The sequence below is a fragment of the Marinitoga sp. 1137 genome, assembly GCF_001941525.1.
Classification (GTDB): domain Bacteria; phylum Thermotogota; class Thermotogae; order Petrotogales; family Petrotogaceae; genus Marinitoga; species Marinitoga piezophila.
In genome coordinates this window covers 173014-288356 of the sequence record NZ_CP009471.1, presented here as the reverse complement: position 1 = coordinate 288356, position 115343 = coordinate 173014, and the positions used below count along the sequence as shown (strand labels likewise).

Sequence of the window (115343 nt, the reverse complement as noted above, 5' to 3'; positions counted from 1 at the left end):
AGTACCGCAATTTATTGATAAACTTGCATTAAAACTCAACCTTTCCAGAAATAGAATTACTTTAAAGGATATAAAAAATATAGAATATGTTGAATTTTTAACTGATGAAACACTTGAAGGAAGCGAATTTATTACACCTGTTGGAATTGCATATGTTGCACATAAAAATGAAGGGAATGTTTTTGCAAGAATTATAGTAAATGATAAGCCAATAAATATGATGCTTGTTGGTGGAGAATTAAGTGTAATGCAGGTTTTATTACAGGCTGGATTTGGAATAAATGATATTGTTGGAAAACCGGCACCTGCGATATCGTATGAAATAAATGGTGAATTAAAATTCTTGCCGGGAGAAAAAGGTAAAGAAGCACCTATAAAAATAAATGGAAAAGAAGCAGATTTAAAAAGTCCTGTTAAACCTGGTGATGTATTGGAGGTTGGTAAACCTCAAGATGGAAAGATTCATTATCCAACTGTGAAAGAGATTATAAAACCTTATAAAATATTTATTGATGGCGAATTATATTCTATCTATCCCAGAGTATATAAAAACAATGAAGAAGTAAATTTAGAAGATATTGTTCATGATGGCGATAAATTTGAAATAAGGAATCCTCTTGTAAAAGAATTAAAAAGCAAATTAAAATCAAAAACAATAAAATTCTCTATCAATGACAAATTTTATGAAATACCTGTTGGTAAAGTATTAATGAGAAAAAATGAAATATTGAATGATTTTGATGAAATATATGATAACGATAAATTATATACGCAAATGGTAGAAGTACCATTAATAAAAGATTTTATAGATGTTAATCCCGAAAAAGTTATGAGTATAGTTTTAAACGGCTCACCAATAGAATTACCTTTAGAAGAAATAATAGTAAAGGACAGAGAAAAGAGAGTAAATATAAACAGTAAAGTATATGATGATATGCATTTGAAAGTAGAAAAAAGAGAAAAAGAAATACGTTTATTGGATTTATTTACTCATATAGATTTTGATGTATCAAATTTTACAAAATACAAAATATATATAAATAACAAAGAAATATTCAGTTTTAATGAAAAACTTAATCCTGGTGATGAAATAAGGATGGAATTTGAATGATCAAAGGAATAGGTGTTGATATCGTTGAAATTGATAGAATTTCTCAAGGCTTAGAGAAAAAAGTATTGCATGATAAAGAATTGGAAATCCTTGAAAAATTTAATGGAGAACGACGAAAAAAAGAATTTGTTGCCGGGAGATTCTCTTTAAAAGAATCTCTTATTAAAGCATTTGGAGAATATATTCCATTAAAAAAAATTGCTATTTTAAATAATGAAATTGGTAAGCCTTATATAATTGAAGAATCAAAAGAGTATCTATTCAAAAAATTTGGCAAAAAGAATATACATATATCTATTTCTCATGAAAAACATTACGTTGTAACTATGGTAGTTATAGAAGAGGTGGAATAAATGATTTTAACATATGATGTAATATTAAAAATATTCTTTGCAACAATTGCCGGAGCAGCAATTGGATATAATCGTGAAAAAATAAATAGACCAGCAGGAATTAGAACACATGCTTTATTATCTCTCGGATCATGTATTCTTACAATACTTTCAATCTATGTATTTTTTGATCCGGTAACAAAAATGGGAGATCCTGGAAGAATAGCAGCTCAAATCGTTTCGGGAATAGGTTTTTTGGGAGCAGGTACTATCTTAAAGAATGGAAATAAAGTAAAAGGTCTTACAACAGCTGCTACATTGTGGGTTGCAGCATCAATTGGAATGACATTTGGTGCAGGAGAATATTTTATAGGATTTTCGGCGTTAATAGCAACATTAATTATTCTATACGTTAATAAATTTTCAAAACACCTAACAGACGAAACAACTATTGAAATTACTGTAAAAGATAATAAAACTATAAAAAGAATACTTGATATATTAAACAATAATGAAGATCTAATTTTAAAGAATGTAGATTTTTCTCAAAAAAATGATGGTTTGTTGTATTTTATATTCAAAGGGATTGAACCAAAAGTATTATCCAAACTTCAGAAACAACTGGCATATTTAGAAGGAATAGAAAATATAAATATAATTGACGAACATTAATGAAGTATGGAGGAAAAAAGATGATACCAGAAGACATAAAAAAGGAATATGAAGAACTTAAAAAAGTTATAGAAAAACATAATTATCAATATTATGTGTTGAATAATCCTATTATAAGCGATACGGATTATGATAAATTATTTAAAAAATTACTTCAAATAGAAAAGAAATATCCTGAAATAATTACAGCTGATTCACCTTCTTTTAGGGTTGGCGGTAAAATTATCAGTGAATTTAAAACTGTTCAGCATTCTATTCCAATGCTCAGTCTTGACAACACATATAATGAAAATGAAATAATAGACTTTGATAATAGAGTCAAAAGATTATTAAACAAAGAAAATGTCGAATATTCCTGTGAATTAAAAATTGACGGTATATCAATAGCCTTAAAATATGAAAATGGATATTTAGTTCAGGCTATAACGAGGGGAAACGGAATTTCAGGCGACGATGTAACAGATAATGTAAAAACTATAAGAAGTATTCCTTTAAAACTTTCTGAAGATGTAACTATTGAAGTTAGAGGCGAGATATTTATGCCCAAAAAAGAATTCTTGAAAATAAATGAATATAGGGAAAGTGAAGGTCTTCAAGTATTTGCAAATCCGAGAAATGCAACTGCTGGAACAATTAAATTATTGGATACCTCGGAAGTTGCCAAAAGACATCTTGATTCATATATATATTATATAATTTCACCGGAAAATTACAATATAACAACTCAAATTGATGCTTTAAAATATTTAAAAAAATTAGGATTTAAAATAAATGAAAATACAAAACTTGCTAAAAATATAAATGAAGTTATCGAATACTGGAAATATTGGACAGAAAATAAAGCAAAGTTAAATTATGATGTAGATGGCGTTGTAATAAAAGTTAATAGTTTTGAAGAACAACAAATTCTTGGAAATACCGCTCGTTCTCCAAGGTGGGCTATAGCATTTAAATTTCCTGCAGAACAGGCTATAACTAAAGTAAAAGACATAAAATATCAGGTGGGTAGTACTGGAGTAATAACTCCCGTTGCCATATTTGAACCTGTTTTTTTAGAAGGCACTACTGTTCAAAGGGCAAGTTTGCATAATTTTGAATATATAAAAGAAAGAGATATAAGAATTGGGGATTATGTAAAAATAGAAAAAGCAGGAGGAATTATTCCTCAAGTTGTTACAGTGCTCGCAGAAAAAAGAACAGGTAATGAAATTCCAATAGAAGAACCAAAAGAATGTCCAGTATGTGGTGGAAAGGTTGGGAAATTAAATCCTGAGGAAGTAGCTATAAGATGTTTAAACCCTTTATGTAAAGCAAAATTAAAAAGAAATCTTGAAGTTTGGGTTTCAAGAGATGCAATGAATATACAGGGGCTTGGCCCAAAATTAATTGACAGAATGGTTGAAGCAAAATTAATTGAAAAAATACCCGATTTGTACAAATTGGACCATTTTAAACTTGCAACATTAGGTCATGGAATTGGGCCAAAGATGATAAGTAATATACTTCAACAAATTGAAAATTCAAAAAATAGTGGATTAGATAGAGTATTATATGCTATAGGAATTCCCAATGTTGGTAAAAAAATAGCAAAAGATCTTGCTAAAAAATTTAAAACAATAGATAATCTTATGAATGCAAATTATGATGAACTTCTTGCAATTGAAGGAATTGGAGAAGATATTGCACAACAGATTTATGATTTCTTTAAAGATCCACATGTAAAAGAAATTATAGAAGAATTAAAAGAAGCTGGAGTTTCTCTAACATATGAAACAGAAGAAAATACAAAAGGTGTCTTTTCTGGAATGACAATATGTGCAACAGGTGAATTGGAAAGAATGCCAAGAAGTAAATTGAAAGAGTTAATTGAAAAAAATGGAGGTATTTTTAAAGATACAGTAACTAAGAAGCTCAACCTTTTGGTAGTTGGGAAAAATGCAGGAAGCAAACTACAAAAAGCACAGAAATTTGGAATTCCAATAATGACAGAAGAAGAATTTTTTGAAAAATATAAAATATAATTATAAAAGGCGAATCCTAATATGGACTCGCCTTTTATATTAGCATTTTCCGATAAAATCTAAAACATCTTCGTCAAACTTCTTAATAGAAGTTGTTAAAATTCCAACTCTTTTAATAGTTTCTTCAACATCGTCTGCAGCTATTCCGTTACCACACGGAATATTTATATTATTTAATGCAAGTTGAGCACTTTGAAGTGCCGTAAAACTTCCAGTTCCTGCTTTTAGTGCACAGCCTTTTTTAGCTCCATCGCAGGTTAAACCAAATAATGTAGAGAGAACATTATTAATAGCGTTTTTTATCTGATCACGATTTCCTCCTTTTAGATAAACTATACCTGCAGCAGCACCAGCTGGCGCAATAGAACCTGCACCACAAATTGGAGTTAAAACTCCTGTATATGCTTTTATATAGATAGTCACTAACATGCTTAATAATATAGCTTTTAATACTTTTTCATTATCATATTTTTTTCCAATTTCAATTACAGGTAATGTACAGGATAATCCTTGATTGCCACTTCCTGCAACAGTCATTACAGGCATTAACTCACCACTCATTCTTGCATCAACAGCAGCCTGAACAATATTTACCGGTTCATAATCAAGTACATTTCCGAAATTTTGAGGATTTTTTAAACCTCTTTCTGCAATACCAGTATTCATTTCAATAGCTTTTTCAAGTAATTCTCTAATATCTTCATCAAAATCTTCAATAAAATCCAAAATTTCATCAATTGAATAATCCTTAATTTTATCAAGTAAAGTTCCACCAGGTTCAAAAGGTTTATCTAAAATAGGTGTCCCGTCTTTTTCTATGTGAACGATATTATCATGTTTTCCTTCAATAATTACCTGAACATTGCTTTTTCCTCTTAAAACACAATTAACCTTTAAACCATTAAAATCCTTATTCACCTTAATCTTTACTTTTCCAAGATATTTATGCGATTCATCTATGCATTTCTGATTAACATTCTTTAAAACTTCAAGGCCTAAACTTGCATCGCCACATGTGTAAGATAATGCAGCTGCAATTTCTAAGCCTATAAATGGAGTTCCAGGAATATTTACTTCAAGACCGTTTTTATATGTATTTTTATCAAGTTCTACTTCTATCCTTTCAACTTCGCCTTCAAAATGTTTTTTAGCAGCTGCAACGGCCAAAGCAACAGCAATAGGTTCTGTACAGCCGTATGCGGGTTTAACCTGATCGAAAAGTATTTCTTTTAACATATTCAACCTCCTATATCTATTTTAATTTAAAAATTGGATTCCTGTGATTCAATAGAGGTAATGTCTATAATTGGAGCAGAAGCAACCATTAAAAAGCCTAAAACTTTTAAAACATTAAATTGTTCTGATAAAAAAATTGCAGATAAAACCGAAGCAAAAATTAATTCTAAAGGCATTAATAAGGCTAAAGTGTGAGATTGTAATTTTTTAAGTGCGAAATAATTTAAAGTTAATGGTACAAATGTTGCAAAAACTGCCAATAAAAATCCTGATAATAAGAATTTGGAACTTAAAGTTTCAAAACCGTTGGTAATTGACATTAAAATAAAGTAATAAATAAATGTTCCTAAAAAAGTGTAAAAACTATTTTCCAGAGGATTTGGATATTTTGTTTTTATATTTTCACTTACAGTAACTACAAAAAGAGCGTTTACAAAAGCAGCAAATAAAACCATTATAGTTCCAAAAATCAGGCTTTCATTTTGCAAAAATGCTTTTTCACCCATATTGGCAATTAAAACTCCTGCAAAAGATAAGCCTACCGCAACTGCATTATAAAAGTTGAGCTTTCTATTAGTAGTTTTCGTTTGTAATAGAGAAACAAAAATAGGGTTGGTGAAATATACTACAGTTGCATAAGCTGGGCTTAGATATTGAAGTCCCAAAAAAAATGAATAGGCAGCTATTCCATAATTAACAATTCCTAAACTGCCAAAAATAAAAAATTTTTTAAATTTAAACTTATACCCAAACCCCATAAATAAAACAAGAGCAATTAAAAAAGAAAAAAAGAATCTTAAAAATAGGATTTGCGTAACAGTAGCACCTAAAGTATAGGAAAATTTACCTAATACAGACGTTATAGATGATGAAAATGCTGAGACTACAGCTAACCAATAATGCAACCTGATCACTCCAATTTTTTTATTTCATATTCATTATAACCTTTATTGAAAAAATTTTCAATATAAAAAATAAAGTGTATAATCAATTATACTAGATTATACACTTTATAAATACCTCTTATTGGATTTATTTGGATATTATTTCTATGAATATGTAAAATATTAAATAAAAAAATTCCCCTACTATATATAATATAGCAGGGGGAATTTATTATATATATAACTTAGTGACTACCAGAAACTGGTAATTCTAAAACTGGATAAGTTAAAGAATATCCTGCTAATTTTGCTATAATCTTAGGTATATCTGTATTATCATAAAATCCATTAAAGTTTTCTGCACCATTTCCAAATGCATATACCCCAACTGGAGCCCCTGTGTGATCAAAAGTAGTCCAGCCAAGATGTGCTTTTCTACTTACAACTCTACCAATTGCATTTGAAAATGCGTAATATGATCCAGCCTGTTCTTCAATTAATCTATCAAAGTATTCCATATCATCATCATTTAATGTAATCCCATAATATTTTTTTACAAGTTCTTTTACTTTTTCTTTACTTTTATTAGCTTCTTTTGATATGAAGTCTGTATTTTTAGTGAATTTTCTAAGCATTTCAACATCAAAATAATATCCTCCTGTTGAAAGACCTAAACCACCAGTTTCATGATCAGCAGTTACAATTACTAAAGTATCTGGATTATTTTTTACAAAATCCATAACAACATTAAATGCATTTTCAAATTCTAAAATTTCTTTCCAAACTCCGTAAGGATCATTGCCATGTGCTTCCCAATCTATTTGAGAACCCTCAACCATTAGGAAAAATGGCGAGTCGTCTTTTGATAAAATTTCAAGTGCTTTTTTAGTCATATCGGCTAACATTGGTTCAGAAACTCTGTCTGAAGCAGCAGGTAAATGGCTATAATTAAATAAACCTAATACTCTATTGCCATTATAATTTAATAATTCTTCTTTTGTGGTAATATAATCAAAACCATTTTCTTTAGCAATTTTTATTAAATCTTTACCGTCTTTTCTTTTTCCATTTGTAGGTATGAAATGTCTCCAACCGCCACCAAAGGCAACTGTCACATCACTATTTACTAATTGTTCTGCAAGAGTATTTTCATCTTTTCTTGAACTAACATGACCATATACAGCACCAGGTGTTGCATGTGTAATTCTAGATGTAGAAATAACTCCTACCTTAACCCCTTTTTTTGCTGCAAATTCTGCAATTGTAGGCACTACAGTACCATCAGGAAGCATGCCTATCATTCCGTTATTTGTTTTAAAGCCTGTAAGTAATGCTGTTCCAGCAGCTGCAGAATCAGTAACATTACTATTTGCAGAATAAGTTGTGGCAATACCAATATTTTGAGTTTTTAAGAAATTAATGAGTCGTCCTTCTAAATAACTAGCAAGCATAACATGGTTGATTCCCATACCATCGCCGATCATTAGTATAACGTTCTTCACTGGAAAAGCTAAAATAGTCAAAACCAAAAATAAAACTAAAAGAAACTTCTTCATAATCCCACTCCTCAATTAAAGAATGTGTTTTAATTATAACTTTTTTTGTAAGAAATAACAAATGTAGATATATAAAGGAAAAACAGCATTTGAATTTATAATTAATAATAAATCACGATATATGGAGTAAATATATCTTAATTTATATTTAAAAAAACGTCTTCCAAACGGAAGACGCTAGAATATTTTAATTATTTCTTTCCATGACCATTTCCATTTCCCATAGAATTAGAATCACTAAGGATTTTATTAAATTCATCTAAAGTAATAAATTTTGGAGTATAAGTTTCGTTGTATTTTTCTAATTGAGATACAAATGCTCTCATATGATTTTCAGAACCTTTTCTTAAATTTTCATAAACAAGAATAATATCTTCATTGTCTGTTTCTTTTAAAAGTTCATCAAGATCATATATGTCAAGATCTTCAATAAATCCACCAACTTTTAAAGCATCAACTTCTGAAGGCATTCCCATAGCTACTAAATCATAATATAATTTTTGAAGCTTCGTATTTGTAAAAACTCCAACTGTATTATCTTTTACAGGGTCCTCCAAATTGTATTTATCAAGAATAGCTTTTACGGCATCCATATGTGTTTGCTCAGATTTTGAAATGTTATAAAAAGTTTCAATATTCCATTTATAATATAAACTTAAATACACATCTCTTGCCAATTTTTCTTCTTCTCTCATTTGAAGTAATCCGCTAATTTCAGTTGCTGACAATGTTTGATAAGGTAAACTTTGAATACTTTCAGATGGATTATCAAAAAAACCCTCACCAAAGATAGTTAATGATAACAATATAATCACTAGATAAATAAACAATAGTTTTCTCATAAACTCACCCCCCTATAAATTTCTTTCATTAATATTCTACCATATAATTTATAAAATATAAAATATTAATAATAATATTAACATATTAATATTCTATTGACAAAAAAATAAAAATATGATATAATTAGTCTAACTAACAATTAGCATAGCTAACTATATGCGAGGAGGTATAAATTATGGAATACAGAAAATTAGGAAAAGCTGGAATAAAAGTAAGTGAATTATCATTTGGGTCATGGTTAACTTTCGGAAATCAATTGGATGCTGAAAATGTAAAATTATGTATGAGAGAAGCATTTAAACATGGAGTAAATTTTTTTGATAATGCAGAGGCTTATGCAAATGGTCTTTCCGAATCATTAATGGGAATGGTATTAAAAGAATTTAGAAGAACCGATTTAGTAATTTCAACAAAAATATTTTGGGGTGGAAATGGACCAAATGATAGGGGACTATCTCGAAAACATCTTTTAGAAGGAACTTGGAATTCATTAAAAAGATTACAATTGGATTATGTTGATTTAATTTTTTGTCACAGACCTGATCCTGATACTCCAATAGAAGAAACAGTATTAGCAATGGATTATATAGTAAGAAATGGTCTTGCGATGTATTGGGGAACCTCAGAATGGAGTGCAGAAGAAATTGAAGCGGCATTTAAAGCAGCGAAAGAATTAAACTGCATTCCACCAACAATGGAACAACCTCAATATAATATGCTTGTACGAGAAAAAGTAGAAAAAGAATTTAAGCCATTATATGAAAAATATGGATTAGGTTTAACTACATGGAGTCCTTTAGCAAGTGGAATTCTTACAGGAAAATATAATGATGGAATTCCTGAAGATAGTAGATTAGCAAAGTTTTCTAGATTAGTAAATACTTTAAAAGAGCGTGGAATGTTAACAGACGAAACTATTGAAAAAGTAAAAAAATTAACAGAAATTGCAAAAGATTTAGATGCAACAATGGCTCAATTGGCATTGGCCTGGTTATTGAAAAATAAAAATGTAAGTACTGTAATTACTGGAGCAAGTAAAGTAGAACAGGTAAGAGATAACATGAAAGCCGTTGAAGTAAAAGAAAAATTAACTGATGAAATTATGGAAGAAATTGAAAAGATTTTAAACAATAAACCCGAATAAATCGAGGTGCATTTTTAATGATATACAAAATTGATAAAGATATATTATTTATTAGATTAGATGATGGAGAAAAAATTTTTGAAAGTATATATGAAATCTTTGAAAAAGAAAATATAGTAAGTGGTATTGTTTTAAATGGAATAGGAATGCTTAAAGATTTTGAAATAGGCTGGTTTAATATTAGTACTAAAAAGTATGAAAAGGAATTTATATCTGTTCCACATGAATTAATAACAACAAATGGAAATATTTCTCTTAACAAAAATGCACCGTTTGCACATTTACATGTAGCTTTGGGCGGACCTTCTAGAAGTGTAATTGGTGGGCATTTGTTTAATGGAACAGTATGCAATACTATTGAAATGTTTGTCAAAATATTAAATATAAAATTGTATAGGGAAGAAGGAGAAACTTTTAAGCCTTTGAATTTTAAATAACAATATAAAGTGCCTTCAGATAAAAATTGAAAATTCTGAAGGCACTTTATTATTAATTAATATAAATCTTTTTAATATTATCAGCAGTCATTGAAAATAAAAGGCCAGCATAAGATAAATGAAAAATAATTTCATCACCTAAAAAATTTTTTCGATTTGATTTAGTAATATCTAAATATATATAATTATCATCAATATCAAGAACTGTTAAATCTTTATTTGAAGGTATCAAATCCACCTTGCTTAATTTAGGAACTTCTGAAATACATATTCCTATTTTTCGTTTTATTCCGTTAAAATGTTTTTCTTTTATTTCAACTAACGGAGAGATAAATTCACAGGTATCTTGATAAAGATAACCAAAAGGCATATCATCTAATCCTATTCCAAGGGCAATTGAAGCACCGCACCTTAATTGATTAACTTCATCAGGGATTTTTATTTTATCAAATAAGGATAAAGTTCCTGAGCTTCCACCTGAAAGAACATCTAATTGTATATTAAATTTTTTTTCTAAATATTTTTTAATATTAATAAGTGTTTTAAACTTTTCTTCAGATGGTCTTACTCCACCAAAACATGAAAAATTTACACCTAATCCTTTTAGTTTTATATTATTTAATTTAATAACCTTAGATACAAAATCTTCAATTTCTTCAATGTTTTCATAATATATTCCTTCTCTTAAATCACCCACATCAATCATTAATATTATTTCATAAACCTTGTTCTCCCAATTTGCATATCTATTAATATCTAATACAGTTTCAATTTCCGAAACAAGAGACATGTCAGTGTATTTTACTAATTCATTTAATTCACTTTGCATAGGTATTCTTATAAGCATTTTTGGAATTTCAAAATTCGCAAATTTTTTTAGGTTTAATAATTTTGAATCTGCAAGAATATTTACACCACTATTTATAATATTTTTTACCACTTTTATATCACCAGCAAAAACCTTAGTTACCGCAGCAACTTGTATATTTTTTTCTTTGCATTTTTGTATGATTTTTTTGGTATTTCTACGTATTTTTTTTAAATTTAATTTCAAAATAGGATAGGAACTCATAATATCAATCCTAAGATTTTAAATTTTGATTATACAAATTATATCATATTTTATTTTTAAAATTCAGTTCATTTTTCAATGAATTTACATTTTCTATTTTTTTTGATATAATGATATTATAATATTATTATACTTTATTATTATGAGGTGAATGATGGCTATAAGTGATTTTAGAAAGAATAGACTGCTTAGTTTAGCTTTGATTATTTCATTTATAATTATTACAACTATCAGCGTTATTTCTGCTGTATATTATTATAATACAAATTTAAATAAATCACAGGATTATATTAAAAGTGAAAATTCTGTAATCTCAACATTTATTGATGATTACTTTACTGAATTAATACATATCATTGAAACATTTGCCAATGATAAAGATTTTATTAATGGCGGTTTTTCTAAGGAAAGTGAGAAAAAAGTTTTGGAAACATTAAGAAATTATAGAAACGCAAATAAAAATATTGAGTTTATATATACTGGATACAAAAATAAAAAAATAATCATTGATAATTGGGAAGTTCCTGAAGACTATGATCCAACTATAAGGCCGTGGTATACAGAAGGTCTTAAAGATCCGAATTCGGTGTATATTGGAACACCATATAGAGAATATACAAGCAAACAATGGTTAATTTCAACAGGAAAGGCTCTGATAAAAGATGGAGAAGTTGTAGGTGTCCTTTCTGCCGATTGTTCAATAAAAGATTTTGTAAATCTTATTAACAGTGAATTAAGCTATAAAACAGGACAATCTTTTGTAATAAATAAAGATGGAATGGTTATCTTACATAAAGATCTTGAATATATAAATAAAAAATTATTTAATGATTTAAGTGAATTTAAAGGAAATAATGGAATTATTAAATCAACTTTTAATTCGAAAAAATATTATATTGCCTACACAAGATTGCCTTCAACAGGATGGTATGTTATTACAATGGTTGAAGCTTCGGAAATTACTTCGCCTGTTATAAAGGGTGTGAGTTTGTATTCAGTAGTTCTATTGACATTATTAATAGCATTCTTATATATTCAAAATATAGTATATTCTAATTTAAAATTAAAAAAGACTCTTGAAGAAAAGAATAAAGTTCTTGAAAAAACTAATAGAAAATTAACTGATAGTATAAATTATGCCAGGCATATTCAAAATTCAATTCTTCCATCTGAAAATAGTTTAAAAAATTATTTTGAAGATATTTTTGTTTTCTGGAATCCAGCAAATGGTGTTGGTGGCGATTTTTATTGGTTTAAACAAAATGATGACGGATCATATTATCTTGCAATAGTTGATTGTACTGGACATGGAGTTCCAGGTGCATTGATGACAATGACAGTAAATTCCATTTTAAATAGAATAACAGAAGATTTTAATCATTTATCCCTTTCAGAAATACTTAATAGATTAAATCTCATATTTAAAAAAACATTAAATTCAAATAAAAAGGATTTTAGAATGGACGATGGTTTAGAAATTGGTATCTGTCATATAATTCCTGATGAAAACAGATTATTATATGCCGGTGCCGGGATATCTTTATATTATACTAATAATGGAGAAGTAACAAGAATAAAAGGGAAAAATATTGGAATAGGATATAAAAGATCAAAAACACATTATGATTTTGAAGAGATATCGATAGATATAGAAAAAAATATGAATTTTTATCTAGCAACTGATGGATTTGAAGATCAAAATGATCCACAAAATAAGAGATTTGGAAGAAAGAAATTTATACAGTTGCTTCGTGAAATACAAATATATCCAATGGAAAAACAAAAGGAAATATTACAAAAAGCATTATATGAACATATGAATGGAGAAGAACAGCGAGATGATATAACCATTTTAGGGTTTAAATTGAGGTGATATTATTTTAGAAAAAAATTTTAAAATAGAAATGGAAATATTAAATCACGCTAAACAAATACTAAAAGATGAACAAATAACTTTTGAGAAATTAAAAGAGGAATATAAATATCTAATTGAAAAATATGAAAAATTACTAAAAGAGGTTGTAAAGATAACCAATATTTCTGATATTCAGGGAAACTATTTACACAAACTAAAAGATGAGCTATTAATTTCAAATAAAAAATTGAAAAATTTATCTGAAAGAGATAAATTGACAAATTTATATAATCGATTAAAATTTGATAAAGTAATCTCTCAGGAGATAGAATATGCTAAAAGGTATAATCGTATTTTTTCATTAGTTTTGTGTGATATTGATTATTTTAAAAATATTAATGATACCTATGGTCATAACTTTGGAGACGAAGTTTTAGTAGCGTTTTCAAAGCTTTTGATTCAAAATTTAAGAAAAATTGATTATGTTTTTAGATGGGGCGGAGATGAATTTATTATCCTTTTGCCGGAAACAAATAAATTTGAAGCACATAAAGTTGCTGAAAAACTAAAAAGAAAAATTTTGCAGGATAAATTTCTGAAAAAGATTAATTTAACAGCTAGCTTTGGAGTTGAAGAATATAAAAAGGGTTTGAGTATAGATGAGGTTATTGAATTGGCAGACAAAGCTTTATATAAATCTAAAGAAAATGGGAGAAATATGATTTCTTAATTATTTAGGGGGGAGAGAATTGAATCCAAAAAAGATTTTAGAATTGAAAAACAAAATTACAGAAAATAATGTAATAATTAGTTTTATAGGACCTTTTTCGCAGGGTATTATAGAAGAAATTGGAAGTGCGTTACGAGAACATTTAAAAAATGATCCTGATCTGAGTGTAGGATCAAATAATGTTTTCTCAGTATTTATTGAACAAAGCCAGAATATAAAAAACTATGAACGTATTCTTTCAAAAGAGGATATTAATAAAGTTCATCTTGATTCTATTTTATTAGTAGGTAAAGATGGTGAAAATTATTTTATTTGTTCAGGAAATGCAATAAGAGAAGAGCATATAAATGGAGTAAAAAAAAGATTGGATGAGATTAATTCTCTTGAAAAGTCTGAAATAAAAAAATTATATAAAAAGAAATTACGCGAGAGTATAAATAGTAATACTGGTGGGGCTGGATTGGGTTTTTTGGAAATGGCAAGACATTCAAAAGGAAAATTAGAGTATGAATTCATAAAACTTGAAAATAATTTTTATTATTTCATACTAATAGTAAAAATATAGGAGGGACAATAATGGAAAAATTATATATTAAACCAACAAAATCTACACCTGAAATAAATTTTGATCCAGAAAAAAGGAAATTATCTATACGTGGTGAATCTTATCCGGAAAATTCTTTTGAATTTTATAATCCAATATTTAAATGGTTAGAAGATTTTTTTAATGAAATTTCTGATGAAGAAGTAATTTTTGAATTTGAAATTAGTTATTTAAATACAAGCAGCACAAAATCTATAATGTTTATATTAGATATACTTGAAGAAGCTTATGAAGAAAATAAAAAAATAAAAATAAACTGGTATTATGATGAAGATAATGAATTTTCATATGAAATTGCAGAAAATTTTATGGAGGATTTAAATATTCCATTTGAAATGATAAAAAAGTAAAACTCTTGAGGTGACATTATGAAAAATATGTCTGAAAATATCTTTTTTAATGAAATTAATAACTTAAAAGAACATGAAGGATTTATCAAAAAAGATATTTCATATGAAGAATTAAAATCACATTATAATGATCTAATAAAGAGTTATAAACGCTTATTAAAACAAACACAAAAAATTTCAAAAATAAGCGATATTAATCATAGATTACTTAATGAAACCAAAACGCATCTGAAATTACTTCTGGATAATTCAGAAGAAGGATTTCTTGCATTTGGGAAGGATTTTTTAGTTTACAATGAATATAGTCACGAATGTTTGAATATTTTTAACATGGAAGATATTTCAAAAAAAAATATATTCGAGTTACTCTTTGAAAAGGATTATGACATAGAAAAAAGAATTTTTGAACATATTTTTGAAGATTCGGAAAAGGAAGATGTTTATTTAGAACTTTTACCGCAGGAAATAAAAAGAAAAGATAAAATTTTAAAGGTTAGATATAAGATTATATATATGAATTCTGAAAAAAGAATTATGTGTATAATAAAAGACATAACTGAAAAAAAACAGCTGGAAAAAAATCTCGAAATGGAAAAAAATAACAATAAAATGTTATTAAATGTGATAATATATAAAGATTTAGTAAAAAAATACATAGACGATTATCTTCAATATGTTACTTCTAAAATATATGAAGATATAGAATTATATACCATTGAAAAATTTATATCAGAATTTTATAGAAAAATTCATACATATAAAGGAATATTTTTACAATGGAATATGTTGAAATTTGGTAAAGAATTGGATAAACTTGAAAATGAGATAAATATATTAAAAGAATCAAACATCAAGAGTAAAGCTGAAATAATATCTTTTATTAAAAAGAAAAAAATGGATACATATTTAATGTATGAACTGGATCTAATAAAAAAAGTATTGGGTAAAGAATTTCTAAATAATGAGATGATCTGGGTTGATAAAAAGAAGATACTTTCCTTAGAAGAATATGTACAAAAGAGTATTCCAGAAGATCAGGCAGAATATATATTAAAAGAATTAAAAAGATTATATTATAAAGATTTCAACAATCTTTTTAATATGTATAAAAACTATACTATAGATCTTGCTGAAAAATTTGAAAAGAAAATAGATAATTTTATAGTTGAAGTTGATGATAATATACTTTTTGATCCAGAAATATTTTACAATTTCAATAAATCACTTATTCACATATTTAGAAATATAATAGTTCATGGGATTGAATATCCACAGGAACGTTCAATATTAGGAAAATCTTACGGTGGGAATATATATTGTAAAGTTTATACTGAAAATAATGAAATACATATAAAAATTTCCGATGATGGTAAAGGTATTGATAAGCAAAAATTAAAAGAGAAGGCTGAGAAAGAAAATATAAAAGAAAAAGATATACTAAATCTTATATTTAGAGATGGAATTACAACGAAAGAAAATCCTGATGAATATGGAGGTAAAGGTGTTGGTTTATCTGCAGTAAAAGAAGAAATTGAAAAACTTAATGGTAAAATACTGGTTTACTCAGAAGAAAATAAAGGGACTACATTTGAGTTTATACTTCCTGAAAATTTTTAATAGAGGTGATTGAATATATATGGCCAAAATATTAATTGTTGAAGATAATATAGTTGTAAGAAAAGACTTAAAGAAAATTATTGAAAGTCTTGGCCATACAGTAATTGGCGAATTAGAAGATAGTAATAATTTAGTTAATTTGTATCAAAAGTTACAACCGGATATAATAACCCTGGATCTGGTTTTGAAAAAGAGCAATGGATTAGATGCATTAAAAAAACTTAAAAAAAATTTCCCGGATTCAAAAGTAATAATTATTAGTGTTACAAATAATAAAAAAGAAATTTTTGATGCTTTAAATTTCGGTGCTGACTATTTTATCATAAAACCAATCACCGAAGAAAAATTAAGAAAAGCACTTAATAAAATCTTTATTTCACCAAATAAAGTTTCTAAAATAAGGAATTTGTACAAAAAACAGGATGAAGAAGATATAGTTGAAGTTTACAATATAGATGGAGTTTTAAAGATATATATAAAAAAACCAATAAGCGGGAGAGTTCTTGAAAAGATAAATAAGGTAGTTGATGGGCTTCTAATAATAAAACCTCTAAAGATTGTATTTACGTACTTTGATAATGAACATAACATATTTGCATTAAAAAAATCGTTAAATGATATAATGTTAAAAATAAAGCGACATGGTGGCGATGTCGATATTGAAATATAATGTATTGATAATTGAAAACTAATTTAATATATAAATCTGGGAGAAGATTAATATGCCTAAAATAGATAGTTTTAGAATAATTAATGTTGATTATGATAATAAAACAAAGAAAATAAATGATCTATATATTGAAATGTCTGGAAAAAATACCAATATTATAATAGCTAATGGTTCTGGTAAAACCTTTATTATTTCATTGTTATTCCAAACAATTATTCCTGGACAAATCTCTGCAGAGGGTAGAACCTTTGAGACAATGCTAAAGGATATTGAGGGAACAGCACATATAACATTATGTCATATACTCGATAACAATAAGAAACTAATTACAGGGTTTGTTGCTAAAAAGGCGGAAAGGATAAATTATTATAATTACACTATAGAAATTCCATATGATTATACATTAAAGGATATAGAATATGTAAAAGAAAATGGTGAAGTTGTAGAATATAATGAATTTCGTGAATACCTTGAAAGAAATAAGAAAGTATATAACATAAGAATATTCGGTGAAACCTTAAAAAGTGAATATAGAAAATATCTTGAAACATATAGAATATTTAAAAGTGAATGGGAAATGATGGCACGTACCAATCGTATCGAAGGTGGGGTATCGGAGTTTATATCCTCTGGAGCAAGGAAAAGTACAGAAAAACTACTTTCTCAATTTATTATACCGAATATTACGTATTCTTTGAAAAGAAAGAAATCAAATAATGAAATTGCTGAAGCTTTCAAAAAACAAATTGACAATATTAAAAATCTACCAATATGGGAAAAACAGATTGAAGATAGTAAAAGGGTAGAAAATCTATTTAAAGTGCAGGTAGAAAAACTGGAAAAATTATATCAAACGCAGATTGAAATTAATAAAAAGATATATACATTATTTGAAATAAATAGATTATTAAAAATTCAAAAAGAAGAATATAAAGAAGAGTATGTGAAAAATACGGCTATTTTTGAAAATCTTCAAAATGAAATAAATTTTATTTATCATAAAATTGAAAATATAAAAAACGGTTATTTATTATATCAATTAAAAAATAATGAGAAAAAACTTAAAAAAATTGAAGATTCAAAATACGAATATGAAAGGTTAATTGAAGAAGAGGAAGAAAAAATATCCTTAAAAAAAGCGTTGGATGAGTATCTCGAATATTGTGAATTAGAAAATGAGATAAATGTTATTGATGAAGAAATAAAAAATAAGAGTTCAAATAAAGATTTAAAAAGAGAAATAAAAAAGGTATCTTCAAAATTATATGATTATTATGATATGCAAATAAAAGAATTAAATAAAAAATTAAGGGATCTGGAATCAAATATATATAAACTTGAAGTTAGACGAGATAAAGTTATAAAAATCATATCTGAAAAAAATAATAGAATCAAAACACTTGTTAATGATATAAAATACCTTGAAAGAAAGCTATCCGAGATAAATAAAATAATTGAAATTAAAAAGATAAAAACACTTGATATTCAAATAGAAGAGATAAAGAATAAAGTAAATGTTATTCAGGAAAAGATTAGTGAAATAAACATCAATATAAAAACCATTGATAATGATTTAATAGGTAATACAAGTAAAAAAGAAAACTTAGTCGAAAAAATAAAAGAATTAAAAGATGAATATGAAAAGTTTAAGGAGTTATATAATGATATTGATGCTCTAAAAAAACTGTATGGAGTAAAAACTTTTAAAGTGTTATATATAGAGATTTTAGAAAATTCAAAAAAGTTGCTTATTGAAAAAGAATCAATTTCAAAAAAAATAACAGCTATAGATATTTTAATGGATAGAATTAAAAGAGATAATTATATTCCAATACCGGAATCTATAGAAAAACTTGATAATTATCTTCAGGAGAAAAATTTTTATGATTATACAACAGGATATAAATTATTAAGAGATGGAATAGAACACAAAAATCCAATATTGTTAAATTCTATTATAGTGGAAAAAAAGGATATAAAAAAATTATCTGAAAAACTTAGAAAATATAGATTTTCAAATGACATAATTTTTATACAAAATAGGGAAAATCTTGCAAATTATGAAATAAATGATAGTATTTATAATTCTGGAATTCAGATAATTATGAATGATTATCATAAATTTGTTTCTGGTGAAATTTCTATTGAAGAATTATATGAGAGATATAAAACAGATAAAGAAAAATTAGAAAAAGAGCTGGAAAGTATATCCGAAGAATACAATCGTATAAAAGAATATCAGGATATTGTAATTAAATTTGAAAATCTATATGGAAAAAATGATATTGAAAAAGATAATGAATTTCAAGAAAGAATAAAGGTTTTAGAAAAAGATAAAGATAATATCCTATTAAAGATTTCAAAATTAAATTCTGAAAAAGCAGAACTTATCAATGAAAAATCCAGATTAGAAACGGAAATAAAAGAGATATCAAATAAGTTAAATCAGTTACTGGAAAAACAGATGAAAATTAGAGATATTCGAAACACATTAAATGACCGATTTGGAATAGATATATTCCAGATAAATGAATTTAATAAAAAATTATATAGAGAAAAAGAATCTATAGATCTCAAATTATTGGAATTAAACAAAGAGCTGGAAAAACTTAAAGAAGAAAAGAGATACATCAGTGCAGAAAAAGATGAAACATTTTTAAAAAAGTCTGAATATAAATCATATTTAAATATATATGAAAAGGGAATATGGAAATATGAAAACGAAGATATTTATGAATTGTCTTCACGCTATGAATATCTTATACAGCAAATTGATACAAAAGAATTATATAAAAGGAAAGAAAAATTACAGAAAAAGCTCAATAATAAATTACAGAAAATAAAACGCTATAAATATGAATTGGAAACACTTGAAAATCTTAAAAATGCAGAATTAAAAGATGAAAGTTATTATCGAAGTAATATTAGGCGTTATAGAAATGAAATAGGTGAATTCAATAGAGAAATTGGAAAAATTGAAGCCGAAATAAAATTGTTGAAAAAGGATATAACCAATTTTGAAGTAGAAGAAATTCCTGAAGAAAAATATATTATTTTAAAAGAAAAATTTGAAAAAGAATTATCCGACAAAAAAGAAAATTTATCAGTAATTGAAAATCAAATAAACGCGCTTGAAAAAAATATAGAGCGTCTGGAAATGAATATAAATGATGAAGAAAAATTACTTCAACCATATGAATTCCCTGGAAAACAGATAATAACAAATTTATCAGTATTTCAAAAAGAACATTTGCATAATAATTTTATAGCAGTTTTTCAGGAATTAAAAGATCTGGAAAATACCGAAAAGAAGAAAAGGGAAGAGATATCAGATGGTTGGCAGAAAATGAAATTATTAATTTCAGAAGAAGGATTTGATTTAATAGTAAATATGGGATTTTTGTATGAAAGAAATGATTTTCAATTTAACTATGAAACCGCTAAAAATCTCTATATAACAGTAAAAGATTTAATAGAAAAGAAAATTAACACATTAAAAAGTTATAAAGAAAAAGCCATGCGATTTAAAAATGAGATGATAAAAAATATTCTGAGTGAAGTTTCAATATACATGTCAGCATTAAAAAAACTCTCAAAATATTCAGAAATATATGTTGAAGATAGAAAAATTGAAACAATAAAAATAATATTTAATAAATATAACGAAGAAGAAGCATATTCAAAAATTTCAGAGTATATAGATGAAATAATAAAGCATATCACAGATAAAAACAACGAAAAGTTTAAAAGCGAAGAGGAGATAACGAAGTATATAAATATTAGTTTTTCAATTTTTAATCTCTTAAAAGTGGTTAATAATGGACCGATAAAGATTAAAATATTAAAACCGGATAAAACATTTGAAAATCCACGATGGTATTTTCTTGAAAATGTATCAGCCTGGTCTGGTGGAGAAAAGTTCTTTGCATTTTTTTCAATATACATATCAATTGTAAAAGTATTAAAAAATAATATTGGCGGAAATATGGTTGTTATATCAGATAATCCATTTGGAAAGGCAAGTTCAGAACATATACTTTCACCATTAATGATACTCATGAAAAAGAATAATGCACAATTCATCACCTTTACGGCACATAATGACATGAATATATCCAGATATTTTAATTATAATTATAGCCTTGTCCTTGTAAAAAATAAGGTTGTTTCTAATAACATATTAAAAATAGCCAGAAAAGAACATAAAGAAACATTTGAAAAAGGGTATTATGTGGAATGGTGAAAATATGAATTTAAAAAAATATCTTGAATCATATAAAAAGAAATATATCACCTATGAAGAACTGGAAAAAATTTCAAATAATGAATATGAAGAAATATATAAAAAAATAACAAATTTAATGAATAAAGGAATTCTAATACCTGTAAAAAATAAAAAAGAAAATGGAAGATATCCCTCATTACCGGCCAAATATCGTATAAATATAAATAATAAAAAAGACGAACTCTTTTTATTACATCCTAAAATAAATATAGATTATTATTTAAACCATATAAATGAGTATCAAAAAGATAGAGAAATTATTTTGAAGATAGATAATTACTTGAAAAACGGTGATAAAAAGTATGTTGCTATGCGTGAAAGGGCCTATGAAATATTTGATAATGAAAAGGCATTTGAAAGGGATAGAGAAGTACTAAATGTATTAAGAAACATAAAAATAAACATAAAAGAAGATTTATATACCTTTGATTCAAGAGAACCATTTTATATATTTGCATTTAATAACAATATAAAAAAGGTTTTAATATCAGAAAATCAAACACCATTTTATAATTTTTATCTTTTACACCAAGAAGGAATAAATCCTTTTGATGCAGTTATATTTGGCGAAGGAAAAAAGATTTTACGCAGTTTTGAATTTATATATGAATATGTGCCTGTTAATACCATTTTTTATTATTGGGGAGATATAGATTATGATGGTATATTTATTCTAAACAAATTAATAGAAAGATATAATAAACATCATATTATCCCCTGGGAAAAGGGATATAAAGCTATGCTTAATCAAAAATCTAAAAAAAGCAAGGAAAGAAAGTTCAGTATAAAAAGTGAAAATAACCTTATAAAAGAGTTATTAAATATAATAAGAGAAGGGAAGAATATTCCTCAGGAAGCAATTAATTATCAGTTATTAAAAAAGCTGGTGAGTGAAAGTGTTTAAAACATTTCATGAAAGAGTTTTTACAATTGGAGAATTTGCAGCATTATATAGAAATCTCACATCCTTTAAAAAAATTTCTCCTTCACGTTCTTTCTCAATTGGAATACTCATGCTAATATATATATTTAATAAAACACTTGAAGGTGAAAAAGAGGTTGAAGTTAAATCTATAATAGAAAATATGAAAAATATAGATAATAAAATATCTGATGATCTATTAAAGGAAATATTTGAAAGACTAATCTTTGAAAATGGTTTTAAGGGTTTGTCTTTTCAATATTATGATTATGTAGAGGGAATAGAGAAAAAAATAAAATATAACTTTCTTGATATACTTCCCAAAAGGGATATTAGCGGAATAAAAACGGTGGTTTCTTTAACAAAGTCAGGCAAGGATTTTATGCTTAAAACACTGGAAGTTTATAAAGAGCTACAGATAACCATGGAATTATTATTTCTTCAAGAACAATTTAGAAAAGGAACATTTATAAATGCAAGAAACTCAGCTGAAAAATTGAAATTAGTGGTTTCATCAGAGCTGGAAAATATTGAAAAATTAATATATGAAATCCGCAGAGCTCCATGGAGAGTGGAATTTAAAAAAATAGAGGAAACGTATGATTTTACTCTAAATCAATTACAAAATGAAAAACAAATATTTGACAGGATATTCTTTTTAATTGATGAATACAATCTTGATACTTTATCAGAAGAAAAAGCAAAAAATCTGAATTATATAAAGAAAATATTATTAGAATCAAGGGAAATGCATTCCAGATTGCTTACAAAGTATCAACAGATAACAACGGAAATCATGAGAGCTGGTGAAAAGAACTTCTGGGAACATATAATAAATGAAATAAATATTGAAAAGAAATACCTTGATAAATTATTTTTATACAAAGAATTAAATCCTTTTTCAATATACATATTTTCATCATTAAAACCAAAAAAGAGCATAGCCTTTAATGTATTCTTTAATAATTCATATGAACATAATCAAAAGAGCAGTATAATTTTAGATGAAAATGAAGTAGAAAATATAGACGAACAAAAAATGATAGAAGAAATGCAAATTTCTTTTCTAAAAAAATTATTAAAAGCTTTAAAAGAGGTCGAAAATAAAATATATTTAAGTCAGATTATAGAAAAACCAAATAAAATTATCCTGGATACAGTCTTATATATGCACCAGCTAAAGACAATAAATATTACCAGAGAGCCGTTATTTAAAAAAGCTTTAAAAGATTTCAACGAAATATTTGAATTTAAAAAAATACATATTATACCCCTTGAAGAGGAAATAACAATTGAAGATTTTACATTTACAGAATACATATTTAAAAAATCAAGGTGAGAAAATGGAATCCATAGAGAATGCAATACAGATAATAACAAAATTAATAGAAAAAACAGAGATTTCAGAAGAGGAAAATAGAGAATTAATTCATATATATTTCAATGATGAAGAAGTAAAAAAAATTGTTGAAATATTTGCTGAAAAAGCCAACCTTTCATTATATGAATCTCCATCGGAAAATTATATATGTATTATTCCACGAAGTGTAAGAAGTATTTACGCCTACACTAAAGATGATATATATAAGCGATACGGATTAGAAAAAAATTCATATATGTTATTTATGTTCTATACATTTTGTATATTGCATATCTTTAATGACTTACAGGAAATTAGCGTGAAGGTTGATAAAGTATATGAAATAGCAGAAGAGTATATAAACAAAATAAAAACAGACCTTTCAAAAGAAAATATCAATCAAAAATACAATTGGAATTTTGAAGGGCTTATAAAAATATGGGATGAAATGAAAGAAATTTCGAGAAGTGATTTAACAAAAGAAAGAAGCAGTATTCATAATAAAATCGGTATGTTGAAAAAAACAATAAATATATTAAGTGAAGAAAAAATTATTGAATATATAGGCGAAAGCATAAATGCCATAAAAATGACTGAAAAAACGCATGCAATTATATTTGAACTTTCAAAAAACGATACATATCTTACATTAAAAAAATATTTTGAGGAAAGAGACTGATAAATTAAAACTCTTCTGGAAATTACAATCCAGAAGAGTTTGTTTTTTAAAAATCTTCAGGGGTAAGCAAAAATAAATTTTTATCTTTTAAACTAAGTAAATCTTCTGCAAATCCGCTTTTAGAAAAAATCACAAATTTCTTATTTTTATTTCCGTAATTTACAAATTCGCTCCTCAATTTTAATTTATCATAAATGGATAAATCAACTTTTTTGTTATTCCATTTACATTCGCCGAAAAGTATATTATTCTCATCATAAGCTACAATGTCAATATCATACGACTCATTTTTCTTATAAGGAACCCGTCCCCATACTTTTCCAATATTTTCAGGTATAAAGTCAAATAATTGAGGATTTTCCTGGATAAAAGTTTTACATATCTCTTCAAATTGAAAACCCATATATGTATTAAATTCATTATAAATCTTTTCAATTGCCTTTTCAGGAAAAAATTCAATTAAAGAGTAATTTCTATAAATATGATAAAAAAAGAAATTATAAAACTTATCCTTTATAGAATAACGAATATCTTTATTTTTCTTTGAAAACAACGATTTTTCTCTTGAAATGATTTCGTATATATCGCTCAATTCATTTAAATATTTTGGCAGACTTGTTTGTGGGATTTTAGAAATATCCTTTATTTCAGATGTTGTTTTCATTCCACCAGCAAGTGCTTCAAGAATTGAAAAATATGACTTATGTTCAGAACCGAATTCACTTATTAAAATATTCTTAGCTTCTTCTCGTAAAGGAGAAAAATCATCAATAAAAATATCATAAATTAAACTTTTTATATCTTTTTTTTCTTTAAAAAGCCATAAATATTTTGGAATTCCTCCTACCATCCCATAAATTTCCAGAGACTCAATAATATTATATCCAAAATCCTTGAGCATAATAAGAGAATCTTTTAATGAGAAATCTTTTATTTTCAAAAAATAATCACTTCGCCCAAATAATGGCATCTTTTCTTCCATAAATATTTTTTTAATCATTCCAACATATGAACCTAAAACAATTAATTTAATATTATTTTCAGTATCATCCCAGGCATGTTGAAAAGCATATAAAATTTCCGGATTGATTTTATAGAAATTTTGAAATTCATCAAAAATAACATAATCATATTTTTCAAACAGCTCTGTAAATAAATCATACCAACGCATATATATACTTTTTGAAAAAGCTAAACTTAACTCTTTTAACAGTGTTTCTTCCTTTTTTACTTCAACAAAATAATAGAATGAATTATATTCATTTTTAAAAGCTTTTTTAATTAATGTAGTCTTTCCAATTCTTCTTCTTCCATATAAAACAATAAATTTTTTATCTTTAGAATTCTTAATTTTTTCAAAAAAATCCAATTCCTTTTTTCTATTATAGAATTTCATATTCTCACCTCGGTATTATACTAATCAGTATTATACTAATCAGTATTATACTATATATAATTATACTATCCAGTATAATTATATACCGTTTAAATTTATTTGTCAATAGAAATATTACTTTAAAATGATAAAATAAAATTGGAATATAGTCAAAATTTTTTAATATTATTATTGACTTTATTCCAGAAAAATTATGATATTATATAAGAATATAGAATTTAATCTAAAAAGAAAGTGGTTAAATTGGAGTTTTTTAAAAACTTATCAAGAAGTTAAAAAAGAGAAGTGTTATGAAAAAAATTGAATTTTTTGGTGGTGATATAATGGGAAGAATTGAAAAAATCATTTCTGAAATATCTGAATTTAAAAATAGTGAAAGAGCCGAACATTCTCAAAAGTATTTTAAAGGTAATGATGGGTATGGAAAAGGAGATAAATTTTTGGGAATAAAAGTTCCTATTATAAGAAGATTTGCAAAAAAATACAAAGATTTAGATTTTTCAGAAATTGAGAAATTTTTAAATTCTGAATATCATGAATTTAGATTATTAGCTCTTTTTATATTGACACACAAATATAAAAAATATCCTGATAAAGTAGTAGAAGTATATCTAAAAAATATTGATAATGTAAACAATTGGGATCTTGTAGATAGTTCTGCACCACACATTTTAGGTGCATATTTATATGAAAAGGATAAAAGTCTTCTGTATGATTTTGCGAAGTCAAATAATTTATGGAAGCAAAGGATAGCCATCTTATCAACTTTTTATTTTATTAAAAGGAATGATTTTAGTGATGCACTTAGAATATCTGAAATTCTTATTAATCATGAACATCATCTAATTCATAAAGCAGTTGGATGGATGTTACGTGAAATAGGAAAAAGAAATAAAAAAGTTGAAGATGAATTTTTAAAGAAATATTATGAGAAAATGCCGAGAACAATGTTAAGATATGCAATTGAAAAGTATCCAGAAACTGAAAGAAAAAAATATTTGAAAGGTGAAGTTTAAAAATTTCTAAGAAATTATAGACTTGTCAGAATAAAAACAAGCTGAGATTTTTCAGCTTGTTTTTTTATTTAGATTTTTATGATATAATTATAAGTGTTATTATACTAATTTAAATTATACTAATCTAGTTTAGTATAATTAATTGTGAGGTGATATTATTTTTATAGACAGATTTGAAGAAAGAGAATTTTTTGAAAAGATATTAAATTCAAATAAAAAAGAGGTATTTGTATTATATGGTCGTCGAAGAATAGGAAAGAGTTTTTTATTAAAAGAAGTTACAAAAAATAAAAACACATTATATTATACAGCTAGAAAAATTTCTCCAAAAGAGCAATTAAAAACATTTTCCAATAAAGTTGGAGAATTTTTGAAATTTGGAAAAATATCTTTTGAAAATTGGGAAGATGCTTTTAGGGTTTTATTCGAATATTCAAATAGAGAAAGTATAATCATGGTTCTTGATGAATTTCAATATTTAGTTGAAAAAAATCAGGAAATACTTTCTATATTACAATTATTAATTGATGAGTTTGAATCATCAAAAATGAAATTAATCCTATGTGGTTCGAGCATAAGTTTTATGGAAGGTATTTTAAGTTATAATAATCCATTATATGGTAGAAAAACAGGAAATCTAAAATTAAATCCCATAGCCTTTAAAGATATTAATTTATTTATTCCAGATAATGATTATCATTCATTAATGACAATTTATTCCATTATTGGTGGAATTCCATATTATCTTCAATTGTGGAATAGTCAATTAGATATATTAAAAAACATAGAAAATTTATTTTTAACTCTTGGGGCACCCTTAAAAGAAGAGCCATATTTTATTTTAACACAGGAATTAAGAGAAACATCTATTTATCAATCAATTCTTGAAGCAGTCGCCAGTGGAAAAACAAGAATTAACGAAATAACCTCATTTATTGGTGAAACCGATTCAAGAAGGATACAGCCTTATTTAAAATCATTGCAGCTTTTAAAAATAGTAAAAAGGGAATATCCTGCTTTTACTAAAAATCCACATAGAATAAAGAACTTTATATATAAAATCGATGATCAATTATTTAATTTCTGGTATAGATACATTTTCCCACATAAAGATAGTGTTGATTTAAATGATTATTCCAATGTTATTGAAATTATAAAAAATGATTTGACGCAATATGTTTCTTTTGAGTTTGAAAAACAAAGCATAATATTTTTGAAAGAAAAATTTAATCTTGCTGAAGCAGGTAATTATTGGAATAAAAATATTGAAATAGATATGCTTGGAAAGGATTTTGAAAATAAAATATATGCTGCAGAAATAAAATGGAGAAATAGGAAGATGAATATAAAAGATTTTTATAACCTAAAATTCAAAACAGAAAAATCTAAAATAAGTGTGGATAATTTTATTTTGGTATCAAAAAGCGGATTTGAAGAAAATCTAATTTCATTGGCCAAAGAAGAAAAAATTACACTTATAGAATTTACAAAAGAAAAGGGATGGAAAATTGTAAATATCAAGTAACCTTGGAAAGAACCAATTTATTTTACCATATACAGAGGATTATATAATTGAGAAAATTTAATAGATATAATAAAATCCCTATTTATAGGGATTTTGTTATAAGAATTTATCAATAATCTCATCAATCAAAATTCTTTCGTCATCTTCAAAAGAGTAATAACCTAAAGCAATTCTTTTTTGACCAAGACCATATTTAATTGCAAAATCACGAATCTTGCTTTTTGGATAAGGAGTAATGGACCATTTAATATCGTATCGAACGCAATTTCTTAAAAACACATCAAAAACTTTCATTTCCTCATCACTGAGCTTAAAATAATTAAAAACAAACTCCTTAAAGTTCTTTGGTTTCTTAAAAAGCTCAGTGATGAGTTTTTTTCTTGCTAAATAGAATAAACAGCCTTCGGCAGTCTGAGGATTATTATTTTTATTCAGTAAATTATCTATGAGAATTTTCTCATGAAAATTCTCCATCATAACATTAAAAAAATACATCTTCTCATAATTAGCAGAGAAGAATTTAATAATCTTATTTTTATCATCTTTAAATATTAATTTCAATAGAGGTAATTTTGAATATTTGGGTTTATTTATATAGGATATATATGTAGCTAAAAATAATACAGAAAGATCAATTGTCTTTTTTAAAAATACTTCTTTATTTTTTTCAAATAAATTCTTTATTTGCCTTTTGAATATTTCATTATTTATTTCATACGGTTGGTTACTGGAAAAAATAAGATGATATTTTCTTATCAATTTATTTAAAGTAACACTTTGTATAGTCATATATTTTTTTATATCATTCAAATTCAAAACATTTTTCATATACTGAAATAATGAATTATCAATTTTATAATAAGTAACTGGGGAAAATAAAAATTTCATAAATTTTAAATCAATAGAAATTTCTGAATTATTATGATAAATCGCATTCATAACATCACAACATTCAAAAATTTTTATATCCTTGTTAATTCTTCTAACTTCAAAAATAGTATCAAACCAGTTATATATTTTAGATAAATCTTCAAAATAATAACCAATATAATACTCCAATAAATCAGCAGCAATTAAAGCCTTCTTTTCATCTTCATTTCTCATCCACCATGCAGCACCATTTAAGCCATTACACATCATTGTTGGATGTGGAAAGTCTTTTGCAAGAAAATAACCATCTATAAATAATTCATATGCTTTATTATATTCTTCATTCTTAATGTATTCTCTTGCCTGAGAATATTTTAAAATAGCCTTATCTACATTATTTTCTTCATAATTATCAGAATACACTTTAAAATCCTTATCGAGGATATTATATTTTGTATTCAATAATTTTAAACCAGGAATCATTAAATTCCTGGCATATTCAGAAATATTCTTAAAGTTATTTCTTAAACATTCACACTGTTTTTTAGCAGGTTCAAATTCTTTATTTTTCACATAAAGAGATATGAGTTCAAATCTTGCAAGTTCTCTTAATATTGTTGTTGTTGTTGTTGTTGCAATAACCTTATTTGCATAAAATATTGCAGATTTAAAATCTTTTTTCCATTTTGATTTTAATAATAGAATATAATATTTTAAATCGTCTTCTGTATTGTTTTTATAAATATAATTAATAATTGGTGTTGAATAGTATCCATATTTTATAATATCGATAAGTATTTTAAAGGATATATCTTTCATTGTCAAACAATCACCTCAATGATTTGAATTTTGTGAAAATAAACAGAAATAAAAATGATACAAAATTTTAAAAATAAAAAATAAAAAACTTTTTCACAAATATTTTTGCGGAATAAAATGATAAAATAAAAAAAATAAAAAGTTTAAAAGAGGCATAAAAAAAGAAAAATAGAAAAAATTACAATTAAGTAACCATTGATAATTTACAACTTTGTGAAAAATATAGAAGTTTCTAATATTGATAAATAACGGATTTTTATTTTTGAAAAAACACTTGAAAGTCATGTTAGAAATGGTAAAATCAAAACCAGGGGTGAAAAATATGAAAAAAATCACTATATTAATAATCATAGGAATAGTAATATTTTCAACAATAATATTTGCAGGAGATAATGATGATGAATATGCTACAGATTCAACTAATCCTCAAATCCAAATTGAATTTTCTGAGTAGTTAGATAGAATCTATTTTCTATTTTATATCTACGTAGATATTATATCAAAAATTTAAATCTTTTCAGCCGGCTGTTTTGTTCTGGCGCCAGAAAAATATAAAATAGAAGGAAATATAAGGAGGTTATAAAATGCTAAAAGGTTATTATTTTATTAACAATAAGATGGAACCTGTTGCTGAATGCTCTTTTTGTCAAGGAGCTATTGTTGTTTGTTGGGTAACGTGGTAAATCACCATGATTATATATAAATTTAAAGGAGAGTGGTTAAAATGTTAAAAGGTTATTATTTTATTAATAGTAAAATAGAACCTGTTGTTGAATGTTCTTTTTGTCAATCTGCTATAGTAGTATGCGGAGTTATATGGTAACTACATAATTATTAGTAAATATAGTTAAACGTTTCCCATCATAAAACAAGATGGGAAACGTATTTTAAAAATTATCAAGTAAGGAGGAACAAAATGAAAAATAAAATATTATTATTATCCCCAAAAGTAAATTTAATAAAAACTAATAAAGGCGCTATTTTAAAGCGTGTGGGTGGAAGTAATCTGATATTTTTAAGTCAAACAGAAGCTTTATTTTTATCGTTGTGTGACGGAACTAAAACTTTTGAAGATATTAGTGAAAAGATATCAAATTTATATGAAGTTTCGATTGATATAGTAAAAAATGATTTACATATTTTAATAGACAAATTTAATAAAATTAATATAATAAATTTTTTACCTCAAAAATTACATAAAAGATTGTCGAAATATACTGAGAATGAATATCTTTTTATTCCTGAAATTGATAGTCCTATTATTATTCCACATAAAATTAATAGTATAGGTTTTTCTTTAACGGATTATTGTCCTTTAAATTGTAATTATTGTTTTGGTAATTTCAATTCAAATAATACTAAAAAATATTTACCAACCGAAAAAGTTATTTCAATTATTGAAGAAGCTGAAGAATTAGGAAAAGTAGAATATGTATCTTTATCAGGCGGTGATCCTATAGCTCATTCTGGATTAGCTAAAATTATTAATTTTTTGGAGAAAAAAAGAATAAATTATGAAGTTTCAACAAAAGGAACAATTCTATCAAAAGAAAAAATTATAGAATTAGTTGATGCGGGTTTAAGAAACATTCAAATAAGTATAGATGCATGGGAACCAGAAAAATGGTCCAGAATAACAGGTTTAAAGAAAGAAGATTTTAACAAAGTTATAGAAGCTTTTTATTGGTGCAATGTGTTTAATATAAAAACCAGGGGGCGAATAACTTTATCTAAGGAAAACTTAAATGATTTAGAAATTTTATTTCAGAAATTACCTTTTTTAGGTGTTGAAGAAATTAGAGTAGTTCCTATACTTCCAATTGGAAGAGGAATTTTATCCCAAACATTGACAGAAAATGAAATAAAATATGCAATATCGTTAAAAGAAAAATATGAAAAAATATACAATGGAAGTATCAAAATTACATATGGATTACAAAAATTTGCAAAAAATATAACCTGTGGCGGTGCAAAAGTTGCAATGCAAATATGTTCTGATGGGGAAGTTATATTGTGTGATGTAGTAGAAGGAATAAATAAATCGGCATTCAGTTATGGAAATATATTCGAAAAATCTATAAAAGATATATGGTTTTCCGAAAAAGCGAATAGATTTAGATATAATTTAGATTTAAAAGAATGTATTCAGTGTGATAAATTTAGTACCTGTAATGGTGGCTGCAGAGCAGTTGCATATAAATATTATGGAGATATAAACAAACATGATCCAAGATGTTTAAATTATTCAGAAAAGAAAGAAGGTGAATTATTTATATGGAAAAAAGAAGAGATGACAACAAATTAGAAAAAAAAGAAATATATAATTTTTTATTCAAAATATTTAAAAGATATTGGAAAAGACAAATAATAGCTATTTTATTTATTGGTTTGATGGCAATATCAGCATTGGTTTTTCCAATGCTGATTAAATATATGATAGATGTTGTAATACCAGAAAAAAATTTTCAAATTCTCTTTAAATATATATTTATAATGATAGGAGTATTGATTGCAACTTCTGTGATAAGTTATTTAGGTGAAATAATATTTGAGATGAATGCATTAATAGCCAAACGTGATATAAGAAAAGAAATTATAATAAAATTAACAAAATTACCATATGAATTTTTTATGAAAATTAATTCAGGTGAGTTAATATCAAAATTAATGTCAGATCTTGAAATGGTTGGAGTTGTAGTTTCTCAGGTGTTTCCAGTTTTTGTATTATCGATATTACAAATTGCAGGAATAATAGGAATGATGTTTTATTTAAATTGGAAACTAGCAATGGTGCCAATAATTTTAACAATAATATCCCTTTTAATTTTGAAGATCATAAATAAAAAAGCAGAACATATCTCAATTATTGAAAGAGAAAAATTTGGAGAAATTACAAATTTATTAGTAGATATTATAAATAATATAAAAACAATAAAAGTAATGAATGTGTATAGTTGGACAGAAGAAATGATGGATACTATATTATATAACCATTATAATGTTGGGAAAAAGTTTATAAAATTTATAAAATTATCCGGAGCAATAGGTAATTCCATAAATGGATTAATAACAGTTGGAGTATTTGGATATGGAGGATATTTAATTATAAAAAATGAAATAACTCTTGGAACATTAATAGCTTTTTGGACATTTATTCAAACATTGATGTCACCTTTGCAATTATTAATGAAGGTAAATATGGTACTTAGAAGCTCATGGGGTGGGATAAAGAGAATAGTTGATATAACAAAATATGAAGAAGAAAAGGTTGAAGAGAAAAAAATAGAAAATATTAATTCAATTCAACTGGAAAATATCGAATATGGTTTTAATAATGAAAAAATACTTGAAACAGTAAATTTAAACCTACAAAAAGGAAAAATAATATGTATAACAGGAGAGAATGGAGTAGGAAAGACAACTTTATTTAATGTAATAACAGGTCTATATATACCGAAAAAAGGAAAAATAAAATTAAATGATAAAGAAACAATAGAAAGTAATATATTAAGAAAACATATTGGATATGTGGAACAAGAACCCGTATTATTTAAAAATTGTAGTATTAAAGAAAATATATTGATGGGAAGAAAGATTTCAAAAGAGAAATTTGAGGAAATTTTGAAAATAACTGATCTGGAAAAAATAATATCAAAATTTGAAAATGGAATAGAGGAAAAAGTGCAGAATATAAATTTATCTGGTGGTCAAAAGCAAATGATAGCAATAGCAAGAGCATTAATATCAGAACCTCAGATTATCTTACTTGATGAATTTACATCTGCAATGGATGCGAAAAATGAGGAAATAATACATGAAATTTTAAAAAAGTTAAAAAAAGAAGGAAAAATAATAGTTTTAATAACACATAGGAAATCAACATTAGAGATATGTGATGAGAAACTAAAAATCGAAAAAGGTGAATTAGAAAAGCTTACTGATAAAAATTTATATTATTAAGCAATTATCCTCTGGAGGTATAACAAATGGAAGAATTATTAAAAGTAGAAAAAATAAGCAAAACATATCCAAATGGAGTAAGAGCAAATAATAATATAAATTTTAGTTTAAAAACAAATGAAATTATTGGATTAATTGGTCCAAATGGAGCAGGAAAAACAACATTAATAAGACAGATTTTAAAATTATTGAAACCAACTTCAGGAAACATTATTATAAATGATGGTAGTATAATAAAAAGTGTGTAAATAAAAAAATAAAAAAATAAAAAGAATGAATATGTGAAAAAAGGAAGCCCAGAAGTGTGGTGAAAGAGAAAGGGGATTTTGAAAAAAAGGTTACATGGGGGGATAGTAATGCCGAGAAAAAGAAAAGAGGAAAATGAACAGATTCTTGGTAATGTAGATAGGAATTTCATAAAACAATATATAAAAGAAAATGGAATTAAGGATTGGAATGATGTTGAGGATATAAGCAAAAAGCTTGTAAAAATAATGCTTGAAGAAATGTTGAAAGCAGAAATGGATTATGAACTTGGATATGAAAAGTATTCCAGAAAACCTGAGGATAACGATAATTATCGAAATGGTTATTCTAAAAAAACTGTAATAACTAAAAATGGTGAGATGGAATTAACAGTTCCAAGGGATAGGAATGGAGAATTTGAACCACAAATTGTTAAAAAGAGACAGAGACATATTTCTGTTATTGAGGATTTGGTATTATCGCTATATTCAAAAGGATTAAGTGTCAGGGATATTAGAGACCATATTAAAGAAATATATGATGTGGAAGTTTCTCCAGAGAAAATCAGTATGATTACTAATTCTGTAATGCCTTTAATAAATGATTGGAGAAATAGACCTTTGGAAGAGATATATGCTATTGTATATCTGGACGCTTCATTTTATTCAGTAAAAGAAGATGGTGTTGTTAAAAGAAAGGCTATAAACGTCATAGGTATTAATCTTGATGGATATAAGGATATCCTTGGTATATACATAGAAAAAACTGAATCCTCAAGATTCTGGATGAATGTCTTGAATGATTTAAAAGTCAGAGGTGTTAAAGATATTTTAATCGCTTCTGTTGATGGGTTAAATGGTTTTGTTGATGCAATCCATACCGCTTTCCCTAATACTGAAGTTCAAATGTGTATTGTCCATCAATTGAGAAATACATTTAAATATGTCCCTCATAAGCACAGAAAAGCTGTTGTTAAGGATTTAAAACCTATATATCAAGCTCCAAGTCTTGAAGCTGCTGAAGCTGCACTTGAAGATTTCGAAAAAAAATGGGGCGAAACTCACCCCTTGGCAGTACAAATATGGAAAAATAATTGGGATAAATTATCAGCCTATTTTAAATATTCAGAACCAATAAGAAGGCTGATATACACAACCAATCCAATAGAAAATGTTCATAGACAATTTAGAAAAATAACCAAAAACAAAAGCGTATTTCCAACAGATGACTCATTGATAAAAGCAATATATTTTGCAGCAATGAGAATAACGGAAAAATGGACTACAAGAATTAGGGATTGGGGACAAATATTAAATGAGTTAAGAATATATTTTGGAGATGATAGAGTGCCTATTTACAGAACAAACGATTAAAAAGAAAATTCAAAATTCTGTATATATTAAACTTTGAAAAGTGAATATTTCTTAAAAGATTGCACTAAATTGTGCAAAAGGAGTGAAAACTCAAAAATTAGCTTCTTAAAAAACAAAAAGATTATTAAAAAAATTATTCAAACAATTTTTAATATCTCATTAAAAATTATAACTCTAATATTTTGATTTCACAAAGTATTGAATTTTCTTGAATTATTAAGAATAAACATCATATTTATTCCTAAATATAAATAATCTCTTATAACCAACTATAATTAATTTACACAGTATTTTGGATAGTCCCAAAAATTTATAAAACTTTTAACCAGGTAAAGAAAATTGTGAAAGAATCAGTATGAGGTTTTAATTAAAAACCCCTCAATAATCCCATCAATCAAAAACCTTTCATCATCTTCAAATGAGTAATATCCTAAAGCAACGCGTTTTTGACCGAAACCATATTTAATTGCAAAATCACGAATCTTGCTTTTTGGATAAGGAGTAATGGACCATTTAATATCGTATCGAACGCAATTTCTTAAAAACACATCAAAAACTTTCATTTCCTCATCACTGAGCTTAAAATAATTAAAAACAAACTCCTTAAAGTTCTTTGGTTTCTTAAAAAGCTCAGTGATGAGTTTTTTTCTTGCTAAATAGAATAAACAGCCTTCGGCAATCTGAGGATTATTATTTTTATTCAATAAATTATCTATGAGAATTTTCTCATGAAAATTCTCCATCATAACATTAAAAAAATACATCTTCTCATAATTAGCAGAGAAGAATTTAATAATCTTATTTTTATCTCCTTCAAAAGTCAATTTCAAAATATGACTCTTTGTAAAAAATGGTTTTTCTATTAATGCTGTATATGCTGAGAAGAATAATATTGGGATATTTACTTCTTTTTGTTTTCTAAATTTAATAGTATTTTCTTTAAAATTCTTCTTTATTTCTTTTTCAAATTCTTTTGAATAAAAGCTTCTATTAAACTTCTTATCGAGATTTACTTCAGGAAAAATCTTTTTTAGTTCATTTACTATATTACATATTTCAGAAATACGCATATCATTATTAATCTTTTTTACTTCAAAAATAGTATCAAACCAGTTATAAATATAATTTAAATCCTCAAAATAGTAACCAATATAATACTCCAATAACTCAGCAGCAATCAAAGCCTTCTTTTTATCTACTTTTTTTATCCACCATGCTGCACCATTTAAACCATTACACATCATAGTTGGATGTGGAAAGTCTTTTGCAAGAAAATATCCTTCTATAAATAAATAATATGCTTTGTTGTAATTTTCTTTTTTTATTTCTTTTCTTGCTTCTGAATATTTTATTATTGATTGTTGATTTTTATATTCTTTGTATTTTTGACTATAAATTCTCAGATTTTCATTTATTTCCAACCTTTCAATTAAAAGATTTAATCCTGGAATTATTAGATTCCTTGCATAATCTGGAAGAGAAGGTAAATTGTTTTTGAGTATATTAATTTCTTCAATCATATTGTTTTTCTTCTTTTTTAAAGACAATATCCATATCTTTTCAAATCTTGCAAGCTCTCTCAATATTGTTGTTGTTGTTGTTGTTGAAATAACTTTATCAGCATATTTAAAAGCATTTCTATATTTTGAATCCCATATTGATTTTAATAGTAATAAATAGTATTTTACACTTTCCTCTTTGAGTATATCCAGTAAATAATTAATTATAGTTCTTGAAAATGAACCATATTGAACTATGAAAATAATATCTTTTAATTTATACTCATTCAAAATATCACCTTCTTAAAATAACTTTTACCATATCGTATTTTTTTATTTACAGCGCTAATTTATTACAATTAAATTACGGACTATATTAGTAGAAAAATTCAAATAATACTCTAATTATCATAAAATATTAATTTAAATTATGTAATAAAATATTAAAAATACTAATAAAATAAGCGATTTTTTAAAAGTTGTTTTGGCACCTTCTGAAATATTGAAATAAACATATTTACAGAAGCCGAAAAATGACTTGAAAACCATGTTAGAAATGGTAAAATCAAAAATGGAGGTGGAAAATATGAAAAAAATCACTATATTAATAATCATAGGAATAGTAATATTTTCAACAATGGTATTTGCAGGTGATAATAATAAAGATTATGCCACACATTCAACCAATCCTCAAATCCAAATTGAATTTTCTGAGTAGTTAGATAGAATCTATTTTCTATTTTATATCTACGTAGATATTATATCAAAAATTTAAATTTTTTCAGCCGGCTGAATAAAGTAAAAGGAGAAAAATTAGGGGCTTCAAAAATAGGAGAAAATAAGTTAAAGAAAAAGTAAAAAATATATAAAAAGAAAAACAATCAGTTCTACCGACACCTGGATTTTTATTTGAGGAACAATAGACCAATTAATAAAATCAAAAGAGAGCAAGGATATAAGCATAAGTGGAGTGAGATTTCATATATTCAGAATAAACAAAATCAAGATAAAATTGTTTAGGCTTCTTGCTCATGGTTTAACCACCATGTTAAAAAAATATAGTTTTAATAACTATATTAAATAAATATTTAACTCAATTATATTATACACCAGCGAGGCCCCACTTTTTAAGAGTATTATGAAAACTCTGTAAACAATATACTTTCAGAATTTCGAAAGATACTATTTAAGATAAAAATGGAGGAAATTAAAATGGAAGATAAATTAAATAATAATAATAATAATAATAAAATTATAAAACAAAAAAGTATTATTTGGAATTTAACAAAGTATTGTGTGTGGAATTGTCAATTTTGTTGTGTTGATGCAAAATGTATTCGACCATTTAGTCTAATTAATAAAGAAGAAAAACCGGATTTTTCTTATGATACAGAAGAACTTAATTTTAAACAAAAAATAGCAGTTATTGACCAATTGAGTAAAGGAAATTACCGTATTGATTTTTCTGGTGGGGAATTATTAATTGATCCTATGAACATAAAAGTTATTCAATATGCGTCAAAAAAACTTGGTAAAGAAAATATTGGAATTAGTGTTTCAGGTGCTTTTATTACAGATGAAATTGTTAAAATTTTAAAAAATACTGTACATGATGTTGAAATTACTGTAGATTATTTACCGTTTAAACCATATAATTTAAGACCGATTGGATATCATGAATATGCTGAATATGCGATAAAAAAATTAAAAAAACAAGGCATTCGTGTGGGGGTTCAAACAGTTCTCACGAATGCAAATATTTCATTGAAAAAAATTTATTCATTATATAATTGGATTCAGGAAAACAATGTAGACGAATGGAGTATTCTTCGTTTTTTCCCTTCAGGACGAGGACAATTTTATGAATTTCTAACTCCAACGCATGTTCAATATTGTGAAATTGTTGATTATATAAAAAATATATCCAAAAATGGAAAAGTAGAAATTAAGTTTCAATATCTTTTACCAAATCATGAAGCTTATACATTAGAATGCAGAGCAGTTAAGAGATCTATAGGTATTTTACCGAATGGAACAGTAATAGCTTGTTTTTGGGCTCTTGATAAAAATATGGTGCCAAACAATGATAAATATATCTTGGGTAAAGTACCCGATGAATATATTGAAGATATTTTGAAAAATGAAAAAGCTATGGAATGGAGAAATAAAACTCATATGTGTAATATTTTTACAAAAGAAATTTTAGAAAACTATAAACCACGAAAATATATTATATAGATTTAAGAGGTGAAAAATAAAATGAATGAACTAACCAATTTAAAAAAATTTATTTTTAATGCGAAACAGCATACTTATGCTAGCTCAAAAGATGGGGATGAAATAATTAATGATGATCGTAGTTATGAGTTTAAATATCAAGATAAAGAATTTTTATATCGAGATAGATATTTTGGAATTGACCCATTTACTGGGCAGGAGGTTGTATATTATAAAAATTCTCCTGTATGGTGTATGAACTATTATGGATACACTCTAGAAAATTCAAAGTTTAGAAATGAAATTTTCATTTTTTTAAAAACTGCATTAATACAACTTAATGAAAACTATCCATTTAGAGGTATTAATAATCTTCGGATTGGAAAATTTCAGTATATAAACAAATATAAAGGGGATCTTTTAAGGTTTTCGGGACATGAAGTAATTTATTATGAAAAACGTATTGTTTATTATTTGGATTATTTTGGTGGAGAAATAAAAGATCAATAGTCGATTAGTTTTGCTAATAAGGAGGAACATAGATGGAGAAAATTTGTATCCTTTTAGAAGATCATGCCGATATAAAATATTGTAAAACAACAATAGCACTTATAAAATATAGTAAATATGATGTTGTTGCAATAATAGATTCCAAAAATAAAGGAAAATTTTCCGATGATGTTTTAGGGACTCATAAGAAAATTCCGTTTGTTAGTAATATAAAAGAAGCATTCAAAATAAATAAAAAAATCAAAGCTTTATTTATTGGAATATCTCCTCCAGGTGGGGAATTTCCAGAAATAATGCGGAATCATGTTAAAGAAGCTTTAAGTATGGGTTTGAATGTTGTTAGTGGTTTGCATTATTTCCTGAGCGAAGATCCTGAATTTTGCGAATTAGCTCGTTTAAGTGGAAGCAAAATTATTGATATACGTAAAATTAGTAAAGATAAGATTTATTATAATAGATATAATCCTCGTAGAGCAGGTACAAATGTAATTTTAACTGTTGGAAGTGATTGTTCGGTTGGAAAAATGATTACAACAATTGAATTAAATAAATCAGCATTAAATAGAGGTTTGAAGTCCACTATTGCTATGACAGGGCACACAGGAATGATGATAGTTGGTGATGGAATTCCTGTAGATGCAACAATAAGTGATTTTACAATTGGAACTATTTCAAAATATATTCAGTACTTAGCTGAAAATCATGATTATGTATTTGTTGAGGGACAAGGGACAATTACACACGGTAATATATCATTAGCGTTATTGCATGGTGCAGAACCAGATTATTTAGTGTTATGTCATCAAGTAGGACGAAAATATATTAAAGGATATAATCAATGGTTAATTCCTCCTTTAAATGAATTAGTAAAAATATATGAATATGCATCATCCTGGAAAAAAGGAACTAATTATGCTCGCGTAATTGGAATATCCCTCGATACACACCTATTATCCCACGAAGAGGCTATTATCTATATTAATAGCGTTCAAAAAGAACTAAATATTGTTACTACAGATCCATGGCGTTTTGGTGTTAAAAAGATAATTGATGAGATTATTTCTAAACATAAAATGAAAATTTAAAATCGTTTATAAAATATTTATAATTTTAATATTTTTAATAATTTATTTAATTTTGTAAAATAAAGTGGAGGAATATATAAATATGGATAATAAAATAAATCATTTTAAATTCAAAGTAAGATCGCATCTGCCTGATATATTATATTTTATATCTTCGATGTTGTTTTTTTATACACAACTACATATAGTTATTGAATATTTGATGTTTTCAAAGATAAATTTTGTTGAGATATGGTTGTGTTTGATTTTATTTAAAATAGGTGAATTAATTCATGAATTTATTGATATAGAATATAATGATATATTTTCCATACTAATTATAATAATTTCAATAGGTTTAATTAAATTTAGTACTATTCCAATATTTTATTTTTTCTTTTCTTTCATTTTTATGAAAATTAGAAGTAATATATCAGAATATAGTAGTAAAAAAGTTAAAATTATTGGACGAGCAATAGGATTTATATTATCTCCTTTTTATAATAGTTTAATTTATTTATTATGTGTTATTTTAACATCAGTGATTTGTTTGTTGACTACTGAATTGGAAACAACAAAAAGATTAAAAATTAATAAAATAAATAATAAAGAAAATTCCATAATATATTTGCTTATGGCTCTGCATCATACGCATTATTTTGTGTATGCCTATTCAATTCCAATATTTTTCTTTCAAAAAAATATTTTACCAATAGAGATAACAGGCCTTATTTTTTATTTGGGCTGGGCAGCTTATAATGCTTATGAGAAAATAATAAAACCAGCATGGAATTGGTTTATTATAGGACATATATTGGCAGCATTTTCTCTTATTATATTATATATGACAAACGTTCTATTTTTTACAATTATAGCCTGGTTTATGACAGGACTTGGAGGTGGAACTGTGTATATGCTGCACAGTTTAGTATATAAAAAAAATAATAATACTAAAAAGGATATGTTAATTGCTGAAGGATTTGGACACCTGATAGGTATAATTTTGTGGGGTATTATTTATTTATTAAAAGGAGTTAATGCAAATTTTTTATTTGGAGCATTTTTTGCAATTATTATAGCTATTCTCTCTTATTATACAAATTATAAAACAAATTTAATAAGTTCACGATTTTAACTTATATTAATCATGATTATATCAAGGGAGGAATTTTAATGTATTATGCTAATGTAAAATTAGATATATTTAAAGTAGAATCATCTTTTTTTAAACTCAACCAATCTACTCCATCTGCATTATATAGAACAAAAGAATGGTTAGTTGATAGTCAACAGCGGTTGGGGGATATTCCGGTTTATATAGAATTATTTTATAATAAAAAACCCATTGCACTTTTTCCAGTTATTATATTTAACAAACAGAGTGATTATCCACCAGTGGATCCACATCGTATAATAAATGAAGCGCTTGGTATAAAAACGAATAAACCTATTGCATACTGTGCAACTTTATTTGGTTTGGGGTGTCCAATTTTATTTAATAAAAAAGAACATGATTGGGATTCTATAATTTCAATTCTTAAAGCATTATTAAAAGAAAAATTTAATTGTGAAAATCTTGTGTTTGGATACTTTTTTGAAAATGATGATCCATTTAAAGGTTATACTTTTAATAAAAATTATGTAACAATTAAATCTCATAAATTACTTGGTATCCTTAATACAGGAAAATTTACTTCTTTTGAAAATTATAAAAAAAGCTTAAGTAAAAATACAAGAAAATCTTATAATTCAGAAACAAACACTTTTATAAAAAATAAATTATATGTAAAAAATCTACCTATTAAAGAATATGATCTTGATTTAATAGGTAAAATGTCTTCAAATGTTTTCGCTAAATATGGTGCTAAAGTAGATCCTTCTAAAATATCGAATTTTGCCAAACATATTTCCGATAAATTCCCTAATAATTCTGGTATTATTTCATGTTGGAAAGACAAAAACATAATATCTTATGTATTATATATTAAATATAATAAAATTTTGTATGCTCATACATTTGGAAGAAATTATGAATTAGACAAATATAAATCATATTTTTTAGTTGCATATCATGCACTCATTAAATATGCGATTGAGACGGGAATGGAATATATTAATTACGGAGGAGGAGCTAGTTGGACTAAAAAAAGAAGGGGGGTATCTATAATACAAACATATTCATATGTTTGTTAATTATATATTATGAAAAAATATTTTAAAAATATCAATAGAAATATGCAGGTTATTTTGTTAGGACAGATAACAAATAATATCGTGTATTATTCTTTTCTGCCTTTTCTTTCTTTTTATTTGTCAGGAACATTTAATGTTAGTCAAATAGGATTTATGATATCTTATCGTTCAATATCAAATATTAGTGGTATACTTATTGGAGGCGGATTGGCGGATCGTGTTCGTCCAGAAAAGGTGATGGTAATTTGTTTAACTGGCGCTTCATGTATTTATTTTTGTTTGGCATTTATAAATAATTATATTATGTATAGTATTTTGCTATCTACTATAGGTTTTTTATCGGGAATTAGTTATCCATGTGAGAGTGTTCTTATAATGAGAAATACAAATTCAAAAAATCGCGCAGAAGTATTTGCTATTATACGTGTGATCTTAAATATATCTGCTAGTATTGCACCTATTCTTGCTGTTAAGATATTTATTAAATATCATATTATTACTTTTAGTATTCTTGCATTATTAAATATAATTTATGTTATATCAATAATCGCCTTTTTTAAGGGAAATGACATTAATCAAATAAAAAATGGTAAAATTTTAGATACATTTTTAGATGAAATATGGGGTATTATAAAAATTTTTAAAGATTATAAATTTTTGCTTTTAATTATGGCTTTTACCCTGTCAACGGTAGCAACATATTCCATTGAAACTACATTACCGTTATATTTAAATATATATTATCATAATGCTGAATATTTATATAGTTTTATTATATTACTAAATACATGGTTGGTTATCCTTTTGCAGATTCCGTTATCTAAATTTAGTAAATTTATTACTTATACAAAATCCGCAATTTTAGGACAACTTTTAGTAGGTATCTCTTTTATTTTTTTAGCATTAATTCATAATTCAGTAGGTTTAATTATTATATTCATAGTTTTTACAATTGGAGAAATTCTTATTTCTCCTGGTGCAACGCTTCTCATCGTTGATAATTGTAGTAGTAATAATACAGGAAAATACTTATCTATAGGCAAATTACGTCTATTTTTAGCTTTACCAATTTCATCTTCAATAGGTGGTTATTTGTTAAATTTAAAAATGGATAAAACTTTTCTTTATATGTATGGATTATTTGCGTTTAGTGGAGCAACTCTATTATTTTTTCTCATTAATAAGATAAACGATAGCAGTGTAAAATTTAACATTTCGAATATGAATAATATAATTTAATATTTATTTAACAAAACTATATAAATAGTGAGGGATTTGAATGGATATAAAACAACCTTTAATAGGGATTATTGGTGGCATGGGAGCATTTTCTTCACTTGAATTTATGGATACGATTTATAAATTTAATAGACCATATATTTCCGATCAACAAGCTCCAAGAATTATATGTGTTTCTGACACTAATATCCATGATCGTACATCTTCTATTTTACATAATTGTTGCGATTCATTACCTGATTCAGTAAATTCTATTATTAATAAACTATTATATTTCGAAATTGATATAATAGTAATAGCTTGCATAACTTTTCATTTTTATTTTAAATTGCTTCCGCCGGAGATACAAGAAAAAACAGTTAATCTTATAGACATTATTAAGAGGGAGCTGAAAAAACATAATAAATCAGCTGTTTTATTAGCAACACTCGGTACTTATAAATCCGGTATTATTAATGGCAAAAATGTAATTATTCCTTCATTGGAACAACAGAGAAAAATTCATTCCCTTATATATGAAATTAAAAAAGTTGGGAAAGATCCTGTTTTATTAGATGAATTAATGATTAACATTGAAAATATGAAAAATGAATTTAGAACTAATTTAGTTATTGCTGGTTGTACAGAAATACATATTGCCGTAAAATATTTTAAAGAAAATAAATTATTAAATGATATTACTTTTATAGATCCATTATTTACTATTGGGGTTAATATAAATAATATCCTCAGTTTGAAAAAAGGAGAGAATTTTTAATGGCAGAAATACTTTGTAAAAGTATAATTACAAAAAGTAAGCTACCTGAAACAGATTATTGTTGTAATATTTATGTTGGGTGTACTCACGGGTGTGTATATTGTTATGCACGTTTTATGAAACGATTCACAGGTCATACTAATGAAGAGTGGGGATATTTTGTTGATTATAAATCAAATGCAATAAATGTATTAAAAAAGGATATAAAAAAAATAAAAAAATATGAAAGGGTATTAATGGGAAGTGTAACTGACAGCTATCAACCTATTGAAAAGAAACTTCAATTAACTCGTAGATGTCTTAAAGCTATGGCAGACTTTGACATCAATATTTCAATTCTTACAAAATCTGTGTTGGTTTTAAGGGACATTGATATTTTTAAGAGATTCACGAATTGTGAAGTTGGCATTAGTTGTGGAATAAATAATAGTGAGGTATCTAAAATACTTGAACCCCATGCAAGTTCTATTGAAAAGCGTTTTGATGCATTAAGAAAACTAAAACAAAATGGTATAAAATGTTATGCCTTTATAGGACCGATAATTCCATATATAACAGACTTAGAAAAAATATTTTATAATATAAAGGATAATGTAGATTTTATTATGGCTGAAGCTCTTAATCTAAGAGGAATAAATCTACCTTTATTCAAAAAGCGTCTCATTGAGTTAGTAGGTGAAGAAAATACAAATAAAATAATAGCAACATGTAAAAATAATGAATATTGGAACATGGTAGAAAAAACTATTGTAAAATTATCTTCAAAGTATGGTATAGAAAATAAAGGCTTTTTTAGACATGTAAAGAGATGAAAAATAAAAAGCATAAAAGAAACAATAAATTGAAACAAGAGAAGTAGCTAAAAACACGAAACATTATTATTAAGTTTGTGATTAAAAAGATTAAATACAAAATCAGGAGTAAAATATTTCAAAGAACCATGAGGTCTGAGATTATTGTAAAAATAGATATATGAAATATAGTAATTATAAACATCCTCAATATTATTAAATTCAATAGATTCAACAAATTCTCTTTGAACATAAACAGCTTTTCGAAGAAAAGCGAGTTTAGAAAAACCATAAAAATAAAATAAAGCCATAAACCTTATTCCTGCGAAGCAGTGAATATTCTTGTAACCAAATTCATGAGTAATATTTAACTCTTCTATAAGAGCAGCAGTAAATTTAGCCTTGAATTGTGGTCCGTTATCTGTTCTGATAATAAGATTATCAGGAATAGCTCCTCTAAAATCAATAGCTTTTTGTAAGGTATTAATAAAATCTTTAGCTTTAATAGAATGACCAATATAAACACCAACAATAGACCTATCAAAAGCATCAATAATACTTAAAACAGGAATAAACACATCAGAAACCTTTTCACCTTTAGTATTAAGAGAAAAACCTTTAAAATGGGATTTTCTATTTCTTTTAACAACAAAAAACAATCTGGAATTATAATAAAAAGTACTGGGACTAATATTATAATTTTTAAGTAAAAAAGAAGTAGCAACACCAAAATTTCTATACTTAAAAACAATTAAAAAATTACCAATAAAAGTTACTTTCCACAGTTGTTTTTTTTTCAAAAGTTTAATCTCATCTTCTTGCATTTTAAGAAGAAGCTCTTTCTCAAGAAGACGTTCATAATATTCAAATTTCTTTTTTAAAACAGCAGAATCATTAGAATTATCCGAATCATTTCTAACAATGCCGGCAGATTCATAAATAAAAAAATCGCATGCTTCGCAAAAATAAAAGATAAAATATTATTTTAAATAAAAAATCATACTGCTTGCACAGCATGATTTAGAAATATCAGAAATAATAGATTTAGTTCTACCTTTTTTAGAATTAAAAACATTATCGTCATAACCAGAATCTTCATATTTTTTAACCCATTTAGTGAAAGCAGAAAAAGAAATAGAATATTTCTCACAGATATCAGCTTGAGTTAAAGAATCACTGGAAAGATATTCTTTAACAACAGATAACTTAAAATTAGGATCATATTTTTTTCTTTTTCTCATTTAAAACACCCCTTTCTTCTTTTCATTTTTATGATATCATTTTCTTATTTTTTCTCCAAATCTTCCAAGGGGTGATTACGCGGCTTGCTTCAAGATATTGGAAAAGAAAAAGTTATTTTTTAACAGTGATGAAAAAATTGGAGAGTGAAAAATGTCAAAAGAAGTGTTAAATAATAAAAATTATGTTTTAATAATTATTTCTGATTCAATTAACAGATTCGGAGATTCAATTGACAAAATTGTTTATCCATGGATGGTATACGAAGTTACAAATTCAACAAGCATAATGGGGATTTTATTTGCAATAAATTTTATTCCTCAGATAATTTTTACTATATTAGGGAGTAATTTCATCGATTTTTATTCAAAAAAGAAAATTGTTATTTCAGGAAATCTATTACGTGGAATCATTGTATTTTTTACAGCTATTTTATTGTTAACTAAAACCATAAATGTTTCTTATATTTTTCTTTTTTCCATATTAAGCAGTTCTTTAGGAACTATTGTTAAACCAGCGAATAAAGCTTTGATACCTTTAGTGGTTGAAAAAAATAATTTAATGGAAGCAATATCTTTTTCAAATTTATTAATTTCTATAGTTGATATATCAGGGTTATTATTTGGAGGACTTATATCATCATATTTTAATATGTTTATAGCTTTTATTATTAATAGCTTGACTTTTTTTATTTCTTCAGTATTATTAGCCTACATCAGGATAAATGAAATATTTGAAAAAAATATTTCAAAAAATAAATTTTTGATTTTTGATACTTTGAATTATATAAGAAAAAATAAAATAATATTTCCAAGTATTTTAATGGCTTTTATTGTAAACTTATGTATAACTCCATTTTATATATTACAAGTTGTATATGTAAAAGATATTCTAAATCAAAATTCTATTTATATTAGTTATATGGAAATATCAACATTATCTGGAATAATAATAGGAAGTTATATAATATCAAAAATATCAAAAAAGATTAAAAATCTTAATACTATAGTTGTAAGCATTATATTTTTAAGTATTACTTATGCCTTATATGTACTTCCACAAATAATTATAGTTGAAAACTATAACTTATTTATATACATAGTTTTTATAAGTTTTTTCTTTGGTTTTTTTGGACCTTTTTCGACAATACCACTAAATTATTATATTCAGGCGTATTCACCTAAAAATATGTTGGGAAGAATAAATTTACTAAAAAGTTTCTTAGCTAGAAGTTCAGCTCCATTAGCAGGATTGATAGTATCAATAATATCTAATAAAACAGATATTTTAAGTATTTTTTTAATTATGTCCAGTATTATGGGAATATCAGCAATTATATTTTATTTAAAAAATTATAAAACTTTTAACCAGGTAAAGAAAATTGTGAAAGAGTCAGTATGAGGTTTTAATTAAAAACCCCTCAATAATCTCATCAATCAAAGCTCTTTCATCATCTTCAAAAGAGTAATAACCAAGAGCAACACGCTTATAACCTAAACCATATTTAATTGCAAAATCACGAACATTATCTTTTGGATAAGGAGTAATAGGCCATTTAATATTGTATTGAACGCAATTTCTTAAAAACACATCAAAAACTTTCATTTCCTTATCACTGAGCTCAAAATAGTGTAGAATAAATTCTTTAAATTCTTCACATTCTTTAAAAGCTCAGTGATGAGTTTTTTTCTTGATAAAAAGATATTAGAGATATAAATTGATAGTCAAAAGTGTTATAAAGCGCCAAAGATACACTAAAAACTTTGTGAAAAATAAAAAATGTATAACTTAATTAATACAATACAGAGATTAAGGAGTGGAATACATGAAAAAGATAAAAGAAATAATAAATTTTTATAGATGTATTAGCAGGAAAAGATTGATTTTAACTCTTATTGGAGGTCTAATTCTTTCCTTTCCAATAATCATAAATATATATACGCCCGTTATTATAGGTAAAATAATCGATAATCTGTCAAATCAAACGCTAAATATAAATAATATATATCTTTTAATAGGATTATTTGCATTAAATATAATATTAGATTATATAGGAAATAAAATATATTTGTACAATAAATACAAAGCAGCAGATGAAATGAGAAACTATATATTTGAAAAAACTTTTAGTATACCTATAAAAGAATTTAACAGAAATGGTGCAGCATATTATTCTACATTAATTAGAGAACAATTAAATAACGCATTTGCAGTACTTGATTATTCGTTTATCCAAAATATTTTACTTACAGTACGAATGATATTTATTATGGGAATAGTATTTTTATGGAGCAAAATAATATTTATAGTATTTTTATTAAATGGTGTGGCAGTTTATTTGTTTTCAAAAAACATGAATAAATTGACAAGACCATATATAGAAAAAGGAATGAATGAAGTAAGGAAAATAAATTCCTTTCTAAATGAATCGTTTAATAATATCATACAGGTACTTTCCGGAAATTTCGTTAAAAAACTTTCAAGAGAATATCAGGAAAAGAATAAAATTACAACAGATTATTTTTTAAAATCAGAATATATAAGAGTGAAATTGAATATTTTGCTTTCTGAAATTCCGGAAGCATTTACAAAAGTGTTTATTATAGTTTATTCTGCATATCTGGTTTTAAAAGGAAATATGGAAATAGGTCAGATATGGGTATTATTGACTTATTATTCTTATATAAAACAACCATTTGAATTCTTTAGATACTTCTCTAAAGCATTTTTAGAAGGTGATGTAACTATTAATGAAATAAATAAATTTTATAGTAAAACAAAAGAAAACAAAGGAAAAGATAAAAAATATATGGAGTTATTATCTGAAGATAATTTTTACACATTAAAAAATGTAAACTACAAAATAAATGGAAGAAAAATATTGAAAAATATAAATATTGTATTCCCTAAAAATAAAATAATAGGAATAGTTGGTTTATCTGGAGAAGGAAAATCAACACTGATAAACATCTTATTAGGATTTGAAAAAGAATATGAAGGAGAAATATACTTAAATAGAAAAGACATAAGGAATTTAACTCATGAAGAAATATTTAACGAATTGGATTATTATGAACAAAATGTAAAAATATTTAATAAATCACTAAAGGAAAATATAATTTTAGGTCGAGAATGGAATAAAAAAAGATATGAAGAAATAGTCGAAAAATTAAAATTAAAACATTTAGAAAATAGAAAGTTAGGGAGCAATGGTGAATTTATTTCTGGTGGTGAAAAACATAGAATTCAATTAGCCAGAATTATGTATTCAAATAAAAAATATGTAATCCTTGATGAACCGCTTACCAACCTGGATGCAATTAATGAAAAAGAACTGCTGGATATATTAAATGAACATTTAAAAGATAAATCAGCAATTATAATTTCTCATAAATTTAATATCATAGATATTTGTGATTTAATAGCGGTAATAGAAAACAGTAAGATAACCTCATTTGATGCTCATGAAAATTTATTAAAGGAAAATTATTTATATAAAAAATTAAGAGATATAGCTGTTAATTTTGAAAATCGATCTAAAATAAATCAATGAATTTTATTAATTTTATAGTAAAACGCAAGAAAAATTTTTTTAAAAAGAATTTCGCGATATAAGACCTTTGTTTGAAATCGGATGATAAATTAATCATCCGATTTTTTTATTACCTTTAAAATCGCTAATTTTTAAAAATCATAAATTTTGATACCTGGTAAAATTATATTTTTCTACTTAACTTCGGTAAATCAAAATTTACCGAAGTTAAGAGAAAGTCTTTAATAAAGCTAAAAATCGCTATTTTACTATTAAATATACCTATAAAAATACAAATATTTGAGTATGAGACATTATCTATTTTTTCTAGATGAAATATTTTTTTAGTACTTTTTTATATAATATATATAGTTTATACAATATATAATAATTATTACATTGTATTTGTGGTCTTTGTTTGTTTTTGATTTTTCTATTGGTCGTATTAATGTATATTGCATTATATAATTTATTATTGAATATATAATAATTTATCTATTGTATAATATAAATATTTGATGTATAAGAAAAATGAAATTGATTATTTTTAATTTTTAATAAATAAATTTTATCTATGAATATATAATATATATTAAAATATACAATGTATAAATTTAATTGATAAAAAAATTCCAGATTTGAATTTTTATGGTATACTTATCATGGAGAAATTTTTTGATTGGAGGATGAAATTATGGGAAAGGTTCTAGTTGTTGATGATGATAAAGTAATTAGAGAATTTTTAAGAGAATTACTAACTTCAAAAAATATTGAAGTTAACGATGTAGAAAAAGGAAGCGAAGCTATAGAATTACTTAAGCATACAGAATATGATGTTGTATTATTGGATATAATAATGGAGGATTTAGATGGAATAGAGGTTTTAAGAAGAATAAAGAAAATGTCACCATTAACTACTGTAATTATGATGACTGCTTATTCAAGTCCGGATTATGTTTTGCATGCACTAACTCTTGGTGCAACTGATTTCGTTGAGAAGCCGTTTGAGCCAGAACTGATATTAAAATTAGTTAAAGAAAATCTTACTCGTGTGAAAAGATGGAAAAAATCTTTGGGTTTATGAGGGCTATATATTATGTCCTTTATATCTAATCTAACTTTTTCGGAGTTTAATGAATATATTAGTAAAATTTTTGATTTAATAATAAAAAAAGTAAGAGCTGATTCTGGCTCTATTCTTGTTCTTGATGAAAATGAAAATATTATATACAAGGCTGAAAAAAATCTTACCATTGAAATTGAAAAAATCTCTGTTGGTGAAATTGACAGACTTGTTTCCAGAATGAAGAAGCCTGTTATTCTTGAAGATTTATCAGAATTTCCTGATTTAAAAGGTAAAAAACGAGAGGAAATAAAATCATCTATTATTTTTCCAATGTATTTCAAAGATAAATTAATAGGTTTTTTAAATTTAAATAGAAAAAATTCGTCTTTTATCAATAAAGATATTGAAATTATAAAAGAGCAGGAAGTTTTTTTAATTCCTACTATATATAATATTGTTCTTTTAGAAGAAATAAATAAGGAACGTAGAAAGTTTAATAGATTTATTATTGCATTAAAAATTATGATAGATTCATATTCTAACTCAAAAAATACATTTGAATTTTTAGGAAAGGTTTTAAGTGCGGTAAAAAAAGAATTGAATGCAAAAATTACATTTGTTTTTCATGATTCACAATATACTGGAAAGGGGATAAGATTTGGAGACAAGGTGCTTGAGATAGTATATGGTGAAAATTATGATATTGAGTATGTTGAAAAAATAGAAGAATTCTTTAAAAGTATATTATTATTAAAACATCTTGAAGAAATTACAAAAACCATAGATGTATATTCTGAAAATTCCAAAGAAATTTTAATGATGAATTTTGTATCCTGGGAATTGCTTCAAGAGGTAAATAGCACCTTAACCTCATTAAATATGATAGCTTTTATGTTAAAAGACAAAGATCCACGATTAGCAGAAAATATAAAAGAAACTGTTAAAAGATTACAAAGTGCATCTGATAAATATAAATCTAAATTCTTTAAAGATAAAAAAATAGAACTTGTGGATATCTATGATTTACTTGAAGATATTGGAAAACGTATAAAAATATTTTTACCTGATATTGATTTTAAAATATTGAATATTTTTCATACTAAAATATATTTTCAGAAAGAAATTATTTCAAATGCCTTTTTCAGTATTTTTCTCACAATATTAAAAGATTTAAAAACAGATAAAAACATTTCTTTTGAAATTTCACACGAAAAAATAAGTTTACGTGAGATAAAAGTGATAATTACAGCATACCCAATTAATATGTCAATAAGCGAAGAAAAGATTAAGGAGCTTTTTAAAATACCATTTGGTATATTTGAAAATTATCATATTAAATCAAATGTTATAATTAATGAAGATAAAATAATTTTAGATTTCATTATCCCAAAAAAATAATACCCTTAAAAAGGGTATTATTTTTCTAATGCATAAACAATTTTTTCTAAATCGTTATATGTGTTAATATATGGAATTTGTTTTCTTATTTCCCTGGCATTTTTTAAACCTTTTGTGTAAGCAATAAAAATCTTTTTAAATCTTCTAATTGCTTTTTCTTCACCATAATCATCTATCATCATTTTAATATGTTCTAAAATTGTTGATTTAAATTCTTCAAATTCTGGCTTTCTATTTGAGAAAATCCATGGATTGCCCATACTTCCACGAGCAACAATTACAAAATCTACATTATATTCACTCATTAAAATTTGCGCATCTTCATATGAATAAACATCTCCACTTGCTCCTAAAGGAATATCACAAATTTTTTTTAAATCTCTAAACCTTTTCCAATTCGCCTCTCCAGAATATAATTGTTTTTGAGTTCTGGCATGGACAATAACATAATTAGCATTATTCTTTTGAACAACTTCGATTATCTTTTCTGCAATATCCTCATCAAAACCCAATCTGATTTTTACTCCCACTGGAATTTCAACATTTTCCTTTAATGCTTTAATAATATTTCCCAACTTATCTAAATCCTTTAATAAAGCCGAACCTGCTCCTTTTTTTATTACTTTTTTAACAGGGCAACCGGCATTTATGTCAATCCAATTTCCTTTATTTTCAACTAATTTTGCAGCTTTTATAAAACTTTCTATATTAGAACCAAATAATTGAATACCAATATCTTTTTCATTTTCTTTTGGCAACATTGAAAAACTTTCTTTTTTATCTCTAATTAATGCTTCTACACTAATCATTTCAGTAAAAGTAAATTCTGCACCATTCTTCCTGCATATTTCTCTATATGCATAATCTGTATAATCTGCCATTGGTGCCAATCCAATTTTACCTTCTAACATATATCTCTCAACCCCAAATTTGGAACTGCATCAAGAGATAAATCAGCAAAATTATTTCTAATAAATTTTTCATAACCTGCACGTGCAATCATAAGCGCATTATCAGTACATAAATTTAACGGCGGGAAATAGATTTTCATATTTTTTCTTTTAACTTTTTCTTCTTCTATTCTTTTCCTTAAATATGAATTTGCAGCAACACCACCTGCAATAATTATTTTATCAACCTTTAAATCTTTAGCTGCTTTCATAGTTTTATGAATTAATGTATCTATTAAAGCCTTTTGGAATGAAGCCGCCACATCTTCAATCTTATAATTATCATTTTTCTTAGTAAAATATAATAGTGCAGTTTTTAATCCGCTAAAACTAAAATCATATCCTTTATGATACAACGGTTTTGGAAAATCATAAATAGGTTTTCCATTTTGAGCTAATTTATCAATTTTAGGACCGCCAGGGTATCCAAGATTCAACAATCGAGCAACCTTATCAAAAGCTTCGCCTGCTGCATCATCTATAGTTTGACCAATAATTTCAAAATGCAAATAATCTTTTGCATGAAGTATCATAGTATGACCACCAGAAACAAGCAAAACGAGAAATGGCGGTTCTAAATCATCGAAGGCTATAAAATTGGCATAAATATGCCCGTACAAATGATTAACTCCAATTAATGGTTTATTTAAATTTAAAGCCAACCCTTTTGCAAAATTTAAACCAATAAGCAAAGCCCCGACTAATCCGGGGCCATATGTAACTGCAATAGCAGAAATTTCTTCAGGTTTTATATTAGCTTCTTCAAAAGCCTTATTAGTTAATTGATTTAAATAATTCAGATGTTTTCTTGCTGCAATTTCCGGAACAACACCACCAAATATCTTATGTATATCAATTTGCGAAACAACAAGGTTAGAAAGTACTGTATTTCTTCCCTTTAAAATTGCAACAGCTGTTTCATCACAGGATGTTTCAATAGAAAATATAATAGGTTCTTCCTTCATTATGCACTCTCCCGTTCAATCATAACAGGTTCTTTCTTTTTCTTAACAACATCTTCATCAATAATAATTTTTTCTATAATGCCTTTTCTTCCAGGAACTTCAAACATTATATCAAGCATTACTTCTTCAAATACGCTTTTTAAAGCTCTTGCACCGGTTCCTCGTTTTAATGCTTCTTTAGCAAGTTCATATAATGCACCATCAGTAACTTCCAATTCAACGCCATCTAATTCAAGCATTTTCTGGTATTGTTTTAACAATGCATTTTTGGGTTCTTTCATAATTTTTACTAAATCTTCTTCACTTAAGTCGCTTAATGTAGAAACTACAGGAAATCTTCCAACAAATTCTGGGATTAAACCATAATGTACTAAATCATCTTGAGTTACATTCTTTAATATTTCTCCAAGTTTTAAATCTTTTTTAGACTTTATTTCAGTACCAAAACCCATTGTAGTTGTAAGAATTCTTTGTTTAATAATATCATCAAGTCCATCAAATGCACCACCAGCAATAAATAATATATTAGAAGTGTCTATTTTAATAAATTCTTGATATGGATGTTTTCTTCCACCTTGAGGAGGAACATTTGCAATAGTTCCTTCTACAATTTTTAATAATGCCTGTTGAACACCTTCACCTGAAACATCTCTTGTAATTGAAGGATTAGGTGATTTTCTTGTAATTTTATCAATTTCATCAATGTATATAATACCCATTTGAGCCTTTTTAGTATCAAAATTAGCAGCCTGTAAAAGTCTTAAAATAATATTTTCAACATCTTCACCAACATAACCAGCTTCTGTTAAAGGTGTTGCATCAGCAATTGCAAATGGAACACCAAGAATTTTAGCTAAGGTTCTTGCCATTAATGTTTTACCAGTACCAGTTGGTCCTATTAATAATACATTTGACTTTTCAATTTCAACATCATCGTGTTTATTGCCGTAGAAAACTCTTTTATAGTGATTATAAACGGCAACAGCAAGTGTTTTTTTAGCATATTCCTGTCCAATTACATATTTATCTAACTCTGCCTTTATTTCAGCAGGTGTAGGTAATTCCTTTTTTTCGCCTGCATTTTCTCCCTCGATATTTTTTGCTTCCTGTTCTTCTATTAAATCAGCAAATAATTCTATACATTCATTACATATATACACACCAGGTCCAGCGATTAATGTATCAACTTTGCTTGCTGGCCTTCCACAAAACGAACAATATTTTTCTTTCATAAACCGATTCCTCCCGTTTAAATATAATTTCTTTTATCCTATTTTAACACCTTCATGTAGATTTTCTTCAATAACTTTCTTTAATATTTTGTAAAAAAATACATTATCATAAAATTTTTTATTTTATGTAGTTTTTAGTTTTATCGAATTTTAGTATTTAATAATTAAAATCAATAGCTTAAATATATTTTATTAAATACTATAATTTACCAAATTTCTATTTTATTATATCTATAAATTTGACATTTATATAAATTTTTTGTATAATTATTTATATTCAAACTTAAAATTCTTTTTAAATCCTGAAAGTTTACAGGAGGCTTAATATGTTAGAATTTATCTTTAACAGTAAAATAAAAATAAAAGTTTTAAGAACTCTTGTAGAAACTGATGAAATTTATTTTAACGACTTAAGAAGAAAAATAAATAGTGGTGCTGGTAGTTTGAAAAAAGTTATTGATTTCTTTTATGAAAAGAATATAATTGAATTAAAAAGAATAGGTAAAAGAAAACTTCTTATATCTCTAAATAATAATTACAAAGAATTATTAAAAAAGATTTTCGAAATAGAAAAAGATTTTATAAAAACCTATAGAAAAATTTAAGATTATTTTTTTTGAATTTAAAAAATTAAAAAATAATTTTTCAAGGAATAACAATAACATCCTCCAAAAGGGAGGATGTTATTGTTATATATTAAATTCTTTTATATCTTCACCAAGTAAAATTTTTGAAATTCTTAAAGATGCCTTTCCATCACCAAAAGGATTTTTTGCATAAGACATTTTATTATAGAAATCTTTATCAAATGCCAACTTATTTATATATTCTTTTATTATTTCTTTATCAGTTCCTATGAGTTTTGCTGTCCCGGCTTCTATTGCTTCAGGTCTTTCTGTTGTTTTTCTTAAAACTAATGTTGGTTTTCCTAAAGCTGGAGCTTCTTCCTGGATACCACCGGAATCGGTCATAATAAAATCAGCTCCTGTCATTAAAGCTGTAAATTCAAGATATTCAACAGGATCTATTAAGATAGCATTTTTTATATTTTCTAATATTGGATAAACAACTTCTCTTACTGCAGGATTTAAATGTACTGGAAATACTAAATATATATCTGGATTTTTTTCAAGAAACTCTTTAACTGTTTCCATTACATTTTTCATTGGTTCTCCCCAATTTTCTCTTCTATGCATTGTCATTAGTATGTATCTTTTATCGTTTAATCCGTATTTTTCCTTTATTTTTTCTATTTTTTCTTTATTTTTATCTATAACCCATAACAATGCATCAATAACCGTATTTCCTGTTATAAATATATCTTTTTCGTTTATTCCATCTTTTAATAGATTTTCTTTTGCATTTTGTGTTGGAGGAAAATGTAAAGTGCTTAATACTCCAGTTAATCTTCTATTCATTTCTTCAGGAAAAGGGTTATATTTATTGTTTGTTCTTAATCCTGCTTCCACATGTCCAACAGGAATTTTATAATAAAATGAGATTAAAGCACCTATAAATGTTGAAGTTGTATCTCCCTGAACGAGTATATAATCAAATTTTTCCTTTTTTAAGATATCATCTATTTTTTTTACGAGATTTGCTGTTAATTCCGGCAATGTTTGGCGATGTGTCATTACATTTAAATCGTAATCAGGTTTTATATTGAATAGTTCTAAAACCTGATCCAGCATTTCTCTATGCTGTGCAGTTGCAATAACTTTTGCGTCTATATTATGTTCTTTTAATGAATGATATACCGGTGCCATCTTTATTGCTTCTGGTCTCGTTCCAAATATTAGTCCAACCTTCATTTTTTCACTCCTTTAATATATTTAGATGATTTATTGCATTTGATTTTAGAATTCATATGATATTTTTACTGTATATTTGATTAATTCAAATTTATCAAATGTTGTATTGATTTCTAAATTTTTGAGCTTTAATTGTAATGTTGTGTAGTTGAATTCAGTTGTTTCACCATATGGTCCTGACCATGTTTCGGTATTTCCCTTTAATTCAGTATTAAAATATGATGTGTTTAAATCTATTTCGCCTTTAATTATGTGCTCATATAATACCTTTAAATTGTCAAATTTATTTATAAATTCTAATGAAATGAGATAGCTTTCTATATCGTTGCCATAATCATATCCCATTGGTATATCGTATATTTTATTTCCGTCAATATATCGTCCGGTAAATTTTAATAGTTCCTGCCATCTATTATACATCCAGGAGTATATTTTATATTTTTCACCTTTTAAAATAAAATATGTGTTTTTATATTTTCCATTTATAGAGCTTCCGTATCCCCATGCAAATGCTGTTGGTTTATATGATTCAGCACCAGCTTCAGTTAAAGGTACAACATAGTCATCCATGGCAAATTCGCCATATAACTTTATTCCTTTAAAAGGAACAATTTCTCCATCTAATCCAAAAAGAGCATTTGAATATCCTTCGCCATATGTATTATGTAAAATATTCATAAAATTTAAATCGACTAAATCAGGGAATTTACCACCAATTAAATTTAATTCATTGAGGGAAATTCTTAATTGTTTTATAGGTTTAATATCCAATCTATGAATTAAGAGAGACTTGTATGGATCATAATATCCTATACCTATTGATCTTCTATCGGAATTTCCATCTACATTCATTTTTTGTATTGCTAATTCCTCATCTGTAAGATATGCATTAAATGAGTATGCGCCAAAATATATTCCCATTTCACCTAATAAAAAGTCTGTTGTGAAACCACCTGTAATTCCATTTACATATGGAAGTGCGTCTGAAAAAAACACGCCATGTTCCAACAAAGACCAATCTGTTTTATACTTTCCAGCAATAAACCAGAAACTGTTTATTTTTTTTCCATAATAATATTCAAAATTCAGATTATTTTCAGGAGTTATTTCAAAAATTATACCATAATTATTTGTTCTATATGAAAAAAGATCATATAATTCGTAACCTGTATTTTTTCGTAATAAAGGAAAATACAAGGAAATATTTTTGGTATATTCAATAGGATAAGGTGAAATTGCCGTTGGAAGTGTCTCCCCAGATATAGTTTTCTCGATTGTGTAAATTTTATATTCATTATCGTTTTCAAATGAAAAAGCAAATAGTTGTATTGCTGATAATACTATAAATAGTATCAAAATAACTGTTTTTTTCATAACACACCTCTATTATTTTAATTTAAGTGGTATTGTTGTAAATATTGAATATATATTGTATCTTTCATCGCCGTATTCCATATTAATATATTTAAATTCAAGATTTTCAATTAAAGGTATGTTTATTATCCCTTTTATTTTTTGTACTTTAAATTCTTCACCAAAAGATGTCCCAAATTCATTTTCATAGTATAATAACCAGTTTTTTGAAGAAATATATCCGGAAAGAGAAGTCGCTTTTGAATTTTCATCATATTTAAATCCAAGAGGATAATCATAAAAATATCTTGCTCCCGGGTCATTTATTATTTCAAGTGAACGGTTGTATAATCTATTATATGGAATATCGTCTTCGTATATTCCAGCATCTACAGAATAATATTCGTATTGTCCTGAAATAAATAGTTCTTTTAAAGGTTTTAATAATATTTCCACACCATATCCGTAACTATTTTTTTGTTTTATAGGATTATATGCATCTTGAAAGTACAATCTAAAAGGCATTTTTTGATATTGAATGTCAATACCTGCTAAAGCATTTTTTACATCAAATGGTGTAGATGGAATTTCTCCACCATATAATCCTAAGGTTGAAAGTCCTATGTTTATTGCGTAACTTTCATAATCTATTCTGTTTACCCATACTTCTTTAAATGCAAGTGTTGCATCTGTTGAAAATTGTTTTTCATATTCCGTTTTTGTCATCATTGGCTGCATTGAAATTAATATGGAATTACAGGTAATATCAGGCAATTTTACTTTAAAATTTATATTTTCATAGTATTTAGATGCATCTGATATTAAAAGTGAGTTTTTTAAAGGGCCTAATGATATAGGAGTACGTCCAAGTACCATGCTCCATTTTTTTTCGTTTAAACTGAGATAACTAAGAGATGGTGTGTCTAGAGTTGTTCGAGTTAAGATTGATGCATCTTTGTATATATCATAAATGTTCATGCTTTTATATTTAAAGTAAGGCGAATTCCCTTCTTTAAAATCAACAATAAATTGTGCATATAAATTTTTATTATGATAGAATTCAAAGCCAAAATCCAACCATGAATAATATTCCTTATACATATCACTAAAAAATATTTCATCTTTTTCAAGGGTAGAATATCCTCCACCATCAAATATTACTGTATTTTCTAATCTTTTTTCGTAACCCAGGGGTATTTTAAATAAAATTGAAGATTTGTATTCTGAATCATTTTTGTATAATAAAGGAAAACCGGTATATTGAATACCGGCATACATGTTTAACGATTTTTGATAATAATATTCGATTGTTCCAGGAAAAAGTAATTTTGCGGAACTAAATAATATAGTATTTAAGATTGCTATAAAAAATATTAATACTATTTTCTTCATCTAATCTTCCCTGCCAGCCATTTTTTTCTTTTTTCAAGATATAGATTTCTTATTTTTGTTAATTCTTCCTGGTATTCTTTATCTTTAAAATTTTGATAAGAATGGTCAAAAGCCTTCCATTGTTCATATACATACATTAAGGTTATTTCGGCATAAATTCCTTTGGATAAATATATTCTATTACCCCATGGTTTAGTACTCGCTAAAACAAATTGCATATGATGAACATAACCAATATCAAGATTTACCTTTCTTTTTCCATCAACAGAATATTTTTTTTCTATATCATTTGTTATTGTTTTAGCTTCTGCAAGAAATCCAGGCGAATATAGGTTTTTAAAACTTATCATTCGCGCCTTTATTTTAACGTTTTGCCCCATTTCCATATTGTAATAATATGTATATTTTTGAAAGTCAATTTCATCTGAAATATAATCTATTTCTCCAAAATGTTTTACAAGTTCATTATATACTCCCTCAGTATATAACCAGTAATCGGTATTACCAGCTGAAAAGAAGTGTATGACATAATTAACTCTATCAATATCTTTAATTTTTCCCATCTTCGACCACCACCTCAAATTTTTTGAGTTTAATTTTATATATTTTATCGTAAGTTTTTACAGTAATTATTCCATAATTGTCTTTAATAATAAATTTTTCATTTTTTCCTATTATTAGGTTTTTTGTATTTCCAGGTTTTAAGATTTCATCGTTTATAAAAACAGTTTTTGTTCCATTATTTGTAATTTCCACTGGAATTTTTTGAGATGAAGCAATATATATTAAATCTGCTGAGTTTTGAAGTATTTTAACAGCTAAAATCAGTGAAACGATAATGATAAAAGCTGATATACTCATGTATATTTTATATTCATTCATTTGATATCACCAAACGTTCCAAAAATTCTTTTTCATCTTGAATTTCACCATCAAGTTTTTTGATTTTTATATATTCTAATATTTCTCCGACTTTTTTTCCTGAAATACCTTTTTTTATGATATCTTTTCCTGTAATTTTTAATTCTAAATTTGAAATGGCCTTAAGATATTTTATATATTTTTCCTCCATTTCCTTACTGGTTAAAAAACCAGAAATCACAATCTTCAATTCATCATCTATATCTCCTAAAATATTATAAAAATCCGAATTTTTCCATTTAAATGGCAAAGTTTTAAACTTTTCTATTATGATGTTTAATCTGTTCAGGTTATTTATAAATTTCTTTGGCAACCCATATCTTTCAGTTGCATATATCGCCGCCTCTCCATTTTCGCAGGCTAAATAGCTATATAAGAATATATGGAAATCCTTAATTTTCTTATTTTTTATATTACATTTATTTTCAAACCATTTTTTAAATTTAAGTATTTTTTTAAAGCGTTCTACTTTTTCTTTTTTATATTTTGGATGCCAGAATAAATGATCAAATATTGATAATTCTCCCATTTCAATAATAGAATCTATTACATTTTTTTCAGATAATATTTTTTCTAATTCTTCTCTCAAACGCATTCCGGTAACTTTTTCAATATAATTATTGTTTATAGCTTCTTTCATTAATTCAAGTGTTCTTTCTTCTATTTTAAAATTAAATCTTCTTTCAAAACGTATTGCTCTTAAAATCCTTGTTGGATCTTCAATAAAACTTAAATTATATAAAATCCTTATTATGCCATTTTCTAAATCATTTTGACATCCAAAGAAATCAAATAATACACCAAATTCTTCTGGATTTAATTTTATAGCCATTGCATTTATTGAAAAGTCACGCCTGTAAAGATCTTTTTTTATTGTACTTATTTCAACTTTTGGTAAATCAGCAGGTTTTTCATAATATTCAACACGTGCAGTTGCAATATCTATTCTAAATCCATCTTTAAAGAATAATGAACCTGTATGGAACTCTTTATGTTCAACAAATGTTGTTCTAAGGTTTTTAGATACGTATTTTGCATACTTTAATCCATCACCTTCAATAACTATATCAATATCGTAATTCTTTTTTCCCAATAATAAATCTCTTACAAAACCTCCAACTACATATACTGGAAAGTTAAGTTCTGCTCCATATATTCCGAGTAATCTTAAAAGATTTAGATATTTTGGTTCTATAATCTCTAACATCTTTTTTAAAATATTTTTTTTATGAAGAGTATTGGTATAGTCAATTATTATTTTTGCAGGTGATTTGTGAAAAAATTTCCCTTTTATTAAATCGCTTCTTGTAATTATTCCTATAAGAAGATTCTCTTTATTTAAAACAAGAATTCTTCCTATTCCATTTTCCGCCATTATTTCTCTAATTTTTTCAATAGAGGTTTCAGGTGAAACGGAAATTATCTTTTTTGACATTATTTTTTTTATAGGCTCTTTTTCAAGACCATGGTTTATAGCTTTTTCAACATCTTTTTTGGTAACAATTCCAATTAATTCATTTTTTTCAATAATTGGAAATCCGCTATGTCCAGTTTGTATCATAAGTTTATATATCTTTTCTATTGGTTCTTCTGATAATACTGTTCTTACAGGTGAAGACATAATGTCTTGTGCTCTAATTTTTGGAATACAGATATTATCTATGTTATTTAAGATTTCTTTCAAAAGAATATCCGGTGATTTTATTGAGCTTTCAAATGAAATCATATTATGGGATAACATATCTATTTTATAGTATTTCTTTAATTTATTGATATCTATATCCGAATTTGCAGATTTTATTATAACTTTTATTTTTTCATGAGTTTCAATAATAAAAATTATGTAAATATCATAAATTCCAAAAATTTCTGAATTTACATACTTATCTATATAATTATTTAGCGTTTTCTCAATATATGAGAAAAACACATTATAAGAGTTAAATTTAATTATCTGTGAATTTTTCTTCAATTCATCAATTATTTTGTCCATCTTCCCATCTCTCTTTATTTGAACTTTTTAAGTATATGTTTATTCTAAAGTATTAGAGTTTTCAACTTAGGAGTTGAAAATATGCGAATAAATCCTGATGCTGTAAATCCAATTCTTGGATATAAACTTGATCCCGGAGAACCTGGTCTTTCAACGGGAGCACCTGCATCATTGAGTATTTTACGTGTTCTTTCCCAAGAAACTTCAAATTTAGTACGTTTTAAAGCAGAAGCCGCAAAAAACGGCGGGTATATAATTTATAGCAAAATCTCGCTTGATATGGAAAAGCGAGGTGCCTTTCTGGCTGCTGTTGCTGGAAAAACAGAAGTAAAAGTTGCTTATAAAAAATCTGATGATACGTTAGATCCGGATAATTCCAATCCATTAAATCCCGAAAGTGATAAAGATGAAAAAAATTCTTTAAATCCTACAAAAAATAAGGATAAAAAACTCCTGGAAATGGAAATGTTAATAAAACGTTTGAAAAATTATGCACAAAGTGAAACTGATCCAATTATAAAATCTGAATTAGAAGAAAAAATTCGTTCTTTAGAAAATCAATTAATAATGATGAAATTGGGAAATACAATCATTTCCCAGAATGAGTCTATTTTAGGTATGATTTTTTCTGCGTATTTTTAATTATTTATTTTTTTTGTTATTACTTATATTTTCAAAATGCTTTTCAAGTTCGTCAAGATCTATATTTTCTTCATTTCTATATATAGATTCTTCTTTAGGGTGTGAAGGATGTTCTTTTACCTTTTCCATGGCTTTTAATACTTCTGTTAATACTTCCGCTCTTGTCTGGAATGTGTAATTTTGCAATTCTGAATATAATCTACCTTTTTCAGTGACTACATATTTTGGATGCAGATGGTTTAATGCCAGTGCAATAACATCGGCTCTACATCTGTCGCATATACACATATCGATATTTGGCATCGCAAACATTTCATTGGTTATTTCTTCAACTATATGTTCCATTACATTAGTAATATGATACTTTTCAATAATCATCATTTTCCCCCCATTGTAAATAATGTTAGTTTTATATCACCATAATTATACACCTTATATACTGCAAGTTCACCATATTTTTCTGAAATTTCTTCTCTTTTTGAATGTTCAACTATGATTAAAGTATCTTCATCATATATATTAGAGTTTTCACTAATTTTTTTCATTGCTTCATCTGCAAGTCCCATTTGAAAAGGTGGATCCATAAATATTATATCGTATTTTTCTGTTAATTTTGCAATAGCATTTCTAAAATCAGAACATATTAAATTTATTTTGTCTTTAACTCCTAAATTCCTTGCATTTTTTAATATAGTAGAACAGGCTTTTTTAGATGCTTCAATAATAGTTGCATCTGTGGCTCCTGAACTTAAAAATTCGAAAGTAACTATTCCTGAACCTCCGAATATTTCAAGAGATTTCATATCTTCCACATCAACAAAATTAAATATAGCTCTTCTTACATTTGCCGGTGTATAACGTGTTCTTTTATCATTAACAGTCATTACTTTTTTTCCTCTTAAACTTCCACTTTCTATTGATAACATATCTTTTTCACCTACGCTTCTAACATTTTTAATTTTTTCCCATATCGTTTATATATTTCTTCTCTTAATGCAGGATATTTTATTAAATCGGGATCTTTGGACAATATTTCATTAGCATCTTTTCTTGCTGTGTTTATAAGTTCTGGATTGCTTAATATATCAGGAAATTTAAAATCTGGTAATCCATGCTGCTCAGTGCCAAAGAATTTTCCAGGCCCTCTCCATTGCAGATCCATTTCTGAAACTTCAAATCCATTTGTTGTTTGAGCAAATTTTCTTAAGCGTTCTCGTGTTTCAGAAGCTGTTTTTTTGCTAACAACAAGGAAACAGTAAGCCTGCTTATTACTTCTTCCAACTCTTCCTCTTAATTGATGCAATTGTGATAGACCAAAACGTTCTGCATGTTCTATAACAATTACGGTAGCATCTGGAATATCAACACCAACTTCCACAACTGTTGTAGAAACAAGGATTAAGAATTCTTTTTTGGAAAATCGTTCCATAATATCGTTTTTTTCCTGTGATTTCATTTTACCATGTAATAGTTCAACACCATATTTTTTAAATCTTTCATTTAATACTTCATACATTTCCGTTGCGGCTTTTAAATCTATTGCTTCAGATTCTTCAATTAGCGGATATATAAAGAAAACCTGGTGTTTTTGTTTTAATTCATCTTCTATAAATTTATATATTTCATTTATTTTTTCTTCTGTTGCATAAACTGTTTTAACTTTCTTCCTTCCAGATGGCATTTCATCAATTATTGAAACATCAAGATCTCCATACAATGTCATGGCGAGCGTTCGGGGAATTGGGGTAGCTGTCATAAATAAGATATCAGGCATTACCCCTTTATTTATTAAGCTTAAACGCTGTTTTACTCCAAAACGATGTTGTTCGTCAATTACAACAAGACCAAGGTTTTTAAATTCTACATCTTCCTGAATTAATGCATGTGTTCCTATCAAAATATCTATTTCACCATTTTTTAATTTTTCTTTAATAATTTTTTTCTCAGAATTTTTTGTTTCACCCAATAATAATTCCACGTTAATCCCAAAATTCTCCATATGTTTTTTAATTTTTAAAAATTGTTGTTTAGCGAGTACAGAGGTTGGTACCATCACTGCTCCCTGAAAACCACTTTCATAATTGTATAATAATGCCATTTCTGAAACTACAGTTTTTCCTGAACCAACATCTCCTTGTAATAGTCTGTTCATAGGTTCTTTGGAATCCATATCTTTTCTTATTTCATTAAAAACCTTATTTTGAGCATTAGTCAATTTAAAAGATAATATCTTTTTAAATTCTTCAATTAATTTCCCTTCATTTTTCTTAGATATACCTATTTTTTCTTTAATTAATCTTTTTTTCATTAATACTGAAAATTCAAATAAAAAAATCTCTTCATATTTTAAAGCTTCTTTGGCTTTTTCATAATGAAAAAAACTCTTTGGAAAATGTATCCCTTTTATTCGCCTGGATAAGCTTATTAATTTATATTTATTTTTGATTTCTTCAGGAATAAATTCTTCTTTATAATTTACATAGGGAATTGTTTCTGAAAAAATGTTTCTCATATTGTTTTGGTATATACCTCTTTTTAAAGGATATACTGGAAGAATTCCAGTTTGAACTTCTTGTTCAGAAGTTATTATCTGAAAATCAGGATTTTTAATGGTTTTCCTGCCAAACTCCACTTCAACTGTTCCATAGGCTGCAACCTTTAATCCAACTTGAATAAATTTTTTTATATATTCCTGATTAAACCATGTAAGAATTAAAACACTCCCATCTTTATCTTCAAGAGCATATGATAATATTCTTAAACTTCCTATATTTTTTTCTTCAAAATTTACTATATTACCAACAACAAGACAATTTTGACCATGATAACAATCAATAATACGTTTAATTTCTCTTCTATCTTCATAATCTCTCGGGAAAAAATAAAATGTATCTTCAATTGAATTAATACCAAATTCTCTTAATATTTTTGCACGTTTATTGCCGACACCTTTGATAAATTTAATATCTGTAGCTAATGGCATATCTTTATATGGTTTTTCTGGTGAATCAATTAGATATTCATATTTCAATTTTTCTATTAGTTCTAAACCATTTAAAGCTCTTTTTATACGCCTTTCATCTGAAAGATTAGCTATAGGTTTATAATAACCAAGAAAAGAGCCTATTTTTTCTTTTAGGCCCTTCTCCTGTTCTATTATGTTTATATAATTGGCGGAATATTTATATAACTCTTTAAATAAATATTCCCATTTTAGTTTTTCTTTTAAAGCATCTTTTAATTTAGCTTCGAGACCGTTAAAAAAGTCTTCTATATTCATTATAAGGGTTTTTCCTCCCCATATACTGCAAGCCCGAATACTTCCGGACCACTATGACATGCTACTGTTGGCCATATTCTACCTTCAATTAGTTCGTAATCATAGCCAAGTGTTTGGAATTTGTCCATAAACATGTTAAACACTTTTTCTTCCTGTTCTTTATTGCTTTCAAATCCGTGTATTTTATATATTTTAATGTTATATGGTTTATTTTTTATAAATTCAAACAATGATTCAGACATAGTTTTATATGCTTTATTTAAACCTCTAACCTTAGCTAACGGAGTAATCTCAGCATCTTCAACAGTTAATACTGGAATTATTTTTAATAAAGTTCCTGCCATCCCTGCTGCTTTTCCAATCCTTCCATTTTTAATAAGATATTTTAATGTTGGGACAGAAAATTCCATAAATGTATTATCTATAATTTTCGGAATTAATTCGTTAACTTCTTCAAATTCTCTTCCTTCATTTAAGAGTTCAACAATTCTTCTCGCAACAAGAGAAGCTCCTATTGAAACCATTTTTGTGTCAACAATTTTTAGATTAATATCATTGAGCATATTTTTTGCCATATTAGCAGTGTTGTATAACCCTGACATTTTCGATGAAAAATGAATATCAACAATTTCATCATATCCCTCTTCTTTTAATGACTCATAAATATTCATTATTTCCTTTAAGGATGGTTGAGCGGTATGAATTTCTTCAGCACCTTCTACTAAATCATAAAATTTTTCTTTTGAAAGATCTACACCATCAGTATATTCTTTTCCATCAATATATACCTTCATTCCCATAAATTTCAGATTATATTTTTCAATCCAGTCAGGTGTCGGAGAACATCCTGAATCTACGATTATTGCCCTTTTCATTTTTGTTCCTCCTCTACGACTATATAATTACCCTCTCGTTTAAAAATCAAATTATTTATTTTTACTTCTTTTATTTCTGAATGATTGTTCATAAACATGAGTAATTTATCATAAAATCTTACTTTTAAATATGCATCAAAAATATTATATTTTGATTTTAGATTTTCACGCTGTCTAACATTTAAATAGAAATAGAAAGTTATTGAATTTATGACTATAATTATTGTTAAAAGAATTATTGCCAATCTCATTTTAAAAATTCATACACCCTTTTAAAATTTTCTATTCTGGATTTATAACGTGTATCAGGATATCTCTCTAAATATAGTAAATTATAATTATAAACTTCTGAATAAAATTTTGTTACATGTTCCGCTAATTTTATTGCCAATTCCGAATTACCATTTGACTTTAGATAAAAATAGAGATCTTCAAAAAATGCAAAAGATTTATCAGGTATTCCTCTTGTTTTTTTCATCATATAATAATCTGCTTTTGCTTCTTTTTCGGCTATTTTTAAAATATTATTTATTGTTTTTTCCATACCTATATAGCCATTAAAGTTAAACATTATTTTCATGTATTCGGTATATACATCTTCCCATTCAGGAAATCTATTCCATCCTCCTGGCAGTATTTCAATTGTTTTATCATACCAATACACAAATTGAGTATAGTAATGCTTTTTTAACTTTTCTATCTCTTCAACAATGTTTTTATCTTCATTAAAATATCGTTCTAGATTATTTAAATTCTGGAAAATGATAACATTTAATTTTGAAATTAATCTATACGCATTTTTTTCATTAAAAGATGTATAATTACTTTTTAATTGATCAATTTCATCCTGTAAACTTTGTATATATGCAAGTGCCTGTAATACTTCTGGATTTCCGTTTGTTTTTTCTTTAAGTAATAAATAAAGATTTTTTATAGTAAATCTAATCTGAGATGAAGAATACGGCATTAAGTCTAATGCGCCTTCGAATTTTTTAAGCATAAAATCATATTCAGGATATTTCATATCCATATAATCAGTTAATTTATTATAATCAATTTCCATTAACCTATATGGCGTTTTTGCAAGTAACTGCGCAAGATAAAATCCAGATTTTCCAAATGCTGGATTAGCTTTTAATGATTTTAAGAAATATTCTTTTGCTTTTTTATATGATTCAAAAGCTTTATTTTCATATTCTCTTTTTGTATTTAGATATTTTTTCTTTTCATCTTCCAGTTTCTGTATTTCTGAAGAAATCTTTTGTAATTCAAGCGGATTTGATACTTTATAATTTTTTAATTTACTTATTTGAGTATCAATTTGATTTATTATATTTGGAATTTGGTTTTTAACTACATTTTGATAAGCATCAATTTTCATATATTCTGCATTGGCGGTTTTAAAGTAGATTTCTGCCGCTGTAGAATTGATTTTTAAAAATGATACAAGAATTCCAATTATAAAAAATACAACAAATACACTCTTTAATGTTTTAGAAGAAATTGATACTTTTTTTGTTTCTCCAAACTGTTCTGAAACAGCTACAGAAATAATAAACAATGCGGACATTATATTTGGATGTAAATGCATTGGGAATTCAGTTGCACTATGAATTGCTATAATTGTAAGTGACCATGCAAATAAATTGAACATTAAAAGTTTATTGAAGTCTTTAATATTAAAAACTCTTTTAAAGAAAACAGTTATTAAACCAAATAATAATAACATTATTGCTATAAAACCAAATAAACCCGTTTCACCTAAAACCTGTAAGTAATCATTATGAGCTCTTTTAAAATTGTTCCATGCATAATAAAATTTTTCAGGGTTTCTTGCCTGAATATCAGCCATATATCTTACAGCATAAACAGGATAAGTGACAATTCCTCCACCTATAAATCTATTTAATAGATGATTTGGGTCTTTCCACTGTTCAACAGCAGCAAGCCAGGATAAAGTTCTTTCATCCCATGAAGATACCGATGTAATTGCTTCGAATCTCTTTGCTGCAACAACTTCCCCACCCTTGTTAAATGGTGATGGAATATTGAACATAATTAATAAAAAGGAAATTATAAGAATAATTAAAATCATCGGAATTAAAAACTTTTTGCTTTTTATATAATTAATATCTTCATCGTTTTTATTTTTTAAAAAACTAATTGAAAAGAATATTGCAAATATTGCCATTCCAAGGAAAAAAGATAAATAAATTGAACGTGTTTGTGCAAATAATAATACCCAGAACATAACAAATATTGAGATAATACTAAAGACTCTTTTTAAAAGAGAAGAGTTTTTTGATAATGCAAAATATATTCCTATTGGAATCATTTGTCCCATGTAGTCTGAAACAAAATTTGGATTTCCTATTGTTGTTCTTAAGGTTATTCTCTGGGAAGGATCACCATATTTCCCAAAAAATATATCATATCCGAAGAATTTATTTAATAATCCATCTACGCCAATGATAAAACCAGTTATTAAGAATATAAACAGCGCATCTTCAATAAATTTGAAGTCTTTTCCAAATCTATTTGTTAAAATATAGGATACAAAAACAATTATTGAGATATATAAAGCTACTTCAAAAGAATATCTGAAATAATATTTATTTTGTATAAATACGTTTATCAAAGAAAAAACAGACGCCAGACCAAATAACGAGAAATATATGTGATTTAGAGAATAAGAAATTTCATATTTTTCTTTATTAAGCTTGAACAAATAAACAAAAAACATAGCGGTATAAAAAAGAGCAAAAACGAGATGTTTTTGTGTTGAATACTCATAAACCCATGATGGCACCATTAAAAATGGTAATACTAAAAAGAAAACTCCCATTGCCATAATATCAGCTGGATACTTTGACCTGACATTCATACTACTTCCTCCTCCGTAATTATCTTTATCTTTACCATTTTATCATACCACAAAAATTATAAATACTTACATCTAAAATCAATAAAAATGTTATATAATATGCCTGGTTATATTAAATTTTTGTCATTTAATTATCTCATCGGTTAGCTGCAAAATTATATGTTAATAAAAAATAATAATATGTAAAAATAAATTTTATTTAGAAAAGAATTTGTTTTTTCAAGAAAGATTTTTTGCGGTAAAAGATAAAAAAATATTTTTTATTCTTTATAGGTAATAATACCTTTGCTCTAATTCTGACTCTTTTTAACAGATTTAGAGTATAATAGTAATGAAAAATATCACAACACTTTTTGATTTTGTTTTTATATTCTATTTAGGAGGAATTCGCCATGATAATACCATTAAGCAGTTTAATAATAGGAATGGATGGAATAATTGTAAGGCTCGATTTTGAAGATTCAATAAAGGAAAGATTTATTGCCATGGGGGTATTGCCTGGTAAGAAAATAACTTATGTTCATGAATCACCATTTGGTGACCCAATGGTATTTAAAATTGAAGATAATAAAATTATGATAAGAAAAAGCGAAGCTCAGCGTATTTTTGTTGATGTTACTGAAGAATATATTACTTTAGATGAGGCACGTCCTGGAATGTATGAAGTTTTTATGATTAAAGGCGGAATGTTATTAAAAAAAGAATTGGAGAAGACAGGTATTACTATAGGCAGTAAAATTCAGGTTTTAAGCAATAATTATGGAAAGGTTTTAATTAATGCAAATGGTAAAAAAATAGGATTTGGTAAAGGAAGGTCGAGAAAAATAATTCTCAGAAAAATCAGATAATAAAGCTGGTGGAATAATGGTAAACGAAATAATGGAGTATATTAATAGTCAACAGGAAAATGTATCTACTGATGATATAAAAAGATATTTTAATCTTTCTGATACTGATTGGAACATTATTTATCCTTTTTTATTATCAAACGGTGTCAAAATAAACACTTTTGAATCAATGAACTTAACCTGTGAAAGTTGTCCTTTAAAAGGTTTTTGCAATAAAAAAAGTTGTGGAGGGTAAGATATGACTTTTGAAATAGCCATAATAGGTAATCCAAATGTAGGTAAAACCTCTATATTTAATATTATTACTGGAAGTAGGCAGTATATTGCCAATTGGCCTGGAGTTACTGTAGAAAAAAAGGTTGGTTCATTTAAATACATGGGACACAACTTTAAATTAGTTGACTTACCCGGTATTTATACGCTTTCAGCCCAAAGTGACGATGAAAAGGTTGCACGTGATTATTTAATAAATGAATCTCCTGATGCTGTAGTCGTTGTTGCTGATGCATTAAACCTTGAACGCTCAATGTATCTTTTGACTCAGATTTTAGAAATGAATTTACCGGTTGTTCTGGCAATAAATTCAATTGATGAAGCTGAAGCAAAAGGAAAGGTTATAAATCCTTCATTTATTTCAAAAACATTGAATATCCCCGTAATTTTAACTTCTGCGAAGAAAAATATTGGTATTGATAAATTACTTGAAGAAATTCATAAAACTGCTGAAACAAAACATGTTCCTGCGAAAAATTTTCTTTATACAGATAAAATCAATGAGTACATAAACGAATTTATAAATGAAGTGAAAAAATATTCCATGTTAAATTCATATGATTCAAGATGGTTGGCAATATACTATCTTGAATTTGGAAATAAAAACTTTCATTATCCTGAAGAGTTAATAGAACATATTAACAAAAAATTCGATATGAATAAATTAAAATCAGAATTTATGAACTGGAAATTTAAATTTATCTCTTCTCTTATAAACAGCGCTGTCGTTGAAGAAGGTAGAAGCTGGGCAATGAGAGACATTTTAGATCATGTAATGACACATAAAGTTTTAGGGTTATTAATTTATGTTATTGCATTGTATTTTGTATTTTCTTTAACCTTTAATATTGCCAGTCCTCTTTCTGATCTAATTGATATGGGATTTAGCGCATTAGGTAACTTAATTGATGGTAAGATTCAAATTCCATGGTTAAATTCATTGATTGTAGATGGAATTATCGGTGGAGTTGGCGGAGTTTTAGTATTTATCCCACAACTTTTCGTGCTATTTTTCTTTATGGGATTTTTAGAAGAATCTGGGTATTTACCTCGTGCCGCATTTCTTGTTGATAAACTGGTTAGAAAATTCGGTCTTAGCGGACGTTCTTTTATGTCAATAATTTTAGGATTTGGATGTAGTGTTCCGGCAATAATGTCAACAAAAACTATTGCCAATAAGAAAGAAAGAATGGCTTTAATTTTAAGTATCCCATTTGCTTCATGTTCAGCAAGATTACCTGTATTTATACTTTTAATAAGCGCCTTTTTCGATAAAAATGCTGCATTTATATTGCTTTCTGTATATATTACCAGTATTTTATTAGTTTTAATTTCAGCTAAAATATTACAAATCTTCTTTATCCGTGGTGAAGAAGTTCCATTTACAATAGAATTGCCACGTTTTAGAATGCCTACATTTAGAAATCTTGCTTTATATTCATGGAATAGAGGAAAACATTTCCTTGAAAAAGCTGGAGGAATTATATTAATCGCAACTATTTTTATCTGGCTTTTATCTTATTTTCCAAATAATAATGATATAGCTAATTCATATGCAGCAATGCTTGGTAAATTCTTTGAACCTATAACAATGCACTTAGGATGGAATTGGCAAACAAATATTTCCTTATTATTCGGAGCTGTTGCAAAAGAAGTTGTTGCATCATCATATATGACCATATTAAACGTTGGAGAAGACGGAATTTCATATGCTTTAAGAACTATTTTAACAGAACGTTCAGCTTTAGCTTTAATATTCTTTGTATTGACATATATTCCATGCTTTGCTACACTTAGTGTAATTAAACAAGAAACAAATAGCTGGAAATGGATGTTCTTTGAATTATTTTATACATTATTGGTAGCTTATGGCCTTGCCAATCTTGTATATTGGATTGGAGGTTTTATATTATGAAAAACAAACGATTATTGCTCATTATAATAGGAATTATGTCTTTAATAATGGGTTATATAAATTTTTCATACGATAATTTCATTTTCCTTTCCTATATTACTGTATCATTAATAGCTTTTTTTGGATTTTGGGAAGATATAAAAAATATATGGTATCATCGTTCCGCACATATTATCGTTAGTGGTATTATTTCTGTTTTAATAGGGATATATGAGATATTAAAATACATATTTGGATGGCTTGCAGTTTATACAAGTCAGGAGAATCCTCCTATATTTAAAATTGACATTTTTGTTTTTAGTTTATTTATGATTTTAGTTATGGTATATGAAATTAATTATCTAAAAAAAGCTGGAAAAAATATATAATTAAAAATAGCTCCCTGATGGGAGCTATTTTTAATATTGAAATATTTTCATTGATTTTACAGAATCCTTTCCAAGTAAGAAAATCACATCTCCTGTTTTATCAACTAAAGCATATTTTATATCGTATTTTAAGTTAAAACTATAAACTTTATTCAAATTTACACTATTCCATATTTCCACATTACCGCCTTTACCGGAAACAATAAAATATTTTTTCAAAAGAGATGGTGAAACGTTATACACACCTTCAAATGATTTAAAGGAAGTTAAAACATTTCCATCTTCAATATTTATTATAGAAATTTTTCCATCAAATTCTGCTGCAATAAGATATTTGTCATTTTTTAACAATAAGATATCTGTAATTGTATTATTGAATTTAACCTTCCAGATTAACTTACCATTAAATTTATCAATTTTAGAAACCATACCATCTAATGTTGAAATATAGATAGCTCTGTCATTTACACTAACTTTTGTTATTTCTTCTTTTAAATCAACAAGGAGCTTTTTCTCTGTTCCAGTAATTACATATAAATTGCCATTTTTTAAAGCTACATATACCATTTTATTTTTCGCTGTTAAATAGGTTATGCCGTTTTTAAAATTAAAGGTATAATCAATCTTCTTTGTAGTAAGATTATAAACATTTAATATACCTTTTTCATCACCAGAATATAATAACTGATCTTCATCATCAAAAGCAAGTGCCGTGATTTTATTATCGTGATTGTAACTATCAAAACCTTCATTGGTTATATCTGATACAATCATAACCATTTTGTCATTTCCATAAGCAAGAAGATTATATTTACTTAAAGCTATAGCTTTACCTATTACATTGCTTTTTAGATCCCAATTTATTTCAGGATTTTTCAAAACGTTTTCTGTAGTTTTTTCTGAAACAACATCTATTAAATCTATATCGCTTTTGTTCTGCGGTTTAAATGAGATTTTTCTGTTTTCTTTTGTATAATTTCCATATAATATTCCATCCTTTGAAAGAACAACCATTGTATTTTCATCAGGTATTTTTGCATAGGTTAAAATTGAATCCTTTGAAATTGTATGTTCTCCAAAAATGCTTGTTACATTTATATTAGCTTCATCACTACCTGTAATATCTCCAAAAAATTTCATTCCATTTTGCAATACAAAATATGTATATTTGCTTTCAGGTTTTTCCATACCTCCAGAAAATCCGTAAATAGCATTATTTAATAAACTCAAAGTTCCATAGCCAACATCAAAGAAATAATAATCATTTACCTTTTTTATGAGTTTTTCATATTTAAATTCATAACCATTATAAAGTTTTAGAGTATATGGTTTTTTAAATTCATATTTCGGATATGAAATACTTTTTATTACTGATAAATCAAGAGCACCTTGCCCTAAAACAGGAATATTCAAAAACAATTGATTATCTTTAGCTTCAAATATATTACCTTTAATTTCAGTATAATTATCCCCTAATGTTATTTCAAAGTTAGTGGGCTGTTCTTTTCTTGTCCATTCAACATCTGGAACCTCTGGATGTGCAACATTTACAAACTTTAGCTTTGAAACATCGTTTAATATTAATTCACCAATATTCATTTGGATATTAGCTGTTCCAGATGCATAAGAAGTTAATTTACCTTCAAAAATCTTATCATCAACAATTACTCCATAATCAGACGTTGTTTTTTCATCAAAAGAAATATATAAAACATTATCAAGCATTACTGTCATTATCTGATTAAAAACTTTCATTTTTACAACGCCATCTTTTATTTCAATGATTTCTGTTGTAACAGTATTTCCATCAACAGACTTTAGTAATGCTCCATACCCCATCCCCATAAATACCATAGTCAAAAACAATACAAAAAACTTTTTCACATAAACTTCCTCCTTTCTCTCCCTCACTTTATATTAATTTTATTATATAATAACCAATAACAATTGAAAAAATCTGCAATATCAAAGAGTTTTCCAGATAATTTAATTTAATAGATAATGATTTCGTTTTCAAATTGGAAACAGCAAGTGAAACTATTAAAGCTGTAATGGAAATAATTAAATCAAGTTTGGTAAAATGATATTCAACAATTCCAATTAATGGAATAATAGAAATTAATATAGTTGAATAATATATTTTTTTTGATAGTTTTAAAGCATTTATTATTTTTATTGAATACATCGCTGTTGTAAATGCTGATATATACAATAATATCTTTAAATCCCCATGGATACCTATACTTTCTTTTACAAAAAATCCATGTGATGGAAAAATTCCTGATAAACCAAAAATACTGAATATAGCCAGCATTTTATTTATATCGTAATTATTTACATCTCTCAATAATATTATACTACGAATATGCGTTTTTTCATAAATTCTTCCAACATTGTAAAAAGCTAAAGATTTATATATCATATGCATAATAAAAAACGGAATAAAAAGTTCTTTCTTTTCAGCTATAATTATCATTGCTAATCCCATTTGAGATATCGTCGAATATGCAAGTATCCTTTTGGCATCATTTTCCAGAAAAGCTAAAATACCACCAATAATTAAAGAAATAAAACCATAAATTAATAAAATTTCTTTTATTTCATTATAAAATCCGTCATATAAAGCAAAAGAATATATTACATAAGTTCCAATTGGTGCAATGTAACCTGATAAAACCGCGGAAATTTCAGAAGAAGCTTCAGAATGTGCTGTTGGTAACCATGCAGATAAAAAAATCATACCGCTTTTAACTAACAATCCAGTAACAATAAGTGAAACAGCTAAAGGATTTGGTTCTTTTGAAAATGCTATATGTAAATTCAAGCTTCCAGTTTGTGCATATATTAGACCAACTCCTATTAAATAAAAGGTTAATCCAATATAACTCAAAAACATATATTTTAAACTTGCCCATATCCTTCTTTCATTTCTTCCTATTCCAATTAGCAAAAATGAAGATATTGAAATTAATTCTAAATGAACATATGTATTAAAAAAATCTTCTGAGGTTAATATACCAATGAGCGTACCATTTATAATAAGCCAGAGTGCCGTAAAGATATTATCATGACGTCTTGCTGAACGCCAATATATTATAAACATCATAATATTGAAAAAGAAGGCAACAACATACATTTCTCTCGGAAAATAGATTTCTATTCCGTTAAATCTATTCCAACCACCTGGAAATACTCTTTCTTCTTTTCCAAAGAACATTAAATACGTATTTAATGTAATAAGAAAAGCATAGGTTATATAACCAATTTTTTGATGGTGATGTCTGGAAAGATATGCTATAATTCCCATTGATACAGGAAATAAAATCAATAAAATAGCCATTATTTTTCTAACTCCTCTTCTATAATTTCAACATTATGAGTTTTAAATTTTTCTGCAAGTATCATAATATAAACAAGAGAAAGTGAAATTGTGGCAAAACCAATAACAATAACAGTTAATAAAAACGAATGTATTAACGGATCTGAAAAATTCCCTCTAATTTGCTGAGATATTATAGGTATATTTTCATCATAGGCTACAAAGGTAAAAAACAACAAAACACCAGATTGAAAGATACTTAAAAAAAATAATTTAATTATTAAGTCTTTTTTTATAATAATTCCCAATAATCCTAAAATGATTATTATAAATGAGAATATTATGTATACATAACTCATTATAACAGCCCCCTATGTTTTATAAACTGATATAATATTGTCCAGGAGCCACCAAAAACCTCAAAAGCAATAAAAGAGTTTAGCATTATTGCACTCCCACCACTGAAAAGCGAACCCGGTTCAAACTTCGGGAAAAAATTTATAAAATATTCACCAAAAAAAATCTTTCCAATTACTGCATATATAATTATAAAAAGCGGCACTAAGACTTTTATTTCTTCAATATGAGATTTTTCAAATACTTCTTCAATATCCTCATATTTTTTTACCAATGCCAATGAAAGAACGCCTGTTCCTAAAATAATTCCAGAATTAAATCCTCCACCAGGGTATAAATGGCCTGTAAATGTATTATAAAAACCAAGAAGAAGTGTTATTGGAAACATAACAGGTGAAAAGACTTTTAACACAACAGATGGTTCGGAAAATTCATATTCACTTTTTCCAAAGAATTTCATAAAATATGAAATTCCAATTATAGTAACTGTAAAAACAAGAATTTCAAAGAAAGTATCATAAAATCTATAATCTAAAACTATTGCAGACACAATATTCAAAGATCCGTTTTCATTTAAAACGTTAATTCCATAATATTGATTTTTTATAAACTCATGAGGAACTTCAACTATTAAAATATAAAAGAATAAGCCAAGTGATAATAAAGAAAGAAATAATTTTTTCATCCCAGATTCCTCCGGATTATATTTTCATATTCTTTTGAAGATAAGAAACCTTTTAAAAACCTGTTAAATTCATCCTTTAACGCTTTATTATTTTTTGGAAATAGTGCTATATAACCTGAGCTTTTATATTCTTCTGGAGAAATATTTTTCTCTTTTCTCAAATAAGCTTTTAATCTTAAGTAATCCATCAAATTTTTATTTTCAAAATCTGAAAAAAGCATTTTAAATTCTTCTGGTATTTCTTCATTGACTATAAATAATTTTGTTGGAAGATATTCTTTGGAAAACAATAATTTTAATTTTTTGGGATTTTCAATACTTATTCCGCCAATTATCATATCTAAACGTTCCTTTTTTATATTTTCTAAAAGGCTATTTTTATCCATCTTTACATATTCTACATCAAAAAAAGAATTTTCAGAGAAATTTTCAATGAGTTCCTTTTCAAAACCCGTTAGTTTTCCATCAATTTCTTCAATTAAATACGGTGCTTCTATATACCCAACTCTAATTTTAGACCTTGTTTTTATTGCGATAATATAGACAAAGATTATAAATGCAGAACCTATAGTCATTTGAACTGCAGCAACATCAGGTGCATTAAAAACAAAAAAAACACCCGATAAAATCGTTCCAAATGATGCATATATCAGGATTGCTTTAATATATTTTTTCACAAAAAACATCATAATTGCAAGAATTAGTAAAGAAGTCAAAAGTACAATTTCAATCATTATCTCTCACCTTAACCTTATTTTGTGCAGCACTGTGAGCAATTGCATGAGATAATACGGGACCTATTAATAATATTAAAATACTTATAATTAAAAAACGGAATATTTCGTCCTGATACTTTAAAGCAAAACCTATTAGTACTGTAAAAGTTCCTACAGTATCGGCAATCCCCGCAAATTGAATTCGCGTATATAAATCTTTTTGATTTAACATTCCTATACTTCCCAATAATATTAATATCCCGCCAACAATAAGCAATATATTGCTAATCATTTTTTCCACTCCGTTCAAGGAACCTTGAGATAATTACAACTCCCCATAAATTTAATACCAGAAAGATTATAATTATATCAATCATTACATAAAACTGCTTATTTATTGCATAAACAATAGATAATATAGAAATTTTAGATGACATTGAAGCAAATGCTAAAACTCGATCCCACGCTGTGGGACCGAGTATAAGTTTTATTATCATTAATAGCAAAGAAATTAAAATTAATATATCGAGAATTATAAATATCAAAACAGTTCACCCTTCCATACATTGTTTGGATTGTGTGCTTCATCGGGTGATTTATCAACTTTATGGATTATTAAATGATTATTCTCTTCAAAAATAAACATTGTTCCCGGTGTTAGGGTAATGCAATTTGCTATAGCAGCTTTCTCAGAATCAGTTTTATTATTTACATCTACTGGAACAAGCCCAGTATAACTTTTTTTTATTAGAAAAGGTAACATTTTGAATGTTGTTTTATACATCTGAATAATTCTGCCAATGGCTGATATAAATAATTCTACAACTCCTTTAATTTCTTCTTTTAGAAAATATTCAGAAATTTTCACAACAGCAATAGAAATAATTATTCCAAGAGATATGGATATATCATTTAATGATCCTATAAACCCTAACCAGAGAAATAATATAAATAAGTATATCATTTATAACTCTCCATTAATTTTTTTATTGTATCAATAACCTCTTGTTCAGTTTTTTCAATATTATCTGTATTTATACTAAACCCAGCAGCTCTTGGGTGGCCACCGCCATCAAAATGTACAGCAACTTTTGAAACATCAAACCATGATTTTGATCTCATACTAACATGAAACTCATTTTCTTCAGCTTCGGTAAATGTAATAGCCACTTCTACGCCTTTTATGGATCTTAAATCCCCAACAAATGATGGTGAATCCTTTGGTTTAATATCATATTTTTTTAACATATCCAATGTAATATGTGAATATGCAATTGTATTGTTATAATCCAATTTCATTACATCAAGGAAATCTTTATATAAAAGTATATGTTCAAGAGGTCTATTTTCAAGAATCATATTACTTATAAATGCAATATCTCCACCTTTTCCAACAAGCCATGCAACATCTTCAAAAACTGTTGCATCAGTATTTGAGTATTTAAAAAATCCTGTGTCTGTAGCAATTCCTAATAAATTTGCAGTTGCCAATTCTTTATCATACTCAACACCTAACATTTTATTTATTCTCATAACCATCTGTGCAGTTGCACCATACATTTCAACCCAATTAATATTTCCAAAATATGTATTAGTTGCATGATGATCAATTACTATACTTCTTGCAAACTTAAAATGGTCATAGACCCTACCTATTCTGTCAGGCGAAGAAGCATCCACTGAAATAATTAATTCAGCTGGAAATTCTTTTATACAATCATATGATTTTATTTTATCCTTAACTCCTGGAAATTCTTCAAGATACGCTGGGATTTCATAATCAATAACCCCTCTTACATTCTTTCCTAATCTTTCCAAAGCAATAACCATTGATAATACTGATGATATATCATCACCATCTGGCATAATATGTCCAACAACAAGAATATTTTTTGCTTTTTCTATTTCACCAACTATAGCTTCTATATTTCTCAACATCCAATCACCTCAAAACGTTTTAATTGCTATTTTTACAACTTTAGCAAATTTATGTTTTATTCTTTCAGCAACTTCCATAACTTCCTTATGATTAAGTGGCTGAGGCAAAATACCTGCTGCCATATTAGTTACTGCAGAGAAAGCAACGGCCTTTATGCCACAATGATTTGCAGCAATAATTTCCGGCATTGTTGACATACCAACAAGATCACCTTCTAATTTTTCAAGCATCTTTATTTCTGCAGGTGATTCATAAGATGGACCTAACATCCAGCAATATGTTCCTTCCTGAATCTTTATTTTCTTTTCTTCAGCACCTTTTTCAATTTTATCAAGCCATTTTCTATCAATTGGTGTTGCCATTGATGGAAATCTTGGACCCATTTCGTCAATATTTGGACCAATTAATGGATTCTTAAATGTGAAATTTATAAAACTTGTATTAGCTACAATATCTCCAGGATTATATGTTCTATTAACTCCACCTGCAGCATTAGTTAACACAAGTCCTTCAACGCCTAGTTCTTTAAAAACATAAATTGGAAATACCAATTTACTTAACTCATGACCTTCATATGCATGAAATCTTCCTTTTAAAGTGATAACAGGTTTCCCTTCTAACATGCCAATAACCATTTTTCCTGCATGACCCTTTACTGTAGACTGTGGAAAATGCGGAATATCCTTATAATCAATAATAATAGGATCTTCAATTTCGTCAGCGATATATCCTAATCCAGATCCTAAAATTAATCCAATTACCGGTTTAATATCTGATTTTGATTTAATATATTCTGCTGCTTCCTGAATTTTCTTATACATATAAATTCCTCCCTTTCATATTCGTTTTAGTCTTTACTTAAATTTTATCACAAAAATATGGCGATTTTACTATATAAAAATTTATTTTTGATATAATACTATTAGAAAACATTCCATTATGGAGGTGAAATTATGTTAAATGAAAAAAAAATAATAGAGTTTCTTGATGATTTAAGCGCCAAAACTCCTACACCTGGCGGAGGAGCAATGGCTGGCGTTTGCGGAGCAATTGCTGCATCGTTGGGAATAATGGTGTCAAAATATTCATTAAAGAAAAAAGGACTTGAAGATTTTCAACCAATTATTGAAAAATCTCTGGAAAACTTTTTAAAATGCAAAGAAAGGCTTATTGAACTTGCTGAAGAAGATATGAATGCATATCAAGGGATAAAAGATGCCTTTAAATCAAAGGATAAAGAAAAAATAAATATTGCTGTACGAAATGGTATAGAAACAGCTTATAAAATTGCAAAATGCGGCTATGAAATTTTAAATAATTCATACAATATTGCAAAATATGGAAACCAAAATTTACTTTCAGATGCTATCATAACAGGATATTATGCCTGGGCTACGTTACAATCAGGTCTAATCCTGGTAAAAGATAATATACAATATTTATCAGATGAAGAATATAAAAAAGAATTGATTGAAGATATCAATGAATTTACTGCTGAAACTGATGGATTAGTAAAGAAAATTAGAGAATTATTTGAAGAGAAAAATATTAAATTATAGGAGGATTTTTGATGCTTGAAGGACCTTTAAAATATGAATTATTACACAAAGATAAACACAGTAATGCACGAAGAGGAAGAATATATACACCAAATGGGATAATTGAAACACCAGTATTTATGCCTGTTGGAACTAACGGAACAGTAAAAGCCTTAAAAAACTCAGATTTAAAAGATATTGAAGCAGAGATAATACTTGGAAATGCTTTTCATTTATTTTTGAGACCGGGATTAGAAGTGCTTAAAAATGCTGGTGGATTACATAAATTTATGAATTGGGATAGGCCAATATTAACTGATAGTGGAGGATTTCAGGTATTTTCTTTACGAGATAGAAAGATTTCTGACGAAGGGGTGCTATTTAGATCACCGCTTGATGGTTCGAAAATTATGATGACTCCTGAATTATCTATGGAAATTCAAATGACAATAGGTTCAAATATTGCCATGGCTTTTGATGAATGCGTGGAAGCTGGTGCTGAAAGAAAATATGTTGAAGAATCAGTAGATAGGACTTTTGAATGGGCTAAGCGTTCATATAAAGCTCATACTAAAAAAGACCAGGCTTTATTTGGAATAGTTCAGGGTGGATTCCATGAAGATTTAAGGGATAGAAGCTTAAAACAGATTACTTCAATTGATTTTGACGGTTTTGCACTTGGAGGATTGTCTGTTGGAGAACATTATTCTGAAACCGAAAGAATATTAAAACATTCAGGACCAAAATTACCTGAAGATAAGCCTCGATATATAATGGGAATTGGAACACCTTTAATAATATTAATGTCTGTTGAAAATGGCATGGACATGTTTGATTGTGTTCTTCCAACAAGAATGGGAAGGCATGGAACTGCTATGACCTGGGAAGGAAAGGTGAATTTAAAAGCAGGAAAATGGAAATATTCAACTGAACCAATAGACAACAAATGTGATTGTTATGCATGTCAAAACCATACAAGAGGTTATATTCACCACCTCATAAGAAAAGATGAAATACTTGGTAAGATATTATTGAGTATTCATAACCTTAGATTCCTTATTAATTTTGTAAAAGAGGTACGAAAAGCTATAGAAGAAGATAGATTTCTCGAATTTAAAGAAGAATTTTTATCAAATCCAAATAATGTTTATTAATACAATCCCCACTCATTACGAGTGGGGATTAATTGTATAATATGTATTTTTTCCGCTGCCATTTCTTTTAAGTAATCCTTTTTCAACATATTCTTTTAAAATATTACGCGCCTGTCTTTCTTTTATATTAAGGATTTTTTCAACATCACTCCTTGTGATTTTCCCATGTTCATTTAAAAATTTTAATATATCCTCGTTTATTTCCGGCAATTTTCCGGCACTTTCCGGCAATTTTCCGGCACTTTCCGGCAATTTTCCGGCACTTTCCGGCACTGTATTTTCAAAAGCTTCTTTATTTTCTATTATCTTATAAATAATAACTTTAAAATATCTTCCGTCATCAATAAACTCTGGCTCCTTTAATCCATTTAATTTACATAACTCGATTATTCTTCTTATTCCTGTTCCCCATTGTTCAATATACCTGATTTCTTTAAAAAATCTTGCAATTACTTTATTTCTTATTTCAGAACGACCATCTTTTATTGATTCTACATCAAGATTCCCTGGTAATCCTCCTGGTGAGGTTATTTCTATTCTATTATCAAAAATAGCCAGTTTTATATCAGAATTGATTGAATAATCACGGTGAACAACAGCATTTATTATTGCTTCTCTAATAACTTCAATAGGTACTATATATTTTTCCCGCCTTCGAATTTCAGTTATTATCATGCTTTTTTCAATATGAACTTTTGAAAAATTAATTGCTTCTTCCACAATTTTATATAATGGACCAACAAATTCTTTACTATCAATAAATTCATTTACGCTATTTCCTTTAAATCTTGCACATTTTATTCCGGCATATTCCAGAAATTCATCTTTACCAATTAATAAAGCTCCTCCAATGGTAAGAAATTTCTTTTTATTATATTCCTTTAAAATCTTCAAATTCACCATTTTAATTTCATTTAATTCTTTACCAGTAAATTTCTTAAAATCTGTTTTTATTGGTTGAAAATCAATACTCTCTTCTGGATAATCAAATAATATCTCTTCATCATAGGATATATTTAATTTTTCTCGTTCTAAAGCCTTTATAATATTTTCATCAGCGAGCCTCGTTGTAGCACCAACTCTAATATAAACTTTCTTCTTATTATTCTGTTCTTTTAAATAATATGGTTTTAATTGCCCGGAAAATATTTCCACAACCAATAAGTTTTTATTTTCAACGTTTGCAATATAAATTTCTGGAATTATTGCAGGAAAACATTTTTCTGAAATTAAATTTGATATTTTATCGGATAAATCAAAAATTTCTTCATCATCAATTCCAATTATTTCATGTGTTTTATCTTTTATTCCAAATATTATTTTCCCACCACTACCATTAGCAAAAGCTACAACAGTTTTCAAAAAACTGTTGTAGTTTCCTGATAATTTTTCTTTAAATTCTAATTTTTTATTTTCACCTTTTTTTATTTCTTCGATAAGAGTCATATAAATCACCTGTAATCTTTAAAATACACTTTTATTATAACATGGATATCTTCTTTTTTAACTCTTCTTCAAAGTTTTTGTTGTATTCAACCTCAATTATTTTTCCATTTTTCAAGCTTATAATATATCCTTTTAACGGATTTCCAAAGTCTTTTAAAAGATACATATAAAATTGCAATTGGAATTTATAATCTTCTATTTTTTCAGAATTGTTCAATTCTGAATATTTATAGTCCAGAATTTCAATATTATTTTCTTCATCAAATATTACCCTATCTGGAACACCAAAAATCATATACTCTTTATTATCAATCAACAACCTTTTCACAAGTCGCCATTCAGTTTTGAACCTTTTAGCAGAAAATAATCTTTCAATTAACGCATTATTCAATTCCTCTGGAAGCTCTCCAGTTTCGATTAAATTCAATATTTGACTGAAATTACCAACACTTTCCATTAAATTGTGTAATTCCGTTCCTTTTAATATACTTTCTTCATCAGAAAAGAAATCATCTGCTGTGATTTTTATATATCCTTCTTCTGTTAAATCATCTGTTGTTTCTTCCTTTTTTAATTCATTGATTATATATGTTGGTGCTATATATTTTTTATATGCAAATCCTGTTAAATCGCTTAATTGTTTTTCTTTTATATCACACGATTTTTCAGGAACTTCTTCATTTACAGATATTTCATTATTTTCAAGCTCTTCTAATGCAATAATATCTCGCTTGTCTTCGTATTGAAAATGCATAAACAAATCGGCTACATATTTATACTTTCCATCATCATTTTCATCTTTTTTCTTTTTTGTTTTATTTTCCTGAACAATAGGAATTATAGGAATTAACATTTCTTTTGGCCTTGTTATTGCAACATACATTAACCTTAAAACTTCAGTATCTTCAAGAAATTTATTAATATCAAACTTTTTTGAAAAACCTTCTCCAAGTTCCACATTAATTTTTTCTTTATCTGTTAAAGGAAGTTCTATATTTTTAACTGTCTTGAGGAATAATTTTTTTAGAATAAAATATCTTACATTGTCTTCTGGCAATGAAAATTCCGTTTCTTCCTTACTTAAACTGACATTTTCACCTGTTTCTTCTTCTGAATTTAAATTTAGCTCTTTACCAAGGCCACCAAGTATTACAATAGGAAATTCAAGGCCTTTTGACTTGTGGATTGTTAATACTTTTACAACATTTTGTTTTTCATCTTCTATAGCTGCTTCGCTTTCTGAAACTTCCGATGTCTTTTTTAATAATTTTATTAATTCCGCAAATGAAACAGCAAGTGTGTTATATTGTTCAGCTTCATTGATAAGTTTTTTTACATTTGCTATTGCATAATGTGCATCAGACATCAGTGTTAATTTTGATAAATAATTTGTTTCTGAAATAAATTGTTTTAAAATATGTGTTGGTTTTAAATAGTATTTTAATTTCACATATCTTTCCAGAACTTCAAATGCTTTTAATTCTTCAGGAGATAGTTTATCTTTATTATTGCTTACTACTTCATATAATGAACTATATTTTTCCTTATTTCCTTTTTTTATTTCTATGAACTCATTTAATCTTTCAAATGTCATACCACCAATTAATGACATCATATATGCTGAAAAATTGAAGTCATTACGAGGATTTTGAACGGCATTTAATGCAGAAAATATGGTCTGAATTTCGTTTTTATCATAAAATGATTTACTTCCAAGAATATAAAAAGGAATATTATATTTTTTAAATGATTTTCTTATTTTATCTTCTGAAATTTTTAATTCTCTCAATAATACAGCAATATCGCTATATTTTATTTCTCTTTCTTCAAAAATAATTTTTCCATTTTCTCTTTTTCTAAATTTCATTTTTTTACCAATTAATGATTGAATAGTTCTGGCAATTGTTTCATATTCAATATTCTTTTCTTCATCTGACTTTTTATCATTTTTCTTTGGTTTTATGTACGTTACATATTTTATTCTTCTTTTATCTGTTCCATCTTTTGAAATTGAAGGAATAACATCGTTTTCGTCTTTTACTTCATATTCAGAATAATCCTTATCTTCACTAAATAACAAATTTTTATATATTTTTTCATATGTTTTCTTTACATTTTCATATACTCCAAGTAATTCATCATTAAACAGCATCTTTTCCGAAAATTCATTGGCAAACTCAACAATTTCTGCATTTGAACGTCTATTAACCCTTAATTGAAATTTGCTATCTTCTTCAAATTCATTTTCTGTAACTGCAAATACAGAAACATCTGCACCTCTAAATCTATATATTGATTGTTTCCTGTCTCCAACATAAAAGATATAATTTTCATCTGTATGGATCTTATCAAACAATGCTTTTTGAAGGAAATTGGTATCCTGATACTCATCGACTATTATATATTTAAATTTATGCTGATACTTCTCTTTTATATTTTCATCTTCAAGTGTTTCCAAGGTTTTGGCTAATACACCTTTAAAATCAAATTGAAATTGGTCTTCAGTATATAAATTATATATTTCCTGCGCTATTAAAACAGCATTTTTAAAAAGCCATAATACTTTATTATAGTCAGGATTAGGTAAATCATATTCAGGAATTTGACTCATTTTCATTTCAGTTCGCCAATTTCTTAATGTATCCAATAAAACTCTCTTAAATGTATCGATTTTTAGCTCCTGAAGTATAAATTTCAATGCAATAATGAAATTTTCTTTATTTTGAATTAACTCATTTATAATTTTTTTCACTGTCTCTCTTCGTTCAGGCGATAAAAAGAATGTAATTTCTTCAATGTTTGATTCTTTATCTTCCATAATATCTTCATATATTGAAAATATTATCTTTAATGTATTATAGACAGATTTTTCTATTTCAATCCCCATTCTTAATTCGTTGATTATTGTAAAATTGGGATCAACACCTATTGCTATATTATTTTCTCTCAATATTCTCGAGCAGAAACTGTCTATTGTCATTATCCATGCACTATTGAGATTTGTTTTTATCTGACGCCAATATTTATAATTTTTTCCTTTATCTAACTTTTTATCAATCTCCTCCAAAATCCTTTCTTTCATTTCTCCAGCCGCTTTATTGGTAAAGGTAACAGCAAGAATATTTTGAACAATATCTGGATTATTTTCCTTTTCGTATTTTTCCAGTATAGCAACATAATATTGAGTTATAGTATATGTTTTTCCAGTACCTGCAGAAGCTGAAATGAAATAATTTTTATCGAGATTCTTTTTCATTTCTTCTATATTTAAAACTTCAGGCATTTTCTTCACCTCATTATTTAGATTTACGTTTAGCTTTTAAGTGATCTCTATTTTTTAAATTAATATATTTTCCAAATCCCATAATCTTACATAATGAATAATACTCACATTTTATTGATAATCCGTTAGGATTATCATTACCTTCACATGTATAATATTTTTCATTACTATTTCTCACATTGTATCCTTTTGATTTTAAATAATCTAAAAATCTAAATTTTAGTTTTTCATCATCATTAATAAAAACAGGATAAAATTCTGAATTTTTAATGGCATCTACCACTTCATTAAACCAGCTTTCAAATTCTTTTAGTGATATTTGATTATATGAATTTGAATTTCCAGAATATTTTATATACAAATCGTCATTTTTTATTTTAATCCATATTAAAGCGTCAGTTTTATTAAAATCCTTTTCTTTCATTGGAAGGAAGCTCAAAAATACGGATTTTTCTTTTAATTTTTCTTTCCAATCAGAATTGCTTAATAATATATAATAATAAAATAATAATTGTTCACTTTGGAAACTTTTACTATTTTTATAATCTATTATTGAATATGCTTCCTTTTCTTCTTTACCAACAGGAATCAATTCATTTTTTGATTCATCAATATCAAAAATCACATCTTCTTCAAGAATATCGATTCTATCAATCCTTGCAAAAAGATCATAATTTTCATATTTACCGGAAACAGGAAATTCGCTTTTCAATACTTTTTTGTATTTTATAATCTTTTTCTGCTCGTCTTTAATCTTTGAATTTTTAAAATGAATATAAAACTCTATTAATTTTTTTATAGTAAAGATTAAATCCTGTGATATATCTTCAATTTCCACTTCTTTTACAATCTTATACGATTTCAATTCATCTACACCCGAATTATCCCATTCTTCATAAGCAATACTTTTAATTTCTTCATATAACTTTTCTTCGTCTTCAATAAGGCTATAAATGGAATTATATGTTGAATACTTATCAAATAATTTCTTCATTATCTTATGCTTTAAATTACCTACATAGAAAATAGAAAAGTCCTTATTTGCCGCTATTCTTGCTATATATTTCAGATAATATTTAAATGGGCAATCAACATATGTTGATATCTTATTATGACTGATATCCCCAATAGAATATTTGGTATCTAACACCCAATTATAATTATCCCTTTTCTCTTTTAATTTTTCAATTTCTGAAATAACTTCATTAATTTCATCAAGGTTGGACTTTAAATTATTATATGCAAAATACAAAGCTGCCTGTTCGAGAGAATAGATTTCGTCCGTATTTTCAGGAACAATCTCTTCGCTTTTTATAGCAAAAGGATACTCTCTAATTTCAAATAATTTTTCAAAATCCTTTTCATATGAAGAACCAAGAATTTCCTCTCCAGATAACGTGGCTTTTGGATATGTAAATATCACATTATCAGCAAAAAGCATTGAGATAAACATATTTTCTCTGAATTGTAACTCAGAGATTTTTGAGTAATTATTTTCTTTTGTAATAGACGATAATAATGGATTTATATGTATAGAAGGATAATTTATATCCGTAAATGAAACAAATATTTTATACTTTTTATGTACAAACCTGGAATCATTAAGTGAAAATATTTCCACTGTATTGGAATATCTTTCTGAAATTCTGTATTTTTCTGTTTCTATTAAACTGGAAAGAATATTATAGAACTTTGAAAGTTTTATTTTTCCAGGTATTAAATGTTCCAGATTTTTTTCTAAAGTAAGCAGCAATTCATGAAATTTATACAATGCATTTAATTCACTTTCAACCTTATCAATATTTTCTACATTTATTCTTCCTTCTTTAATCCATGTATTTAAAAGTTCCCTATAATATGTAAGCTCAAAATCGTTTTTGTCTATTTCTTCCAATAAATTGAACAATGTTTCAAGTATCTTTTCTAATTCTTCCAATTCGGCTCTCTGCAATTCCAATCTCTCTTTTTCATCAGAATCAAATAATTCTTTATCTATTTCTTCAAGACGCTTTGAAACAACACTCAACCACTTTTCTTTTCTCGATTTCAATGAAGCTTTTGGAAAGTCATAATAAAGGTTTAATGTTTTTAAAAGTGATTCTATTTCATCAATTGATAATGAACGTTCTCCGCCATAACCTGCTTCTATTAATGCAAGTAAGTCTTCAACTTCATAACCGGAATATTTTGTTTTTAATGGCAATAATAATTTAGATACCATTACACTTTCTGAAAGTGGCATATCATTTTTAAGCCTATATGGAACCTTTAATTCTTCAAAAAATTCAGCAAATGCATTGGCAGTTTGCGAATCTGGAACAATTATTCCGAAATCATCAGGTTGATAATTCTCGTATATTATTTTTCTTTTTATTTCTTTTGCAATATTTTCAATTTCAAGAACAGTATTCTTAAACACGCCCTTTTGAAAAGTTGTATTTAAAAATAATTCCTTTAAACTTTCCTTTTTATAATTTCCAGAAAAACCTTCATTTTTCAGGAAATAAAGAATATTTTCAAGACTTTCAAACGACTCATCATCAATAGGATTCCACGCAAAAAAGATTACATTATCAAACAGATTAAACAATGTTTTTAATACTTTATTTAATATTGGAGGAATATCAAAAAATCCACTTATAACAAGTGTTTTTCCAAGTTTTTTTTCAATTTCAGGCAATTCATTGTAGAACCATTTATAAATACTAATTTGATCATAATTCTTTCCATTATTTTTTGAATCGTCAAAAGTTGTATTTAAGATATCTTCTAATTTTTCTTCAAGATGTTTATACAGTTTAAAGAGATTATTATCACTTTCCATATCTTTATCTATTTCTGAATACAACGGATGATTTTCAATAAGTTTTTCATCTTCAATTCTAGATATTTCCCATTTCTTTTCGAAGATTTCAAGCAAATATTCAATGGCCTGTTTTGATTTTGCAAGTGTTTTTACATATTTTCTAAACTCTATATTATTTTTTTCTTTTTCAATTAAATCCTCCAGTTCCTTGGCGATATAGGCTTTTAAAAAATCCCTGTCTATAAAGAGAGAACTTGGCTCATATTTTCTAAACATCTCAACAGCATATTGATTTATAACCCTAAATGCATCTCTATTGATAGTCTTATCAACTTTCCTTGCAACACTTTCTGCAATTTGCTTTACATAATCACCAGAAGGTCCTAAAAAGAGAAAATTCATAGGATCTTTTTCATACAAAGGCAATATAAACTCAGCAATCTCCTCAAAGTGATTTTTACTTAAATTAATTAACTTCAACTCTTTCATATCATTCCCCCGTTTTTATAAAATTTTTATATTATCCTGATTTTCATTAATATTATTAGTAACTCAAAAATTTTATTTTACTATTTATAGCTTCTAAGTTCATTATTCCCTCTGGAACGAAAAAGATTTCTTTTCTTATATTTAACAATTTAAAATCAAATATATATTTATCTCCAAATTCTCTTTCATAATCACGACTATATTCATCTTTTTTATCTAAAATGATTTTCACTGTCTTCAAATCTTTATTTATCTCACTTATTTTACCTTCATATATTCTATATTTAAGTTGATAATTTTCTTTTTTAAAAAGATATATTTTTTCATTAATTTTCGCGTTTTTTATTATCCAATCTGATAAAATACTTTTTAATTCTACAAAAAAATCACCTATATTTTCATCAGAATAATATAATTTAGTGCTGTAATATTCAACAAGTTTTTTGCTTTTCTTTATTCTTATATTATGAATTTCGAAAAATTTTATAATTTTCTCTTTTAAATCTTTATAATTTTCTATTTCTCTGCAGTAACTTCTCAAATCCCTAAAATTTTCTTTTGAATAATCATCTCTATTTAAATCTAAGATCTTAAAAGTTCTATTAATTAAATCATTAAAACTGATATTCAATATGTGATTTTTTTCAACGTTATTTTTTATAAAATCAATAAAATTTGAAAAATTTATATTTTCTTCACTTTCACTATAAAAGAACATCGTTAATGCTTCGCTGAATAATCTGTTGAAACTGGGATAAAATTCTCTGGTAATTCCATACATCCCTTTATATAATGGAGAAAAAAAAGAAATATTAGTAATCGAATAATCATTTTTAAAGTTTTTTTCAAAGCTTTCCAGTAGATATTCAAGATCTCTTTTATTACACCATAATACTAAATTTTCTTTTCTTCTTATTCTTGAAAGTTTATAAATAAAGGATAGTTCATTGTTCTTATTATATAAATCCTGAAAAAATTCATGATATTCTACTTTGCTTGTTTTAACTGGAATATATACTTTTACCATATTTGCTGGTTCTCTTTCTGCGCCATTAAATGCAAAATAATACCAATAATAATCTGTGTTATACCATTTATTTTCATTATCCTCAATATCTTTTGCTGAAATATATTTCATTGTTTCCATATCTTCTTCTATTTCATTAAATGTTTCATATATTAATTCTGCCATTTGATCAGGAGCGATTATATACTTATTTTCAAGATACACATTTTTAAATGTTTTATATATTTCATATTCAATTAATGCAATTTGTGAATTTATATCAAGTTCCAACATCACATATCACCTTCATAATAATAAAAATCAGAATATGTATCAGCAATAATTTTATTGATATCTTCAAACAATTCATATGGAATAAAAAATTTATCTTTCCAGAATGGATGGCTAAACAAATGAAAATTAATACAAGCTTCATCAATCATAAAATCCCTATCAATTTCAATTATAATTTCATAACGCTCAATTTTATTTATTTTACCTTCGAGTACCCGCAATTTTCCATCATACTTTTTAAAAACTATTATTTTTTTATGCCAAATATCATCGTGAACCTTATTTTCATAAAACCAATTCATTACAGCTTTTTCAATTTTTTTTATTAACAAATTTTCAAAAGTATTTAAATCCTTTGATTCCATTTTCAAATTCTGCATTTTTTCAAAATTTATCTTATCTTTTTTTATCCCCATATTAAATATTTCTGTTATAATCTTTCCTGTATCATTTTTAATGGATATATTCTTTTTCAATTCTGGCATATCAAATTCGAGATCTGCCAGTTCAAAAATATTATTATTTCCTCTTATAAAATATTCTATAACTTTTTTTATACTATTATTTTCAAAAGTTTTCAATAAGAAATTATAAACCTCTTCAATGTTTATCTCTTTTGGATTTGTTTCAAAAAATAGAACAAGATACTTACTTAATGAAGTATAGTATTCTTCAAAAAGAATTGCATAAACACCTTTATATAATGGAGAAAAAACGAAAATATTCTTTAATGAATATTCCTTGAAAAATTCTTTTTCAAAAGCGTTAAGAATAAAATCGACGTATTCTCTCTCCACCGTGATATAAACACCATTTAATGTTAAGTAAGGAATTTTATATTCAATTTTTATATTCTCTTTCTTTTCTATATTATCCAAAAATTCAAAATGCTCTTTTCTAATAAACTTTATCGGTATATGAACATTTATAGGATCTATAAAATTTTTTGATGAATATATATTATAAGACTTTTTAAATTCATTTTTATAAAGTTCATCAAAATCTTCAAAATATTCATAATCTACAAGTTTTCTATAAATTAAATCTGATACTTTTTCCAGAGGATATACTTTTTCATACTTCTTATAAATAATAAAAAGCTCTTCTAAAGTTCTATTTATAAGAAATTTTTGTATATCTTTATTTAATCTAAAATCCATTTTTCACACCTCTTTAAAAGATATTATGAGTAATTTTTATAATAAAATTATGTTCTATTTCATTGTTTCATATCTCCAATCTGTCTTCTTTTAATTCACTTCTATACGTTTAACCATTTCTGCCACACTAAAATTATATCATACTAAGTTACAAAAAACCCTTCCGAGCAAAACTCAGAAGGGAAATTGTATTTTTTTATATAACTAATTTCCAATATAAAACATATTTTTTATTGTAGAAAATATTTACTTATTCTTCTTCAAAATAATCGGTATCTACTTTTTTTATTTCAAATGAATTTTCAACATAGACACCAACACCATATTCAATCATTAATTCTGCTAATTTTTTTCCGTTAATTAATATAATCTTTTTATTATTCTCTTTAACATAATCTATAGCATCTTTTGTAAAATATGATGTAGTAATAAAAACTCCCTTATTCGCTCTAGGAGTATCTAATGCTCCTGAAAATTTTTGTATTTCAGGTCTTCCAACACCTTGATTTTTATCCCATTTTTTTGCCTGAACATAGATTTTATCGAATCCTAATCTATCTTCATTAATAATTCCATCAATACCACCATCACGCGTTTTTTGTGTATTTTTCTTGGCATTTTCAAAAGTTCCGCCATATCCCATTTTAACTAATACATCAAGAACAATTTCTTCGAATTTATCTGGAGAAATATTATTTAGATGTTCTAAAATTTCTTCTATAAGTGAAGATTTAAACTTTTGATAGGCTTCTTCAAATAATTCTTGAGGAGTTTTTTCAGAAGTTTCAATTTTTTCTTCAAAAGTCTCATTAGTATTCTGTTCATCATCTGTACTATAATAAAATTTTTTAAAACTATCATATTTTAACAACATTTTATTATTGATTTCTTCAGGATTTTCTTGTAACAATTTTAAACCTTCTTCAGTTATCTTAAATTTACCCCTTTCAACATTTTCAATTAAACCGGCTTTTTTTAAATATGTTTTTGCCCAACCAATTCTATCATAAAATATTCTTTTACCACTTTTTAGAGTTTGAATTCTTTCTTCATCTGTAATTCCCAATTTTTCAGCCAAAATTTCTTCACATGTTTTTAAATCATAAACATTTCTATCTGACAATAATTTCAATAATGGTAACATTAATTTATCATATGTAGGTATAGCCACAAAAAAACCTCCTTTTTATTTTATAATATTTTTACATTCTGTTATTCATTATATCATCTCAATATAAAAATACAAAAAACATTTTAATTAAATTAATCTTCATAATTTTCAATATACTATAAATATTAATAATTATATTCATAAATGATAATCTTTTAGGATTTTTATCTAATTAAAACATAAACGCTATTTTATTTCTTATATAACTCTGATAATAACTCCAGCGTTTTTAGACCTATTTCTTTTTGCTTGGTTTCTGAGTATTTTGTTTCAAGAAGAGTTTTTATTTTTTCGATATCTTTTTTTATTTTTTCACCTGTGAATTGGTAGTTTTGAATATCGAAAGAAAAGTTATGGTTTATAACTTCTTTTTCTTTTATTTCTATTTTATCTGTTTTTCCTGATTGGTTTGTATTGATTATTATTATATTTTCTGTTTTTTTATCCGGGTTTATTGCATAGATGTATAATTCATTTTTGCCATTTATTTTTATCATTTTTTCAATGTTTTTTGAGTATTGACTGTTGTTTTCGTGGAATCGTTTTGCACAATTTTCTGAGTCAAAGATAAGTATTTTTTTTGTATTTAATTTTATTTCTTTTTCGCATTTTTTATTGAATAAGGAAATAAAATCTATTTCTGTATTTATTTTTTCTGATTTTATTTCATTAGCCTGAATAAGATGTTTGTATATTTCAAAGATTATCTTTTTTTCAGCAGTTTCTGTGTTATATAAAATTGAGATTTTTTCCGGTAGAATTCCTGTTAAATAAGGATTTGTGATGTGAACATTCTCATTAGATGTAATTGTTTCTGCTAATGCTTTTTTTAGCTCTTTGAAATTTATACTTATTAATATATGCAAGTCCTCATTTTCATTGTTTCTTATATTCCTTTGCAAATTTCTTTCTGGAAGCGTATTTAATGTATCAAGGAATGAATTTATAATTTCATTATATGTTCCTCTTAATATATTTTTTGAAAAATCAAGATTGTTTAATAATCTAAATACTTTTGTTTTTGATTCATCGGGAATGTCTGGAATATTTTCTGCATTTTCAATAAAGGATATTTGTTTTTTTATCTGTTCAAAAAAGTTTTCCGAGTTTAAAACTGAATTTTCTATATTTTCTGTTTTTTCAATTAATTCATGTTTTTGAGTTATGTAATCTTTTTCTATTTTTAAGTCGTGTAACAATTTATAGAACGCTATTAAATGCGTTTGTGCCTGGATTAATTCCAGATTTTTTGAATCCGAATGTTGCCATATATTTTTCAGTATTTCCACTATTGTTTTATACACATAAATCACTCCATACTTTTAAGAATATTGTTTTATCTATTAGCTCTTCTTTTAGCTGGAGGCTTTTTAATTTTAATTTTTTTTCTTTTTCAAAGTTTTTTACAATTTCTATTATTTGCTTTTGTATTTCAAGCGGGGGTAATGTTAATTCAAAATCTTCGAGTGTTTTTTTCTTAATAACTTTAATTATCTTACCAACACGTCTTTCTTCAAAATATCTTTTTGCATATTCATTGTTTAATATTATTGTGAGAAATTCTGGAAGTATTTTACCTGAATTGATTCTAATGTTAAAAAAGAATTGTGCTGAAATGAGGTTTGGAATCTCTTTATCAATATGGACGGCAAAGATATTTGAACCTTTTGCGCTGAAGATTATGTCGTTTTTCTTTAAGAGATATTTTTCTATGTTTCTATTTTTATTATACACAGCTTTTGACAGTTTTTCTATCTCTATTTTGTTTTTTGTTATTGATGAAAGTTTTATATAATTAAAATTGCCCTCAGGTGTTTCTTCTACCTGAGGGGATAAAAAAATATTTGATATTTCTTTTAATTTAATCTTTTTCATTGCCCCACCTCTTTTCTTTATCAGGATATTGATATACATCACTAACTTCTACTACATTGTCATCATCATCTAAATTTAAATCAATACCAAATGAACCTTTATGCATAACAAATACCTTTTTTTCCTCATTCTCTAATACAATTACATCTCCTTCATCATAATATTGTTCTATAATTTTCACTTCCCCATTTTTTAGTCTCTTAATCCTTCTATATAACTCTCTTACATAAACTCTTTCATTATTGGTTTTATATACTTTATACATCGTTATTGCTTCTGTTCCATCATCTAAAATCTTTGGAGGGGTTGTAACTTCATATGGCTCTACATTAAAATCAAGAAAAGGATATTCCTCTTTTTTGGCTTCACTATAATAAACTTCAGGATACTCATCAGATGGATCAAATTTTATTAGTTCTAACATTCCACTACTACCATAACCATCTAGTAATGGATAAAAACCGTCTTTTATAAATATACCAAATGTTTCAAATGAGATAAAATCTAAATCCATATTATCCCTCCTTTATTTTTTACAGTATATATTATACTGTAATTTTTATAATTTGTCAAGTACTATAATATTTTTATTTTAAGTTGCTATGTATAGTATTTGAGAAATTAATAACTACTATATATAGATATCTTAATGAAAATTAAAGATTTTTTCAATATTTCTTTTATATAATGATAGGGCATTAATGAATTTATTTTATTGAATATTGAGGTGGCATGATGGAAGAGATTTTAGCATATTTTAAGGATAAGCAGTTAAGAATTAATATCGAAGGGAATATTGGAAGTGGAAAGACAACGCTTGCTAATGCTATTTTTTATAAAATTAATGCTGATGAGTTGATTTTAGAAGAATTTGAAAATAATCCTTATCTTCCATTATTATATAAGAATGAAGATGTAGGATTTCAAACAGAAATGTTTTTTCTTGTTTCAAGATACAAGCAATATCACAGGAATAATGATTCAAGATTAATTGTTTCTGATTATGATATGTTAAAGAATAAGATTTTTGCCGATATTACAATTACCAATTCAAAGGAAAAGGAAAAGTTTTTTAAGATTTATGAGATTTTAACTGAGGATATTAAGAAACCTGATGTTCTTATTTATATTGATACCGATGTGGATACTGTTATTGAAAGAATTAAAAAGAGAAATAGAGACATGGAGAAGGTCATTGCAAAGGAATATCTGGAATTGGTTGATAGAGGTTATAAGGAATATTTTTCTAATGAGAAGGATTTTCTTTATATTGACGGAAATAATTTTAATGTTTTTGATGAAAAACAGTTAAAAGAAGTTTTATTAAAAATAATAAATTATCTGGAGGGAAAATAATGGGAAAGATGATAGTTTTAGCCGGGAATGTTGGTGCTGGAAAATCTACATTTACAAGAGTTCTTTCAGAAAGGCTTGGTTTTACACCATATTATGAATCTGTTGCTGATAATCCATTTTTAGAAGATTTTTATAAGGACCAAAAGAAATGGTCATATCATTTACAAACCTTTTTCCTTTTTCATCGATTTAATAGTATTAAGGATATAATCGATAGCGGTACAGATGCTATTTTAGATAGATCAATATACGAAGATGCCGAAATTTTTGCAAGAAATCTTTATTTAACAGGTAAGATGAGCGAAAGGGAATATAAGACATACACTCAAATATTTTATACTATGCTTGAATTTTTAAAAAAGCCTGATTTATTGATATATATTAAAACAAGTGTGGATACTGTTGTTAAAAGAATTGCTAAAAGAGGAAGAGAAATGGAGATGCAGGTTCCTATTGAATATTGGCAGCAACTTGATAATTTATATAAGGACTGGATTGAAAATTATAACGAATCAAAGATTTATGTTGTTGACGGCGATGAAATAGATATTGTAGAAAATCCAGAATATATAGATAAAATTGTTAATGATATAAATGAGATACTTAATATAAATGAAGTTGATGAAGTAATATAAAACCGGAAGCTTTTAAGCTTCCGGTTTTATATTATTAATTATAATTGTTCTTCTGCAGCTTTCATTCCAGCTTCAATTGCTTTTAAGTTGATTTCTAATAAATCTGCTTTTTTACCTTTTAATGATTTTTCAAGAGCTGCTTTTACTGAATCAAATGAAACTGCATCTGTTGCTTTTAAATATGCTCCTAACATTACCATATTTTGAACTTTTATATTTCCTAATTCATCTGCAATTTCATTTGCAGGAATTTTTATTACTTTTACATCTTTTCTTTCTGGTTCTCTATCTATAACAGATGTATTTAAAAGTAATAATCCACCTTCTGGTAAGAATTTTTCAAATTTGTACATTGATGGAATATTAAATGCTATAACTTCTGATGGTTTGTCTACAACTGGTGATGCAATGTATTTTTCTGAGATAACTACTGTACAGTTTGCTGTACCTCCACGCATTTCTGGACCATATGATGGTAACCATGTTGTATATAAATTTTCGTACATTGCTGCTAATGAAAGGATTTTTCCAAAGAGCATTACACCCTGACCACCAAATCCTGCTGCTATGAATGCATGATGTCTCACTTTTCATCACCCACCTTGTCAACATAAACGCCTAATGGAAATTCTGGAACCATGTTATCTTCTAACCATTTGTTAGCTTCAATTGGATTTACACCCCAGTTTGTTGGACATGTTGAAAGAACTTCAACCATACCAAAACCAAGGCCATTTAATTGAGCTAAGAATGCTTTTTTAATCATTTTCTTTGTTTTTAATACATCCTGTGGTTTGTTAACTTTTGTTCTTGCTAAGAATGCTACACCTGGTAAGTTTGATAATACTTCTGCCATATGAATTGGATAACCTTCATTTTCTGCTTTTCTTCCATATGGTGAAGTTGTTGTTTTCATTCCGAGCAATGTTGTTGGAGCCATTTGTCCTCCAGTCATACCATATATAGCATTGTTTACAAATATTGTTGTGATTTTTTCTCCTCTGTTTGCTGCGTGCATAATTTCTGCTGTACCTATAGCAGCGAGGTCACCATCACCCTGATATGTAAATACTACATTATCTGGTCTTGCTCTTTTCATACCTGTTGCTACTGCTGGAGCTCTTCCATGTGGTGCAACTGTACCATCTACATCAAAGAATTCATATGCAAAAACTGAACATCCTACTGGAGCAACCATTAATGTTTTTTCTCTTATTCCTAATTCATCTAATACTTCTGCTATTAATCTATGGATTATACCATGATGACATCCTGGACAGTAAGTAAATTCTTTTCCGCTTAATGACTCAGGACCTTTAAATTTTATTTTATATGACATAATTTTCCTCCTTTCTTATAACAATTCCATTAAATGATCTAATATTTCATTTGGTGTTGGAACAACACCACCAGTTCTTCCGTAGAATTCAACTGGTTTTTTACCGTTTACTGCTAATCTTACATCTTCAACCATTTGTCCCATACTCATTTCAACTGTGTAGAATAATTTTGCCTGATCTGCTAATTTTGCAATTGCTTCATATGGGAATGGCCATAATGTAATTGGTCTTATTAAACCTGCTTTTACGCCTTTTTCTCTTGCTGTATCAACAACTGTTTTTGCAATTCTTCCAATTGTACCATATGCAACGAGAATAACATCTGCATCTTCTGTTTTGTATTCTTCGTACATTATTTCGTTTTCAATTATTTTCTTATACTTTTCCTGATATCTTAAGTTCATTTTTTCTAAAACATATTCATTTATATCAAATGAAGTTATTTTATGTGGTTCTCTTCCTTTTGCTCCCTGCATTGCCCATGAGCTATGATCAGGTAATGTTGATAAATCCCTATATTCTGGGAATTCAACTGGTTCCATCATCTGACCGAGCATACCGTCTGCAAGGATTAAAACAGGATTTCTGTATTTATCTGCAACATCAAATGCCTTTATTGTTAATTCTACAGCTTCCTGTAATGATTCTGGACCATATACAACAAGTCTGTAATCTCCGTGTCCTCCACCTTTTGTTGCCTGGAAGTAGTCACTTTGTGCTGGCTGAATATCTCCTAAACCTGGACCGCCTCTAACAACGTTTACAAATACTGCAGGTAATTCTGCACCAGCAATATATGAAACACCTTCTTGCATTAATGAGTATCCTGGTGAAGATGTTGATGTGAATACTCTTGAACCTGTTGCTGCTGCACCGTAAATCATATTTACAGCTGCAACTTCACTTTCTGCCTGTAAGAATGTACCATCAACCTGTGGTAACCTTCTTGACATATATTCTGTTAATTCACTCTGTGGTGTTATTGGATATCCAAAATATAATCTACATCCAGCCCTTATGGCGGCTTCACCAATTGCTTCTGTACCTTTAACCATTACTTTTTCGCCCATCAATTATCCCTCCTTAAGCATTTGCCTTTTCCAATGTTGAAACTGTGATACATACATCAGGACACATCTGGTAACAGAATCCACATCCTATACATTTTTCTGGATGTAAAACTGCTGCTGGATGATAACCTTTTGCATTAAATGCTTCTGAAAATCCTAATGTCTGTGTAGGACAGGCATCTATACAAAGGCCACATCCTTTACATCTTTCCTGATCGATTTCAACTTTGTTTTTGTATTCCATCGTATCCCTCCTTTTCAGGTTCATAATTCATACACTTTATCCATAAATCTTCTTAAAATGAATTTCTTATTTTGTGTTTCTATATCTTTTAAGAATTCAGGAACTACTGTAAATGCTATTGGTATTCCTGTTTTTTCAGAAACTTCCATTAATAATTTTTCACCTTCGAGAATTACTTCTTCAGTAGTTTCATTTTGAAGATTGGAATTTGATACTAAATAATCTATTTTTCTTCTTGCCTTTGCACCTAATCTTTCGAGATTATATATAATATCATCTACTGTGTTCATAAACGGTCTTTTAGTATTTACAACCAAATATGTTGCTGTTTTTGTTTGAGTCAAAAAGTTATTTAGTGATCCCACTACTGTAGCTCCGTCTTCATTACCACCAGCATCTATTACTGTTTGGTATTCTGGATTTACTATATATCCTCCAACTTCTGGTGGAATTATTGGTAAATCCGCATGCATAAATCTTTTTGGTGGTGTTATTACTTTGATATTCATATTGCTTAATATATCTATTTCGTCTCTTGTTCTGAAATATGGACTTATTACATCTATATCAGCTATTGCAACATGATCATATTTTTCTTTAAGATATATTGCTGTATTTAAGGCTATTTCTGTTTTTCCAGAACCAAACATTCCAATAAAAACGTGACATTTAAAATCAGTATTAACCATTATTTACCTCCTGAGGATAACTTTTAACTTCCTCTTCTCCTTTTAACGCTCTCAATGCTGCTTCTGCAAGAGCTTTTTCTTCATCTCCACCTGGCACAACATAAATAGGTGCTATAAACTCTGTATGTTCTTTTAACCATTTAACCATATTATTTTTATCGTATGCCAAACCGCCAGTTAAAACAATTCCATCTACTTCAAAATTCAAAGCAGCTGCCATTTTTCCAATCCATTTGGATATTTGTAATGCCATTGCTTTATAAATTGTTGTAGCATATTCTTCTCCACTTTCTACTCTTTTTTGAACTTCTAATGCATCGTTTGTGTTAAGATATGCTACTAAACCACCTTTTCCTTTTATCCTTTTTTTCATTTCATCTAATGTCATTTTTCCTGAATAGGCCAAATCCATTACCTGAGTCATTGGCAATGTTCCAGCTCTTTCGGGGGTAAAAGGACCGTCGCCATCGAGTGCGTTATTTACATCAACAACACGTCCATGTTTATGAGCACCGATAGAAATACCACCGCCCATATGTACAACAATTAAATTAACTTCTTCATATGATTTTCCCATTTCTTTTGCTGTGCTCCTTGCAACAGCTTTTTGGTTTAATGCATGGAAAATAGATTTCCTTACATAATCTGGATGTCCTGAGAATCTTGCAATATCTTCCATTTCATCAACTACTACAGGATCTGCAATGTATGCTGGAATACCAACTTCATTTGCTAATTCACTTGCAATTAATGCCCCAAGATTTGAAGCATGTTCTCCGTATTTTCCTTCTCTTAATTCTTCTTTCATTAATTCATTTACTGCGTATACTCCACCTGGAATTGGTCTTAATAATCCACCTCTTCCTATAATTGCAGAAAATGTTTCTAATGAATGTCCGCTTTCTTCAAGGAATTTCTTTATAACGTTTTTTCTAAATTCGTATTGATCTGCAATATGTTCAAAAGGAGCTAATTCTTCTGATGAATGTCTTACTGTATCTTTTGAAAGAAGTTTATCGTCTTCGTAAATTGCAAGTTTAGTTGATGTTGAACCAGGATTTATTACTAATATTTTATACATAACTATTACCTCCTAAGCTAAGAGTACTGATAATGCAATTGATAATAGTTTCGCATCATCAGAATCTGCTCTTGAAGTTAAAACTACAGGTTTTTTACCGCCAAGAATTGTACTTGCAACACCAGCACCTGATAAGAATACCATGGATTTATAGAATATGTTTCCAGCTTCGATATCTGGCATAATTATAATGTCTGCATCTCCGGCAACTTCACTTTTTATTCCTTTGTGTTCTGCTGCTTCTTTAGAAATTGCATTATCCATTGCAAATGGTCCATCTACTATGCAGCCTTTTATTTGACCACGTCTGTTCATTTGAGTAATTATTGCTGCATCCATTGTTGCTGGCATTTTTGGATTAACCTTTTCAAGAGCGCCTACTATTGCTACTTTTGGTGTTTCAATTCCCAAAGCTTTTGCTATTTTTACTGCATTGTTTATTGAATCAACTTTTTGTTCTAAAGTTGGTGCTATAACCATTCCAGCATCTGTTACAATAAGTAATTTATGATAACCTTCTATATCAAATACGCTTACAAGATTCATTGTGCTTTTTGTTCTTAATCCATATTCCTCTTTTAAGAATACTGAAAGCAATTCACCTGTTGTGATATGGCCTTTCATTGGAAGGTCTGTTTTTCCTGAGGCTACATCTTCAACAGTTTTTCTAACTGCTTCTTTATTATTTTCACAATGAACTATTTCCATTTTGGAAATATCTATATCATGTTCTTTTGCAATTTCTTTTATTTTTTCTTCGTTTCCATATAATACAACATTACAAATTCCTTCCTTTAAAGCTCTTTCAACAGCCTTTAACACTACTTCATCTTCAGCTGCTGCAACACCAACGGTTTTTTTTACTTCCATTGATTTTGCAAGTTCAATTATTTTGTTAATTCTCATTGTTTCACCTCACAATTTCCATTCTTTAGCTGGTTCTTCATTGTTTAATACCCTTAATGCACCTTCTGCTAATGCTTCCATTTCAAATGAACCTGGATATCTCATAATTAATGCAATTTTCGATACTCTTTGTTTAATCATATCTATAAATACATCGTTTCTTGCCATACCACCTGTTATAATAATTGCATCTACTTCACCTTTTAATATAGCTGCCATACCGCCAATTTCTTTAGCAATTTGATATGCCATAGCTTCAACTACTTTTTTAGCGTATTCATCTGTTTCGGCTTTTTTCATTGCTTCTCTTAGGTCATTTGTTCCAAGATATGCTACGAGACCACCTTTTCCAATATATCTTTTCTTTAATTCTTTTTTATCGTATTTACCAGAAAATGCCATTTTTGCAAGATCGCCAACTGGTAATTCCCCTGTCCTTTCAGGACTAAATGGTCCTTCGTCATTTGCGTTGTTTACATCTATCATTTTTCCTTTTCTTTGTGCGCCAACAGAAATTCCCCCACCAAGATGTGCAATAACAAAATTACAATCTTCATATTTTTTGTTTAACTCTTTAGCAGCCTTTCTTGCAACGCTCTTCATATTCAAAGCGTGGAATAAACTTCTTCTTTCAATTTCAGGTATACCTGAAATTCTTGATTCTGGTATAAACTCATCAACTGAAACAGGATCTGTAATGAATATTGGTATTTCTCCATTTGACAATTCCCAACCAATTACAGCGGCAAGATTTGAAGCGTGTTCTATTTTTGTTTTGTTTCTTAAATAATCAACCATTTCTTCATTTACTTTATAAGTACCGCTTTCAAGAGGTGGAAGAATACCACCTCTTGCAGCAATTGCATCAAAGTCTGAAACTTTGTATCCATATTTTCCAATAAATTCTTCGATTTCGTTTTTTCTTAAATCTATTTGATCCATTAATCTATCGTATTTTTCTAATTCTTCCATTGAATGAGAAACTTCTTCAGAAACTATTAAGTTATTATCTTCAAAAACTGCTATTTTAGTTGATGTTGAACCAGGATTGATTACTAAAATTCGTTTCATTTTTTCACCTCACAATGCTTAAAATATTATTTATTTTAATTTCAATTCTATTCCTTTTTCTTTTGCATATTCGTCAATTGCTTCTCTTAATCTTTTTACACCTTCATCTAATTCTTCAAATGATGGAAGACAGAATGAAACTCTCATTGTATTTCTTTCTGGTTCATCTACATAGAATGTTTCGCCTGGTATATAGATTACTTTCTTTCTCTTTGCAATTTCAAATAATTCCATTGTATCAAAACCTTCTGGTAATGTAATCCATGAGAACAATCCACCTTCTGGTCTAATCCAGTCAACACCTTCAATATCTCCAAGGTATTTTTCCAACGCTTCCATAAATTTATCTTTTTTAGCTCTGTATAACTCTATTGTTGGTTTTATTTCTTCAAATAAATCATATTTTTCAATAAATCTTGCTGCTATTCTCTGAGTTAATGTTGAAGAACAAAGATCCATTCCCTGTTTTGCCAATACCATTTTTCTGATTAACTCTTTATTTGCAACAATAACACCTATTCTTAATCCTGGAGATAATACTTTACTAAATGTATTTAATAAGACAACCCTTTCACCATTATTTAATTTGAAGATACTTGGTTGCTTTTCTCCTTCAAATCTTAATGCACCATATGGATCATCTTCAATGATAATAAAATCATATTTTTCTGCTAATTCAATTAATCTTTTTCTCTTTTCAAGTGATAATGTTGTTCCTGCTGGATTGTGGAAATTACTTACTGTATAAACAAATTTGAATTTATCGATTTCTCCATTTTCATCTAATTTCTTTAATTCATTTTCAAGATAGTCAATATTCATACCATCTTTTTCAAGTGGAATGCTAATGTATTTTGGATTTCTTTGATTAAAAGCACTTCCTGCTCCTAAATAAATTGGTTTACTTACTGCACAGTAGCTATCTTCATCTAAAAATACTGTTCCAACAATAAATAATGCTTGCTGTGATCCTGTTGTAACCATTAAATTTTCTTCTGTTAAACCATGGATACCTTCATATTCTTCCATTAATCTAATGTACTGTTTAATTAATTCTGGATCACCTTCTGTTGAACCATACTGTAATGATACTCTGTATTCATTCATAATTACTTCATTTGCAATTTCTGACATTTTTTTAATAGGAAATGTTTCTGGATCTGGAATTCCACCACCAAATGAAATAATATCTTTATCACCAGCTGTTTTTAACAATTCTCTGATAAGGTTTGATTTAATCCTTTTAACGGTTTCTGAATACTTATTTTCAAATTTCACAATAATCACCCCTCCAAAAAGTAGTTTATTTCTCACTTTTATTTTACACTTTTAATTTACTTTTTACAAAGTTGATTAGAGGGGTATACATCTGGTTATATGGAATTATCCCTGATTAAATGGTGTGTGAAATTTTTTTCACGAAATTTTTTTCAATGTTAGTATTAGTATTTTTATTATATTTATTGTATAATATATGTGAAAATTTTATCGGTGAGGAGGAGAGAATATGTGGGAAAATGTGAAAACAATTGATCCTGAAATCTTCGAAATTATAACCGAAGAATTAAACAGACAGGAATATGGAATTGAATTAATTGCTTCAGAAAATTTTGCATCAGTTGCAGTTATGGAAGCAATGGGAAGCGTTTTAACAAATAAATATGCTGAAGGTTATCCTAAAAAAAGGTATTACGGTGGTTGTGAGGTTGTAGATAAAGCAGAAACTCTTGCAAGAAATAGAGCAAAGGAATTATTTGGCGCTAAATATGCAAATGTTCAACCACATTCAGGTTCTCAGGCTAATATGGGTGTTTACCTTGCATTAATGGAAACTGGCGATACATTAATGGGAATGTCATTAAGCCATGGGGGACATTTAACTCACGGTGCATCAGTAAACTTTTCAGGTAAAATATTCAACGTTGTACAATATGGTGTAAATGAAGATACAGAAGTAATAGATTATGATGAAGTAGAAAAGTTAGCTCTTGAACATAAACCAAAGGTAATTGTTGCTGGTGGAAGTGCGTACGCAAGAATTATTGATTTCAAAAGATTTAGAGAAATAGCTGATAAAGTCGGAGCATATCTTGTAGTTGATATGTCACACTTTGCAGGACTTGTTGCTGCTGGATTATATCCAAATCCTCTTGAATATGCACATGTTGTTACAACAACAACACATAAAACATTAAGAGGCCCAAGAGGCGGTATGATTTTAACTAACGATAAGGAATTATATAAATTAATTAATAAGAGTATTTTCCCTGGAATTCAGGGGGGTCCTTTAATGCATGTTATTGCTGCAAAAGCTGTGGCATTTAAGGAAGCTTTATCTCCAGAATTTAAAACTTATCAAGAACAGGTTATAAAAAATGCAAAAAAACTTGCTGAAGAAATGGAAAAACTTGGATTTAGAATTGTTTCAGGTGGAACAGATTCTCATTTATTCCTTGTTGATTTAAATGAAAAAAATGTAACCGGAAAAGCTGCTGAAAAAGCTTTAGAAGCTGCTGGAATTACAGTAAATAAAAACACTATTCCAAAGGAAACACGTTCACCTTTTGTAACAAGTGGTATTAGAATAGGAACACCTGCTGTTACAACAAGAGGCATGAAAGAAGAAGAAATGGTTGTTATTGCTAAATTAATTAATGAAGTTATTACAAATATAAAAGATGAAGATGGAACATTAGACGAAGAATTTAAAAATAAAATAAAATCAGAAGTAAAGGAATTATGTGAAAAATTCCCATTATATAAAGGAAAAATATTTTAAGTGTTTATAATTAATCCCGCTTTTTGCGGGATTTTTTTATTGTTATCAATATTTTTATGATATAATGATTAGGATAACTAATTATCAGGGAGGTTTTTGAATGATTACATTATCCATATTGGCAGGATTTTTTATTTTGATTTTAGCAATAAAATTTACCAAAAGTGTTCATTGGGGAATATTTGCTGCTTTGATTTCTACTGCAATAATCTCTGCAAAGTTTCCTATGACCGCAACAGCTTTTTTGATAACATTAAAAGACCAAAAGTTTTATGAAATAATTATAACTATATATAGTATCTATTTAATAGCTGATACTTTTAAATCTTCTGGAAACTCACAAAAGTTTTCCAATAGTATAAAAAATATTTTTAATGCTAAACAGGCTTCTGCTTTAATGCCCATGTTTTTAGGCTTTTTGCCTATGCCAGGTGGTGCAATGTTCACTGCACCAATGGTAAGAGATATTTCTGATGAAAGTGAGTTGGATCATCTAACTGCTGCTTCTATGAATTATTGGTTTAGACATTCTATGGAATTTTTCTGGATATTATATCCGGCTCTTGTTCTTGAAGCAGTATTTACAAAAACTGATCTGGTTAAAATTTTATTTTTGCAATTACCAATTGGTATTTTTGCAATTGTAAGCGCCTGGTTTTATTTTGGACTTGGTAAAATACATATTAATTATAGTAAAAAAGATATGATAACTTTTATTGACTCTTTAATACCAATTATCGCTATAATTATTGGAGTTTTATTAAAGATAGAAGGTTGGTTAGTTGTATTTACTGTTGCAGTTTTATACGCAATTTTTACCAAGAATTATAAAAATCTTTTTAAATTGAAATATTCTATTTTTCTTTTATTATTTTTGGTTTTCTGGTATAAAAATTTTATTAGTGCTTCTAATCTTTCTGTTATGTTTACTGAAGAACTTAAAAATTTTGGAATTAATCCCTGGATAATTATAATTTTTTCTCCATTTATTCTTGGATTGATTACGGGAATAACTCAAGCAGCTTTTTCTATTACAATACCTCTTACACTAAGTCTTGCAACCTCTGGGGCATTTCCGTTATTAGCAGCTGCAGTAACTAATTATTATTTTGCAATAATAGGAGTTTTGCTTTCACCTGTACACTTATGTTTATTATTAACTTCTAATTTTTTTGGTGTTAAGATGTCTTCAATGCTAAAAAATTTGATTATTCCCTTTATTTTTTCTTTTGTTGGTTATTTAATGATTTTATTATATCTTTTACATTTTTGAGTTGATTACAGAAATAATATATGTGGTATAATTTAGTGTGAGGTGAAAATATGAATTATATATATGTGAAAGGTGCCAAAGAACATAACTTAAAAAATATAGATGTAAAAATCCCTAAAAATAAATTAGTGGTTATTGCAGGACTTTCTGGTTCTGGAAAATCTACACTTGCAATGGATACAATATATGCCGAAGGTCAGAGAAGATATTTGGAATCTGTTTCTTCATATGCAAGACAATTTCTTGGCGAATTAAAAAGACCAAATGTCGAACAAATAATAGGACTTTCGCCTGCAATTGCCATAGAACAAAAATCTGTATCCCACAATCCACGTTCTACCGTTGGTACAGTTACAGAAATATATGATTATATGAGGGTTTTATTTGCCAGAATTGGAAAAGCATATTGTCCAAAATGTAAAATTCCTGTTGAAAAATCTTCAATTGATGAAATTATTGAAAGAGTGTATGACCAATTTGATGAAAATTCAAGGTTATACGTTTTTGCACCTATTGCAAAAGAGAAAAAAGGTGAATTCAAAAAAGAATTGGAAACAATGAGAAAAAATGGATATAAGCGTGTTGAAATTGACGGTGAAATATACGATCTGGATGAAATTACATCTTTAAAGAAAAGCTATAGGCATACAATTAATTTACTTATTGATAGATTAAAGTTAAAAAAGGAGAATTTCGAAAGGTTATATGAAGCTATTGAGCTGGCTTTAAAGGAATCTGATGGATTTGTTGAAATTCGAGAATTGGATAAAGAAGGTAATGTGTTAAAAAAGAAAACATATAGCGAAAAATTGGTTTGTCCTGAATGTGGGTTTAGTTTCCCTGAAATTACTCCAAAACTTTTTTCTTTTAATAGCCCATATGGTGCATGTGAGGAATGTCATGGCCTTGGTTTTAAATTCGAATTTGAACCCACATATATCTTAGATTATGAAAAAAATATATATAATGGTGGAGTTTCTTTTGGAAAAGATACATATATGATGAAGGTAATTGAAAATGTTATAAAACATTTTAATGATGACCCTCAGAAGAAAATAAAGGATTTAAAAAAGGAAACTATTGATGGTATTTTATATGGAACAACAGAACCTATAAGATTTGAGTACAAAACTTCAAATGGTGTTTATCGTTATTATAAAGAGTTTGAAGGACTTATCAATATGTATGAGAGACGTTATAGAAATGCTGAGAATGATGAAATACGTTTATATTATCAAAAGGAATACATGGTAATGAAAACGTGTAATACCTGTCACGGAAAAAGGTTAAAAGAAGAACCTTTAAACGTTAAAATCAATGGCAAAAATATTCAGGAAATAACTGAAATGCCAATTGAAAAAGCCAAAGAATTTTTTGAAACAATATCTTTAACCAAAAAGGAAAAAGAGATTGTTGGAGAATTATTAACAGAGATAAAGAAAAGAATAGGATTTCTTGTTGATGTAGGATTGGGATATATAACTCTTTCCAGAAGTGCAAATACCTTATCAGGTGGAGAATCACAAAGGGTTAGACTTGCTACTCAAATTGGTTCAGGGCTAACTGGTGTAACATATGTACTTGATGAACCAACAATAGGTTTACATCCCAGAGATAATGACAGATTAATAGAAACTTTGAAAAAATTAAAAGAATTAGGAAATACTGTTATTATAGTTGAACATGATGAAGAAGTAATAAAATCTTCAGATTATATAGTTGATTTAGGCCCCGGCGCTGGAATTAATGGTGGAGAAGTTGTATATAGCGGGACAGTTAAAAATCTTCTTAAAAATCCTGGAAAATCCCTTACAGGACAATATATTTCAGGAAAGAAAAAAATAGAGTTAATAAAATATAAAACTAAACGTGTTGAAACAGATAAAAAGATAGAGATAATTGGAGCAGAACATAATAATTTAAAAAAAGTAAATGTAGAAATTCCTCTTGGAAAATTTATCGTGGTAACAGGTGTTTCTGGTTCTGGAAAATCCTCTTTGATAATGGATACACTATATCCAGCATTATTAAAAGAGCTAAGACATTCAAAAGTAAGACCTGGAAAGTATAAAGAAATAAAAGGATTGGAATATATTGATAATGTTATCGCTATTGACCAATCTCCAATTGGAAGAACTCCAAGAAGTAATCCTGCAACTTATACAGGTGTATTTGATTTAATAAGGGATTTATTTGCTGCAACAAAAGAAGCTAGAATGAAAGGATATACAAAAAGCAGGTTTAGTTTTAATGTAAAAGGAGGAAGATGTGAAGCTTGTAAAGGTAATGGTTATTTAAAGATTGAAATGCAATTTTTGCCCGATGTTTATGTTACCTGTGATGTATGTAAAGGAAAGCGATATAATAAAGAGACGCTTACTGTAAAGTATAAAGATAAAACAATTGCTGATGTTTTAGATATGTCTGTAGAAGAAGCACTGGAATTTTTTGAGAATATTCCTCGTATTAAAAGAATACTTCAATTATTAAATGATGTTGGAGTTGGATATATAAAACTCGGACAACCAGCAACTACATTATCCGGTGGTGAAGCACAAAGAATAAAACTTACTTCAGAATTAAGAAAAAGAGACACAGGAAGAACTATATATTTTCTTGATGAACCTACTACTGGTTTGCATTTTGAAGATGTGAGAAAGTTAATTGAAGTTTTGCATAAATTGGTTGAAAAAGGAAATACTGTAATAATAATAGAACATAATCTTGATGTTATTAAAAATGCAGATTATATTATTGATCTTGGTCCTGAAGGTGGAGAAAAAGGAGGATATATTGTAGCCACAGGAACTCCAGAAGATATTATCAAAGCAAATACATATACAGGAAAATATTTAAAAAATGTGTTATAACAAAAAAACGCCTCAGAATTATTCGAGGCGTTTTTTGTTATATTAACATTATTTTATTTCTGCAATATGTAAAAAGTTTGTTTTACTTGAGAATCCATAAGGGATTCCAGCTGTAAATATAATTTTTTCTCCTGATTTTACTAATCCTTCTTCTTTTAAAGTTTGTTTAACAATATAAAGCATGGTGTCTGTACTTACAAATTCATTTACTATCATTGGTTTTACTCCCCAAACTAATGCCAACCTATTGTATGTTTTTTCTGAATGAGTAACAGCTATTATATTTACGTTTTCTCTATATCTGGATACTGCACGAGCTGTATAACCTCTATCAGTAACAGCTACTATAGTTTTTATTCCTGAACTTACAGCAATTTCATTAGCAGCTCTTGAAATTGCATTTGTAGTTGAATCATCTTCTTCATCAAATTCATAGAACAAAGTACTATAATGATTAATATATGGTTCAGTTTCTTTAGCTATTTTATCCATAACCTTAACTGTTTCTATGGGGTATTTTCCTATTGATGTTTCGCCGGATAACATTATTGCATCTGTTCCATCTAAAATTGCATTTGCAATATCTGTTGTTTCAGCTCTTGTTGGAACTGGATTTTCTATCATTGTTTCAAGCATTTGAGTTGCTGTAATAACTGGTTTAGCCATTCTATTTGCAATTTTTATAATTCTTTTTTGTAAAACCGGAATTTTTTCAACTTCTACTTCAACTCCAAGATCTCCTCTTGCAACCATTACACCATCTGAGAGTTCAATAATTTTTTCAAGATCATTCTCTATTGCTTGCTTTGTTTCAATTTTGCTAATAATCTGTGCATCTTTTGCATTTAAGGAATTTAATATTTCTCTCATTTCAAGAACATCTTCTGGCTTTCTAACAAATGAAAGTGCAAAATAATCAACTTCATGTTTAATACCAAATTCTATATATTTTTTATCTTTTTCTGTTAACGCTGGAATTTTTATATCTGCCCCTGGTGCATTTATTCCTCTTCTATGTGTAATTGTTGCTGTATTTAAAACTTTAGTTTTTATGTTAACTCCGTCAGATTCTATAACTTCTAACTTTAATTTTCCATCATTAACTAAAATTTTATCTCCTGGTTTTACATCTTTTGGTAATCCTTTATAATTAATCGATACTTTTGTTTCATCGCCTGTAACTTCCTCTGCTGTTAATATAAATTCCTGTCCTTCTTCAAGTGTAATTTCATCTTTATAGAAATTTCCTGTTCTAATTTTTGGACCTGCAAGATCCAATAAAATCGCCACAGGTTTGTCAAATTCTTTTCTTACTTTCTTGATAGTTTCAATTCTTTTTTCATGAACTTCTGGGTTTTCATGAGATGTATTCAATCTTAAAACATCAGCTCCAGCTTCTATTAATTTTCTTACCATTTCTTCTGATTCAGTTGCAGGCCCTATTGTTGCAACAATTCTTGTTTTTCTCATTGTCATTCTCATCACTCCTTATGATAATGTATTTGCTAATTTTACTAATTCATAATCTAACTCTTTCTTTTCACTTAATACTTTATCAATAGGAACTGCTATTAGTTTGCTTCTGTTTAAAGCAACCATAACTCCAGCTTCTCCATTAAGCAAAAACTTTACAGCTTCATAACCCATTCTTGAAGCTAATATTCTATCAAATGCAGTTGGTGACCCTCCTCTTTGAATATGACCTAAAATGGTTATTCTTGTTTCATACCCTATTTTATTTTCAAAATGTCTTGCAACTGTATATGCGCTTGCAGCACCTTCTGCAACAACAATAATACAATTTATTTTTCCTCTTTTTCTTTGTTCCCAAATTTTATCTGTTAATTGATCATAGTCAATTGGCAATTCCGGAATTATTATTCCTTCAGCACCAACTGCTATACCAGACATTAAAGCTATATATCCAGAACCTCTTCCCATTACTTCTACAATAAATGCTCTTTCATGAGAAGATGCTGTATCTTTTAATTTTTGCATT

Annotated in this window: 105 protein-coding genes (2 of these 105 only partly in view); 49 read left to right on the top strand and 56 right to left on the bottom strand. The window is 26.9% G+C overall.

The genetic code is table 11. The features are described from left to right. The 4 genes in view from LN42_RS01455 to ligA are tightly spaced (at most 20 nt apart) and all read left to right on the top strand, a layout consistent with a single transcriptional unit that may run on beyond the window. Positions 1 to 1111 carry the 3' portion of a cell division protein FtsA gene (locus LN42_RS01455; protein ID WP_014295758.1) on the top strand. It extends 971 nt beyond the left edge of the window, so 1111 of the gene's 2082 nt are visible here — the last part of the coding sequence; the start codon falls outside the window, past its left edge; it ends in the stop codon at positions 1109 to 1111. Further along, positions 1108 to 1464 carry a holo-ACP synthase gene (gene acpS / locus LN42_RS01450; protein ID WP_014295757.1) on the top strand — a complete coding sequence of 119 codons (357 nt, stop codon included), beginning with the start codon at positions 1108 to 1110 and terminating at the stop codon, positions 1462 to 1464. The genes LN42_RS01455 and acpS overlap by 4 nt, the downstream gene beginning before the upstream one ends. Continuing rightward, the gene (locus tag LN42_RS01445) at positions 1465 to 2115 is read left to right on the top strand and encodes an MgtC/SapB family protein (RefSeq protein WP_014295756.1); all 651 of its coding nucleotides are present in this window, start codon (positions 1465 to 1467) and stop codon (positions 2113 to 2115) included. A 20-nt stretch (positions 2116 to 2135) separates the two neighbouring features. Further along, complete coding sequence (gene ligA / locus LN42_RS01440; protein WP_075780173.1) at positions 2136 to 4136, top strand: NAD-dependent DNA ligase LigA; 2001 nt, start codon at positions 2136 to 2138, stop codon at positions 4134 to 4136. A gap of 39 nt (positions 4137 to 4175) precedes the next feature. On the opposite strand, the gene LN42_RS01435 is transcribed toward ligA, so the two are convergent. The 4 genes from LN42_RS01435 to LN42_RS01420 all read right to left on the bottom strand — a co-directional run bounded on the left by LN42_RS01435 (position 4176) and on the right by LN42_RS01420 (position 8654). Beyond that, on the bottom strand, positions 4176 to 5372 hold the full coding sequence (locus LN42_RS01435; RefSeq protein ID WP_014295754.1) for a serine dehydratase subunit alpha family protein: 1197 nt from the start codon (positions 5370 to 5372) through the stop codon (positions 4176 to 4178). 26 nt (positions 5373 to 5398) lie between these two features. Further along, entirely contained in the window at positions 5399 to 6286 is an 888-nt protein-coding gene (locus LN42_RS01430; RefSeq protein WP_369804762.1) for a DMT family transporter, read from the bottom strand. A gap of 215 nt (positions 6287 to 6501) precedes the next feature. Beyond that, positions 6502 to 7812, bottom strand: coding sequence for an alkaline phosphatase (locus LN42_RS01425; RefSeq protein WP_075780172.1), 1311 nt, complete (start codon positions 7810 to 7812; stop codon positions 6502 to 6504). Between the two features lie 191 nt (positions 7813 to 8003). Beyond that, on the bottom strand, positions 8004 to 8654 hold the full coding sequence (locus LN42_RS01420; RefSeq protein ID WP_075780171.1) for a DUF2202 domain-containing protein: 651 nt from the start codon (positions 8652 to 8654) through the stop codon (positions 8004 to 8006). Between the two features lie 176 nt (positions 8655 to 8830). On the opposite strand from LN42_RS01420, the gene LN42_RS01415 reads away from it, so the two are divergent. Next, positions 8831 to 9799 (top strand): aldo/keto reductase, encoded by a 969-nt coding sequence (locus tag LN42_RS01415; RefSeq protein ID WP_075780170.1) that lies wholly within the window; start codon positions 8831 to 8833, stop codon positions 9797 to 9799. 17 nt (positions 9800 to 9816) lie between these two features. Next, entirely contained in the window at positions 9817 to 10236 is a 420-nt protein-coding gene (locus LN42_RS01410; RefSeq protein ID WP_075780169.1) for a PPC domain-containing DNA-binding protein, read from the top strand. A 52-nt stretch (positions 10237 to 10288) separates the two neighbouring features. On the opposite strand, the gene LN42_RS01405 is transcribed toward LN42_RS01410, so the two are convergent. Next, positions 10289 to 11308, bottom strand: coding sequence for an alanine racemase (locus LN42_RS01405; RefSeq protein WP_075780168.1), 1020 nt, complete (start codon positions 11306 to 11308; stop codon positions 10289 to 10291). Between the two features lie 154 nt (positions 11309 to 11462). Here LN42_RS01405 and LN42_RS01400 point away from each other — a divergent pair, with 154 nt between their 5' ends. The 10 genes from LN42_RS01400 to LN42_RS01355 are packed head-to-tail and all read left to right on the top strand — an operon-like array spanning position 11463 to position 24380. Further along, positions 11463 to 13181, top strand: coding sequence for a cache domain-containing protein (locus LN42_RS01400; protein ID WP_075780167.1), 1719 nt, complete (start codon positions 11463 to 11465; stop codon positions 13179 to 13181). A 31-nt stretch (positions 13182 to 13212) separates the two neighbouring features. Then, positions 13213 to 13893, top strand: coding sequence for a GGDEF domain-containing protein (locus LN42_RS01395; RefSeq protein ID WP_014295751.1), 681 nt, complete (start codon positions 13213 to 13215; stop codon positions 13891 to 13893). A gap of 19 nt (positions 13894 to 13912) precedes the next feature. After that, positions 13913 to 14458, top strand: coding sequence for a SiaB family protein kinase (locus LN42_RS01390; RefSeq protein ID WP_014295750.1), 546 nt, complete (start codon positions 13913 to 13915; stop codon positions 14456 to 14458). A gap of 11 nt (positions 14459 to 14469) precedes the next feature. Further along, on the top strand, positions 14470 to 14847 hold the full coding sequence (locus LN42_RS01385; protein ID WP_014295749.1) for a DUF1987 domain-containing protein: 378 nt from the start codon (positions 14470 to 14472) through the stop codon (positions 14845 to 14847). 18 nt (positions 14848 to 14865) lie between these two features. Further along, positions 14866 to 16464: an ATP-binding protein gene (locus LN42_RS01380; protein WP_075780166.1), complete on the top strand. Its 1599-nt coding sequence runs from the start codon at positions 14866 to 14868 to the stop codon at positions 16462 to 16464. Between the two features lie 19 nt (positions 16465 to 16483). Beyond that, complete coding sequence (locus tag LN42_RS01375; protein WP_014295747.1) at positions 16484 to 17134, top strand: response regulator; 651 nt, start codon at positions 16484 to 16486, stop codon at positions 17132 to 17134. Between the two features lie 52 nt (positions 17135 to 17186). Next, a complete protein-coding gene (locus LN42_RS01370) occupies positions 17187 to 21377 on the top strand; it encodes a hypothetical protein (protein WP_075780165.1) in 4191 nt (1396 codons plus the stop codon). Then, complete coding sequence (locus LN42_RS01365) at positions 21364 to 22323, top strand: Wadjet anti-phage system protein JetD domain-containing protein (RefSeq protein ID WP_014295745.1); 960 nt, start codon at positions 21364 to 21366, stop codon at positions 22321 to 22323. Before LN42_RS01370 ends, LN42_RS01365 begins: the two co-directional genes overlap by 14 nt. Next, complete coding sequence (locus LN42_RS01360; RefSeq protein WP_075780164.1) at positions 22316 to 23680, top strand: hypothetical protein; 1365 nt, start codon at positions 22316 to 22318, stop codon at positions 23678 to 23680. Before LN42_RS01365 ends, LN42_RS01360 begins: the two co-directional genes overlap by 8 nt. 4 nt (positions 23681 to 23684) lie before the next feature. Further along, a complete protein-coding gene (locus LN42_RS01355) occupies positions 23685 to 24380 on the top strand; it encodes a DUF6063 family protein (RefSeq protein WP_156865364.1) in 696 nt (231 codons plus the stop codon). Positions 24381 to 24426: 46 nt separating this feature from the next. Here the strand turns inward: LN42_RS01355 and LN42_RS01350 are convergent, their stop codons facing one another. Further along, entirely contained in the window at positions 24427 to 25776 is a 1350-nt protein-coding gene (locus tag LN42_RS01350) for an ATP-binding protein (protein ID WP_075780163.1), read from the bottom strand. Between the two features lie 290 nt (positions 25777 to 26066). On the opposite strand from LN42_RS01350, the gene LN42_RS01345 reads away from it, so the two are divergent. After that, positions 26067 to 26792, top strand: a complete 726-nt coding sequence (locus LN42_RS01345) for a DNA alkylation repair protein (protein ID WP_014295741.1) — start codon at positions 26067 to 26069, stop codon at positions 26790 to 26792. 154 nt (positions 26793 to 26946) lie between these two features. Next, the gene (locus tag LN42_RS01340) at positions 26947 to 28317 is read left to right on the top strand and encodes an ATP-binding protein (RefSeq protein ID WP_337998606.1); all 1371 of its coding nucleotides are present in this window, start codon (positions 26947 to 26949) and stop codon (positions 28315 to 28317) included. A 96-nt stretch (positions 28318 to 28413) separates the two neighbouring features. On the opposite strand, the gene LN42_RS01335 is transcribed toward LN42_RS01340, so the two are convergent. Further along, positions 28414 to 30006 (bottom strand): hypothetical protein, encoded by a 1593-nt coding sequence (locus LN42_RS01335; protein WP_232223922.1) that lies wholly within the window; start codon positions 30004 to 30006, stop codon positions 28414 to 28416. Between the two features lie 322 nt (positions 30007 to 30328). Here LN42_RS01335 and LN42_RS11155 point away from each other — a divergent pair, with 322 nt between their 5' ends. The 5 genes from LN42_RS11155 (at position 30329) to LN42_RS01315 (ending at position 35585) form a co-directional block, all read left to right on the top strand. Next, positions 30329 to 30460 (top strand): hypothetical protein, encoded by a 132-nt coding sequence (locus tag LN42_RS11155; RefSeq protein WP_014295738.1) that lies wholly within the window; start codon positions 30329 to 30331, stop codon positions 30458 to 30460. A 462-nt stretch (positions 30461 to 30922) separates the two neighbouring features. After that, positions 30923 to 32311: a radical SAM/SPASM domain-containing protein gene (locus LN42_RS01330; protein ID WP_014295736.1), complete on the top strand. Its 1389-nt coding sequence runs from the start codon at positions 30923 to 30925 to the stop codon at positions 32309 to 32311. After that, the gene (locus LN42_RS01325; protein WP_014295735.1) at positions 32281 to 33966 is read left to right on the top strand and encodes an ABC transporter ATP-binding protein; all 1686 of its coding nucleotides are present in this window, start codon (positions 32281 to 32283) and stop codon (positions 33964 to 33966) included. Before LN42_RS01330 ends, LN42_RS01325 begins: the two co-directional genes overlap by 31 nt. A 26-nt stretch (positions 33967 to 33992) precedes the next feature. Next, positions 33993 to 34214, top strand: coding sequence for an ATP-binding cassette domain-containing protein (locus tag LN42_RS11150; RefSeq protein WP_075780161.1), 222 nt, complete (start codon positions 33993 to 33995; stop codon positions 34212 to 34214). 108 nt (positions 34215 to 34322) lie between these two features. Beyond that, entirely contained in the window at positions 34323 to 35585 is a 1263-nt protein-coding gene (locus LN42_RS01315; protein ID WP_075780160.1) for an IS256 family transposase, read from the top strand. A gap of 350 nt (positions 35586 to 35935) precedes the next feature. On the opposite strand, the gene LN42_RS01310 is transcribed toward LN42_RS01315, so the two are convergent. Then, positions 35936 to 37375 (bottom strand): hypothetical protein, encoded by a 1440-nt coding sequence (locus LN42_RS01310; RefSeq protein WP_075780159.1) that lies wholly within the window; start codon positions 37373 to 37375, stop codon positions 35936 to 35938. A gap of 295 nt (positions 37376 to 37670) precedes the next feature. On the opposite strand from LN42_RS01310, the gene LN42_RS11145 reads away from it, so the two are divergent. The 9 genes from LN42_RS11145 (at position 37671) to LN42_RS01270 (ending at position 45876) form a co-directional block, all read left to right on the top strand. Beyond that, positions 37671 to 37802, top strand: a complete 132-nt coding sequence (locus tag LN42_RS11145; protein WP_255370589.1) for a hypothetical protein — start codon at positions 37671 to 37673, stop codon at positions 37800 to 37802. A gap of 494 nt (positions 37803 to 38296) precedes the next feature. Further along, on the top strand, positions 38297 to 39322 hold the full coding sequence (locus LN42_RS01305; protein WP_075780158.1) for a radical SAM protein: 1026 nt from the start codon (positions 38297 to 38299) through the stop codon (positions 39320 to 39322). A gap of 21 nt (positions 39323 to 39343) precedes the next feature. After that, a complete protein-coding gene (locus LN42_RS01300; protein ID WP_075780157.1) occupies positions 39344 to 39811 on the top strand; it encodes a DUF5680 domain-containing protein in 468 nt (155 codons plus the stop codon). Between the two features lie 32 nt (positions 39812 to 39843). Continuing rightward, positions 39844 to 40896: a DUF1611 domain-containing protein gene (locus LN42_RS01295; protein WP_075780156.1), complete on the top strand. Its 1053-nt coding sequence runs from the start codon at positions 39844 to 39846 to the stop codon at positions 40894 to 40896. A gap of 82 nt (positions 40897 to 40978) precedes the next feature. Beyond that, entirely contained in the window at positions 40979 to 42010 is a 1032-nt protein-coding gene (locus LN42_RS01290; protein ID WP_075780155.1) for a hypothetical protein, read from the top strand. A 38-nt stretch (positions 42011 to 42048) separates the two neighbouring features. Next, on the top strand, positions 42049 to 43068 hold the full coding sequence (locus tag LN42_RS01285; RefSeq protein ID WP_075780154.1) for a peptidogalycan biosysnthesis protein: 1020 nt from the start codon (positions 42049 to 42051) through the stop codon (positions 43066 to 43068). A 54-nt stretch (positions 43069 to 43122) separates the two neighbouring features. Beyond that, positions 43123 to 44307: an MFS transporter gene (locus LN42_RS01280; protein WP_175418059.1), complete on the top strand. Its 1185-nt coding sequence runs from the start codon at positions 43123 to 43125 to the stop codon at positions 44305 to 44307. A gap of 40 nt (positions 44308 to 44347) precedes the next feature. Next, positions 44348 to 45064, top strand: a complete 717-nt coding sequence (locus LN42_RS01275; RefSeq protein ID WP_075780152.1) for an aspartate/glutamate racemase family protein — start codon at positions 44348 to 44350, stop codon at positions 45062 to 45064. After that, positions 45064 to 45876, top strand: coding sequence for a radical SAM protein (locus tag LN42_RS01270; protein ID WP_075780151.1), 813 nt, complete (start codon positions 45064 to 45066; stop codon positions 45874 to 45876). Before LN42_RS01275 ends, LN42_RS01270 begins: the two co-directional genes overlap by 1 nt. A 47-nt stretch (positions 45877 to 45923) precedes the next feature. Here LN42_RS01270 and LN42_RS01265 read toward each other — a convergent pair whose 3' ends face one another. Beyond that, positions 45924 to 46655 (bottom strand): DDE-type integrase/transposase/recombinase, encoded by a 732-nt coding sequence (locus tag LN42_RS01265; protein WP_175418058.1) that lies wholly within the window; start codon positions 46653 to 46655, stop codon positions 45924 to 45926. 180 nt (positions 46656 to 46835) lie between these two features. Then, positions 46836 to 47096, bottom strand: coding sequence for a transposase (locus LN42_RS01260; protein ID WP_075780150.1), 261 nt, complete (start codon positions 47094 to 47096; stop codon positions 46836 to 46838). Between the two features lie 151 nt (positions 47097 to 47247). Here LN42_RS01260 and LN42_RS01255 point away from each other — a divergent pair, with 151 nt between their 5' ends. Then, the gene (locus LN42_RS01255; RefSeq protein ID WP_075780149.1) at positions 47248 to 48495 is read left to right on the top strand and encodes an MFS transporter; all 1248 of its coding nucleotides are present in this window, start codon (positions 47248 to 47250) and stop codon (positions 48493 to 48495) included. Here LN42_RS01255 and LN42_RS01250 read toward each other — a convergent pair. Beyond that, positions 48487 to 48699, bottom strand: coding sequence for a hypothetical protein (locus LN42_RS01250; protein ID WP_232223911.1), 213 nt, complete (start codon positions 48697 to 48699; stop codon positions 48487 to 48489). The genes LN42_RS01255 and LN42_RS01250 overlap by 9 nt on opposite strands. A 220-nt stretch (positions 48700 to 48919) precedes the next feature. Here LN42_RS01250 and LN42_RS01245 point away from each other — a divergent pair, with 220 nt between their 5' ends. The 3 genes from LN42_RS01245 (at position 48920) to LN42_RS01235 (ending at position 53090) form a co-directional block, all read left to right on the top strand. After that, a complete protein-coding gene (locus tag LN42_RS01245) occupies positions 48920 to 50647 on the top strand; it encodes an ABC transporter ATP-binding protein (RefSeq protein WP_075780148.1) in 1728 nt (575 codons plus the stop codon). A gap of 673 nt (positions 50648 to 51320) precedes the next feature. Next, on the top strand, positions 51321 to 51710 hold the full coding sequence (locus LN42_RS01240) for a response regulator (protein WP_014295733.1): 390 nt from the start codon (positions 51321 to 51323) through the stop codon (positions 51708 to 51710). Positions 51711 to 51722: 12 nt separating this feature from the next. Continuing rightward, positions 51723 to 53090, top strand: a complete 1368-nt coding sequence (locus LN42_RS01235) for a GAF domain-containing protein (RefSeq protein WP_075780147.1) — start codon at positions 51723 to 51725, stop codon at positions 53088 to 53090. A gap of 17 nt (positions 53091 to 53107) precedes the next feature. On the opposite strand, the gene LN42_RS01230 is transcribed toward LN42_RS01235, so the two are convergent. Genes LN42_RS01230 through clpX form a run of 3 tightly spaced genes read right to left on the bottom strand, consistent with a single transcriptional unit; the run spans position 53108 to position 56237 of the window. Continuing rightward, positions 53108 to 54001 carry a tRNA-dihydrouridine synthase gene (locus LN42_RS01230; RefSeq protein ID WP_075780146.1) on the bottom strand — a complete coding sequence of 298 codons (894 nt, stop codon included), beginning with the start codon at positions 53999 to 54001 and terminating at the stop codon, positions 53108 to 53110. Beyond that, complete coding sequence (tsaD, locus tag LN42_RS01225) at positions 53995 to 55005, bottom strand: tRNA (adenosine(37)-N6)-threonylcarbamoyltransferase complex transferase subunit TsaD (RefSeq protein WP_075780145.1); 1011 nt, start codon at positions 55003 to 55005, stop codon at positions 53995 to 53997. The genes LN42_RS01230 and tsaD overlap by 7 nt, the downstream gene beginning before the upstream one ends. Further along, entirely contained in the window at positions 55005 to 56237 is a 1233-nt protein-coding gene (gene clpX, locus LN42_RS01220) for an ATP-dependent Clp protease ATP-binding subunit ClpX (protein ID WP_014295729.1), read from the bottom strand. Before clpX ends, tsaD begins: the two co-directional genes overlap by 1 nt. Before the next feature lie 326 nt (positions 56238 to 56563). On the opposite strand from clpX, the gene LN42_RS01215 reads away from it, so the two are divergent. Then, entirely contained in the window at positions 56564 to 56842 is a 279-nt protein-coding gene (locus LN42_RS01215; protein WP_014295728.1) for a hypothetical protein, read from the top strand. A gap of 84 nt (positions 56843 to 56926) precedes the next feature. On the opposite strand, the gene wecB is transcribed toward LN42_RS01215, so the two are convergent. The 6 genes from wecB to LN42_RS01185 are packed head-to-tail and all read right to left on the bottom strand — an operon-like array spanning position 56927 to position 63707. After that, positions 56927 to 58048 (bottom strand): non-hydrolyzing UDP-N-acetylglucosamine 2-epimerase, encoded by a 1122-nt coding sequence (gene wecB, locus LN42_RS01210; protein ID WP_075780144.1) that lies wholly within the window; start codon positions 58046 to 58048, stop codon positions 56927 to 56929. Positions 58049 to 58093: 45 nt separating this feature from the next. After that, positions 58094 to 59422: a hypothetical protein gene (locus LN42_RS01205; RefSeq protein WP_075780143.1), complete on the bottom strand. Its 1329-nt coding sequence runs from the start codon at positions 59420 to 59422 to the stop codon at positions 58094 to 58096. 12 nt (positions 59423 to 59434) lie between these two features. After that, the gene (locus LN42_RS01200) at positions 59435 to 60793 is read right to left on the bottom strand and encodes a hypothetical protein (protein ID WP_075780142.1); all 1359 of its coding nucleotides are present in this window, start codon (positions 60791 to 60793) and stop codon (positions 59435 to 59437) included. Further along, entirely contained in the window at positions 60790 to 61356 is a 567-nt protein-coding gene (locus tag LN42_RS01195; protein ID WP_014295724.1) for a DUF4416 family protein, read from the bottom strand. Before LN42_RS01195 ends, LN42_RS01200 begins: the two co-directional genes overlap by 4 nt. Next, positions 61343 to 61675 (bottom strand): hypothetical protein, encoded by a 333-nt coding sequence (locus LN42_RS01190; RefSeq protein ID WP_014295723.1) that lies wholly within the window; start codon positions 61673 to 61675, stop codon positions 61343 to 61345. Before LN42_RS01190 ends, LN42_RS01195 begins: the two co-directional genes overlap by 14 nt. Further along, positions 61668 to 63707 (bottom strand): CBS domain-containing protein, encoded by a 2040-nt coding sequence (locus LN42_RS01185; RefSeq protein ID WP_075780141.1) that lies wholly within the window; start codon positions 63705 to 63707, stop codon positions 61668 to 61670. Before LN42_RS01185 ends, LN42_RS01190 begins: the two co-directional genes overlap by 8 nt. An 81-nt stretch (positions 63708 to 63788) precedes the next feature. Here LN42_RS01185 and LN42_RS11020 point away from each other — a divergent pair, with 81 nt between their 5' ends. Continuing rightward, entirely contained in the window at positions 63789 to 64349 is a 561-nt protein-coding gene (locus LN42_RS11020; RefSeq protein ID WP_075780140.1) for a hypothetical protein, read from the top strand. On the opposite strand, the gene LN42_RS01175 is transcribed toward LN42_RS11020, so the two are convergent. Genes LN42_RS01175 through LN42_RS01150 form a run of 6 tightly spaced genes read right to left on the bottom strand, consistent with a single transcriptional unit; the run spans position 64350 to position 71388 of the window. Further along, positions 64350 to 64727, bottom strand: coding sequence for a late competence development ComFB family protein (locus LN42_RS01175; RefSeq protein ID WP_014295720.1), 378 nt, complete (start codon positions 64725 to 64727; stop codon positions 64350 to 64352). Then, a complete protein-coding gene (gene rsmD / locus LN42_RS01170; RefSeq protein WP_014295719.1) occupies positions 64727 to 65275 on the bottom strand; it encodes a 16S rRNA (guanine(966)-N(2))-methyltransferase RsmD in 549 nt (182 codons plus the stop codon). Before rsmD ends, LN42_RS01175 begins: the two co-directional genes overlap by 1 nt. Before the next feature lie 11 nt (positions 65276 to 65286). Further along, complete coding sequence (gene recG / locus LN42_RS01165; protein WP_075780139.1) at positions 65287 to 67629, bottom strand: ATP-dependent DNA helicase RecG; 2343 nt, start codon at positions 67627 to 67629, stop codon at positions 65287 to 65289. Continuing rightward, on the bottom strand, positions 67629 to 68504 hold the full coding sequence (locus LN42_RS01160; RefSeq protein ID WP_014295717.1) for a DegV family protein: 876 nt from the start codon (positions 68502 to 68504) through the stop codon (positions 67629 to 67631). Before LN42_RS01160 ends, recG begins: the two co-directional genes overlap by 1 nt. Further along, the gene (locus LN42_RS01155; RefSeq protein ID WP_014295716.1) at positions 68501 to 68755 is read right to left on the bottom strand and encodes a hypothetical protein; all 255 of its coding nucleotides are present in this window, start codon (positions 68753 to 68755) and stop codon (positions 68501 to 68503) included. Before LN42_RS01155 ends, LN42_RS01160 begins: the two co-directional genes overlap by 4 nt. Beyond that, positions 68752 to 71388: an O-antigen ligase family protein gene (locus LN42_RS01150; protein WP_075780138.1), complete on the bottom strand. Its 2637-nt coding sequence runs from the start codon at positions 71386 to 71388 to the stop codon at positions 68752 to 68754. The genes LN42_RS01155 and LN42_RS01150 overlap by 4 nt, the downstream gene beginning before the upstream one ends. 392 nt (positions 71389 to 71780) lie before the next feature. On the opposite strand from LN42_RS01150, the gene LN42_RS01145 reads away from it, so the two are divergent. The 4 genes from LN42_RS01145 to LN42_RS01130 are packed head-to-tail and all read left to right on the top strand — an operon-like array spanning position 71781 to position 74792. Continuing rightward, positions 71781 to 72236, top strand: coding sequence for a FeoA family protein (locus tag LN42_RS01145; RefSeq protein ID WP_014295714.1), 456 nt, complete (start codon positions 71781 to 71783; stop codon positions 72234 to 72236). 16 nt (positions 72237 to 72252) lie between these two features. Further along, positions 72253 to 72471, top strand: a complete 219-nt coding sequence (locus LN42_RS01140; protein WP_075780137.1) for a hypothetical protein — start codon at positions 72253 to 72255, stop codon at positions 72469 to 72471. Positions 72472 to 72474: 3 nt separating this feature from the next. Further along, entirely contained in the window at positions 72475 to 74424 is a 1950-nt protein-coding gene (gene feoB / locus LN42_RS01135; RefSeq protein ID WP_014295712.1) for a ferrous iron transport protein B, read from the top strand. Next, positions 74421 to 74792, top strand: coding sequence for a hypothetical protein (locus tag LN42_RS01130; protein ID WP_014295711.1), 372 nt, complete (start codon positions 74421 to 74423; stop codon positions 74790 to 74792). The genes feoB and LN42_RS01130 overlap by 4 nt, the downstream gene beginning before the upstream one ends. A gap of 30 nt (positions 74793 to 74822) precedes the next feature. Here LN42_RS01130 and LN42_RS01125 read toward each other — a convergent pair whose 3' ends face one another. The 10 genes from LN42_RS01125 to LN42_RS01080 are packed head-to-tail and all read right to left on the bottom strand — an operon-like array spanning position 74823 to position 82629. After that, positions 74823 to 76676, bottom strand: coding sequence for a PQQ-binding-like beta-propeller repeat protein (locus tag LN42_RS01125; protein WP_014295710.1), 1854 nt, complete (start codon positions 76674 to 76676; stop codon positions 74823 to 74825). Between the two features lie 28 nt (positions 76677 to 76704). Next, complete coding sequence (locus tag LN42_RS01120; protein ID WP_075780136.1) at positions 76705 to 78132, bottom strand: complex I subunit 5 family protein; 1428 nt, start codon at positions 78130 to 78132, stop codon at positions 76705 to 76707. Further along, the gene (locus tag LN42_RS01115; RefSeq protein ID WP_075780135.1) at positions 78132 to 78470 is read right to left on the bottom strand and encodes an NADH-quinone oxidoreductase subunit K; all 339 of its coding nucleotides are present in this window, start codon (positions 78468 to 78470) and stop codon (positions 78132 to 78134) included. Before LN42_RS01115 ends, LN42_RS01120 begins: the two co-directional genes overlap by 1 nt. Continuing rightward, complete coding sequence (locus tag LN42_RS01110) at positions 78470 to 79153, bottom strand: MnhB domain-containing protein (protein ID WP_014295707.1); 684 nt, start codon at positions 79151 to 79153, stop codon at positions 78470 to 78472. The genes LN42_RS01115 and LN42_RS01110 overlap by 1 nt, the downstream gene beginning before the upstream one ends. Beyond that, entirely contained in the window at positions 79150 to 79887 is a 738-nt protein-coding gene (locus tag LN42_RS01105; RefSeq protein ID WP_014295706.1) for a transporter substrate-binding domain-containing protein, read from the bottom strand. The genes LN42_RS01110 and LN42_RS01105 overlap by 4 nt, the downstream gene beginning before the upstream one ends. Further along, the gene (gene mnhG / locus LN42_RS01100; RefSeq protein ID WP_014295705.1) at positions 79880 to 80161 is read right to left on the bottom strand and encodes a monovalent cation/H(+) antiporter subunit G; all 282 of its coding nucleotides are present in this window, start codon (positions 80159 to 80161) and stop codon (positions 79880 to 79882) included. Before mnhG ends, LN42_RS01105 begins: the two co-directional genes overlap by 8 nt. Beyond that, on the bottom strand, positions 80154 to 80366 hold the full coding sequence (locus LN42_RS11210; protein WP_148265118.1) for a monovalent cation/H+ antiporter complex subunit F: 213 nt from the start codon (positions 80364 to 80366) through the stop codon (positions 80154 to 80156). Before LN42_RS11210 ends, mnhG begins: the two co-directional genes overlap by 8 nt. A gap of 44 nt (positions 80367 to 80410) precedes the next feature. Beyond that, complete coding sequence (locus LN42_RS01090; protein WP_014295703.1) at positions 80411 to 80833, bottom strand: Na+/H+ antiporter subunit E; 423 nt, start codon at positions 80831 to 80833, stop codon at positions 80411 to 80413. Further along, positions 80830 to 81807 (bottom strand): bifunctional oligoribonuclease/PAP phosphatase NrnA, encoded by a 978-nt coding sequence (locus LN42_RS01085; protein ID WP_075780133.1) that lies wholly within the window; start codon positions 81805 to 81807, stop codon positions 80830 to 80832. The genes LN42_RS01090 and LN42_RS01085 overlap by 4 nt, the downstream gene beginning before the upstream one ends. Positions 81808 to 81816: 9 nt before the next feature. After that, positions 81817 to 82629, bottom strand: coding sequence for a purine-nucleoside phosphorylase (locus LN42_RS01080; protein ID WP_075780132.1), 813 nt, complete (start codon positions 82627 to 82629; stop codon positions 81817 to 81819). A gap of 132 nt (positions 82630 to 82761) precedes the next feature. Between LN42_RS01080 and LN42_RS01075 the strand changes: the two genes are divergently transcribed. Together LN42_RS01075 and tgt are read left to right on the top strand one after the other, a co-directional pair. Beyond that, positions 82762 to 83367, top strand: coding sequence for a cyclodeaminase/cyclohydrolase family protein (locus LN42_RS01075; RefSeq protein WP_014295700.1), 606 nt, complete (start codon positions 82762 to 82764; stop codon positions 83365 to 83367). An 11-nt stretch (positions 83368 to 83378) separates the two neighbouring features. Further along, the gene (tgt, locus tag LN42_RS01070) at positions 83379 to 84500 is read left to right on the top strand and encodes a tRNA guanosine(34) transglycosylase Tgt (RefSeq protein ID WP_014295699.1); all 1122 of its coding nucleotides are present in this window, start codon (positions 83379 to 83381) and stop codon (positions 84498 to 84500) included. 15 nt (positions 84501 to 84515) lie between these two features. Here tgt and LN42_RS01065 read toward each other — a convergent pair whose 3' ends face one another. The 9 genes from LN42_RS01065 to LN42_RS01025 form a co-directional block, all read right to left on the bottom strand. Then, entirely contained in the window at positions 84516 to 85946 is a 1431-nt protein-coding gene (locus tag LN42_RS01065) for an RNA-binding domain-containing protein (RefSeq protein ID WP_075780131.1), read from the bottom strand. Positions 85947 to 85980: 34 nt separating this feature from the next. Then, a complete protein-coding gene (locus tag LN42_RS01060) occupies positions 85981 to 89229 on the bottom strand; it encodes an exodeoxyribonuclease V subunit beta (protein ID WP_075780130.1) in 3249 nt (1082 codons plus the stop codon). A gap of 13 nt (positions 89230 to 89242) precedes the next feature. After that, a complete protein-coding gene (locus tag LN42_RS01055; protein WP_075780129.1) occupies positions 89243 to 92524 on the bottom strand; it encodes a PD-(D/E)XK nuclease family protein in 3282 nt (1093 codons plus the stop codon). 55 nt (positions 92525 to 92579) lie between these two features. Continuing rightward, positions 92580 to 93824, bottom strand: a complete 1245-nt coding sequence (locus LN42_RS01050; protein ID WP_075780128.1) for a hypothetical protein — start codon at positions 93822 to 93824, stop codon at positions 92580 to 92582. Next, positions 93824 to 94984, bottom strand: coding sequence for a hypothetical protein (locus tag LN42_RS01045; protein WP_075780127.1), 1161 nt, complete (start codon positions 94982 to 94984; stop codon positions 93824 to 93826). The genes LN42_RS01050 and LN42_RS01045 overlap by 1 nt, the downstream gene beginning before the upstream one ends. A gap of 250 nt (positions 94985 to 95234) precedes the next feature. Beyond that, complete coding sequence (locus LN42_RS01040) at positions 95235 to 96155, bottom strand: restriction endonuclease (protein ID WP_075780126.1); 921 nt, start codon at positions 96153 to 96155, stop codon at positions 95235 to 95237. Positions 96156 to 96346: 191 nt separating this feature from the next. Continuing rightward, the gene (locus tag LN42_RS01035) at positions 96347 to 97459 is read right to left on the bottom strand and encodes a hypothetical protein (protein ID WP_075780125.1); all 1113 of its coding nucleotides are present in this window, start codon (positions 97457 to 97459) and stop codon (positions 96347 to 96349) included. Next, positions 97452 to 98030: a restriction endonuclease subunit S gene (locus LN42_RS01030; protein WP_075780124.1), complete on the bottom strand. Its 579-nt coding sequence runs from the start codon at positions 98028 to 98030 to the stop codon at positions 97452 to 97454. Before LN42_RS01030 ends, LN42_RS01035 begins: the two co-directional genes overlap by 8 nt. After that, positions 98017 to 98544, bottom strand: coding sequence for a hypothetical protein (locus tag LN42_RS01025; protein WP_075780123.1), 528 nt, complete (start codon positions 98542 to 98544; stop codon positions 98017 to 98019). The genes LN42_RS01030 and LN42_RS01025 overlap by 14 nt, the downstream gene beginning before the upstream one ends. 221 nt (positions 98545 to 98765) lie before the next feature. Between LN42_RS01025 and LN42_RS01020 the strand changes: the two genes are divergently transcribed. Together LN42_RS01020 and LN42_RS01015 are read left to right on the top strand one after the other, a co-directional pair. Then, positions 98766 to 99386, top strand: coding sequence for a deoxynucleoside kinase (locus LN42_RS01020; RefSeq protein WP_075780122.1), 621 nt, complete (start codon positions 98766 to 98768; stop codon positions 99384 to 99386). Beyond that, the gene (locus LN42_RS01015) at positions 99386 to 100021 is read left to right on the top strand and encodes a deoxynucleoside kinase (RefSeq protein WP_075780121.1); all 636 of its coding nucleotides are present in this window, start codon (positions 99386 to 99388) and stop codon (positions 100019 to 100021) included. Before LN42_RS01020 ends, LN42_RS01015 begins: the two co-directional genes overlap by 1 nt. Positions 100022 to 100059: 38 nt before the next feature. Here LN42_RS01015 and LN42_RS01010 read toward each other — a convergent pair whose 3' ends face one another. The 9 genes from LN42_RS01010 to LN42_RS00970 are packed head-to-tail and all read right to left on the bottom strand — an operon-like array spanning position 100060 to position 107700. Continuing rightward, the gene (locus LN42_RS01010; RefSeq protein ID WP_075780120.1) at positions 100060 to 100608 is read right to left on the bottom strand and encodes a 2-oxoacid:acceptor oxidoreductase family protein; all 549 of its coding nucleotides are present in this window, start codon (positions 100606 to 100608) and stop codon (positions 100060 to 100062) included. After that, the gene (locus tag LN42_RS01005; RefSeq protein ID WP_014295685.1) at positions 100605 to 101360 is read right to left on the bottom strand and encodes a thiamine pyrophosphate-dependent enzyme; all 756 of its coding nucleotides are present in this window, start codon (positions 101358 to 101360) and stop codon (positions 100605 to 100607) included. Before LN42_RS01005 ends, LN42_RS01010 begins: the two co-directional genes overlap by 4 nt. Before the next feature lie 15 nt (positions 101361 to 101375). After that, a complete protein-coding gene (locus tag LN42_RS01000) occupies positions 101376 to 102431 on the bottom strand; it encodes a 3-methyl-2-oxobutanoate dehydrogenase subunit VorB (protein WP_014295684.1) in 1056 nt (351 codons plus the stop codon). Positions 102432 to 102444: 13 nt separating this feature from the next. Then, positions 102445 to 102675 carry a ferredoxin family protein gene (locus tag LN42_RS00995; RefSeq protein ID WP_075780119.1) on the bottom strand — a complete coding sequence of 77 codons (231 nt, stop codon included), beginning with the start codon at positions 102673 to 102675 and terminating at the stop codon, positions 102445 to 102447. A 20-nt stretch (positions 102676 to 102695) separates the two neighbouring features. Then, complete coding sequence (locus tag LN42_RS00990; RefSeq protein ID WP_014295682.1) at positions 102696 to 103364, bottom strand: hypothetical protein; 669 nt, start codon at positions 103362 to 103364, stop codon at positions 102696 to 102698. After that, positions 103357 to 104445, bottom strand: coding sequence for a butyrate kinase (gene buk, locus LN42_RS00985; RefSeq protein ID WP_075780118.1), 1089 nt, complete (start codon positions 104443 to 104445; stop codon positions 103357 to 103359). Before buk (LN42_RS00985) ends, LN42_RS00990 begins: the two co-directional genes overlap by 8 nt. Before the next feature lie 12 nt (positions 104446 to 104457). After that, the gene (locus tag LN42_RS00980; RefSeq protein WP_014295680.1) at positions 104458 to 105351 is read right to left on the bottom strand and encodes a bifunctional enoyl-CoA hydratase/phosphate acetyltransferase; all 894 of its coding nucleotides are present in this window, start codon (positions 105349 to 105351) and stop codon (positions 104458 to 104460) included. A gap of 9 nt (positions 105352 to 105360) precedes the next feature. Then, on the bottom strand, positions 105361 to 106422 hold the full coding sequence (buk, locus tag LN42_RS00975; RefSeq protein ID WP_014295679.1) for a butyrate kinase: 1062 nt from the start codon (positions 106420 to 106422) through the stop codon (positions 105361 to 105363). A gap of 30 nt (positions 106423 to 106452) precedes the next feature. Then, complete coding sequence (locus tag LN42_RS00970) at positions 106453 to 107700, bottom strand: PLP-dependent aminotransferase family protein (protein WP_014295678.1); 1248 nt, start codon at positions 107698 to 107700, stop codon at positions 106453 to 106455. A gap of 229 nt (positions 107701 to 107929) precedes the next feature. Between LN42_RS00970 and glyA the strand changes: the two genes are divergently transcribed. The 3 genes from glyA (at position 107930) to uvrA (ending at position 113344) form a co-directional block, all read left to right on the top strand. After that, positions 107930 to 109201: a serine hydroxymethyltransferase gene (glyA, locus tag LN42_RS00965; RefSeq protein WP_014295677.1), complete on the top strand. Its 1272-nt coding sequence runs from the start codon at positions 107930 to 107932 to the stop codon at positions 109199 to 109201. A 100-nt stretch (positions 109202 to 109301) separates the two neighbouring features. After that, entirely contained in the window at positions 109302 to 110474 is a 1173-nt protein-coding gene (locus LN42_RS00960; RefSeq protein WP_075780117.1) for a DUF401 family protein, read from the top strand. 50 nt (positions 110475 to 110524) lie between these two features. Further along, positions 110525 to 113344, top strand: a complete 2820-nt coding sequence (uvrA, locus tag LN42_RS00955) for an excinuclease ABC subunit UvrA (RefSeq protein WP_014295675.1) — start codon at positions 110525 to 110527, stop codon at positions 113342 to 113344. A gap of 48 nt (positions 113345 to 113392) precedes the next feature. Here uvrA and pyk read toward each other — a convergent pair whose 3' ends face one another. Next, positions 113393 to 114820 carry a pyruvate kinase gene (gene pyk / locus LN42_RS00950; RefSeq protein WP_014295674.1) on the bottom strand — a complete coding sequence of 476 codons (1428 nt, stop codon included), beginning with the start codon at positions 114818 to 114820 and terminating at the stop codon, positions 113393 to 113395. 12 nt (positions 114821 to 114832) lie between these two features. Next, positions 114833 to 115343, bottom strand: the 3' portion of a protein-coding gene (gene pfkA / locus LN42_RS00945) for a 6-phosphofructokinase (RefSeq protein WP_075780785.1). It continues 449 nt past the right edge of the window; 511 of the gene's 960 nt are visible here — the last part of the coding sequence; the start codon falls outside the window, past its right edge — the gene reads right to left on this strand; it ends in the stop codon at positions 114833 to 114835.

Bases quoted from the DNA above. Each gene is read 5' to 3' on its own strand.
- acpS (WP_014295757.1), top strand. From the start codon at position 1,108: ATGATCAAAGGAATAGGTGTTGATATCGTTGAAATTGATAGAATTTCT.
- LN42_RS01445 (WP_014295756.1), top strand. From the start codon at position 1,465: ATGATTTTAACATATGATGTAATATTAAAAATATTCTTTGCAACAATT.
- ligA (WP_075780173.1), top strand. From the start codon at position 2,136: ATGATACCAGAAGACATAAAAAAGGAATATGAAGAACTTAAAAAAGTT.
- LN42_RS01435 (WP_014295754.1), bottom strand. From the start codon at position 5,372: ATGTTAAAAGAAATACTTTTCGATCAGGTTAAACCCGCATACGGCTGT.
- LN42_RS01425 (WP_075780172.1), bottom strand. From the start codon at position 7,812: ATGAAGAAGTTTCTTTTAGTTTTATTTTTGGTTTTGACTATTTTAGCT.
- LN42_RS01420 (WP_075780171.1), bottom strand. From the start codon at position 8,654: ATGAGAAAACTATTGTTTATTTATCTAGTGATTATATTGTTATCATTA.
- LN42_RS01415 (WP_075780170.1), top strand. From the start codon at position 8,831: ATGGAATACAGAAAATTAGGAAAAGCTGGAATAAAAGTAAGTGAATTA.
- LN42_RS01410 (WP_075780169.1), top strand. From the start codon at position 9,817: ATGATATACAAAATTGATAAAGATATATTATTTATTAGATTAGATGAT.
- LN42_RS01405 (WP_075780168.1), bottom strand. From the start codon at position 11,308: ATGAGTTCCTATCCTATTTTGAAATTAAATTTAAAAAAAATACGTAGA.
- LN42_RS01400 (WP_075780167.1), top strand. From the start codon at position 11,463: ATGGCTATAAGTGATTTTAGAAAGAATAGACTGCTTAGTTTAGCTTTG.
- LN42_RS01395 (WP_014295751.1), top strand. From the start codon at position 13,213: ATGGAAATATTAAATCACGCTAAACAAATACTAAAAGATGAACAAATA.
- LN42_RS01385 (WP_014295749.1), top strand. From the start codon at position 14,470: ATGGAAAAATTATATATTAAACCAACAAAATCTACACCTGAAATAAAT.
- LN42_RS01380 (WP_075780166.1), top strand. From the start codon at position 14,866: ATGAAAAATATGTCTGAAAATATCTTTTTTAATGAAATTAATAACTTA.
- LN42_RS01375 (WP_014295747.1), top strand. From the start codon at position 16,484: ATGGCCAAAATATTAATTGTTGAAGATAATATAGTTGTAAGAAAAGAC.
- LN42_RS01370 (WP_075780165.1), top strand. From the start codon at position 17,187: ATGCCTAAAATAGATAGTTTTAGAATAATTAATGTTGATTATGATAAT.
- LN42_RS01365 (WP_014295745.1), top strand. From the start codon at position 21,364: ATGTGGAATGGTGAAAATATGAATTTAAAAAAATATCTTGAATCATAT.
- LN42_RS01355 (WP_156865364.1), top strand. From the start codon at position 23,685: ATGGAATCCATAGAGAATGCAATACAGATAATAACAAAATTAATAGAA.
- LN42_RS01350 (WP_075780163.1), bottom strand. From the start codon at position 25,776: ATGAAATTCTATAATAGAAAAAAGGAATTGGATTTTTTTGAAAAAATT.
- LN42_RS01345 (WP_014295741.1), top strand. From the start codon at position 26,067: ATGAAAAAAATTGAATTTTTTGGTGGTGATATAATGGGAAGAATTGAA.
- LN42_RS01335 (WP_232223922.1), bottom strand. From the start codon at position 30,006: ATGAAAGATATATCCTTTAAAATACTTATCGATATTATAAAATATGGA.
- LN42_RS11155 (WP_014295738.1), top strand. From the start codon at position 30,329: ATGAAAAAAATCACTATATTAATAATCATAGGAATAGTAATATTTTCA.
- LN42_RS01330 (WP_014295736.1), top strand. From the start codon at position 30,923: ATGAAAAATAAAATATTATTATTATCCCCAAAAGTAAATTTAATAAAA.
- LN42_RS01325 (WP_014295735.1), top strand. From the start codon at position 32,281: ATGGAAAAAAGAAGAGATGACAACAAATTAGAAAAAAAAGAAATATAT.
- LN42_RS11150 (WP_075780161.1), top strand. From the start codon at position 33,993: ATGGAAGAATTATTAAAAGTAGAAAAAATAAGCAAAACATATCCAAAT.
- LN42_RS01315 (WP_075780160.1), top strand. From the start codon at position 34,323: ATGCCGAGAAAAAGAAAAGAGGAAAATGAACAGATTCTTGGTAATGTA.
- LN42_RS11145 (WP_255370589.1), top strand. From the start codon at position 37,671: ATGAAAAAAATCACTATATTAATAATCATAGGAATAGTAATATTTTCA.
- LN42_RS01305 (WP_075780158.1), top strand. From the start codon at position 38,297: ATGGAAGATAAATTAAATAATAATAATAATAATAATAAAATTATAAAA.
- LN42_RS01300 (WP_075780157.1), top strand. From the start codon at position 39,344: ATGAATGAACTAACCAATTTAAAAAAATTTATTTTTAATGCGAAACAG.
- LN42_RS01295 (WP_075780156.1), top strand. From the start codon at position 39,844: ATGGAGAAAATTTGTATCCTTTTAGAAGATCATGCCGATATAAAATAT.
- LN42_RS01290 (WP_075780155.1), top strand. From the start codon at position 40,979: ATGGATAATAAAATAAATCATTTTAAATTCAAAGTAAGATCGCATCTG.
- LN42_RS01285 (WP_075780154.1), top strand. From the start codon at position 42,049: ATGTATTATGCTAATGTAAAATTAGATATATTTAAAGTAGAATCATCT.
- LN42_RS01275 (WP_075780152.1), top strand. From the start codon at position 44,348: ATGGATATAAAACAACCTTTAATAGGGATTATTGGTGGCATGGGAGCA.
- LN42_RS01270 (WP_075780151.1), top strand. From the start codon at position 45,064: ATGGCAGAAATACTTTGTAAAAGTATAATTACAAAAAGTAAGCTACCT.
- LN42_RS01260 (WP_075780150.1), bottom strand. From the start codon at position 47,096: ATGAGAAAAAGAAAAAAATATGATCCTAATTTTAAGTTATCTGTTGTT.
- LN42_RS01255 (WP_075780149.1), top strand. From the start codon at position 47,248: ATGTCAAAAGAAGTGTTAAATAATAAAAATTATGTTTTAATAATTATT.
- LN42_RS01250 (WP_232223911.1), bottom strand. From the start codon at position 48,699: ATGAAAGTTTTTGATGTGTTTTTAAGAAATTGCGTTCAATACAATATT.
- LN42_RS01245 (WP_075780148.1), top strand. From the start codon at position 48,920: ATGAAAAAGATAAAAGAAATAATAAATTTTTATAGATGTATTAGCAGG.
- LN42_RS01240 (WP_014295733.1), top strand. From the start codon at position 51,321: ATGGGAAAGGTTCTAGTTGTTGATGATGATAAAGTAATTAGAGAATTT.
- LN42_RS01235 (WP_075780147.1), top strand. From the start codon at position 51,723: ATGTCCTTTATATCTAATCTAACTTTTTCGGAGTTTAATGAATATATT.
- LN42_RS01230 (WP_075780146.1), bottom strand. From the start codon at position 54,001: ATGTTAGAAGGTAAAATTGGATTGGCACCAATGGCAGATTATACAGAT.
- tsaD (WP_075780145.1), bottom strand. From the start codon at position 55,005: ATGAAGGAAGAACCTATTATATTTTCTATTGAAACATCCTGTGATGAA.
- clpX (WP_014295729.1), bottom strand. From the start codon at position 56,237: ATGAAAGAAAAATATTGTTCGTTTTGTGGAAGGCCAGCAAGCAAAGTT.
- LN42_RS01215 (WP_014295728.1), top strand. From the start codon at position 56,564: ATGTTAGAATTTATCTTTAACAGTAAAATAAAAATAAAAGTTTTAAGA.
- wecB (WP_075780144.1), bottom strand. From the start codon at position 58,048: ATGAAGGTTGGACTAATATTTGGAACGAGACCAGAAGCAATAAAGATG.
- LN42_RS01205 (WP_075780143.1), bottom strand. From the start codon at position 59,422: ATGAAAAAAACAGTTATTTTGATACTATTTATAGTATTATCAGCAATA.
- LN42_RS01200 (WP_075780142.1), bottom strand. From the start codon at position 60,793: ATGAAGAAAATAGTATTAATATTTTTTATAGCAATCTTAAATACTATA.
- LN42_RS01195 (WP_014295724.1), bottom strand. From the start codon at position 61,356: ATGGGAAAAATTAAAGATATTGATAGAGTTAATTATGTCATACACTTC.
- LN42_RS01190 (WP_014295723.1), bottom strand. From the start codon at position 61,675: ATGAATGAATATAAAATATACATGAGTATATCAGCTTTTATCATTATC.
- LN42_RS01185 (WP_075780141.1), bottom strand. From the start codon at position 63,707: ATGGACAAAATAATTGATGAATTGAAGAAAAATTCACAGATAATTAAA.
- LN42_RS11020 (WP_075780140.1), top strand. From the start codon at position 63,789: ATGCGAATAAATCCTGATGCTGTAAATCCAATTCTTGGATATAAACTT.
- LN42_RS01175 (WP_014295720.1), bottom strand. From the start codon at position 64,727: ATGATTATTGAAAAGTATCATATTACTAATGTAATGGAACATATAGTT.
- rsmD (WP_014295719.1), bottom strand. From the start codon at position 65,275: ATGTTATCAATAGAAAGTGGAAGTTTAAGAGGAAAAAAAGTAATGACT.
- recG (WP_075780139.1), bottom strand. From the start codon at position 67,629: ATGAATATAGAAGACTTTTTTAACGGTCTCGAAGCTAAATTAAAAGAT.
- LN42_RS01160 (WP_014295717.1), bottom strand. From the start codon at position 68,504: ATGAAAAGGGCAATAATCGTAGATTCAGGATGTTCTCCGACACCTGAC.
- LN42_RS01155 (WP_014295716.1), bottom strand. From the start codon at position 68,755: ATGAGATTGGCAATAATTCTTTTAACAATAATTATAGTCATAAATTCA.
- LN42_RS01150 (WP_075780138.1), bottom strand. From the start codon at position 71,388: ATGAATGTCAGGTCAAAGTATCCAGCTGATATTATGGCAATGGGAGTT.
- LN42_RS01145 (WP_014295714.1), top strand. From the start codon at position 71,781: ATGATAATACCATTAAGCAGTTTAATAATAGGAATGGATGGAATAATT.
- LN42_RS01140 (WP_075780137.1), top strand. From the start codon at position 72,253: ATGGTAAACGAAATAATGGAGTATATTAATAGTCAACAGGAAAATGTA.
- feoB (WP_014295712.1), top strand. From the start codon at position 72,475: ATGACTTTTGAAATAGCCATAATAGGTAATCCAAATGTAGGTAAAACC.
- LN42_RS01130 (WP_014295711.1), top strand. From the start codon at position 74,421: ATGAAAAACAAACGATTATTGCTCATTATAATAGGAATTATGTCTTTA.
- LN42_RS01120 (WP_075780136.1), bottom strand. From the start codon at position 78,132: ATGGCTATTTTATTGATTTTATTTCCTGTATCAATGGGAATTATAGCA.
- LN42_RS01115 (WP_075780135.1), bottom strand. From the start codon at position 78,470: ATGAGTTATGTATACATAATATTCTCATTTATAATAATCATTTTAGGA.
- LN42_RS01110 (WP_014295707.1), bottom strand. From the start codon at position 79,153: ATGAAAAAATTATTTCTTTCTTTATTATCACTTGGCTTATTCTTTTAT.
- LN42_RS01105 (WP_014295706.1), bottom strand. From the start codon at position 79,887: ATGATTGAAATTGTACTTTTGACTTCTTTACTAATTCTTGCAATTATG.
- mnhG (WP_014295705.1), bottom strand. From the start codon at position 80,161: ATGATTAGCAATATATTGCTTATTGTTGGCGGGATATTAATATTATTG.
- LN42_RS11210 (WP_148265118.1), bottom strand. From the start codon at position 80,366: ATGATAATAAAACTTATACTCGGTCCCACAGCGTGGGATCGAGTTTTA.
- LN42_RS01090 (WP_014295703.1), bottom strand. From the start codon at position 80,833: ATGATATACTTATTTATATTATTTCTCTGGTTAGGGTTTATAGGATCA.
- LN42_RS01085 (WP_075780133.1), bottom strand. From the start codon at position 81,807: ATGTTGAGAAATATAGAAGCTATAGTTGGTGAAATAGAAAAAGCAAAA.
- LN42_RS01080 (WP_075780132.1), bottom strand. From the start codon at position 82,629: ATGTATAAGAAAATTCAGGAAGCAGCAGAATATATTAAATCAAAATCA.
- LN42_RS01075 (WP_014295700.1), top strand. From the start codon at position 82,762: ATGTTAAATGAAAAAAAAATAATAGAGTTTCTTGATGATTTAAGCGCC.
- tgt (WP_014295699.1), top strand. From the start codon at position 83,379: ATGCTTGAAGGACCTTTAAAATATGAATTATTACACAAAGATAAACAC.
- LN42_RS01065 (WP_075780131.1), bottom strand. From the start codon at position 85,946: ATGACTCTTATCGAAGAAATAAAAAAAGGTGAAAATAAAAAATTAGAA.
- LN42_RS01060 (WP_075780130.1), bottom strand. From the start codon at position 89,229: ATGCCTGAAGTTTTAAATATAGAAGAAATGAAAAAGAATCTCGATAAA.
- LN42_RS01055 (WP_075780129.1), bottom strand. From the start codon at position 92,524: ATGAAAGAGTTGAAGTTAATTAATTTAAGTAAAAATCACTTTGAGGAG.
- LN42_RS01050 (WP_075780128.1), bottom strand. From the start codon at position 93,824: ATGTTGGAACTTGATATAAATTCACAAATTGCATTAATTGAATATGAA.
- LN42_RS01045 (WP_075780127.1), bottom strand. From the start codon at position 94,984: ATGGATTTTAGATTAAATAAAGATATACAAAAATTTCTTATAAATAGA.
- LN42_RS01030 (WP_075780124.1), bottom strand. From the start codon at position 98,030: ATGAAAAAGATTAAATTAAAAGAAATATCAAATATTTTTTTATCCCCT.
- LN42_RS01025 (WP_075780123.1), bottom strand. From the start codon at position 98,544: ATGGATTTAGATTTTATCTCATTTGAAACATTTGGTATATTTATAAAA.
- LN42_RS01020 (WP_075780122.1), top strand. From the start codon at position 98,766: ATGGAAGAGATTTTAGCATATTTTAAGGATAAGCAGTTAAGAATTAAT.
- LN42_RS01015 (WP_075780121.1), top strand. From the start codon at position 99,386: ATGGGAAAGATGATAGTTTTAGCCGGGAATGTTGGTGCTGGAAAATCT.
- LN42_RS01005 (WP_014295685.1), bottom strand. From the start codon at position 101,360: ATGTCATATAAAATAAAATTTAAAGGTCCTGAGTCATTAAGCGGAAAA.
- LN42_RS01000 (WP_014295684.1), bottom strand. From the start codon at position 102,431: ATGGGCGAAAAAGTAATGGTTAAAGGTACAGAAGCAATTGGTGAAGCC.
- LN42_RS00995 (WP_075780119.1), bottom strand. From the start codon at position 102,675: ATGGAATACAAAAACAAAGTTGAAATCGATCAGGAAAGATGTAAAGGA.
- LN42_RS00990 (WP_014295682.1), bottom strand. From the start codon at position 103,364: ATGGTTAATACTGATTTTAAATGTCACGTTTTTATTGGAATGTTTGGT.
- buk (WP_075780118.1), bottom strand. From the start codon at position 104,445: ATGTATAAAATATTAGTAATAAATCCTGGTTCAACATCAACTAAACTT.
- LN42_RS00980 (WP_014295680.1), bottom strand. From the start codon at position 105,351: ATGAGAATTAACAAAATAATTGAACTTGCAAAATCAATGGAAGTAAAA.
- buk (WP_014295679.1), bottom strand. From the start codon at position 106,422: ATGAAACGAATTTTAGTAATCAATCCTGGTTCAACATCAACTAAAATA.
- glyA (WP_014295677.1), top strand. From the start codon at position 107,930: ATGTGGGAAAATGTGAAAACAATTGATCCTGAAATCTTCGAAATTATA.
- LN42_RS00960 (WP_075780117.1), top strand. From the start codon at position 109,302: ATGATTACATTATCCATATTGGCAGGATTTTTTATTTTGATTTTAGCA.
- uvrA (WP_014295675.1), top strand. From the start codon at position 110,525: ATGAATTATATATATGTGAAAGGTGCCAAAGAACATAACTTAAAAAAT.
- pyk (WP_014295674.1), bottom strand. From the start codon at position 114,820: ATGACAATGAGAAAAACAAGAATTGTTGCAACAATAGGGCCTGCAACT.